The organism is Bacillus sp. FSL R5-0593 (assembly GCF_038603755.1).
GTDB classification, from domain to species: Bacteria; Bacillota; Bacilli; order Bacillales; family Bacillaceae; genus Bacillus; species Bacillus velezensis.
Genome location: NZ_CP152011.1, coordinates 459,805 through 574,730, shown reverse-complemented (window position 1 = coordinate 574,730; position 114,926 = coordinate 459,805). Strand labels below are relative to the sequence as shown.

The window sequence follows — 114,926 nt, the reverse complement described above, 5'->3', positions numbered from 1 at the left end:
ATACTGCCTGAACGGAGACGAACAATATTGCACAAAAGGCGTTGTTCAGACTTATAATAACCTGGACTACGACGGAAACCCTACGTATGGCGGCTACAGCCAGAAAATAGTTGTCACTGACAGATTCGTTGTCCGGATTCCGGATCAGCTGGATTTGGATGCTGCCAGCCCGCTATTGTGCGCGGGCATTACCACCTATTCTCCGCTGAAACACTGGAATGCCGGCCCCGGCAAAAAAGTGGCAATTGTCGGAATGGGCGGGCTCGGACATTTAGCCGTTCAATTTGCGCACGCTTTAGGCGCAGAGGTCACCGTCCTCAGCCGCTCAATGAACAAAAAAGACGAAGCGCTTGAATTTGGAGCCGATCATTACTTTGCAACAAGCGATCCGGATACATTTACTGAGCTGGCCGGACGATTTGATCTTATTTTAAATACAGTATCCGCGAACCTTGACGTAGATGCCTACTTATCCCTGATTCGCATTGACGGTACATTGGTAAATGTGGGAGCGCCCGCTAAGCCGGACTCATACAGTGTGTTCTCCTTAATCACGGGCCGCCGCAGCATTGCGGGTTCACTCGTCGGCGGTATTCCGCAGACTCAGGAGATGCTTGATTTCGCCGCCGAGCACGGCATTGCTCCTAAAATTGAGGTGATACCGGCCAATCAAGTTGACGAAGCGTACGAACGGGTTCTCCAAAGCGATGTCCGCTACCGTTTCGTCATTGATATTTCAACTTTATAATCGACATAAAAAACATACCAATATTTGGAACTGACCCCATAATATGAGACAAACAAAAAACACCTTCAAGTTTGAAAACGGACCGTTGTTATCCGAAATAAAACTTGGAGGTGTTTTTCTATGGGGACAAGAGTGAGTTATCCGGTTGAAGTCAAACAGAAGGCTGTAGGAATGAGATTGGCGGGCGTGCCTATGAAAGAGATCATGCAGGAATTGAATATCAAAAATAAGACTCAGGTTCAGACATGGGTTAGATGGCATAAGGCTGGGGATACCCACCGATTCGAACAGCCTGTTGGAAAGCAATATACTTATGGAAAGGGTCCGGAGTATTCTTCTGAATTAGAGAAACTCCAGGCAGAGAATCGTTATCTGAGACAACAGAATGAAGTGTTAAAAAAGTACAACGAATTGGAAAGGAAGCTGATAGGGAAACGACAATCAAACTGGTAGAAGAATTGCGCAAGACGATGACGGTACAGGACATCTGTGTCCATTTAGATATTTCACGCACTTCATATTATAGATGGAGAAAGAATCTGACTAAGAGTAATCCTAAGATACGACTGGAGAAACAAATCGGCACGTTGTGCCGAGAACACAAGTATCGATATGGATATCGAAAAATCACAGCCATACTAAAAAAGAGAATAAGTATTAATCATAAATCTGTTCAACGTATTATGCAGAAAAATCAATGGCAGTGTCGGGTTAAGATGAAAAAGCGTAAAAAAAGTGGGCAGCCATATTCTGTGGTCGATAATATATTGGATCGGAACTTTCAGTCTGATCGCCCTCTTGAAAAACTGGTAACGGACATCACATATTTGCCTTATGGACAGAAACAATTGTACCTTTCCAGTATATTGGATTTATACAATGGAGAAGTGATTGCTTTTACGATTGGAGATAAGCAGGACACAGACTTTGTCTTAGACACACTTGATCAGCTGCCAACACTTCCTGAAAACTGCGTGTTACATAGTGACCAAGGTTCTGTTTATACATCTTATGAGTATCAGAAAGCTGTTAAAACAAAAGGCATTACCATGAGCATGTCCCGCAAAGGGACGCCCGCTGATAATGCCTCCATCGAATCGTTTCATTCCTCACTAAAGTCTGAAACGTTCTATCTTAACAGCATTGATCGAACTACGACCGCCATCGTAGAACGCACTGCCATAGAATACATTCATTATTATAACAATATTCGTATTCAAACGAAACTAAACAGCCAATCGCCGATACAATATCGGCAATTGGCTGTATGAAGGTGTTTTGATCCCTGTCTCAAAAACGGGGGTCAGTCCCATTTGTTGGTATGTTTTTTTCAGTTCAAATTATTTTTTATTTCAGCAGCCAACCGGGCACCGCTTTTATATAAACCAATTCGCCTATCAGTTCAACAATCGTCTGTGTGACGATTACAGCGGCGGCTAATGAGGCCCAAGCATCCGGCAAAGCCAGCGCTAACGGAAGGACTGCGAGAGAATTTCTTGTGCACGTGCTGAAGATCAATGCTCTTCCTTCACCTGTATCCAGACGGAACGCATATGCGATAAACCGGGAGACAAACGGCATAATGAGCAGGAATAACAGATAGATCGGAATCACACATATAATGATGCCAGAATCACTGATGACCTTTCCGATTTGTGTGGCGACGACCGCCAATAAGACCAGAGCCATAAAAGGAACAGGCAGCCACGCCGTCCATTCCAGCACCTTTTCTCCCGCCGGCTTCTTATCAGCCCATAATTGAGTCATCACCGCCGCCAGCAGCGGCACTGCTATTAACAATAAGAATGCTTCCAGAAACGGTCCCGCATGAACAGCCCCTATCACTTCTTTCCCGATAAACAGCCACAGGTATAACGGAAGCAATACCATCTGAACGGCGAACAAAACCGGCGTGGAAGCCAGTATTAATCTCTCATTTCCTTTGCCGAGCTGAGTAAAGACGATGACGTAATCAATACAAGGTGTAAGCAATACCAAACAAACCCCTAATAATATAGGAGGAGATTGAGGAAAAAAGGCGGTTAACACCCATACAACGACAGGTACAGCTAAGAAATTACCGATCAATAAAGCCGCCATAAACTTGAGGTTTGACATGGCTTCCTTCAGCTTCAAGAATGGGATTTGGGCAAACATCGCATACATGAGAACAGCGATAAGCGGTGATATCGTCCATCCCCAGCGAAGTCCTGAATCTTTCCCGGCGATCCCCGCTATTCCGCCGATTACAAGAGTCACACCATATATCCAAATTTGCTGTTTTTCTAATGTCTCTCTGGTTATTTTCATTGGCTGACACCTCTTCTCCGCCCATTATACCTTCTTTTCTGCCGCTCTTGCATTATGGTTCTGCCGGAATTAAAAAACACCAAGGGTCTGTGACACTTGGTGTTTTTTGGAACGCGGCCGAGAAAAACGGGTTGAAAACCGTTAATCGTTTGTAAATAACCCCCAAAAAGTATTTTTGACATACTGTTCCTTATCGAATAAAAGCATTCTCTTTCATTTCCAAAGCATCATCCAGCCATCTCGGGTGCATCGGCAAGAGATGTTCAGGTAATTCATGGATATCAAAATATCTGATTTCCATGGCTTCCTCAGTGGACTTTTTCAAAGTGCCGCCGATGACGTCACATTGAAAACAATTGGTAATAAAATGGCTGACTCTGCCGTCAGGGTATATAAAGGTTTGTGAACTCGGATCAGAATAAACGCCTATCATTTTAGAGACTTTCACCACTAATCCAGTTTCCTCTTCTATTTCTCTTATAATTGCTTGTTCAACTGTTTCACCAGGTTCCACATGTCCTGAAGGAATGCCCCATAAACCATTATCAGCACGCTTCATTAATAAAACGGAACTTGATTCTTTAATTATAATTCCAGCGACTCCGGCTTTCACTTGTTCTGTCCATTGGAAATCCGGTTTTTTCCGTACTTCTGCCTTTATTTCATTATCGAACAAGTCTTTCAGATCGCGGATCACAACATCCGGATTTCTAAAATCATGTTTTGCAGGAAATAAAGTATTTTGTTCAGAAACTAATACGGAAGTGATGCCTATTTGGTTTGCTCCGACAATATCTGTTTCAGGCGTATCCCCAATCATAACGCATCTCTCTTTATCTTCAAAAGACTCGAGTACTTTTTCAAATATTGAAGACGCCGGTTTTCCAATTATAATCGGCTCTTTAGCAGCTGCTGTTTTAACAGCCGCGACTATAGCGCCTGTCGCGGGAGCTGGTCCGTTAGCGGCAGGAAATGTTTTATCCCCGTTTGCAGCGATAAATGAAGCCCCGCAGCGGATGAGGTTTACTGCCTTATGCACATCCTGAAATGTAATATTTTGATCCCAGCCAATGACAACAGCCTCCGCCTGATCTTCCGTAAGATCAATACCGGCCTTTTGAATTTCACTTTTAAGTTGGTCATTTCCCAATATATATGCCTTCTTTATTCCTTCACTGACAAGGTAATCAGCTGTTGCCCACCCCGCAGTAAACACTTCATCAATACTTGCTGAAATCCCCAGTTTATGAAGGCGTTTCACAATCGTTTCTCTTGTAACACAAGGATCATTCGTTAAAAAGCGAATGGCTTTCTTTTCTTCACGGAGTCGTTTTAAAGAGGCCACAGCTCCTGGTAAAGCTTTATCTCCTATATATATCACTCCGTCTAAATCAAATAAAAATACATCATAATTCTCGGAGATCATCATAACACTCCTTAAGCGGTTGTCTCTTGGTTAATAGTTGAGCGATACGCAAAATGATTTGTAGGGCCTTGTCCTTTCCCGATTCCTAAGGGATGTTTAATGGCTGCTGAAATGAATTCCTTTCCAGTTGCCACTGATTCCGGTATGCTGTGCTGCTTTGCCAGCTCTGCAGTTATCACAGCTGAAAACGTACAGCCTGTTCCATGAGTATGCTTTGTGTCAAAGCGGGGAGAAACAAATTCCTCGAAGTCCTCGTCAAAGTACAAAATATCACGGGCTTCTCCGTTCAGGTGCCCCCCTTTTACGACAGCACTTTTTGCCCCGTATACCTCCACTATTTCTTTCGCCGCATCACGCATCTGCTGTACAGTCTCGATTGATTTGCCGATGATTACTTCCGCTTCCGGAATGTTCGGTGTAATAACAGTTGTTTGGGGTATTAATAATTTCTTCAAATGATCAATGGCGTCCTTATGGAGCAGATGATGTCCGCTTTTAGCAATCATAACCGGATCCATCACATACGATTGAATATTTGCGTCTTTTAACTTTTCTGCCAGCAATTCAATAATTCCTATACTTGCAAGCATACCGGTTTTGACAGCATCCGGTTTTATATCATCCATGACACAGTCTATTTGCTGAGATATATTCTGAAGAGACATCTCCTCAAAACTTTTCACACCAAGTGTATTTTGTGCAACAACTGATGTAATAACTGCCATTCCATATACCTTTTGTTCCTGAAATGTTTTTAAATCCGCGTGAATTCCCGCCCCTCCGGAAGGATCAGTCCCAGCAATCGAAAGCGCTTTATAAATATCCGTCAACTTACACTCCTCCTTCAGGCAGGTTTCACTGCTTTAAAAATGACAAAAGGCGGATATTCCTTTTCACATTTCCAATTATTAAATTGAAACTCTTTCTCTATGGCTTTTACATGCTCTTGGTCAATATCGTTTAACGTTGGTTCTGATAAAGTTACATTTTCAAAACCTGCAAGAGTTAATAGTTTATAATACATTGATTTCGGCCAATGAAAATCATTTAAAATTAAATCTGCTTGTCCGGGAACATGGAGCCATTCATTTCTTTCTTCTCCGTAAGAATATTCTTTCCCCGGTATTCCATTGCGGAAGGTTGAAAATTCAATTCCGGTTGAATCAGGATTCGTATCGAGTATGACAAATGAAGCTCCTGGTTTTAACACACGAAAAATTTCATCTATGATACCTTTGATACGCTGGTCACTATCCGTATTAATAAAAACATAACAGGCCATTGCAGCATCAACTGAGTGATCTGGTAAGAAGGAAAGATTATCGTGTTCAATTAAATGATAGTCCACATGAGGATGTTGTCTTTTTGCCTTTGCTATATCTAACATCTTCCTTGATTCATCGACTGCGATCACATTGCAGCCTATTCTGTCAGCCAGCCTATAAGCTACCTTTCCTGGACCGCATCCGAAATCGAGCACCTTTTTAATCTCCGCTTTATCAAAAGTACGAAAAACAAACTCAAAACCTAACGTTTGTTCTAAAACGTCGTTATAAGCATCGAATTTACCAGCAACACTGTCTTCTTTCCATGAAGTTTTCATTGAATTTCCTCCTTTTGCTCAGTTGAGAAATAATGAAGCCACTTATTCCTGACGAAAAATTGATATACAGGAAGTAAACTTTGAAATAGAGAATGATCCATATCACGTTTATATGCAATATGCTGGTATATACTGAAAAGGAAAAGAATCTGTTTCCAGTAATCAGGTAAATCAAGCATTTCAATATCGTTTTTAGTCATAGAAATTTGATCTTTCCTAAGTAATTCTTCGTACTTTAAGACTGTTTCAATGGACGGCCAGTTATTTCCCTCAGGCATTTTCGGGAATTCAAATTCCGGAATATCATGGTAATTTTCAGCTTCTTCAAGCACCGTTTTCGCCCATTCATGATCTGAATCATAAATATGGATTGATCCCGCATTATGAAAATATTCTCCGACTTCTACACGCAGTTCTCTGGCCATTAATTCCTGCATGAAGGTAAATGAGAAAAGATCACTGATCATCCCGCGAAAAGCATCATTTGCACGCATGACAGAAGACATGTATAATTCGCCTTCCCTCACAAAAAACTGCAAACCGATTGTGCAGGAAACATCTATATTTTCTAAAACGAAGAGTTCCGAAGCATCGAATATTTGAATAAATGCCCTTTTTGAATCAATATCTTCTTGTGTCAAAAGATTTTTTATTCTATTCCATTGATTTAGTTTTGCATTTCCGAATTCAAATATTTTAGGCCCGTACGCAGTGCCTGTTAATGTTTTTTTATTCATTGAATATGAGGGCATTTTTTTATTGTAATAACTGATAAAATCTAAGTCGTTACTCCCCGATAAATACCATAGCACTTCAGCAAAATTAAACACGATATTGGTTTTTCTTGAGGATAAATAAGTAACACGTTCTATTGGATTTTCCAAAGTCAGATGGTAGTTCAATTGTTCTCTGCTTTTTTGTCCGCGCGGTGAATTGAAAAATTCAGGGTTGTGATAGATGTCATACAGCGTTTCCGTATATGCTTCATGAAAAGTTCTCTTTCTCATTGAGATTCCGCCTTATATGCTGCAAAGGTATTTTTAATGTTCTCTATTAAATCATCTGTATCTTTATAGCTGATGTACTCAACATCCGCCACTGCATGTAACCCTTGAATTAAGAAAGCATAATCCTTGTCCTTTTCTAGAAATAGCACGATCTTTTTTTTCAAGGCGGAAGCCCATCCAATTTCTATATGTGTTCCAGGAGAAGCGGGTGATCCGGGAAATGCTGCAAAAAGGTCGCAAGTACTTATTTCATCAAAATCAATTTTAGTGCATTGAAGGGGTGTCATGAAATCTTTCCCCCACCCTTCCCGCTTATGAGCATTATGAACCAGCCATCCTTCATTCTCAAAAAAGGAAATTAATGATTCCAGCTTTCCCCTCTCATACGTACTCATCAATCCAGTTTTCTCATCTACTAAACTTTTAAAAGGCCCTGCCAGAAAAACTTTTTTAGTCGCCACTTCATATCACCCTTTCAAAATAAATAAAGCCACTTTCCTCTATGGAAAGTGGCTTAAATATAGATAAGATAAAGAATCTCTCTAATTTTTCACTTCCCTACGCTGGTATTAACCAAATCAGGTTCAAAGGGTCAGGACGTATTGTCTCTTCTCAGCTATTAAAGCTCCCCTAGTGACTTTTTATAAATATTTACTTTAATTCTATGCTATTCCATATAAATAGTCAAACAATGACTTTCCCTTCAATATTGCAGCTTACCCACTAGTTTTAAAACCTTCCGGCCTCTTTTTTCCTGCCAACGAATAAGGTCACGGCAACACTCGCTGAACTGACCAAAGTCCCCAGTACGGCAGCAAGAATTGTCAAAAAGCCATTGGGAATCAGAAATCCAATCGGAATGAGGCCCGCAAACGTGAGGACGATAAAACATTGATAGACTCCGGATATGATTCTCACAACCAAACTGCCAAAAAAGGACATGACGAATGGCGGAATGAACAAACATAAGATGATTCCGAGTGAGATCAATAAAATCATAGGCTCGTCAAAAGAAATGACACGATCGCCGGGAGACTCTTCAGCAGCCGCGAATACAGCAAATATAGACATCATCAGCGTAAGAAAAACAAGAAAAAACCTTTTCAGCAACGTTATGACTCCTTTTTTTATAAAAACGGGTATCTTTTTTTCAACCACAATAACCATTTTATGTTATCAAATGAAATAATATGAAGTCAAACCGAGTTCTGCACCTGATTTATTGGTTCTTATTTTTTTGATAATTTCCATATAATTGTCCGCAAGCAGCATCTATATCAATGCCAAATTGACTTCTGACGGTCACGTTAATTCCTGCTGACTTTAATTTTTTATAGAAATTTACAACTTTTTTCTCATTTACTTCTTCAAATCTCATAGGTGAACTAACAGTCGGGTTATATCTAATGATGTTTACATGGAACAAGTTCCCTCTCTTATATCTGCTTCTTAAAAGATTTACTACTTCATTCGCATGATCAATAGAATCATTAACTCCCGGCAGCATAATATAAGCAATATAAACTTTTCTTGAGGTCACACGTATATGCTCATCTAATGTGTCCATTACCTCCAATAACGGGTAGCGTTCATTAATCGGCATTAACTTGCTTCGCTGTTCATTAAAAGGAGAATGTAATGAAAACGTCAGGTTGACCTGCGGATAATCCTGAGTGATTTTTTTAATGCCCGGAATAATACCTATGGTCGAAATAGATAACCTGCGAGGGCTTAAAGCAAACAACTCCGGATTTGTAAGCACATGTAAAGCATCAAAAACTTGTACATTCGCTAATGCTTCTCCCATTCCCATAAAAGAAATACTGTCAATTGAATGTCCTTTTAAGTGAAAGTACAAAATTTGGTCAGTCATTTCATCTGACGTTAAATTGCGTTTTAAACCAATATCTCCTGTTGCACAAAATGTACAGCCAAAATGACAGCCGCACTGCGAGGATATACAAAATGACTCCCAACCGGCTTTATATTTCATATTAACCGTTTCTATTTTTTCGTCTCCTGAAATTTCAAATAAGACTTTTGTAACTTGCTCAGAATGCTGCACTTTTAAAGGAGCAATATTTATAATTGACTCTCCGAACTCCTCTATTAACAATTTTCTCAAGGATTTAGGAAGAACCGTTATTTCATTGAAATGATTTATTCTCCCTTGGAATACAGCATTTTTGATTTGATTCATTCTAAAATCAGGAAATTTATTTTGCTTCAGGAACTCTTGGATTCTTATATACTTGTTTTTTTGTTGCATGTTTTCTCATCCTTCCATAATACTCTTGTTTGTTTGAGTAAATAGAAGGGAGTTATCAATCTAACCTTTTTTTTAAAATCAGGCACAAAAAAACACCGACACAATTATCGGTGTTACGCTTAAATAACATCATGCACAAATAAACAAGGACATTATGTCATTGGATTATCGTTTATTTGACATAGAGAAAAAGCACCGATAACTGTTTTTGTATGGTGATTTGGCTTAAAAAAGGACAGACTGCTCCCTTTATCCGCCAAGATGTTTCCAATTTTTGCGTTTTTACCATACAAAATTCCATAAATCGTTATCATCGCTTTCACCTCTTTCTTGTAAATATTAGCAATAATCACCATATCATAAGGTTTCCCTTATGTAAAGCTAAACAAATGCTTACGCCCCCGCTAATGACAGTATTATACAACTTGCTTATTAAGCCTAATCCAAGTACAGAAAGCGCGCTGATCACATTTTTCACTTATCCGCGACGGAACATTTCTTATATAATGGGTGACCGGCAGCTGCCTGCTTGAATCCCAATCTTCCTATAGTGATTTTTTATATTCATGACAGTATGATGATTTGTCACTTCAGCAATCAGATCGTTTATTCGATCCAGATTAATCGGTTTATTTTCTGATAAGCTGCTGAAGCTTTCTCTGATTTCTTCAGGATAGACATTTCCGGCCATGCTTGACAGGCCGTTACACCCGTTACTCAGCATCTTCGGAAATTCAACGTCTCCTGCCGCAAACAAAATAAAGTGATCAGGGAACTCTGTTTGTTTATGACGCAGAACGTCTCCTCCTTCTTTCAGCCCCCTTATCCGGGGATGCCGGCTTATTAAGTCTTTAAGCGCTTTCTCACTCAGATTAAAACCGGTCCGGCCGGGGTTATTATAAAGCACAGCCTCTTTACAGGTATGACTGAGAAGTTCGTCAACGTAATAAACGGCTTGCTGCTGTGTCGGTCTTATATAAGGAGGAAAACCAATCAGTACAGAATCAATATTGGTTTTCTCGATGTGTTTCATCAGTTTGACGGCATCACTGGTTCTTACGGCTGAAACACCGAACATCAGTTCAACATCTTCAAATTTTCGCTGATGAACATACTCAATGATCTGAAGACGCTCATCTATGCTGAGTGAATGCTGTTCACCAGTCGTGCCGCATATGAGTAACGAATGGATACCGCTGTTTTTCAAATGTTCGACAATAGCATCAAATCCTTCTAAATATAAACTTTCATCTTCATGAAAAGGCGTAGGGATAGCAACATTAAAATTTCGCATGAGAATGTCCTCCAAGTACATATTCTTGAATATCTGCAGAGTATCATATAACACTGTCTGACATTTAAAAAGGTACAGTTTCAGATAACTTTACATGTCAGATGTAAAGGCCGACACACAAAAAAAGCAGGCAAAGAGAGCCTGCTTCATTGCTTCGGCCTTAACTGTTTTACCCATTGGTTTTGGCGGGCTAAAATATTCAGACTCAACAACATTTGACGGATTCATTTAGGCACATGCCCTTATCAAAAACAATCTGGGTGCATATCCTGCTCCTAAAAGCCATTCATAAAGGGAGTTTAGATATGTATTATTATTATTATCCGTATTATGTATATGATTACAGACAGCAGCCTGATTTAAGTCAGGCAAATCATAAAATGCGAAGCCATTTATCTGCGATTCAACAAATTCCAATACACTCATCCTCCTTTCAACAATCAATGGCTGCGGTAGTGAAACACTTGCAGGCTGTCAGCAGAGCACTCGCTCTGGGATGCGGTATGAGTTCAGAATTCAGATTTCTTCCAGACACTTGGGGATTACGAGAACTTCATACTGTACACGCGAAATATCTTACTCCGTTGAGCTATCACGTTTATTCCGCTTTAGGCGCAGCAGAGCTTCTCGCCGCCGGACAAGGCCGGGCTCCTCATTTTCCTCTTATGGTTGGCTGCATGAATTCAATACTTCGTCTATGGTCAAACTTCCCCGCAGCGATAGCAGACCTGCGAAGAGCAGCCGGTCACCAATACGCGTCATCTGTAGACGAGGCGGAAAATCTCCTAAGACCAATGGTTCCAGCCACACAACAGGCATTATCCATCAGTCAATCTGCAGTGAGTCCGGCTATTTGGCAGGCTTCCTTACGTGCCGCGCAGTTAGCTAGGGAGGTACGTCAGAATGTTGCACAATCAATGAGTCAGGGATCTTCTTATTAATTAAGCCAAAAGATTTTTTCGGCTTTACACAGTCACATAACCGGACTTATTCAACACAAAAAAGAGCAGTAAACACGTAAGTTACTGCTCTCCTCTGTCTATCCGCCGTTCATTTGTTTTACAATGTATTCAGCATCATTTCCTACACCTTGAAGCAGCGCTGAACCTCGCCTATGCTGCCAAGGCAAACCAATAAAATACAATCCTTCCGCAGCTGAAACACCCCGGTGATGTATAATTCGGCCTTCCTTATCCAAAACACCTTCTATTTTCATCCAACAAAGCGGATTCTTAAAACCAGTTGCCCAAATGATATTGTTTACTTCTAATGAAGATGAATCTTTAAAAATGATTTCATTTTGCTTTCCGGCTATGACTCTTTGTTTTAAGATGATCTTCTTCTGTCTTATTGCATGTTTTAATTCATACCCAAATATGGGGTCGCCTTTCTTCTGAATGAACTTGCCTAATATGGATGTATGACTTGCATGTAAAACTCCTAATTTATCAAACCACCAAAAGATACTTCTTTTTCCAATCCATAAAGGGAAATAAGCCGGTTTATTACTGCAAGCCAAATATGTAACTCTTTCTTTTGATAATTCAACAGCTATCTGAGCCCCGCTATTCCCGCCGCCGACTACCAGTACATTCCCAGGCGCCAGTTGTTTTGAATGTTTATATTGTGAAGAATGTAATTGATGAATATGATCGGCTACATCCCTTGATATTGATGGAATATTAGGGGTATGAAAAGGACCTGCGGCCATCACAAGATTCTTCGTTTGATATTCTTCCCGGTTTGTTTTTATTAAGAAATAGTTGTTTAATTTTTGGACACTTATTACTTCTGTCCGTAATTGGATCGGGATTTCAAATCTTTCAACGTATTTTTTCAGATAAGCAGCAATTTCATTTTTTGAAGGGAGTCCATGCTTGTCTCCTTCAAGCTGCATTCCAGGCAAAGAGCTGTACATTCGAGAAGTAAATAAAACCAATGAGTCATACCGGTTGTTCCAGCTTTCTCCCACTTCATGACCTTTATCCAAAATGATAAACTTTTGTTTCGACTTCTTTAGATAATATCCTACTGAGATTCCTGCCTGACCGGCTCCGATTACTATCGCGTCGTACATATGAATCCCCCCTCCGGTTTTATCTTAATTGTCAGCAGACAAAGTGAGTCCCTATTTCCTCCTTTAATGATGATGATGGTCACGCGGATTCTCAGTCTGGGCCTGACAAAGAATCGTATTGTCGTGATTATGCGCTGCTGTTTCCATTTGAATGGTTACATGTGTAATGCCTTTATGCTCAAGTTCATGTTCAATTTTGCGTAAAATATTTTCACTTTCTGAAATGGTCAGTTGACCGTCAACAACTGCGTGGCAAGAAAGAGCATTCAATCCGCTTGTGATAGACCATATGTGTAAATCATGAATGTTTTGAATTCCCTCTGTCCCTTCAATTGTACGAATGATATCATAGACATCGATATTTTCTGGAGTTCCTTCCATTAAGATGTGAATGGAATCTTTAGTCACATTGTAACCGCTTCTTAGAACAAGAATAGCCACAATGATACTAGCCAATGGATCTGCCCAGCCCCATCCAAAGAAGATGATAAGTATGGCAGCTAAAATGGCACCTACAGAGCCGAGCATATCGCTTATTACATGTAAATAAGCTCCTCTTATATTCAGATTATTCTTTGTATCTCCGCCACTCATCATAATCCAAGCGACCAATATATTTACAGCTAACCCGATGATACTAATCGTCAGCATGCCGGTTGTTGCTACCTCCGGCGGATGAGAGAAACGTTTGATTGCTTCATAAATGATATAAAGGGAAATCAATATTAATGCAACACCGTTTATCACAGCTGCGAGAATCTCAAATCGTTTGTAGCCGAATGTCTTATGATGACTTGCCTTTTTTTCGGCCAATTTAAAAGCAATCAGAGCAACCATTAATGAGATTGAGTCACTCAGCATATGACCGGCATCTGACAAAAGCGCTAAACTATTGGTTAAAAATCCGCCTATCGCTTCTATTATCATATAACCTGTAATCATGATAAAAGAGATCAATAAAACCTTCTTATTGGATCCGCCAGCGTGATTGTGATTGTGACCCATAAAAATCTCCTCCTTATCTCATACACTGCATTTATTATTTCTTTTCTGTTATGAAGCATTCTAACATGGACACAAAAATAATCTTATATGATTATGTGCTCATATATGAATATATAGGTTCTTTACTGAAATGTCAAAATCTTTTCAATGAAAATGTCCAATACTTTATATTGCTCTTGATCAATGATTGCTATGAAGCCGCGGATTACAGTAATTACTTTAGGCGCAGACAATTTAGAAAAATCGCTTCACTTCTATCGAGATGGCTTGGGTCTGCCTACAGAGGGAATAGCCGGTACAGAATTTGAACATGGCGCAGCTGCCTTTTTTGACTTACAAACAGGACTGAAACTTGCCATTTGGAACCGCAAAGACATCGCACATGAAACAAACGTTACGTTAACTGCGCCAAGCCCTGCAGAATTTACATGAGGACATAATGTTGGCAGTAAAGCTGAAGTCGATAAAGTCATGGAACAGGCAAAACAGGCAGGAGCAACGATAACTGATCCCGCTCATGATACTTTTTGGGGCGGATACTCCGGGCACTTCCAAGACCCGACGGGCACCTATGGGAAATCGTTTGGAATCCGCACTGGGATGCAATTGAATATCCAAATTTAGCAACGATAAAAACACACCTGAATGTTCTGGTGTGTTTTTTATTTGTTTCCCAAAACGATCAAACTATTTATACGATGGCGGGATGCTTTGCGGAAAACGGAATACATTTTCGGGATCGTATTTCGCCTTTATTCTTTGAAGCCTTGCAAAGTTTGAGCCATAATATGCTTTTCCGAAGTTCTCGATATTTTGATCCGGAACATTCACATATGAACCTGTTACATATGGTTTCATCAGCTGACGCACTCTTTCAACTGATGCAAGATTCGAAGCTTCTTGTGATTTATTTTTCCAACTAGCCGTCCATTCCGTATAAAACAACGGACGGCGCCAATAGAAGGCTGTTTCACTGCTTGGTACTCTGCTTATCGCGCCGCCCCAATTGATAAAAAAGAAATTGGTTTCTGTCCCAGTCGCTTTTTCTAAAAATTGTCTCATTACTGCAATAGGTTCTTCCGGCCAAAGATTGAGCGCCCACGCCGAGGAGAATTTAACACTCTGATCAGATCTGCCGGGAATCGGTTCGTCAGGATCTAAGAAATCTATACAATCCGGGTAGTATAGTGTTTTGATTACTGTTTGTGCCGGCGTTCCGGCATTTAATAAAGGTTTTAATAATTGAACCAGCTCTGGTTTTGAACCGAGGAACAATCCTTCCGCATGGCACAAGCCGTTTACTTTGCTGTAAATCTCAAGGTAGCATCCTAATCGTTCGTCTGTAAACGGCGCCCATTTTTGCCACGCTTTAAATACCGTTTCTAACTGTTCCCACGGCCAAATAATATTAAAGACGGTTGCGGTTTTAGGGGCACGGTGAACTTTGAATGTATATTGGGTGTTATATCCGAAATTGCCTCCCCCGCCGCCTCTGGAAGCCCACAGTAAATCTTCATTGCGGGATTGATTTGCTTGAATAATCCTGCCTTTGGCATCTACCATTTTCAGTGCGAGAAGGTTATCGCTTATCAGGCCGATCGATCGTGAAAGCACTCCAAATCCGCCTCCCATCGTGATTCCTCCGATTCCGACGGTTGGACTGTCTCCGAACGGGGCCATAAAACCTTCCCGAGCTAAACCTTTTACAAGCGGGCCGACGTGGATGCCGGTTTGAACGGTTGCTACCGCGTTTTTTTCATCTAAGAAAACTTTATTCATGTCACTCACATCAATAACAATTCCATCACTTACCGTGGAAAGATTTTTATCCAGAGCATGGCGGCCGCTTCTGACACGCATAGGCACATTCTTCTCACGAGCCCATTTAATAGCATTACTTACATCGTATGAATTTTGTGCAAAAACAAAGACAAGCGGACAGACATCAACATAAGGGTTCCAATTCTTAACCGCCTGTGTATAGCCGGGGTCCCCTTTGAAGATGACGCGTCCTGTTAACTGTGCTGATCCCATCTATTTCACTCCCAATAAGCATTTGATTCCGATACCAGTATATGTAGGAATGGGACAAATTCTTAGACAGATGTTCTGCAAACTTAAAAATAGATACATATACGCGAAGATGATATAAAAACAAAAAAAGACAAGAGCGGCAAGCTGCCGAAACTCTTGTCTCTCCTGCCTTTTTTATCATGATAGGCACTTACATTTATTGGCGTGATATCCCGACCAAACTATGGAAGTCCATAGAAAATTATGTTTGCCCTGCCATGCATGGTTCTGCTGAGACACCGGCTGAGCAATCTTTCTGCTTGATCCCCCGACAAGAATCTTTTTCTTTATCGCGTTTTTGCATCCCTGTACGGATAAAATCAATACACATTGAATCTTATCTTTTATATGATGAAAAGCTCTTATTTTTTCTTCTTGTGCTTACGTTTGCAATCCTGTTTTTTCTCTTTCTTATGACGTTTTTTACATTTCGCTTTTGCTGCTAATTTTGCCGCTTTTACCTTTGCTTCTGCCGTTGCTCTTGCTGCTTCTGCTGCTCTGGCTCTTGCTTCTTCCGCTCTTGCTATCGCCTCTTCCGCTCTGGCTCTCGCTTCTGCTTCTCTTGCTGCTTCTGCTCTTGCTTCGTCTTCCGCCATATCAAAATCATGGCCAAGGTCACAGGCTTCGTTGTATGGCTTTTTCTTCTGAACGTACTGTTGATCTTCACCTTCGTTATAATACATTACGCCACTCCTTCTCTCATTTTTTAATCTTTACATACTATGTAAAGAAATAACTGCAGCTTGGACTGGTATTTTGATGAACCGGCACATTTTAGGGCAATTTTGATTTATCGATACAACAGATTCTGGATGCCTGATGAAACTTGAATGATTTTTGACGATTATAATAAGCAGCGTAAAAAGGATGCTGCGCGCTGCAGCATCCTTCTGTACCAACTTTTTGTTGAACGATTGGAAAGTGTTTTTTGACTTTTAGTTTGCTTGCTGTGTTTGTTTTACTGGTTCTTTGCTAAAAAGTCCGACAATGTTCCACAAAATAATTGCAGCAGCTATGATTAAACGAGTCGTACTGACTTCTTGGTTAGTAAACAATTTATAGCCATATATTGACCCCAATGCTGCTATACAAAAAATATTGAACCATTTACTCCAACGCAATTAGAAAACTCCTTATAAAATGATTACATTTCCAAACAATGTATTATAATATTAACAAAATTTTTCAATATTTTACCTTAAATCATTCTTAATTGGTTTTCCTGATCATTTTCTCTAATCGTCTTCGATCTTTCGGATTTTTGATCATTTTTTTGTTACAGGCTAGACCCAGACATCATTTTCAGCTGTTTGATCAGTTATTTCCTGCCCGGTATTCACAACACCTTTAGGTTCTACAAGCAAAATGTTACACTCTGATTCTGCATAAGGTTTATGTTCAACATTTTTCGGAATGACAAACATTTCACCTTCATTTAATGTTACTTCTCCATCACGAAATTCAATGATTAAATTACCCTCAATGACAATGAAGACTTCATCTGTTTCGTCATGCTTATGCCAAACAAAATCCCCTTGTACCTTAACAAGTTTAAATTGATAGTCATTCATTTCAGCGATTACTTTTGGAGACCATTGATCTTGGAACGCAGCTAATTTCTCTTGAAAATTAATCGGTTTATATTCCATTCTTTCCGCTTTCCTTGTAAAACTCTATCATTTAACTAGTCCCAAATTAAAGGCCTGTCCACTTCAGCAGTTCTGAGATAGTCTAAAAGCTGACCGGTATGTACGGACTCATGGTAAGCGATTCTTAATAACATGTCTCCTAGTTCGCGAATATATCCAACATCAGACCTGTCAATCTTTATATTTGTTAAATCTGTTTCGTTTAACGATTTGATGAATGTCAAAAACTCGGCCCGATACGGTTTTGCAAATTCTAATTCTTCGCTTACAGTGGTAAACATTTTTGATTCATAAGGATTAATAGTTTCCTCTGAAAACTCACTCATATTTTTCATTAAAATTTGATGATAAAGAAATTCTGCTTCTAATACATGTCTTATCATTTCCTTACACGACATGGCTTCGGAATCCGGGCGCCAGTCCATTTTTTCCTCAGGTATAGCTGCCCATAACTTGATGCTTCGCCGTCTTACCTCTTCAAAATGTAAAATAATAAGGTCAATTGTATTCAAGTGTTTTCCCCCTTTTATTTTTATAACCTATTCTCCTTCTTTCCAGGAATACCTTCATGAGCTGCCTCTTAAACTTAAAAATATTTTCTTTCCCACCCCGTTAGATTGATAAATTGAGCAATTTTTATGGTATGAGATATTCATTCATCCATACAATAGACTCTGGTTGAACATATACTGAATGATAGTTTTCATCAGAAAGGAGAAATCAGCTTTGGCAAAGTATCGGATCATGACCTTTGACGGGGGCGGTACCTTAGGTGCTTTAAGTTTACAACTATTGAACAGACTGGCTGAAGAAAATCCAGCATTAATAAGCCGAACCCATGTATTTGCGGGAAATTCAATCGGTTCATTTACTGCCCTTGCATTAGCAAGCGGAAGATCTCCGAAGGAAACACTTCAGTATTTTGAGGATGAAATCCTGCCCGCATTCAGCACTTCCCGGCCGGGCGGACCTGTTTTCAATCAACAATTACCATATTCCGATTTTATTAAAGCGGTACGAAACTTTTTCCCGCCAGGCCTTCGTCTTAAAGATGTAAGAAAACGAATTGTTGTCCCTTCATTCAAATTATACTCCCCAGCACTGGATCGTTGGACGCCCGTATTATTTCACAACTTTCCCGGCTCTCCCTATTTAAATGAGAAAGTGAGTGATGTCATACTGCGGAGCAGCGGTGCTCCCGCGACGCAGCGCGCCTATCAAAACTACGTGGACGGATATGTAGTGGCAACGAACCCCAGTACGGCCAGTATCGCGTTTGCGGTTGGTAAAGCCAACGTGCCATTGGATCAAATTGCGGCGCTATCCATCGGTACAGGTGAAGCCCCGACTCGGTTAAGAAGAGATACGAGGGGATGGGGAATGGTGAGTGCGGATAACATACGTCCCGAAAACCTGAAGAACCTTCCTCCAAATTGGGGAGTCCTTTTGGACAGGTCGCCTAATGAACCTTTACTGCCATTTCTTCAGATGATCTCCGGCGGAAATGGCTACTATGAATCCATGGTCAGCGCGAATCTGCTGGGAGATCGCTTTTTCCGGTTAGATCCGCGGATTCCGAACTTCTCCAAAACAGACCCTTCCGTGGTTCCCGCTGTCATTGAAATTGCGAACAAAACCAACTTACAACCTGCGAATACATTTATAGAGAGAAACTGGAACGACAGCCATTAACTAAGTTAGAAGTTTATAATAATTCAATGAACAAAAAATACCAAGGGACTCAAAACCCTTGGTATTATTAATGCGGCCGAGAGGGTTTGGACCTTCACGGGGTATTTATACGCTGGGCATTCGATAAAGTGAAATCTTATTACCGCCCGGCATTTCAAACACTGAAGTTAGGCATTACAACCAACAATCGGGCCATTTAATTGAATAGGACTACCCAGAAGTCGCTTCCCATTACGTAAGAAAAGCGGCTTTTTAGATTTGATTTTCAAGTTCCTTTGACAAATTTTGAAAAGACCATTGACTATTCAGTTGAACTGTATTAAGTTTAACTATATAGTCAGACTGAATAGAGGATGAGGATATGAAACATAAATTATTACCGCTGTCTGAAACCATGCATTATATTTTATTAGCTCTGCGGGAGCCGCTTCATGGCTATGCCGCCATGCAGAAGATCGAAAAGATGAGTAACGGAACTGTTATTTTAGCGGCCGGCACATTATACGGCGCGATTGAAAACTTGAATAAGCATGGCTGGATTGAACCTGTCGGAGAGTCGGGCCGGAGAAAAGTTTATATGATAACTGCGGAAGGAAGCGCCATTTTGAAAATGGAACAAAACAGGTTACTGCATATTTTATCCCTGTACGAAGGAAGTGAATCGAATGAAGAAATTTAAGGTGTTTTTTGATATTGAAAAAGAGGAGCAATGGCTGAACGAGCAATTACAAAAAGGCTATCGCTGTACAAATATCAGCGGATTAGGAATATACACTTTCGAAAAAACCGACAAAAAATATGTGATGCGACTGGATTATCAAGATTATTTATCAAAGAAAAAGTTCAAAGACTACAAAGAGATCTATGAAGACTTCGGCTGGGTTTATATAAATGGCCCTTGGGGGCTTGGAACTCGATATTGGCAAAAAGAAGATGATGATCAAAATGAAATCTTCTCGGATCGCCAATCAAAGAGTAATTATTATAAAAGACTAATGAGTTTTTCATCTTGTTTTGGGTTACTGTGCTTGTTTTATTGTAATATGCTTTACACGAATTCAGGTTTGTATTTAGCTGAAGGTCTGTGGAGTATGGAAGGCGCAATGTTTTGGAAAGCATTTTTATTTGAAACTCCATTTGCCCTTTTGAGGTCGCTTCCCGCCCTTATGGCTGTTCTATTTGGCTGCAGTTTCTATAAAGCGTATCGAAAGTATTCAATGTTAAAAGAACAATAACGCGGGGAAGTTACATTCAAAGAAGTAATCGAGGATCATGTATCTGCCGAATCCGGGCGCTTTAACGGAAAAAAAGCGCCCTGAATCTGCTGATAAATCAGACGGCTTATTTTGTTAATAATACATACTTATTTACAATGGCTTGAGCGAGACAAGCTGATGAATCAACAAAGGTAAGTCCGCTTCTTCTTTGATCCGTAACCATATTTAAATCCGTACATGCAATGATAACCGTATCAACCTTTTCTGCTAATTCACGGTGTAATTCATCATATAATGTACTAGCCGCATTGATTTGACCTTGTTTAATCTTTTCTATTATGTGATCGACATAGATTTGCCAACTATCTTGATGTAAAAAATCATAACCTTCTCTGTTTAACGCTTCTTGAAATATTCCAGATTGAACCGTAGGAACGGTGGCTAAAAGAGCTGCTTTTTTGGAGCCTTTAGGTATTTTTTTTATGGTTTCATCAACCATGTTTAGTAAAGGGACTGAAAGCGATTTTTTTATTTGGTTAAAATAAATATGTGCGGTATTACATGGGATGGCAATAAAATCAACACCCGTTTTTTCAAGCTTTACAGCCCCCTCAATAATTGCCTTTTCCATGTCCGTATGATTGAGAGGTTTATTCATATAGAAAGGAGTCGGACAAGAATAAATCATCATATGAGGGAAATCCATGTCATGTATTGCTCCATATATTTTTTGGCACTCGTCTACTACCTTATCTACAAATGGCCCAGTAGATTTTGGCCCCATTCCTGCCAGTATTCCAATCATAATTGTCCTCCTCTGTAAAAATGTGTACGAATACGATCACGATGAGTTATTCTTGTGTTACGCATCTGAATCTGCTCTCATTTCTTTTTGGCTGTCTTCTCCTATTTTATCATTTCATTAATTGAATTATGGTTAAAAATCGGTGATTAAATTGTGCCCATATAGATTAGTAAAGTGTCATTGATGTCAAGTCATGAACTCCTAAAGGAGATTTAATAACTCATTTTCAACGAAGAAAAACTGATCTTTGTTAATTAGTCGAGATTCCAAGATATACACGGACCAATTGAATTGATCTTTCCTTTTTTGGGAATCCCACAGGTTCCCTCTTGTTTCGATGTTGTTTTTTTAAAAAAATTATTGACACCAATAAATGACCATGTTATCATTAAAAATTTGATATCTCACTCTATATATGATAACCTTAAGTTAAGTTCCCATATATGGAGGTGGATTATATGTTTCAAATTGGCGATAACATTGTTTATCCAATGCACGGAGCAGGTACAATTGAAGCCATAGAAGAAAAACAATTCTTAGAGGAAAAACAACAGTATTATGTCATAAGAATGTCAATCAGTAATATGACAGTTATGATTCCAACGCGTAAAATATTGAGTTCAAATATACGGCCAGTTACTGATATACGTGCATTAAAACACATTATACACATTTTTCAGCATGGAGAATCAGATAGGTTACTGCCGTGGAAGCAAAGGTATATAGTAAATACGAACAAAATAAAAACGGGTGAAATACAAGAAGGCGCTGAAGTTGTACGTGATTTAATGCGAATGAAGAAAGAAAAAGCACTTAATTCAAGCGAAAAAAAAATGTTGGATAATGCATATGAATTTTTGATTAGTGAACTGGAAGTCATTAAAGGAATCACTGAAAAACAAATAAAAAGTTTCTGCTAAGGTTAATTTTAAATAATGTTTTGCATTCCAAAAAGCACCCACGAGTTTTCGGAATATTACGATTAAAATATTTCAAAGACGCTTAACTTCTTCAACTTACTTTTAGAACATTAACCTCTTTTATTATTCCTACAATCTAATCTGTTTTATTTTTTTCTTTAACGAACATTTGATGTTTTATCAAGAAACTCGATGAAATAGTCACTTGATTTTTGTAATCCTGATTCACACTGGCACGGACAAGGAGCCGTAAGGATGGAAGAGAGGCAGGGCTTTCATTGTTTTAGGTCTTAAGTGATTATTTCCAGAAGAAAAAACAACCACTTCCCTCTACATCTGCTTCCACAGTGAATAGCAGTTGTTTATCTTCTTTTCATAAAAGAGATATGCGAAATGTAACAAAGAATAACATACAGTTATATTGAGAACATAAAAACAAATCATTTATATATATTCCACATATCGTCAATCCGGTATGTTATACTGTAAACAATCCTTTGAGGTTTTAAACCTTTTTCTTACCTTGTAGCAACTGTCCCTACTCGAACGTTGAGTAGGGTTTTTTTATTCAGTATGATACAGAGAACATAAAAAAACAGGCCCTATATAAAGAGCCTGTTTGTATAAACGATTGAAGATTAAGCAGTTTTTTGAACGTTAGCAGCTTGAGCTCCACGAGCACCTTGCTCAACGTCAAACGTTACTTTTTGACCTTCGTCTAAAGATTTGAATCCGTCACTTTGGATTGCAGAAAAGTGTACGAATACATCGTCTCCATTTTCACGTTCGATAAATCCAAAACCTTTTTCTGCATTAAACCATTTAACTGTACCTTGTTCCATTTTTGTTGCCTCCTAGTGTGTTACACATTGTATTACTATCCTTGCCCAAAGTATCATCAAGACGAAAAGTCGATATTCATACTATCCTTTACACGAACAAAAATAATTCTCCTTTATCATAGCACGAAACGGAAATAACTGCAAATTAATAATATGTTCATTCATGTTTTATTTGTTAAACCTGTCGATACCAGTGCAAAATAAGATGCTTATTAATAACTATGGTGTGAAAACACCGTGAAAATGGATCACGAGTGTCTTCAAACCCAGTACTTCATATTGATTGTTAAAGATTTCTTTAAAAAGCTCAGCTGTTTCTTGTTCAAGTACAAGATATTCTTGGCTGTTCACTGGTATAGCTTTGTTTCTGCAGATGTTTCCAAACGATCACTCAGGTATACCTCTATTTTAACGGTATTAACTTGTCATGTTTGTTCCTCAAACAATCAAAGTTTACGGTCTAAATAAACCGATTCACATTGGGGAGCATGGAGAGAGTTTGGCCCGATAAAGAGCCGGGTATAATCTTCATACACCTTTTGTATTCCGGCTGGTTCTGCTAATAAAGATTTAATCAGTCTGGAAAAAAGTATCTCATTTCCAATAATTTCACAGGCGGATGGGAAAGATACTTATCATCTATGGTGTATGACGCTGTGACTTCAAAGACAAACGTTTTCGATACTTAGAAGAACATCAGGGAAGGGGAAATCTTTAAAAAATGAATGAACAAAACCTAAGGACTTTGAGAAAACTGGTTACACCTTATGAAAAGTCCGATTTACAAAAAAGTATATGTCAAATCATTAACACATTGGTACCATTTTTCCTGCTATGGTATTTGGCATATAAGAGCTTGTCCATTTCTTATTTCCTTACATTAGCCATTTCTGTCGTTGCAGCAGGTTTTTTAGTAAGAACCTTCATCATCTTTCATGATTGCTGCCACTATTCCTTTTTTAAGAACAGAAAGGCGAATCGAATCCTTGGAACAATAACAGGAATTCTGACTCTGCATCCGTTTGATCATTGGGCACACGATCATTCTGTCCATCATGCGACAAGCAGCAACCTGGACAAACGCGGTACGGGCGATATTTGGGTACTGACTGTTGAGGAATATAAGGAAGCCTCAACTAAGACAAAAATAATGTACCGTTTGTACAGAAATCCGTTTGTTATGTTTATTATCGGACCGATTTACGTCTTCGGGATTACCAATCGTTTTAATCGTAAAGGGGCAAAACGCACAGAACGGATGAATACATATGTAACGAACCTGGGGATCGTCGCTTTGGCAGCACTTTTATGTTGGGCTATCGGCTGGCAAAACTTTCTGCTGGTCCAGACACCAATTTTTATGATATCGGGATCCCTCGGAATTTGGTTGTTTTATATTCAGCATACGTTTGAGGATTCATATTTCGAAGAAGATGAGCATTGGGAATATGTAAAAGCAGCCGTTGAAGGAAGCTCTTTTTATAAGCTTCCAAAAGTCATGCAATGGTTAACAGGCAATATCGGTTTCCATCATGTTCATCATTTAAGCCCAAGAGTCCCAAACTATAAGCTTGAAATCGTGCATAACAACACTGAACCATTGCAAAGCGTTCCGACCATCACACTGGCAACAAGTATTAAGTCATTAAAGTTTCGACTATGGGATGAAGAAGGCAAAAAATTTGTTGGTTTTACCCACTTAAAAAAAACTTCTAAAAACCAGGCACCAGCTCGGCTAAGAACGGATTAAATAAACGCCCATAATCGATGATAATGGGCAGTGTATCTTGCAGAATAAAAGTGCAGACTCGCGCAAAGATTTTGTGCAGAGGTCAGCACTTTTTTAATGCCACATGCACTTAAAACAAAAAATACCAAAGGTGTCAAGACCCTTGGTATCATTAGGATGCGGCCGAGAAGACTTGAAGCTCCACGGGTTATTCACCCGCTGGGCCCTCAATAAAGTGAAACGTGTTTTCTGTTATAAAACCATTGTTCTAAACACATTTGCCGCACTAATCGTTATTTATGTCTTGATCTATTCAATCAAGTTTAATCAATATTATTCGAGAGTGACATCATGATTAAACTATCATGAAAATAAACTTCTGTAATTTAGGAGTTTTGACGGACTCCTTACTTTACTTAATAATAAATATCATGTTGATAGATGTATTTTAAAAGAGCCAACTCACGAAAACGAGTGGGTTTACAAAAGCTCTAACTAACCCACAAAAGTTTTAGTCAGAGCTATTTATACATATTTTTTTGGTCCAACTCACTAAGCACCTACTCTGTCATCAGCTCGATAATACTCATTGGAACGTGATAAATCCCCTTTTTCATAAAAATAATCCGCTTCTCTGTTTGCAAAGTTTTCAATGTCTCCGTACATTCTTAGAAGGAAGATACCATTAGAGCGATGACACTAATGGTACCCTTTGTTTCTACTCAATCACTTATTCAGCTTCTCCAACAACTGTAAAGCGTTCATTTATATGTTTTGGATTTTCAATTTCATCCAATACTGCAATTGCATAGTCTGCATAGCTGATATAACTTTCGCCTTTCGAATTCACAAGAAGATGATCTTTTCCTGACTGATAAAATCCAGTTCTTTTCCCGTCTGGGTCAAATACCGCTGAAGGACTGATAAATGTCCAGTTCATATCAGAAGTTTCCTTTAGTTCTTGCAAGTTACGACCTTGCCCTTTAGCTGTCGGAATAAAAATCTCCGGGAAATCAGGTGTATCCATTACACTGAGAGTTTTATTTTCGTCTACATAAAGACTCCCTGCTCCACCTACAATTACGGCTCTTGTACCCGTTCCTTTTAATGCCCTAATTAATGCCCGGCCAGCATCTACATGTGCCTGTTCTTCTCCTAATGGAGCACCGAAGGCATTAACTGCTACATCTAATTTTTTTAGATCATCCGATGTAAGATCAATTATATTTTTTTCAATGATTGCAATCTTTTCCTCTTTAAGTTTTGCAGCATCTCTTACAATTGCAGTTACTTCATGTCCCCTGCTTACCGCTTCTTTCAAGATAAGACTTCCAGCTTTTCCGGTTGCACCAATGATTCCAATTTTCAATTTAAAGTCCTCCTAATCATTCAAAATTTTAAATGTAACCATATTGATTACATGTAATAATTTTAGTTACACCTCATTTATTTGTCAATACTTTTATCATCTTGTTAATTGAGCATATTAGAGTAAAAGAACTTGTAATACATTCAGTTACAAGTGTACTATAAAGAGTGTAAAGTAATGAGGATGGTGAAGAAATCATGTCTATTAGCAGCCGTTTTGCTGTAGGAATTCATATATTGGCTCTTATTGAAATAAATGAAGACGGAATTAGCACTTCTGAATTTTTAGCTGGAAGTGTAAATACAAATCCCGCCTTCATAAGAAAAATTATGGGGATGCTGAAAAAAGCAGGTTTAGTAAATGTTCGGCCAGGTATTGCAGGAGCTGAATTAGCGAAGGATTTAACTGAAATCACCTTACTTGATGTTTATAGAGCAGTTAATGTTGTTCAAGATAAAGAATTGTTTAGTATACATGAAAATCCCAATCCTCAATGTCCTGTAGGCCGGAACATTCAAAGTACAATTGGTCCAATATTTGAAATCGCCCAATCTGCCTTGGAAAAAGCTCTTGGGCATATCACAATTGAGGATGTGGTAAAGGATATTATTGAAAAAGAAAAATTGACCAATAATTGTTAAATGATTTCACAGAAAATCTTTTATCAGACTGGGGATAAAAAATGGCTTTTTCATGAACAAAAAAAGAGCAGACATAAAGTCTGCTCCTTTTGATGAAAGATTTAGATTACGGTAAGGGATATAAATATGCTCATGATACAGAGGAAAAATTAACGACAATGCAGACGATGCCAGATTCTTTAATAGGGCGTTGAGTATTACTATCCAACAACTCAAGGTTCAGAAGCTAAGTTCAAACAAAGACTTGAGGAAATCTCGGATTAATATAAAAGAAACCGCAAATCTTAGTTTGAATGAATATGTTCTGTATATAAAAATAATGAGGTATGGAGTGAATTGATAATGAATTATGATGAAATTAAAGATTACTGCCTAACCTTTCCAAACTCTTATGAAGACCATCCTTTCGGAGATGGTTGGACTGCAATTCGTCACAAAGGGAATAAGAAAATATTTGCACTTATCTTCACTCGCGACGAACACTTATGTGTCAACCTTAAATGCGAACCTGAAAGGGCTGATTTTCTGCGTGGTCTTTTTGAAGAAATCAAGCCCGGATACCATATGAACAAGGAGCATTGGAATACGCTTACCTTAGATGAGGGACTCCCAGAGCACCAAATCCATGACATGGTAAAGTACAGCTTTGAACTAACAAAACCAAAAAGTAAAAAGAAAACATAACATCGAAGGATAGAACGCTCATTATAGATATTCACCCGGCGCAATGATACAGAGGAATATGCAAAAAACCTCAAGGCAGCAATTTTTAAATTCGTATTTACGAGATGATTTTTTCGTTATTGTGAGTCCTTTGTTTCTCGATCATAGGTTGAACAAATAAAAAAAGAGCAGACTCAAAGTCCACTCAATTAATTAAGATGATTGCTCATTTCATCCAGACACCTATAAAAAATGAAAGGTGACGATGATATGCCGCAAAGGTCATTTAGCGTTTAATTAATACTGATAACTCACCTTCAAACACTTTTTCCTCTTTCTGATTATAGGTAGATAACAATACAGTAAGTATCCCCGTCTGGCTTTTATTTGGTTTTTTATCAATAACCTTAACAATAGTGTTCAGTTTATCATTAGGGTAAACGGGTGCTAGGAATTTTATATTATTCATTCCTGTCCCAGCAATAATATCGTCTTCATGACACCCTTCTTCAATCCAAAGCTTAAAAGTAATAGATAACGTTTGTATTCCAGAAGCAATAATTCCATTAAACCTGCCCATTTTTGCTTTTTCTTCATTTAAATGCATGTACTGTGGATCATACACTTCTGCAAAATTCATTATATTCTCTTTTGTTAATTCAAAAGATTTAGTTTGAAAAACCTGCCCGATGGTAAATTCATCCAACTTCATAAATAAATCTCCTTGAATCTAAACTTTATTATTAAATCTACGTAGCATTTTAACATACTGGCTCTCACACAACAACTTAACGGTAAAACAATTGTTCCCCTATCAGGAATGAACAAGCACATTGTTTTTGTTTCCTTGCCTTTAACCTCTTTATAATCAGGTGTTTTCTTATAAAGACCAAGGCGGTCGCCATCACCATCACCCGGCATATGTGCCATTTCCTCATAAGAATCTCCAAGCTTCTTATAATAAGAATAAGCAGTCAGCCTACGAGAACTTTCTTCTGGCTGATAAAACGCAAGTTGAATATATTTCCCGTCATCATATACACGAATTATGGCGTTATCTCTTTTGTGCTCATCTGAATCAGCTCGCATTTCTTTTCTGACTTTCTTCTCCTGCTTCATCACTTCATTAATTGCATTATCATATTTACTACCGCCGCACGCAGTCAGCAGAAGGATGAAGGTGACTGACAAATCATACGACCTACTATAAGTAAGTGGACAGTAACAGATGAATTTTTATAAACAAAAAATACCAAGGGTGTCAAAACCCTTGGTATCATTGATGCGGCCGAGAGGACTTGAACCTCCACAGGTTATTCACCCGCTGGGCCCGCCATCTATATTCATAAAACTATTGCTCAGTTGTCAGCATGTTAAGTAAATTACGAATTTCCTTGTTATAACTTTTAATTTCTTCTTCATTACAACCGGTTTTATCAAATACTGCATTAGGTATCATTGTGACTTTTTCTTTAAACTCATTCCCTTCAGTTGTTAACGTAATAATTACACTTCGTTCATCCTCTTTTGAACGCTCTCTTATAATAAGACCTCGCTCCTCAAGTCGTTTTAACACTGGAGTTAATGTTCCGGAGTCTAGATATAATTCTTCGCCTAAACCTTTAACAGATATTTTTTCCTTCTCCCATAAAACAAGAAGAACCAAATACTGTGATTAGCGTACAAGTTCTCGTTTTCTGCTTTGGACCCCATATAGAAAATAAAAAGCCAGCTCTCCTTCGGGAGAAGAACTGGCATAACAAAGCTTCTTGCTTCTTATTTTGCTGTATGCTCGGACCTTTTAATATCTCTTCGTTCTTGCGTCAATGTTTTATTATTAGGACACAACCAATAAAATAATGACGATCGAGAATAGCAACGCTGCTTTTGCAAAGCAGTAAGCCCTCCAGAATGTAAAAGAGCTGCAGTTATTGCTGCTCGGATAATCTCAGCTTATTCTGAGTCTGTATGTCGAGTAGCCGGTCAATTAAATGGATGTTTTTTTCATTCCTTTTCTGTTTGTTCCATTTTCCACCACAGTGAATCTTTTGGATTTTCAACAGCTTCTTGAAACTCAGCTTTAGAAGCAACTGTTGGGTAAGAACCTTTTAAAGATTTACCTGAAGTATCTTTAAATAAGGTTAACACCACTATTAAGCCAATTAAACTAACTGCCAATAAATAGAAACCCGGCGCCAAATTGTTTCTTGTCACATGGGTTAACCAAGAAGCAACTAAAGGTGTTGTTCCACCAAAAATAGAAACTGATAAGTTGAATGTCCAGGATAATGTACGATATCTAATGTCAGTATGGAACAACGTAGGTAAAGATCCTGGCATAGTACCTTCGTATACAGATAATACAATACCTAACATTAAAAGTCCTATAAATAAGAATGTTATATTCCCCATATTAAGAAATTGAAAAGAGATAATCGAAAATACAATTCCTAATACTAATCCAATTGTTATAACTTTTTTATTTCCTAATTTATCTCCCAATTTACCAAAAGTTAAAGCGAACGGTACCATAATAATCAATACAATTGCTGTAACCGGTGTACTTATATTATCACTTATACCAAGGTTCTCATCCAAATAAGAAGGCATATAACCTAACAATAGGTAATTGGTTATATTGAAAAACGCCACAAATACGATACATAAAAAGATATCTTTTTTATATGTTTTAATGACTTCTAATAAACCTGGTTGTTGTTCTTGGCTTTCAGAGATGTCATTTTCAAAAATTGGTGATTCATCTAAATGACTTCTCAAATATAAACCAAATAATCCTATTGGAATACTTAAGAAGAAAGGAATTCTCCATCCCCAACTATTCATTTGAACATCAGATAAAGTCCAGAAAAGTACTGTAACTAAAACAGAAGCTACTATATAACCAGATAATGTGCCGATTTCTAAACCGCTGCCTAACCTTATACGCTTATTATCTGGAGAAGATTCTGCGATATATACCATTGCACCAGCGTACTCTCCACCCACAGAAAAACCTTGCAGAATACGAGCTAAGAGTAATAATATAGGGGCCCATACACCAATCTGTTCATAGGTAGGAAGCACACCAATTATTAAAGTAGATAAAGCCATCATTAAAATAGTAATTGTTAATACTATTTTCCGACCAAATTTATCACCCATTTTACCAAAAATAATTCCGCCTACCGGTCTAAGTAAGAAGGCAATTGCAAATGTAGCAAAAGTAAATATTAACTTTAATTCATCGTTTTGAACTGGACTGAAAAAGTTTTTACTAATAATAACTGCCAAATAAGAATATAAAGCAAAATCAAACCATTCCATCGCGTTTCCTATCCCTGTAGCAAACACGCTTTTCTTCGCTTTTTGAATGTCTACAACGTTAATTTTTTTCTTGTTAAACTTCATTTAATAATATCGACTCCTTAATTATCAAATCCACATTATACAAGCGCATAAACGGTCCAAGCATGCAGTCCCAGAATGTATAGCGTAATGCTTCTCTAAAAGTCCGGGGGTTTCTGTTTCACCTGATGGAGAGCTAACGGCATAGTGGATGATTGGTTCAACTGTACCTTAAAAGACTAGACTAATATCCATATCAGCGCCAAATAACATTGTAAACCAGGAAAGAAGGATGAAATTCAGTTTTTTCGCTGGTTTCCTTAACTTATTTTTGCCGATTGGACTAAAAATAATACAAAAAGCAACAAAAAGAGAAACATCCAACAGATAATATCAGGCAAAGCGGTTAGTGATATATCCTTGGGCTGTGGTTGGTATTTTCTGCAGACTATTTGGAGAAATGATTCCCCTTAATAAAGCTCTATTGTGAATATTATCACAATCGAACAAAAACTTTTATTTCTTCAAAGTATCCTAAACCTTTATTTTAGTTCTTCCATTACGTCTTCCAATATGTTTATTATAAGATTGAGGTCGTTCCTAAGAATTATTTACTGATCCTATCTTTATTACCCCACAATCAGGTGAAACAAAACACTATAAACGTACCATATCTTTTTAAAATCTGACAAGCTCAACAGGGTGATAGAAACCCGGCTAAAGCCCAGCTAGTCAATGGATAGAAGAAATTTTTTTGTTTTTCCCAAGGAATAACCGTCTGCGTTTAATCCAGCCCAATCAGAAAGAAAAAGAGCAGGAGTAATCCTGCTCTTTCATTCAAAACTTTAATTTGTATGAAGAATTTCGTATACCTTTTCGACTTTCTTTACCTATTAATCAGGATACAGACTACAACAGAAATAAGTAGCACCGGGTATGAAATAATGAATGCATTTAAACAGGCCAATCACCGACAATTGAATTTATTGCATGATACCTAACAAAATTATTTTTTAAATCCAGCTGGAAATAAAGAAACATTTCTTAGGTAATGGTTTTATTTTTGATCTACTATTTCTTACAGCTAAATCCAGATATCATTTTCAGCTGTTTAATCAGTTATTTCTTGCCCGGTATTCACAACACCTTTAGGTTCTGCAAACAAAATTTCACACTCTGATTCTGCATAAGGTTTATGTTCAACATTTTTCGGAATGACAAACATTTCACCTTCATTTAATTTTACTTCTCCATCAAGAAATTCAATGATTAAATTATCCCCAATGACAAAATTTTAAAAAATACCAAAACTCATTATCTCAATTATTGTTTAACTAACTGGTAATTGTAACAGTAAATTCATATTTATGAATAGTTATACCATCCGAAAATTTTCCGACTCAAGTCTGTTTAACCAGTTATGAACCAATGAATTAAATACATCGGTTTGTTCGATTTGCAGGTTGTGACCAGCCATATCAAGTACTGCAAAAGTTGCCCTTGGGTAATCTTCTATTAGTCGCCACGCATCATGGTATCCGACTACATTGTCCTGACGCCCTGTGATAATTAGCGTGGGATACTCAAGTTTAGATGAAATATCGAAGGTAAACCCATATCCATTTTGACGAATGTTGTTTATGAATTCATAATTTGTTTGTTTAGAAGGAAGTAAAATTTCATCTCGAAACCTCTCCCATTCAGTTTTACCTTGCACAATCGCCATAGAGCAAAATTCATCCGCCTCCTCTGAAGACAAATGTGATATCAAGTCGCTGTCTCTTTTTAGAACAGTCTTCTGCGGTACTACCCTTTCATCGAATTCCGGTATAGTTAATGGTGCCATCAGCAGTAATCCACGAACTGTTTCTTGACGTGAACGAACGATACCTCTGGCAATGTACCCTCCATATGAATTACCACACACAATAAACTGTTGACCAGGAATAATCTCGTCCAAAAGACGCAATATCGCTTCTAAAATATCATCCGAGTTCTGAATAGACGGTTGCGGCTCAGAATGTCCCATACCCGGTAAGTCTATGTATATTCTCTTCCAACCGCTTCGTTTCTCGAATAACGGTTCCATTGCATGTAACATCACCTGATGGTCAAGTGTCCAACCATGCAGCATAACGATCGGATATCCCTCTCCAATTACTTTATGGTAAATCGACATGTATTTGTTTCCCCTTCCCTGTAATCCTAATGTTTCGATATGAACATTTAATCCTTTCATACATTTATCACAATTTTAACAAAATTTTAACTGACCTTGGTAAGTTGAACAAAGATTAAACATTGAATTTTGACAATCGCAAACTGTCATATGTGTCCGTCATATTAAAAGAATCTCTTTTATGTGTTGTTTAGTGCTTTCGTTACGGCGACTATTGACAAATAAGAACCAAGCAAAGTATTGTCCAGATACTTTGAGTATTTTGATCACTTTGAACTTTAGGTAAGTGGGCAGTAGATCATTTAAAAATAAGCACAAAAAAATACCAAGGCTCTCTCTATTACCCTTGGTATCATTGATACGGCCGAGAGGACTTGAACCTCCACGGGTTATTCACCCGCTGGGCCATCAATAAAGTGAAGCTGTGTTTTCTGTTACAAAAACCTTTATATATCAGTGTTTATTTATTTTGATTATGATGTATCACAATGATTTATTCATATTGTGGAGTAAAAATGGAGTAGTTTTTTTCGTCACCAGAAAAATACATGACATGTCTCGGGTTCCATGTTCATTAGAATAACCAACGATTTTTAAATGAGTCTTTCTATTTGCTAATAACAATTGATAATTTATAATTTACATGCTTGTTTAATTCCACTAGAAATTGATCTAGCAACTCGTTAGATTGAAATCGGCATTCAAGAAGGTAACAACCATCCCCACTAATTTTATAATTATTGATTACGTATCTCTCTTGGGTTTTTATAAATGAAAGATATGGCTTATGATGGGTGCTTTTTGTATAGATATTAAGCAAAGCATGTATATAACATCCTAGTTTTACTTGATTCACTTTAATTGTATACCCCTCAATTACACCATTATCCTCCAATTTGACAACTCTCGCAGCAGCTGCCTGCCCTGTTAAGTGAACTTTTTCACCTAATTCTTTCATTGTAATACGGCTATTTTTAGACAGCTCTTCTAATATCTTCATATCTGTATGATCTAACATGAGCTCAGATCCTTTCAAAGTAAATTGACACATTATGTACAGCGATAATAATCAGTTCATACAAAACAAAATATACACTTTCAAAAATCAAGTCAAGCGACAGAACGACTTGATTTGTTCTATGTATTTATTCAGCAGCTGTATGTAAACTATACTCATATCAAAGAAAAGGAGTGTTACACATGAATATTCAACAAATTCGTAATGCCACACTTGTTGTCGAATACGCAGGCAAAAAGTTTTTAATAGATCCTATGTTAGCTGAGAAAGGTGCATACCCTCCATTCCCAAATGCACCACGACAAGATCAAAATAACCCTTTGGTTGAATTGCCAACATCTGTTGACAATATTATTAAAGATGTTGATGCTGTTATTGTTACTCATCTTCATTATGACCATTGGGATGAGGCTGCAAAAGAGGTATTGCCAAAAGATATCAAGCTGTTCTCCCAGAATGAAGAAGATGCAACAGAAATACGAAATGCCGGATTCAAAAATGTAGAGGTTTTAACAAAAGATACAGTTTTTGAAGGTATTCAATTGATTAAAACAAAAGGCGAACACGGAAGAGGAGAAATTTTAAAACTTGCAGGTCTTGTTTGCGGTGTTGTCTTCAAACACCAAAGCGAGAAAACGTTATATATAGCCGGAGATACAGTATGGTATGTTGCCGTTCAGGAAGAAATTGATACACATCAACCAGAAATCATTGTCGTAAATGGCGGAGATAATCAATTCTACGAAGGCGGTTCTCTCATCATGGGTAAAGAAGATATCTATGAAACGTATAAGGCTGCTCCAAAAGCAAAAATTATTGTAAGCCACATGGAAGCTGTAAATCATTGGGGATTATCAAAAGAAGAACTAAAATCCTTTATTAATGAAAAAGAAATCACTTCTGATGTTTTAGTGCCTGAAGATGGCGAATCATATTCATTTTAATCTAACACATGAACTGAAGTTTTAACTAAGGGAGGGCGCGTTCATTATGTCCGTTGAAAACAATAAAGAATTAGTGCGTCGTTACTTTGAAACGATTGAACAAGAAAAATACGATGCCTTAAAAGACTTTTGCCATAAAGATTTCGTATTCTATCCACAAGTAGATACACCGTATCCAGGCGTAGAGGGTTTAATTGAATCAGAAAAGAAAAACTTCGATGCTTTCCCAGATTTCAAAATGCCAATTAAAGCAATGGCAGCTGAAGGCGACCTTGTTGCAGCATATTTTATTTTTGAAGGCAGGCATACAGGTATTCCATTTGCTGGAGTCCCTGCAACAGGAAAAAGCGTTAAATTCTCTCTTATGATGTTGTTACGTATTGTTGACGGTAAAATTATTGAACATAGATCTCATGTGGATGTGCATGATATTCTCCGTCAGCTTGGCGTTAATTAACAGTAAAAAGTTGAAATAGTGAGAGACCAGGTGAATAGCTTGGTCTCTTTTTTTTATAATTAAGTCCTCGCTCTATGCCCTCCTGCATTCAGTCGATGTAACTTTGAAATAAAGTTTAATTAACATCTATCACAAATCCTTATTTTCACAACACATCATTTATTTCAGCCTTCCCTCGCGAATACCGGATCAATGCTCAGCTTTAAGATAGTTAACCAATTTCTCCGCACTGTTCTTAACATCTTCTTTTGAAAGGTGAAGTGTCCCATATTGTGTAAAGGCAGGAAGAAAACGCATTCCTATATAGTTAGCAGTGACTTGAAACGGTCTGATAAGCTCGCTGATCGTGATATTATATTCTCCGCCTGCTTGATAATCAGATTCCTGTGCGCCTAAGGAGATCGCTAAGAGCAGTTCTTTTCCATGCAATTTAGTACCTCCAGTTCCATAAGCCCAGCCATGTGTTAACACATCATCTTCCCATTGTTTGAGTAACGCGGGACTGCTGTACCAATACATTGGGAACTGAAAAACGATACGCTCATGATCTAACAGGAGCTGCTGCTCTTTTTCTACATCAATGATAAAATTAGGGTATTCACCGTACAGGTCATGAACCGTAATGTCATTCTCTTGCTTTAAACGATTCATCCAGGTTTTGTTGACAACAGACGTTTCCAAATTAGGGTGTATAACGATAACTAATGTTTTCATTTGACTGTTATCCTTTCTTCGCCGATTAGTTATTATTGCTTTTGTGATAAGGATTTGATTCTAATTTTAAAATCACAACTTATTTACACCTATTTTATCCTTTTTCATGAATTCAGGGCAACTAATTGGGCACCGATTACATTTATAGCCAAAAAAAGGCTTAACCTTTTAAAAAAGATTAAGCCTTTTCAGTACCCTTATGCCCCTACCCTATTATCTCGTGTCTAAATTCTAATAGCTGATCATATAACAAGGTCTTCCATGCTTAGCAATACTTTCTCTTCTTTTGCAAATTGGAGTTTGAGGCATTAGTAACTATCTATAAATAATGAAAATATTTGTGCGATGTCGACTGCAGATGACTTACTTTAGGTAAGTGGGCAGTTTGTGGACAGTAGATCATTTAAAAATAAGCACAAAAAAATACCAAGGATCTCTATAATCCTTGGTATCATTGATGCGGCCGAGAGGACTTGAACCTCCACGGGTTATTCACCCACTAGGCCCTCAACCTAGCGCGTCTGCCATTCCGCCACGACCGCGTGTTATGAAGCTGTCTTTCCACTAAGCATATAAGCTAGTGATGATGATCAGCACTTTGAAAAGAAAGTGCGGGTGAAGGGACTCGAACCCCCACGTCGTAAGACACTAGATCCTAAGTCTAGCGCGTCTGCCAATTCCGCCACACCCGCGTGACAAGTGGTGAGCCATGAAGGACTCGAACCTTCGACCCTCTGATTAAAAGTCAGATGCTCTACCAACTGAGCTAATGGCTCGCTCTAAAAGTGATTCAAAATTTTAAAATAAAATGGCTGGGCTAGCTGGATTCGAACCAACGCATGACGGAGTCAAAGTCCGTTGCCTTACCGCTTGGCTATAGCCCAACGAAGGTAAATGGTGACCCGTACGGGATTCGAACCCGTGTTACCGCCGTGAAAGGGCGGTGTCTTAACCGCTTGACCAACGGGCCGTCTGGTTGAGAACTTATCTGGCGGAGAAGGAGGGATTTGAACCCTCGCGCCGCTTACGCGACCTACACCCTTAGCAGGGGCGCCTCTTCAGCCACTTGAGTACTTCTCCATATGGCTCCACAGGCAGGATTCGAACCTGCGACCGATCGGTTAACAGCCGATAGCTCTACCACTGAGCTACTGTGGAATAATCAGACTTTCTTTATTATAAATGATGCGACATATTGTGTCAAGAAGCAACATTTATTTTTTTGAGAAAGTGTCGTTGTCTCTCAACGACTTTTATAATTTAACATAGAACATTAAAATGAGTCAAGCCTTTTTAAAAAATTCTTTTGATTTTTCCTCTGCACTTTCCGCAGGCATATCTTTCCGGATTCATTGCCCGCTTCTTTATATACTGTTGGCCGCAAGCCGCGCATCTATACATATATGTTTTCTTTTGTGTCTTTTTGGTTTGCAGCGGCGTGCAGAATCTCGGCGCTCCGACTTTCTGAAGCAGTTCTCTGAAGTCTTTGTCTCTGTGCTTGTACCCTTTTCCTTCAAGGTGAAGATGGTAATGGCACAGCTCGTGTTTGATGATGCCTACCAGCTCGCTCCGTCCGTGTTCGAGCAGATATTTTCGGTTTAATTCAATGTTATGAGAAGACAGCATGTACCGGCCGCCTGTCGTTTTCAGCCGGTTATTGAAGAAGGCTCTGTGACGGAACGGCTTTCCGAAATCTTGTTCAGAGATGTCTTCCGTCAGCTTTTGAAGTTGTTCGTTATCCATAAGTGCACCCCGCTTTAAAAACATTGAACGGGACAATTCACCGTTCGCATACAATGAGTTAAAACCGACCTCTAACTAAAAGCTGAGGAGGAATGAGCCATGCCGAATTGGCTGATGAAACAAATGCAAAAAGCGTTTTTAGAAAAGGACAATTACCAAATCAAACTGCTGAATCAGTGCTGGTATTTCTACAGAAAAAAACACTGCTCGTAAGCAGTGCTTTTATTTTACCATAGACAGCGACACTCTGCCTTTTTGCACGTCCACCCCTTCAACCCATACGGTGACGATGTCTCCGACCGATACGACGTCGAGAGGATGTTTGACGAATTGATTGCTCAGTTTTGAAATGTGCACAAGCCCGTCCTGCTTGACGCCGATATCGACGAAAGCGCCGAAGTCTACAACGTTGCGGACGGTGCCCTGCAATTCCATTCCTTCCTTTAAATCCTCAAGCTGCAGAACGTCTTTTTTCAGCAAAGGCTTCGGCACTTCGTCACGAGGATCGCGCTCCGGCCTTGTCAGCTGCCCGCAAATATCCGCAAGCGTAATTTCCCCTATACCGAGCTCTTCAGCCGTTTCAGACAGCGGCAATGCGCTTATTTTCTCTTTTACGTCCGCGCTTCCGATCTGATCCGCAGTGAGCTGCAGTTTTTTGAGCAGCGCCTTTGTCTCTTTATAGCTTTCCGGGTGTATCCCGGTGCGGTCGAGCGGCTCCGGTCCTCCGGGTACTCTCAAAAAGCCGATGCATTGTTCATATGTTTTTGCGCCGAGACGCGGAATTTCTTTCAGTTCTTTGCGATTTGTAAATTTGCCTAGTTCATCTCTTTTTTTGACGATATTGCCGGCAACGGTTTTGGATAACCCGGCTACATATTGAAGCAGCGCGGCTGAAGCTGTATTGACATTCACCCCGACTTGGTTGACGACGGTCTCTACGACAAAACGGAGAGATTCGTTTAATTGCTTTTGGCTGACATCGTGCTGGTATTGCCCGACGCCGACGGATTTAGGATCAATTTTTACAAGCTCGGCCAGCGGGTCCTGCAACCTCCGCGCGATGGAGACGGCGCTGCGCTCTTCGACCTGAAAATCCGGAAATTCTTCACGGGCGATTTCTGACGCGGAATACACGCTTGCTCCGGCCTCATTGACGATGACATAATAAATGTCACGCTCTGTTTCTTTCAGCACATCAACGACGAATTGCTCTGTCTCCCGTGATGCCGTGCCGTTTCCGATCGCCACAACCTCGACTTCGTACCGATCCAGCAATTCTTTGATTTTTTTCCGGGCTTCCGCTGTCTTTTTTACGGGAGCGTGCGGGTAAATGACGTCGATTTTCAGCACTTTTCCCGTCTCATCAACAACTGCCAGTTTGCACCCCGTACGGAAGGCCGGATCGACGCCGAGCACAACTTTCCCCTTCATCGGCGGCTGCAGCAGGAGCTTACGCAGGTTTTCAGCGAAAATATGAATCGCCTGCGCGTCTGCTTTTTCTGACAGCTCTTTGCGGATATCGCGCTCAATAGCCGGCTGGATCAGGCGCTTGTAACTGTCCTCAATGGCCTCTTTCAGCGTTTCTTTCACAGGCGTTTCACGGTGTTTGATAATTTGCTTTTCTAAATAAGCTTTTATCTGATCGGCGGGCGGTTCGATCGCAATCTTTAAAATGCCTTCTTTTTCACCGCGATTCATCGCAAGCACTCTGTGAGGAACGACCTTTTGGATCGGCTCTTCGTACTCGTAGTACATTTCATAGACGTTTTTCTCGTCATCTGCGGCTGACTTGCCTGCCGCGGAAGTGAGAATTCCTTTTTTATACGTTTCCTGGCGAATCCACTTTCTGAAATGAGGATCATCCGAGATTTGCTCGGCTATGATGTGCTTCGCGCCTTCAATGGCTTCCTCTCTTGAAGCGACTTCTTTTTCTGCACTGATATATTGATCAGCGATGTCGTGAAGGCGGTTTTCTTTCGGGAGAGAAAGAATATAGTCCGCAAGCGGTTCAAGACCTTTGCTTTTGGCGACGGTGGCTTTTGTTTTCCGTTTTTGTTTGAAGGGACGGTATAAATCCTCGACTTCCTGAAGCTTAACCGCTTGTTCGATTTTTTGCTTCAGCCCTTCCGTCAGCTTGTCCTGCTCAGAGATCAATCTGATGACTTCTTCTTTCCGCTGCGTCAGGTTTTGTATGTATTGCCACCGCTCGGAGATTGCCTGAATCTGCACCTCGTCCATTGAGCCGGTCTGCTCTTTTCGGTACCGCGCAATAAACGGGACGGTATTGCCGTCCTCCAGCAGGCGGATGACACTTTCGACATGTTTTTGGGATAACGCTGTTTCTTCAGCAATTTGTTTTTTCAAAAGGGCTAACGTTTCCATATCACAAAAGCCTCCATCTCTTCATTCTTTCTCTAGTGTATCAAAAAACGGCGGAACATAAAAAAAGCAGCCTTACGATAAAAGCTGCCCTAGAATATAGGTCAAATCATCACGTCTGGATGTTGTGTACGGATGAAGTGATTTTGATATATCTTCTATTGAGTGTCCCTGCTTTAAGCAGGTGCGGATATGCGGAACCTCAAGCCCATCCGTGTAGATGATGAATCTCGCCCCTTTTTCGTATGATGACGTATACGTTTTATATCTTTGCGGTTTGCCTGAGAGGTAACCCGAAATTGGCAGCGGATGAAAGACTTCGCCTGATGGGGAGTGCAGGAAGAAACGGACATTGCCGATCGAGCAGTATGTCAATTCCCTTTTGATGAAATTGATTTTTAAGATAGAGGCAGTCGCCCCTCTTTTGTTTTTCATCGCTTGATTGCAGCGCTCAATGATGCTTTCCACATCCTCATCCGCATACGTTTCCACGATGTCTTTAATGGCTGACGAGGATTCGTTGGCAAGAGATCCGCTGCCGAGACCGTCCGCTACCGCGCAAACTAATTCTTCTTCATTCGCCTTCATAAAAAAGCTGTCGCCGCATATGGACTTGCCTTCTTTATTTAATTGGTATACAAGAGTTTGAACATGTTCATTTTCTTCAACCTGAATCATTACATTAGCTCCATGGAGGGATCTCCAATCAAGGCCTCTCTCAGTTTTTTCACCGCTTTCCGCTGCAGGCGCGAGACGTGCATTTGAGATATTCCGAGAATGTCCCCTGTTTCTTTTTGGCTTTTATTTTGCACAAATGTTAGATCGATAATCTGTTTTTCGCGGTCGGACAGCACATGAAGCACGCTTTTGATCATCATCTGCTGGTTGACGCGTTCGTATCCTTCCTCCTGCGAACCGACGATATCTAAAATCGTGACGGTGCTTCCGTCCGCATCCGCTTCGATGCTGTGATCGACAGACAGCGCCTGATAGCTTTTTCCCATCTCCATCGTTTCAAGCACTTCCTCTTCTGACACATCGAGAAAGGCTGCGATTTCTTCGACTTTCGGCGACCGCTGCGTCTCTGTCGTCAGCTGATCCACCGCCATTTTAATGCGCGGCCCGAGTTCTTTAATCCGTCGCGGGACGTGTACGCTCCATGTTTTATCTCTGAGGAAGCGTTTGATCTCGCCGATGATGGTCGGAATCGCAAATGCTTCAAAGGATTTGCCGACCTCGGGATCATACCGTTTAATGGCTCCGAGAAGTCCGATCATCCCGACCTGGCGGAGGTCTTCATGAAAACTTTTTCCTTTTGAATATTTCTTTGCCAGCATTTCGACGAGATTGGTATACACCTCGACGAGTGTTTCCTGGGCTTCTTTATTATCATGTGTTTGAAAGTCGCGTATGAGCCGATCAACTTCATCTTTAGTTAGTTTCGTAGTTTTTGATGGTTGTGCCATGATCAACTCGCTCCCCATTTAAATACTTTGTCATCGCCACGGTTACGCCAGAGTTGCTTTGAACTTTGACTTCATCCATGAGCGTTTCCATTAAATACAGACCGAGCCCTCCTTCTGACAATTGATCGACTGTGTGCGAAGGAGTGTACGGCCCGAGATCCTGCTGCTTCTGATCAAAATCAAAGCTGTCTCCCTGATCGGCGACAATGACCTCCAGCCGATCCTCAAACACACCGAACCGCACGGATACTTCTCCCTTATTTTCATCTTTGTATGCATGCTGGACAGCGTTTGTACAAGCTTCGCTGACAGCGATTTTTAAATCTTCAATGTCATCATAGGTATAGCCCATTCTGCTTGCGACTCCTGATAACGTAAGCCTGACGATTCCTACATATTCCGGTTCGGCCGGAATTTTCATCTCTATATAATCAACTGATGTACTCATTGCACGCCACCTTCTGACTTTGCCGAAATATCGATGATGTCCTTAAGCCCCGTAATTTCAAACAGACGGACGAGCCGGTCGGAAAGATTCTCAAGCTTCAGAGAGCCGCCTTCCTTGCTCACCGTTTTAAACACGCCTACAAAAACGCCTAAACCCGTACTGTCCATATAATTTACATCTTTTAAGCAGATTCTCATGTCCTTCCCCTCGTTTGCCAGGGGCATCAGCTTTTCACGAACCACCGGAGCTGAGTATACATCGATTTCTCCAGCGATATTGATTTGTATATCTGAAAGATTCTCCTTCATATCTACCGTTAAATTCATCGTATCACCTCTGAAAGTTATCCTTACTCGTGCTAATGGCTTTTTACCCGTGCTGCTGTTTTTTTAAACCTTTCTTTTCAAAACAATTAACGTAAAATCGTCATGAAGCTGAAAGTCCTGGAGTCTCAGCAGGCTGTCGTAAATGTTTTTGACCATATCCTGCGCGGAGCAGTCCATATGTTCTTCCAGCATGCGCTGAATGTCGCTGCGTTCTAAGAAACCGTTTTCGGTACGGCATTCGGTGACGCCGTCAGAAAAAAGAACGATCATGTCTCCTTCGTCCATGTGCTGTTCATATTGGCTGTAATCAAAATCCTGAGAAATTCCCAGCACCAATCCTTTTGCCTCCAGATCATAAAACTTTTTTTCTTTTTCAGAGTAGTAGAAGCCCGGTTCATGCCCCGCAGAGGCATATGTAAATTGGTGATTTTTCGTATTGTAGTTTGCGTAAAACATGGTGATAAACATGCTTGAGTCCACGTTCTGTTCTACAACGCGGTTAAGATTTTTCAGCACTTGGGAGGGGTGAATGCCGATCTCCGGAAGAGAGTCCATGGCATACTTGATCATCGACATGCACAATGCGGCGGGTATTCCTTTTCCGATGACATCGGCTATCGCGATGTTAATCGATTCCTTGTCTTTGACAAAGTGATAATAATCCCCGCTCATCTGTTTGGCGGGGACGCTGATCGCCCCGATATCCAGATCTTCTTCTTCAGGAATTTTTGTGCCAAGCAGCGTCTGCTGAACATTTGCGGCAATTTCAATTTCTGAACGAAGCTCCTGCTGGATATCTCTCAGACTTTGATGTTCCTGATAAGCCATCCCGTAGCCAATCATGACTTCTATTAAAAAATCCAGCGAATGAAAAACATCTTCCGGCAGATCCGGATACAGTTCCTTTACTACTTTTCGGTGGATACTGATAATCTCCTCCGGAGGAACCTGATGTTCAATCGTTTTTCGGCTGAATTTTTGGGCTTGATATAAAGATGTTTCTGTTAATTCGGCTATATATCGGCTAAGCAGCTGATGATACCGCTGCTCTATAACCTCCCTGAAATCCACGTTCTAACCTCCTACCGAAGCCATTTCACGGCTTGAATCTCTGTTCCTTCCTCTGCAACAGATTGCAGGCTGAATTCGTCCATCAGCCTTTTGACGCCCGGAAGTCCCGCTCCCAGTCCGCCTGACGTTGAAAAGCCGTCTTCCATCACTTTACGGATGTCGGGGATTCCGGGTCCTTTGTCTTCTGCTATAATTTTAAGGCCTTTTTTCCCTCTGTCGTTTACTTGTTCTATGCTGACCTGGCCTTTGCCTGCATATAAGTAAATGTTTCTGGCCAATTCTGAGATAGCCGTCGTGATTCTGGCCTGGTCCACCGTACCGAAGCCTAATTCCTTCGCAACGTTGCGGCCAAGCTGTCTGGCGGCTACGATATCCCATTCTGTCATGATTTTCACACAGGATTGGTCGTTCATCGCTATTCCCCCAATTCCCGCTTCAATGTCTCAAGCCCTTGCTCTAAATCGAGCGCCGTTTCAATTTCCTCAAGTGAGATTCCGAGTTCAATCAATGTGACCGCCACAGCCGGCTGAATTCCCGTCAATACGACCTTTGCGCCCATCAATTTAGACATGGTGATGACATCGCCGAGCACTTTCGCGATAAATGAATCGATCATGTCAACGGATGTCAGGTCAATGACGACCCCGTTTGCGCCGGTTTCATAGATTTTGTTCAGCAGATCTTCTTGAAAATGCAAAGCTGTCTGGTCGTCAAGTTCCCATTGGATGGATACCAATAAGCAGTTATACAGTTTCAGGATCGGGATTTTTGGATGTCTCACAATGTTATTCCCCCAATGAAACGATTTTTCGATTTGTCATTTCAAGCGCTGTTTGAATTCCTTTTTGAAGGGTATTCTTCGTAATAACCTGCGACAAATCAATTCCCAGATTAACGATCGTCTGCGCGATTTCCGGACGGATTCCGACGAGCAGGCATTTCGCGCCGACAAGCCGCACCGCTTCCGATGCCTGAATAATATGGTGCGCCACCATCGTATCAACGACCGGCACGCCCGTGATATCAATTAATACAACCTGTGAACGGTGCTTTACGACGCCGTTTAACAGATTTTCCATAATGTGCTTTGCACGCTCCGTATCAATCGTCCCGACAAGCGGCATGACCGTTACATGCTCAAATACCGGGATCAGCGGAGCCGACAATTCCTGAAGCGCGATTTTTTGCAAAGTAACCGTCTTTTCCCAGGAGATAGAATACTGATTTAAAATTTCCGTATTGATCGGATTGAAAAAGCTGTCTATTTCCAAAATCAAATCTGCTCTGTCCTGATCGGCCATATTAAGGTCGACCATCGTTTCGTAAAGCAGTTTCCAAAACTCTGACAGGGTGGCTGAAAGAAGTTTCAGTGACAGGCCGAGCTGAACGGCGCGCAGTGCGAGTTCACTGATCTGCTCTTCCGTGGCCTCGTCATTTTTAGTCGATAATAAAAGAATGTCTATATAGTCTTTACAAATATTTTCACATATGTGATTCGTAAGCTGATAGTCTTCCTGATTGCCTACTTCTTTTAGTTTGGCTGTCCAAGTATCAAGCAGTTCATCATGCTGATCAATGATGAACTGATACACTTTCTGATTCGACATGGGTTTCACTGACCTCCCGACACAAAACAACAAATTTTGTTTGATTATCTCTTTATTATAGCGCTTATGTTTTTCGAAAACAAAAAAAGTTGCTCTTTATGAGCAACCAAAATATGACTAAAAATCAATGAGTGCCAAACTGATTTGCAGGGCTTCATCAACCTTATCCATCATTTCATCATCCAGATGAGTTATTTTATCCGTTAATCTTTGCTTATCAATCGTCCGAATTTGCTCCAGCAAAATAACGGAATCTCTTTCAAAACCGTAGCGTTTTGCATCAATTTCGACGTGGGTTGGTAATTTCGCTTTCTGTATTTGGGCTGTTATGGCTGCAACAATAGCAGTCGGGCTAAAGCGATTTCCGATATCATTCTGGATCACTAAAACCGGGCGTACGCCGCCTTGCTCTGAGCCAACAACAGGAGATAAATCAGCAAAATAAACATCGCCGCGCTTTACAATCAAAATGATTATCCTCCGCTGACTAAGCGCTCAACGGTCGTTTCTGCTTCGCACTCAGCATAGTGAGCCTCAGAAGAGATATTCAAGTTGATTTTCGCCATTTCCATATACCCGCGTCTCATCAAATCACGGTTATGGCGAGTTGTCCGTTCGCTGACATACGCTCTCACTGCTTGTGATATCAGTTCGTTTCTGCTTCGTTTCTCCCGCATCGCTACACCATCCAATTCAGCTACTAAGTTTTCGGGCAAGCTGATTTTCATTTCGGTTCTTGCGCTGGATTCAGACAAAAAACATACACCTCCACCAAACTTACGGATACGACCAATTCATCCATCCAGACATAATGATACCATTATTCAAACGTCAAGCAAAGCTGTTTTATAAATTCTCTTTTTCCGGATGACGGCTACTTGCTTGTATTATCTTGCAGTAAAGGATTTCTTACTTCCATTATACTCTCATTTTCCAAAAACATACGGGGAACGCGGGAACTAATGGTACAAGGGACCTCGTAATTAATCGTCCCAAGCCGCCCGGCGATTTCATCCATCGTGATCGTTTCTTCCTTCTGGCTGCCAATCAGGGTGACTTTGGTGCCCGGCGGATAAGATTGATCTAATTCGACCATCAATTGATCCATGCAGATTCTTCCCGCGATATTCATCCGTTTGCCGCCGATCAGCACAGACGTGCCGCTCAGCTTGCGGAGCCACCCGTCCGCATAGCCGATGGGAACCGTTCCGATCCATTGATCCTTCTCTGCCGTATATGTTGCGCCGTAGCTGACGCTTTCCCCTTTGCGGATCTTTTTCACATGGGATAAAACAGAGTGCAGCGCAAAAGCCGGCTTTAATTGAAACGGAATTTCGCTTTGGATGTCAGCAGAAGGACGAAGCCCGTACATACTGATGCCGAAACGAACCGCGTTAAAGAAGCCTTTTTTAAGACGAAGTCCGGCAGCGCTGTTCGCGCAGTGCACCATCAATTCTTTTAAAGGGAGCGGAGCGATCAATGTTTTAAAGCGGTCAAACTGGAAGAGGAAATAATCTCTGTTTTTCTCATCCGCGGTAGCAAAATGGGTGAATACGCCTTTACAGACTAAACCGGGATTTTGGCTGAGGATTTTTAACACGCTTTGGATTTCTTCCTCCGTTTTGACTCCGAGTCTGTTCATGCCGGTGTCGACTTTCAGATGAAACGGCACTGTCGCACTTCCGAGGTGGCGCGCAGCTTCCTGAAGCCATTCAACAGAATACCCCGTGAGTGTTACGTCATACTCGGCAGCTGCTTGTACATATTCGGGCGGCACGGCGCCAAGCACGAGAATCGGCGCTGTAATGCCCCGCTTTCTCAATGAAATCGCTTCATCCAGTATGGCTACGGCAAGACAAGAGGCACCCGCTTCAAGCGCGGCTTTCCCGGCTTCCAAATCTCCGTGGCCGTAAGCGTTCGCCTTTACAACCGCCATGAGATGGACGTTTTGCCCGATGTGTTTTTTCATATGCGTGACATTTTCTTTAATCGCGGACAGGTTGATTTCCGCCCACGTTTCTCTGTAAAAGGATGCTGTGTTCATTCGATACACTTCCTAGCATTATTTTCAATTCATATTGTTATTATCATACTAAAATTATTCTGCAAAGTGAAATGGAATCAAAAAAGAGACCGACAGCGGCGGCCTCTTTTTTGACATTATTTTGACGACTGTCCCTGCATGCTTTTGGCGGCGGCCACCATTTCATCTTTTGTCAGATCCTGTGATGACAGAAGATAATCCACTCCGTCATATGTCCACGTTAAAGACGTATCAGATAATGCGGCCACCGTGAAGCCGAGATTAACCGGTTCGCCTTTCAGCGTGACGGCAGAGGCGGCTTTTGCGATATGGGCTTTTTCTTGAATAAGGGTGAAGGATTTTTCTCCGCCGTAAGTCATGACGATCCGTTTGCCGTCCGCCGTTGAAATATCTTTCTCTTCAAGCTTTTTGACGCCGGCCGGCACTTGAAGCGGTGTTTTGACCGCAAATGAATCAGACGGCTTGGCGCTTGTGGCGACGTCCATCTGGGAAAGCGTCATATTTTTCTTCTCGTCAAAAGAGTCTTTATCAAACGGCTTGTTGAATTCAAAGCTTTTGAATTCGACTTTTACCATCACTTTCCGGTCTGTATCCATGACTTTGACGAGCGACGGGCTCATGTCCTTTTTGTTGAAAGTGATTTCCTGAATCGGCAGCATTTTGTTGTGCTGATAGTTTGTTTTTGTTTCAAATGTGTACTTTTTATCTTTGGCGGAATAGACGGCGTCTTTGTCATGCTGCACGTCTTTTACAAGTGACTCAAACAAATATACTTGGCTGCTGTTATTCGGCCAGTCGCTTTGGAATCTGAAGCTCTTATTTAACGACGGCGTGAGGACAAAGACTCCGTTGGCGTTCCGTAAAATGACTTGGTTTTGGTCTTTTTTCGGATTTTCCAAATAGACCCGGTACAGGGAAGGCTTTTTATGCCAGATTTCCACATTGTATACTTGCGGATCACTCCCCGTTTCGATGGTCATTTTGGCTTTCGCTTTGTACGAGGTGTATTCTTTCGCCTTCTTATCTAAACCGTTCACGATATCTTCCTGTGATTTTTGGCCGCAGGCCGAAAGAATAAGGACGGCAAGCAGTCCCGTTAAAAGCAAAACAAAGCTTTTTCTCACCTTTTTTCAACCCCTTCTTCTCAATTGATGTAAAGGGAAGAAATCGCTTGTTTGACTTTAACGGTACGCCCTGAACGGACGGACGCGTACCATAAAAGCCTCAAACAACTTGTCTCCCTTAATGCACTATCAAATATATGAAGGGGTTCCGGCTAATATGCAGACTAGCGTGACAACCTTTCAATCACGACCTGTGCCGCGGCGTATTCTTTTGTATGGGTAATGGAGACGTGAACCGCCGCGCCGTCAAGCTTGGCGCAGGCCAGCACAGGCTTTCCCGCTTTGTCGTTTCCGGTTTCAATATCCTGAAAGCTGAGCTCTTTGCCGATACCTGTGCCGTATGCTTTCGAAAAGGCTTCTTTTGCCGCAAATCTTCCCGCGAGAAATTCAATTTTCCTTTTGTCCGACAGCAATGTAAAACGGGCGTATTCAGCCTCCGTCAATATTCTTTGCGGAAATCTCGCCTGCCGGCTGAGCATGTTTTCAATTCTGTGCAGTTCAACGATGTCGATTCCGATTCCGAAAATCATGTGAATTCCTCCTAAAAGTCCGTACTAAAAAACGGTTTATGTCATAAACGTGTTACTATATATGTAACAAATCAGATGCAAAGGGGCTTGCGATGTTTATACGAACGGAAAATTTCCAGACTTTTATCAGACGTTATCCGGCCGTCAGCTGTATCTTGGCACTGCAGGCGTTCTTGTGGCTGTTTTTCAGTATGCCGCTTCATTCCGTCATGATGTGGTCAGATGCTGTGACCGGCTATAATTACGGCGTTTCCTCGGGAGAATGGTGGCGGCTGGTGACACCGATGTTTTTACACGCGAATTTCACTCACCTTTTGTTTAACTCCATGTCTCTCTTTTTATTCGCGCCCCCGCTTGAGCAGATGCTCGGAAAAGTCCGTTTTCTGATTGTGTACATCGCATCGGGCATCATCGGCAATATCGGCACGTATCTTGCCGAACCGCTTGATTATGTGCATGTCGGCGCATCCGGCGCGATCTTCGGACTTTTCGGCGTGTATGTGTTTTTGACTGTTTTCCGCAAGGAGCTGATCGGCCGGGATCAGTCGAAAATGATTATGACCCTGCTTATCATCGCGGTGCTGTCGACGTTTATCAACTCTAATATTAACATTATGGCGCATTTGTTCGGACTGGCAGGCGGATTTTTGCTTTCCTTTTTATGCGTGCAGCAAAAAAAGCGGCGGTATTAACCGTCCGCTTTTTCATATGAATACCAGCGCCCGATGCGTTCGGCATCTTCCTCGCTGACATCCTTCAGCATGACATGCTCCATGTGGTGAGCTGATTTCACTGCGGTAGCCACAGATGCGAGCCGCCTTCTTTTTTGCAGAAAGGAGCGGCTGACTTCAAACATCTGCATTCTTCTTCTCAGCATAATCGTGGTCGTCTTCCCGACCAGCCTCGTGGTGATCTGAAGCCTGCCGCCGTTTATGCACCATGACGCTGTCCTAAACGAGGCATATCCAAGCACCAGTTCGACGGGAAGCACAAGGAGCGATGCATATCCCCACGGTTTAAACAGAATACAAAGCGGGATGATCACGAAAACCGAGAAGATTATGGATCGGAATAAATACCGGCGCAGCGCCCTTTTCGGCAAATGATTCCGGTTTTCTTCCAGCACGTAATCCGGTGTGAAACCGTTCAGCATCACTCCGAGCTTTGATTTGCGGATGATCGGAAACAGAATCGTCTGTGCTCCTTCTTTCTCATTCCCCGCACTGCCGGCGCTGACAATCGCAACCGTCGCGTATCCGAATAATTGCCTGATCACATTTTCTTTCATTTTAATGGCTTGGATTTTACGGAGCGGGATTGTCACTTGATGTTTTTCAATAATTCCTCTGGTAATGACCAATTCGTGTTCCTTTTTTTCTATCTTAAAGTTGGCATGCTTGATCATCATACCGGCGATGCTTAACAGCCAGGCGATGAACAATCCTATGAAAATGATCACGGCGTATATACCGATGCTCGCATGCTTGAGAAAAGAAAACCTGTCATAGAGCCAGTCCATCGGAAGTACTTCATCAATCTGAGAAAAGAGGGCGAATACCGCTGAGATGATAACACCGATTCCCCCGGATGTTGAGGCGGCCATAAGCAGCTCACCTACAGACAGTCGGTAAACGGATTGTACATCTTCCCCGCGCATCGGCTCCTGCTCCGCTTCGGTCTCCCCTCGTTCTTCTTGCTCCGTTTTTTGCTGAAAAACAGCCGCTCTGATCCGTTCCGCCTCTTCCACAGTAATGGCGGATAAGACAGCCTCGGCGTTTTTCCCGTCGCCGGCCGTTTCGATTTGAAGCTTAACAAGCTTAAAAAGCTGCTGAATGATGCCGGCACTCGTATTCATTGATTGAATCCGGTCAATGGAGATGTATCTCTTTTTCGTAAAAAACAAGCCTTCTTCAATTCTGAATTCTCCGTCCTCAATCCGGTATGTAAATTTTCTCCACTCGATCACACTTGCCGTAATCAGCCAGATAAGCAGGACGGCGAGCGCAATGCCTCCGTAAAAGCGGATGAAGTGGTTGGAATTAACAATATAGACGAGAAAAAATGGCAGAATAATGTTTTTAATGGTTTCGATAATAGTATGGAATAAGTTCAAAATCACGGCCGCCGGGTGCAGACGTTTCGGCTCAGACATCATCTTCCGTCACCCTTGCCAGACGGGAAATGGAATCCCTCAGCCGGTCAGCTTCCTCCATATCAAGCGCCGGAATGGAATGAACGGTTGCCGCCGTGGAGATTTTGACTGAGGCCAGACGATACCTTCTGAGGAGCGGGCCTTGTGAAGTATCTACGTGCTGCACCCTCACCATCGGCACAATGACCCGTTTGACAATAAAAATGCCGGATTGAATATCAATTTCATTTTCATGGACTTCATAGCGCCAGATCCTGTGCCTGATTTTCGGTATGGCATAGACGGATATCACTGAACCGATGACCCAAATAATGCCGAGGACTCCGGTGATCCAATACGGCCAATGGAAGAAATGGCTTAAAACAGCTGCTGCTATAACGGCCAGAAGACAGAAGGCGGACAGGATGATTTCCTGAAGACGCCAGACTTTTAAGCCGCTTGGACTGATTCGATTTTTTGGCTGTGCTCTCAACATACCTACCTCCCATTTTTTATCATACATACAAATACGGCTGATTTGCAAAAAAGATTCACTTTCCGGCATATCAAAAAAAAGCGGACCCCGTAAAAGGGTCCGCTTCCTGTGTTTTAGTATGATTTTTTCTGGCGTCTGTCACCTGAAGAACGGCGGTCGCTTGAGCGTTTTTTATCGTAGGAAGAACGGTTGTTGGTTTTCCCTTTGCCGCCGCGGTAGCCGCCGCCTTGGCCGTCTCTGCGCTTAGAAGTACGCTGGTTTTTATAGCGTTTGCTGACCATCGGCGCTTCATCAGTGAGGCGTACAGGCGTGCTGTCCGGCTCTTTTGTCGCCATTTTAATGGCTGCAGCCACAACTGTCACTGCATCATGATCTTCTAACAATTCCGCAGCTGCCGTCATGTAGAAGTTCAGGTTGTTTTCGCTGATCGCCGTGCGCAGACGGTCAACCGTCACCTGCTGCTGTCCTTCTAATGCTTCGTCAAGCGTCGGCTCTTTCATACGGTCCATTTTGCGTTTTGTCGTTTGTTCAATCGCGCGAAGCATGCTTTTCTCACGCGGTGTGATAAACGTCATCGCCATACCCGTTTTTCCTGCACGGCCCGTTCTTCCGATACGGTGAACGTAGCTTTCAGGATCTTGAGGCACGTCAAAGTTGTAAACGTGGGTAACGCCTGAGATATCAAGTCCGCGGGCGGCAACGTCAGTCGCTACAAGCACTTCGATCGCACCTTCTTTAAATTTACGAAGCGCAACCATACGTTTCGCCTGCGTTAAGTCGCCGTGAATTCCTTCAGCCGCATATCCGCGAAGGTTCAGGGCTTCAGCAAGCTCATCGACACGGCGTTTCGTACGTCCGAATACGATCGCAAGTTCCGGAGACTGAATGTCAAGAAGACGAGTCAGCGTATCGAATTTTTTGCGCTCCTGCACTTCCAAGTAGAACTGCTGAATGTTGGACACAGTCATTTCTTTCGCTTTTACTTTTACGTGTTCCGGCTCAGTCATGAAACGCTCTGCGATCCGTTTGATCGGCGCAGGCATTGTTGCTGAGAATAAGAGCGTTTGGTGGTCGCTCGGCACGTTTGAGAGAATGGATTCAATGTCATCAATGAATCCCATATTCAGCATTTCATCAGCCTCATCCATGACAACCGTATTCACGTTGTTTAAACGGATCGTGCGGCGGTTGATATGGTCAAGAAGACGCCCCGGCGTACCTACGATGATATGCGGGTTTTTCTTCAATGCGCGGATCTGACGTCCGATATCCTGGCCGCCGTAAATAGGCAGTACTTTCGCACGCTTATCTTGTCCGATTTTATATAACTCTTCAGATACTTGAATGGCTAATTCACGGGTTGGCGCGATTACGATTGCTTGAATATTAGGAGACTCGGGGTTCATTTTTTCAACAAGGGGTATACCGAACGCAGCTGTTTTACCTGTACCTGTTTGCGCTTGTCCGATGACATCTTTATTTAAAAGTCCGAGCGGAATCGTTTGTGCCTGGATCGGTGTTGCTTCTTCAAATCCCATACGATTGATTGATTTCATGAGATCAGAACTTAATTGGAAATCTTGAAACGTTATAGTCAAATTATTCAAACTCCTTCTGATTGCTGTTTCAGTAATGTCGTGATTTACCACTAAAAACCGCCCTTTCATCCAAAGGACAGGATCATACGTATACAAAGCCCGAATTACTTTACGTTTAATCTTACCATTACACTATGTGTTTTTCAATAAGGCGAGATGGTCAGGCGGCCGGAAGCGGCCTGACCGGATTCTTCCCGCGAACGAGGCCGGACCCCGCGCCGGACGGGATTTCCCAGCCGGCGGTCTTTCTTTTTCATACGGACAGAATTATTTCACCCTGAATTAGTTTCTTCATTTTTGTATATTTTTATAATGCTGATCAGTATTTTTTCAGTTCTTCTCTAATAAATCTTTAACGATTTCTTCGAGCTTCATACCTCTCGATGCTTTAAACAGAAGGAGATCGCCGGAAGCGGCCATTTTCTGTATGGCGTGAAGCAGTTCTTTTTTGTCAAGATAATGGCTGACGCGCCCTTCTTCAAAATGCCGGCGCGCTCCGTCAGCGATGAATGCGCCGAGTGTGCCGTAAGTAAATACATGGTCGATTTCCGCCGGATTGACCGCAGCTCCGCATTCTTCGTGGAATGCTTTTTCTTCATCACCAAGTTCAAGCATATCACCGAGCACGAGCATTTTCTTCCGATAGCCTTTCATCGTTTCGATTAATTCGACCGCCGCTTTCATTGACGTCGGGCTCGCATTATACGCGTCGTTTACGATCGAGATGCCGTTGTCCGTTTTGACCAGTTCCAATCTCATCCCCGTCACCTTCAGGCGGCTCAGTCCCAGAGCGGCATTTTCCGGCGTAATGCCGAAATAGATGCCGGCGGCGTATGCAGCCATGGCATTCATCACATTATGTCTGCCGAGAACCGGAATAAAGAAAGAACGGTCGATCCCGTCGATATTGAAGTACGTGCCTTCTTCCGCTTGTTTTATTTCTTTCAGGCGGAGATCATTGTCCGCGCCTGCGCCGTATGTCGTTGTCCGGCAAGTGTACGTCTTTTGGCGGAGCAGCGGCTCATCCCCGAAATAAAACAGAACGCCGTCTTCCCGAAGTCCGTTTATAATTTCAAGTTTCGCCTCCGCAATTCCTTCTCTTGAGCCTAAATCCTGCATGTGGGATTCGCCGATATTGGTAATGACGGCCGCTTCCGGTTCAGCAAGACGGCTCAGAAAATCAATTTCGCCCCTCGCGCTCATTCCCATTTCTAAAACGGCGATTTCTGTATCTTCAGGCATGGCAAGCACAGTCAGCGGCAGGCCGATATGATTGTTGAAATTGCCGGCGGTTTTGTGAACGCGGTACTGCGTGCCGAGAACGGCGTGAAGCATGTCTTTCGTTGTCGTTTTTCCATTGCTCCCGGTCACCCCGATAACCCTTGTGCCGAGCTCTTTCAAATAAGCTTTTGCCAATGTTTGCAGCGCCTCCAGCGTGTCATCGACCAGGATGACAGCACGCCCTTCCGGCGGATTCGGTTCAGAGCGGTCCCACAATACCGCGGAAACGCCTTTTTCGAATGCTTGCGGCACAAAGGTGTGGCCGTTAAAATGCTCGCCTTTTAAAGGAATGAACAGCTGATTTTTTTCCAAAGTCCGCGTATCGGTTGCGGCGCCCTCAATCATTGTTTGTTCAAATTCGGGATTTGTCAGTGTGCCTTTGACCATGTCTGCGATTCGTTTTACAGTTCGCTTTATCAAAGGTGGCACCTCGCTTTCTGAAAATGTTGTCTGTTACGGGAAAAGACACTGCCCCTTCAGGCAGTGTCCGTCTTCATTAAAATGTATGTTTAATCAGCTGTTTTTCGGCATGGCGTTCTTTTGCCAGCTCAACCAGCTGTTCGATCAGATCACTGTAATCTACGCCTGCTTCTTTCCAAAGCAGCGGGAACATGCTGAATGGCGTAAAGCCCGGCATTGTGTTCACTTCGTTAATGAGCACTTGACCGTCATTGGTCAGGAAGAAATCGGCGCGGACAAGGCCTGAGCCGTCAATCGCTTTAAAGGCTTTAATCGCCATCTCGCTGATTTCCGCGTATTGTTCATCCGTCACTTGCGCGGGAATCATTAAATCCGTGTCGCCATCTTCGTATTTCGCTTTATAGTCGTAAAAGTCGGTCTTCGGAGCGATTTCACCGACGGCGGAGCATTTCGGTTCGTCATTTCCGAGTACGCCGATTTCGATTTCTCTGCCGGCGATTCCTTCTTCCACCACAATTTTCCGGTCATACTCAAAAGCCAGTTCGAAGGCTTTTTCAAGCTCTTCACGGTTTCGGCATTTGCTGATTCCGACGCTTGATCCGAGGTTCGCCGGTTTGACGAAGCACGGATATCCCAGCTCCTTTTCAACCTGCTGTAAGCAGCTGTCCGGCGTCTGTTTCCAGTCCTTTTTTAAGAAAGCGGCGTACTTCGCCTGCGGAAGCCCCGCTTGAGCGAACAAATGCTTCATGATGACTTTATCCATGCCGGCTGATGATGCAAGCACCCCGTTGCCGACATAAGGAACGTTCAGCAATTCCAGCAGACCCTGAATGGTGCCGTCTTCACCGTTCGGTCCGTGGAGAAGCGGAAATACGACATCGATCGGCGCCTTTTCGTCAGGCGACGCTTCAGGAAACATTTCCCGGTTCAATGCTGATAGAGCGAAACTTTCACCGTTTTGTTCCAGCTGAAGCATTTTCACGTTGGAAACCGGCTCAGTCAGCAGCGGGCCTCTTTGCCATTCTCCTTTTTCAGTGATGTAAATCGGATGTATATCAAACTTCTCAGTATTAAGCGCTTTTGTTACAGCTAATGCTGTCTGCAGCGATACATTGTGTTCGGCTGACTTTCCGCCGTACACCAATCCTAGACTTGTTTTCAATGGATATTCCCCCCACAACAATTCATCTTTACTATCTTATCACTTTCCTCAGAAAATGATCTAATTATTTTTGGGCATTCTGAATATGAAAGCATTTGTATGTAATTCCTTTTTATTTTATATTAAAATGGCATGGAAAAGGAGATGTGTCATATGAAAAAAATCAGTACAACAGAACAATTTAATGAACTTATTCAATCCGACAAGGAAATCATCGTGAAATTTTTCGCTGACTGGTGCCCTGACTGCACGCGCATGAATATGTTCATCGGCGATATTTTGGAAGAATATAATCAAAATGATTGGTATGAACTGAACAGAGACGAGCTCCCTGAGCTTGCCGACAAATATCAGGTAATGGGCATACCGAGCCTTCTGATCTTTAAAAACGGCGAAAAGAAAGCGCATCTTCACAGCGCAAACGCGAAAACGCCCGAAGAAGTCACAGAGTTTTTATCACAGCATATTTAATTCGTTTCACGATCTTTGTTTATGACTTCAGGCTCTACATGAACATGGACATGAGTCACATCATGTTCATGTTTTATTGCATACTCGACTTCATCGGCTACTTCATGGCCTTCTTTCACAGACAGTCCCGGATCTACCGTAATGACCATTTCCACATGAACCGTGCTCCCTAAATACCTTGCTTTCACATCCTTCAGCCTGCTGACCTCTTTTATTTCTTTCACCGTGTGTTTATACGGCTCCAAATCTTTCAGATCAAACCCGTCCGTCAATGAGTGGGAAGCATCTTTGAAGATGTCCCATGCCGTCTTACAGATGATGATTCCGATCAGAAAAGCAATGACCGGATCAATCCACGGCAGATGAAGCCGGGCCGTTAAGACGCCTATAAACGCCCCAATACTGACATAGGCGTCAGAACGGCTGTCTTTCGCCGCCGCATGAAGCGCAGCACTTTTAACCCGATCTGCAAGACGGCTGTTATATACATACATGCCGTACATTACAATCGCGCTTCCGAGCGCCGTCCATGCCGCAATGAAGCTCGGCTCGGCCTCCGTTCCGCTGACAATCGCCTTTGCCCCTCCGATCAGCACTTCAATACCGACCGCCATCATAATAAAAGACGCAATTAATGAAGAAATTGTTTCAGCCCGATAATGTCCGTAGGCATGATCACTGTCCGCGGGGCGCTGGGAAATCCGGAGCCCGATCAGCACAGCCAGTGATGCGACAATATCCGTGGCATTATTTAACCCGTCCGCTCTGAGCGCTTCGGAATGATAAATAAGACCGATCACCAGTTTGACGGCGGCAAGGATGAGGTACGCGCCGATATTAAGAATCGCGCCTTTCTCACCCCGTTTTAAGTTTGCCGTTTGATCATTCATGTAAGGACTCCTCCATTCTCATTCATAGTATGGATGGAAAAGCGGAAAAATAGCAGCTTTGATCTGAGCGAATGCAATATTCGACAGCATTATTCCCCGGGAAACTTTTTGTCGAAAAATTGGCGGTATTTTCCCTTTACATATGAATATGCCCATTGTATACTTTCATTAACTGATAATGATTCTCAATATCATTTGATTAGGAGGGTAATCATGAGGTCTTCTCCTCAGCTCAGATCATCAGTTGAAGGACGAAAAAAACATCTGATCCATTTGCTGATCAATAACGGAATATACAAAAAGTCGGAACGGCATTTATATGAATTATCGCTCGGAGAATTAGAAAGCGAATACAAATATGTAAGGAAGGTGCGGGCTCATGGCGAAACGTAAAATAAAAACATACGAACAGCTGATAAAAGAAAACAAGGCGGCCATTATGAATAATCAAAAGCTGATGAATGTGATCTATGACAGAATTGACCGCAAGCATCAAAAACTGCTCCGGCACAACAGCCATACATAAAAAGAGCCTTTTTCAGGCTCTTTTTTTTATTGCTCAAAGGCTTCCGCCGCTAATTTGCCGATGACCGCATCGTCCATCGGCGGATTGTGAAGGCCGGCCCGGGCATCCCGATAATACCGCTGAAGCGGATTGTTTCGCTCCAGGCTTTTTGCGCCGGTGATTCTCATTGCTTTATCAACAACAGAAAGGACGGCATTTGTCACAATATGTTTTGCGATGCCGAGCTCGCTTTTGATGAAAGGGCGGCGTTTCGGGTCATCATACATTTGCGCCGCCGTGAAGAGAAACTGTCTCGCTTTTAACAATTCAAGCTCCATTTCCCCGACACGCTGCCCAACGGCCGGCACGTCTTTAATCGGTCCGTTCAGGCTGTTCGGCGAATATTCGGATGCAAACCGGACGGCATAGTCCCTTGCCGCTTGAGCGATGCCCAGATAAGCAGCGGGAATGTGAAGCAGCCAGCCATTCACTTTCGCCGCTCTCGGCCCGCTGATAAGCTCCACAAGCCGCTCGTCACTGACCGTGACATGATCTAAAAGGAGATCATGGCTTCCGGTCGCCTTCATGGCAATCATATCCCATGTTTCCTCGACTGAAACGCCTGCCTGATCTTTATGAATGAGAAAAACACCGGTCGTTTGTTTTTCTTCAATCCATGCCGTCACAAGCATATAATCCAAAGTCAGCGAAAGGGTTGTAAAGGTTTTTCGGCCGTTCAGCACCCATTTTCCGTCTTTTTTGACAGCGGAGGTGCCGGGTCTTCCTCCCCTCGTCGGACTGCCGGTCTGCCGTTCCGTCGCTGCCCTGTTCAGGACAGCTCCCTTTTTCACCTCTTCTGTGATAAATGAAAAGACATCTTCATCCCAGCTGTTTCCTTCTCCGAGCTCACCCATGACGGATAAATGCCAGCCGATTCCGAGAGCAACGGCCGCGTCTCCTCGCGCCAGCCGTTCCTGAAACAGCACCATATCATAAACGGAAATGCCTGCACCGCCGAATACCTCAGGTACCGTTAACGCCGTATATCCCGCGTCGCGCAGTCTTTGAATTTTCTCCGCGGGAAAACGGCCCGCCTCATCATCAAGCGCGGCTGTTTTTTGAAATTCGTCTGCAAGCAGGCCGATTTTTTCCATCCATTCCCTCTGCCGTTCATTCTGTATCCATAAAGACACTGGAATCCCCCCATTATAATTCCGATAAAGTTAATAAGTATTATAGAGATTCAAGTCTCGTTTCGCAACTGTGAGGCTGTACAAAAAAACACGCTATTCCATGGAATAGCGCGTTCAGACTGCTTCCGGGCCGCGGTCCTGCTTAAGCCCGAGATAAATCAGCATATATGTGAGATAACCCATCGTCATCACAAGCCCGCCAAAGAAAAAGCTTGAAAAAATCGGCTCTTCAAACGCGGTAACTGCCGCAAGCACGATCCAGCTTGCATACAGGTAGATGATGAAATAACGGAATCCCGACTTCATTTTATATAAGAGAAACAGCCCCACTGTAGAAAACAAACCCAGCGCAAGCCTGAAATAAACAAGATGTTCGAATTGGAACATGAATGACACAAAGGAAAAACCAAGCAATAACACAATCGGTAATGCGGTAATAAAATTTCTCAAGTGAGCACCTCCGTCATTACCTTTATTATAAATCAAAATAGCATAAATTATTGATTTATCGTGATCTTTTTCACAAAAATGTCATTCCTTTACTTTATACCCGAACATCGCGTTTGCAAAAGCTCCACCAAGCGACGGCTAAGAAGAATACGATATGGATAATGATAATGCCTGCGGAAAATAACGGCGTCATTCCCGCAAACAGCGGTTTCGCCCCGCTCATATATTGCGTCAGGTCAGTATTTGCGAACAGCAGAAAACTTCCCCATTTGTTTTGGAAGAGCGACATAATCGTCACGAGTGATTTTGCGCCGTACAGCACGATAAATGACAAAATGACGGCCGTTGCGCTGTTTCGGAATACAGAAGAACACAACAAGCCAAAGCATGCCATCGCAAACGCCTCGACCCAGTTCGTGCCGATTACTTTCAGGGTGTTCATAAGAAGCGTCCCTGATTCAGATGTCACCGACACGCCGAAGAAAGCCATACCGAACAGCAGAGACAGAATATAGTACGCCGCATACAGGTACAAGCTGACCAAAAATACGGTAATGAGTTTAGATACAAAAATCCGCTCCCGCTTTACCGGGCGGATTAACAAAAATTTGATCGTTTTCTTATCAAATTCAGCGGAAATGATTGTTGCCGCGATCACGATCGTTAATGCCTCAAGCAGAATATTCAGCCCGGGCGCGTACGCCATATAGCCGATGAAATTCTCATCCGTTCCGGAACTGATGACAAGCCGTTTAATGACAAGCGCCATAATAAATTGGAGAACGGCCATCAGAATCAGCGCCACTAATGAGACTTTTCGGTTAAAGAGTTTCATATGCTCATTCGCTGTCAATTTAAACATTCGTCTCCCCCTCCTCTTGAAGCGCCGTCGTCACTTTCATGAATTCATCCTCCAGCGATTCCGCATACGGCATGATGGAATACACGAGAAAGTCTTGTCCGACGAGCGCACGGTTTAATGCCGGGATGTCTTTCTTCGCTACGGTGACGGTAATGTCCCCGCCGTTTTTCTCCGGAGCAAATTGCTGTTGGGACAGCCATTCGAATGCTTCGTCAGCCGGCTGAATGTCGAGGACGGCTTTTTCTTCTTTTTCCTCAGCGCCGCGCAGAACAACCTCTGTTTTGATCTCACCTTTTTGAATGATGATGACACGGTCGCAAAGGTCCTCCACTTCACGCAATAAATGCGTCGCAAAAAGGATGCTCGTCCCTTCAAGCTCCGCGAGTTCCTTTAAGTGATCGCGGAAATCCTTCATTCCGCCGGGATCAAGCCCGTTTGTCGGTTCATCTAAAATGAGCAGATTCGGACGGTGAAGAATGGCCTGCGCAATCCCGAGACGCTGACGCATGCCAAGGGAATACGTTTTAACTTTGTCATGAACGGCATTGGTGAGCCCGACCCGCTCGATGACTTCCTGAAGCCTGTCCTCTTTGATGTTTTTGTGCATGTTGGCAAAGTGCTTTAGATTTTCCCACCCCGTCAGGTACGGGTAGAATTCAGGATTTTCCACGATCGCTCCGACGGATTCAAGCGCTTTTTCGAAATCAGCATCGTGCTGAAAGCCGTTAATTGTAATCGTGCCGCTGTTTTTCTTTAAAAGACCGACGATGATTCGGATAAGTGTGGTTTTTCCCGACCCGTTCGGACCGAGCAAACCGATGATCTCGCCCTGCCTGACATCCATGCTGATGTTTTTTAAAATGTGCTTTTTGCCTATTGTTTTGTCAAGGCCTTCAATATGTAAAATCGGCTCAGTCATACAGCCTTCCTCCTTTTTCACAAAAAATAAACAGTGCCCGTACATAGGCACTGTCTGCATTATAACATTAGTCATATATTCGTGAAGAGCCGGAGCCGACGTTATGTCTTATCCGGGACCGGTCCGTTTTTTTCCTTCTCTTCATTATTGACGACATCCAGAATATCGAGCAGGAACACAAAAATCGGAATTCCGATAATCAAGCCCCAAATGCCGAAGAAATGTTCCGAGAAAATCAGAACTGTAAAGGTAAAAAAGATCGGCAGTTCCGTTTTCGCTGACATCAGTTTCGGATTAAGGAAGTACGTCTCAATCGCATGGATGACGAAAATGACCAGCACGATGTAGATGACATACGCTGCGCCGCCCGTCGTATACGCGATGATGCTGAGCGGAATGAGCGAAATCACCACACCCGCAACGGGAATGAGCCCGAGGAAAAAGACCATGATGGACAGGCCGAACAGCTGCGGAAAATGCAGAATCGCCAATGCGATCAAGGTGAGGATACAGTTCACCAGCGCGATAATAAATTGGGCTTCAAGCACTTTGCCGAATGTTCTCGCAAACTTGCTGCCGAAATAAGCAAGTTCGTAGTAAAAAACAGACAGCTTGCTGTGCTGAAATTTTTTCATAAACTCCGTGAGCCGCTTTTTCTCGAACAGGAAAAACATGCTGAGAATCAGTGACATCACGACCTGCAAACCGAAAGTGCTGATATCGGCCAAGTATGTATACAGTACATTAAAGCCTTCTTTTACATAGGAACCGATATTGATATCGCCGAACACGCTCGATATCTCATCATAAAACGGAATGACATCGGGATGATACGCGATGTGCTTGATCTGCTTAATCAGCTGTTCAATCTGCTTGGCAACAATCGGGTAAAAGACAAAGCCACCGACAGTCGCCCCGACAGCCAGCGCAATATATAAAACGGTGATGACCACCCTCTGGCTGATCCGGAAAAAATGGTTCAACACGTGCCGGATGACAGTCTCCAGCCGATCCATCAGAAAAGTAAAAATAAACGTAAGCAAAATCAAATTAATCATACTTCGGAATACAACTAACACCCCAGTCAAAACAAGAAAAACGGAAAAACGTCTGACACCCGGATGCTGAAAAAATTTAAAAATAGCCGCCATTTATACACTCCTGCTAGGACAAAAAGCCCTTAGATTTCATCTTTCACTCTCTAATTGTAAATTATATAACAAAATGACGCTAAGGTCTTTGTCCACCTCCTAATAAATTTAAACAAATTTATCTTTTTTACTCATGGCGGCCGAAAAAAAGAACGGCATGCCCGATGCATGCCGTTCCTTTCCTTTTATACCGCCGTTTTCATTTCTTTAACGGCCTGTGTGCTTTTCACTTCGTCAAACTCATTTTCGCTCTTGGCTACGATGATGGTGGCGATTCCGTTTCCGATCAGGTTGACGATCGCCCTTCCTTCACTCATAAAGCGGTCGACGCCGAGGAGCAGCGCCAGCCCCTCCAGCGGAATAACCTGAAGCGCCGATAAAGTGGAGGCGAGCACGATAAATCCGCTTCCGGTTACGCCCGCCGCGCCTTTTGATGTCAGCATCAGCACGAGAATGATCGTAACCTGCTGGCCGATGGTAAGGTCAACGCCGAACACCTGCGCCAGAAAAACCGTCGCCATGGACAGATAAATCGAGGTGCCGTCCAGGTTAAAAGAATATCCCGTCGGAATGACAAGGCCGACAACCGATTTGGAACAGCCGTAGCGCTCCATTTTATCCATCATCCGCGGAAGGACGGACTCAGAAGAGCTTGTGCCGAGAACGATGAGCAGTTCATCTTTAATAAAACGGAGATAGTTCCACAAGCTGAAACCGAATAGTTTGCAAATGATATTCAAAGCGACAAATACAAACAGGAACATCGTAACGTATACAGACAGCATCAGACTCGCCAGCGGCTTGATGGAATCAAGGCCGAAGTGTCCGATCGTATAGGCCATGGCCCCGAATGCGCCGATCGGCGCCGCGCGCATGATGTAGCCGATGATTTTGAAAAAAACATGCGACAGTTTATCAAAGAAATCAATAATGCTTTTGCCTCTTTCACCGAGCGCCGCCAGGCCGACACCGAATAATACAGAAAAGAATAAGACCTGAAGAATGTCGCCTTTTGCGAAAGCGTCAACCATATTTGACGGAACGATGTGAGTGATAAATTCAATCCAGTCAATCCCCTGTCCCCCGTTTTGCGTGTACTGAGAGACATCCCCTTTTTCAAGCTTGCTGTAATCAAGCCCCTCACCGGGTTTCATGATATTGACGACCAGAAGTCCGATAATAAGGGCGATGGTGGTCACGACTTCAAAATAAATAAATGCTTTTCCCCCGACTTTGCCGACTTTTTTCATGTCTCCCATCTTGGCGATGCCAAGCACGATCGTCAGGAATATGATCGGTGCGATAATCATTTTTACCGCATTGATAAATGTATCGCCGAGCGGCTTCATCTGCTTCCCGGCCTCAGGCCATACGAGTCCGACAATGACGCCGATGATCACCGCCGTGATGACCTGCACCGTAAGATTTTTGAAAATTTTCATCCCTACTCCCCCTTGCCTCTCGCTGCGTCTATACAAAAATGATAGCGTTTTCAAACAAAGAGGGGAAGCTTATGATCATAACGGACATTTTGGTCTTTTTGGTCTCGGCTAGCGGACGAATTTGTAGCGGTTAACCGGCCGGCCCACTCCCCCGTATTGAATGTCGAGCTTAATCTGGCCGTCTTTTTCAAGAAAATCAAGATAACGCCGCGCTGTCACCCTGGCGATTCCGAGCGCTTTGGCGGCTTCTTCAGCTGAAAGCGGCTCCGTCTGCTGTTTCATATAGGTCAAAATTTCATTCATCGTAAAATGATTTAACCCCTTCGGCAGATCCCGGGACGGATTTTGCGGAATTTTAAGCAGCATGTCAAGCTGCTCTTGCGACATGGTGTCATGCTCTTCAATTTTCCGTTTATATTGTTTATAGTTTTCGAGCGCCTGTCTCATCCGCTCCAGCTTAAACGGCTTCAAAATATAGTCGGCCGCACCGTTTTGCAGCATAAGCTGGATTGTTTCTTTGTCTTTTGCGGCCGAGACGATGATGACGTCCACTTCGAGCTTTTGTTTTCTGATTTCCTGGAGTGTTTTAATTCCGTCTTTTTTCGGCATGTATACGTCTAATACCACGAGCCCGGGCCTCAGATCTTTTATAAGCCTGATTCCCTCGTCTCCGTCAGCTGCTGTGGCGATGACGCTGAACCCCGAAACACCGGTGATAAATTCTTTATTCACCTCCTGCACCATCGGATCATCTTCAATAAGCAGCACCTTGATGTCCATCGAATGATTCCTCCCCCTTCATCGGAAATAAAATAGAAAATGCCGTTCCCTGTCCCTGCCGTGTGTCGACTTCAATAATGCCCATCCCTTTGTCGACGATTTGTTTGACGAGGTACAAGCCGTATCCCGTTCCTCCCGTTTTATTGACGGTAAACCCTTTGTCATAAAGGTGCGGGATGTGCTGATCGGAAATCCCGCTTCCGTTGTCTTCTATTAATATAGCAAGCACTTCATCATTTTGCTCGATACTGATGTCAATATGTTTGTCCTCCGTGTCCGCTGTTTCGAATGCGCCGAACGCATTTTCAATTAAATTGCCGAGCAGGACAACGATGTCATGCTGGTCGACATGCTCCGGAAATGCCGAGAAACTGCTGTTTTCATCAATTTTCACAGAAATGCCAAGCTCTTTTCCTCTTTTGATTTTGCTTAACAGCAGTCCCGCCGCAGCGTCATTCTGAATGGCCTGATGAAGAAAATCGGTGACGCTTTCTTGTTCTGATGATTCCTTAAAAGCAAGCTGGAGCGCTTTTTCTGATTTTCCGAGCTGAATCAGTCCCGCGATGGTGTGAAGCTTGTTCATATGTTCATGATTTTGAACTCTGAGCGCATCGACAAAATTTTTCACACCTGTCAGTTCTTCCGCCATTTTCGCCGCTTCCGTCCTGTCCTGAAAAATGGCGACGGCTCCGATAACCTTCTTTTTCATGACGATCGGAATTCTGCTGCTCATGATCACCTTTCCGCTGACTTGGATTTCTTCATTATATACGGCTCGGTTCCGCTCGACGATTTCAGGGAGGCGCGAATCTTTTAACACGTCCCAGATCAGCCTGCCGTCTGTCTCTTGTCTGACATTGAATATCTGCTTCGCTTTTTCATTAAAAATAGTGATGTGATGCTGATTATCGATCGCGATGACGCCCTCATTCATTGAATGAAACGTAGCGGTCCGTTCCTCATACATTCTCACGATCTCATGGGGCTCCAGCCAAAACATTTGTTTTTTGATGTGGCGGGCCAGCAAAAAGGAGCCGGCCAGTCCGAACCCGAGCGCCAGCAGAACGATAAACAGTATTTCATGTTTCAGCTGAAGAAGAATTTCACCGAATCCGGGCAGCGTTTTACCGGCCAGAACGACGCCGATCTGATTCAAATTCCGGTCTTTGATGGGATAAAAAGCGCGGACGGCGGTGCCGATCTCTCCCTTTGCTTCGGAAAAATAAATGTGCTCGGCGAACGCCGCGGCTTCGTCCTCACCCCTTGAACGCTTTCCGATCATTGTGCTGACGGGATGTGAATAGCGGATATGATCCATATCCATGACGACGATGTAATCCGCTTCATTGATGATCCTTATTTCTTCGACCGCATGGCGCACGTCTTCCCTTTGTTTTTTCTGCTCCAGGGCGCGTTTGACATCGGTCATCTCAGATACCGTCCGCGCGGTATTCATCAGCCGTTTTTTCAGCTCGCGCTCCTCTGTATGCTGAATATTTCCGATCAGCACGATGCCGACGATCAAAAAGGTAAAAAGCACGACGATATACGAAAGTATGGTGATTTTCCAGCGGATGGTGAGCTTTTTTTTCGTCATTGGCCTCTTCCTTTCCGTCTCTTTACGAAAACGGCCCGCCCGATTATGCTTGTTATAGAAAATGGCGGAGGGGGTTTTCGATGAAAAGCTTGCTGACTTGTCTCAGCCTGATGGTACTCGGTATCGGAACCGCTTTATTCATCGGCTTTCATGATCGTTTCTCAACGGAAGAACCGTATTATGATGACGAACAGGAAGGCCTGAAAGATCAAATCGTTTTCAAATTCAGCCATGTCGTTGCTGAAAACACGCCAAAAGGGCGGGCGGCGAATAAGTTTGCCGAACTTGTCTATCAAAAATCCGGCGGCACCATTAAAGTAGAGGTGTTTCCAAACGGGAGCCTCTATTCAGATAATGAAGAAATAAACGCCCTCCAAAACGGGGACGTGCAATTCATCGCTCCCTCCACCTCAAAGCTCGGATCACTGTCTCCCGAATGGGGTGTTTTGGATCTGCCGTACGCGTTTACAAACTATAAAGCCGTGCAAGAAGGCCTCAACGGCAAAATCGGCACACGCCTGTTCGCTTCTTTAGAAAAGCATCATTTGAAAGGTCTGGCGTACTGGACGAACGGGTTTAAGCAGCTTACGTCAAATAAAGGACCGATCTTCACTCCGGACGATTTGAAAGGACAGGCGCTCAGGATCATGCCGAGCAGCGTGATCGAAGACCAGTACCGTCTGCTCGGCGCGCGCCCGCGGCAGGATTCCTTTAATTCCACGTTTCAGCTATTGGAAAGCAATCTCGTAGACGGAGAAGAAAATACGATTTCAAATATCTATTCTAAAAAATTTTATAATGTTCAAGATTATTTGACAATCAGCAATCACGGGTACCTCGGTTATGCCGTGATGACCGACGAGCATTTCTGGAATTCGCAGACAGAAAAAACGAGAACCATCTTAACGGAGGCGATGAGAGAAACGACGGAATGGAACGAAGCCTCCGCTGAGAAAATGAATAAAGACCAGCTTGAAGAGATAAAGAAGAATTCATCCATTCATATTCATGTGCTGAGCAAAGCGGAAAAGAACACATGGATGAAACGCCTCGACCCGATTTACGGACAATATGAACAGGTAATCGGCCGCGGGCTTGTGCAGGATTTGTTATCCTTGCGCCGCGAGCCTTAGCAGGACCAATACGCCCATCTCCGTTTCATCCCTTTTCCCGCCGGGGAAGTAAATAGGGACAGAGCAAAAAAAGGAGATGGAGACATGTTTACACATACGAAAAAACTGCAGCATCCGGCTAAACCGGATCGTCCTGACCCGCTGTTCGCAAAAAAGATGCAGGAAATTTTAGGGGGACAATACGGGGAAATATCCGTCGCCATGCAATATTTGTTCCAAGGATGGAATACACGGGGCAATGAAAAATATAAGGATCTTCTGATGGATACCGCGACGGAAGAAATCGGCCATGTCGAAATGATCGCGACGATGATTGCGAGACTGTTAGAAGACGCCCCGCTGGCAGAGCAGGAAAAAGCGGCTGATGATCCGGTCATCGGGTCCATTTTAGGCGGGATGAATCCGCATCATGCAATTGTCTCAGGACTCGGCGCAATGCCGGAGAGCAGCACGGGCGTTCCGTGGAGCGCAGGCTATATCGTCGCAAGCGGAAACCTTCTGGCAGACTTCCGCGCCAATCTGAACGCCGAATCACAAGGAAGACTTCAAGTCGCACGCCTGTATGAAATGACCGATGATAAAGGCGTGAAAGATATGCTCAGCTTTTTATTGGCCCGCGATACCATGCATCAAAACCAATGGCTTGCGGCCATTAAAGAATTAGAAGAACAGGAAGGTCCGATCGTTCCTTCCACATTCCCGAAGGCGCTGGAAAAACAGTCATTCTCCCATAAGCTTATTCATTTCTCAGATGGCGGAGAAAGCGCTGAACAAAATTGGCTGAAGGAAACAGCGCCGGACGGAGAACCATTCGAATACGAAAAGGAACCGAAAGCGCACGGCGAAATAGCTAAGCTGGATCCTGTCCCGCCGTATGTCCACAACACGCTTCCCGGACGCGAGTAAAGACACAAGCCCAAAACAAACTGTTTTGGGCTTTCATTATGCCTTCAGAACCGTCCAGTCCGGTTCGTATCGGATGTCAGGGTGATGTAACAGCTCGTGAATGACAGGTTCATCCTCTTCATACAGCATCACTTCTATTGAAAGAATCGCAGCCTTCTGCTCGTTTTCTTCGTATATGCGGCCATGTTCGTTCTCCATAAAATCATCATAGGCCTGTCTGTTCTCCCAAACGCTGATGATCTCTGCGATGAACAGGCCGTCTGCGTTTTTCCGCCACCCGCCGGCCTGTTTGACGAAGCCATTTACACATGATAATGCTCCCCGCCTTGACTGTGCTTGCGCAAATGCTTCAGCGTTTGCAGCGTCTGTTTCACATACAATCTTTTTGATCAGCATGACGTTCCTCTGTGATGACTGTTTTTGCACGCGTATGCTCAACACACAGATTCACGGTTCTGACGTAAGAGCGGGTGCGGTGAATCGTGCCTTTCGGGATGAGCAGGCTGTCATTTGCCTTGAGCACTGCGGTTTCTTTGTCCTTAAAATCGATCAGCAGCTCCCCTTCCAGAACGATGAACCATTCATGAGTCAGGGTGATGGTGCCAGTCATATTCTCCCGTAAACACTGCGAGGCGCACACAGTGGTCATTGATCTCCGCGATTGAAAAATTGTCGTGTTTTTCTTTAACTTTATTGGCGATAGCGAGCAAATTCAGCATGTCAGACACGAGTGAAAAACCCCTTTTTCATCTTATTGTATCGCAACGGCGGCTCAGATTAAGATTTTCCCAAAATAAAAAGCGATCCAGCTGATGCGCCGGATCGCTTTTGATCTGCAGGTTGTCTGCCTTTTATGCTTTTATTAGCTGCTTCGTCTGTTTCCGCCTTTTTGGCCGATTTCCTTATAAAAATCTTTGTCATGATTTTTACTTGTGGCTTCTCCGCCTTTTTGGCCGATTTCTTGATAGAATTCCTTGTCATGGTTATTGCTTGTGGCTTCTCCGCCTTTTTCACCGATTTCCTGATAGAATTCTTTGTCATGATTTTTGCTTGTGGCTTCTCCGCCTTTTTCACCGATCTCCTGATAGAATTCTTTGTCGTGATTTTTGCTTGTGGCTTCTCCGCCTTTTTGACCAATTTCCTGATAGAATTCTTTGTCATGGTTATTGCTTGTGGCTTCTCCGCCTTTTTGACCTGCTTCTTCTCTGCTCATTTTGTTATTATCTTGTGCCATTTTTGAATTCCTCCTTTAATTGGTGTTGGTTGTTGGTTTCCCGATTTCAGAACTGCTAAACAAAGAAAACACATTGAATGTGTTTTCGGGTGGTTTTTTATCATTCTGTATCCTTCATGCGTTTTAGAATCCGGCGTTTTTTATAGAGCATGATGCCTGTTTCCGCGATGCTTTCTAAAGCTGAACGGTTGGCGGACGCGCCGAAGATGATGCCTGCGGCCGGAACCATTTGCAGCAGTTTTTTCGCGGCGAACGTATCGCGATAGCTGTAAACGACTTCCCGCCAGCCTTGGATTTGCGAGGCGACGCGCTGATAGGCGCGGTCGTTTTGATCATATTGCCGTAAATCTTGCAGGATCGCTTTTTTTCCGATGACGTCACTGGATGCAAGCTGGAGCAATTTGACGATAAACACGCGTTCTTTTTTGTCTTTCGGATCAAAGCCGTAAGCAACCGCGATATCCTGCAGCGTCTTTAAGGACAGGCCGAGCATCGCCGGGATGTCTGCCGCCAGCGTGAATACGCCGCCGACTCCCGTTGCGGCTCCCTGCACCGTCGCGGCCTTTACGCTTGTACGCGCTATGGCTTCTGCGATTTCGTCCATGACGGCAAGCGGCGCAATGCGGATGTCGTGAAGCGTTTGACATGTACCGTGCGGCAGCCGTTTTTGAAACTTTTTCGTGATGCGCTTTTCTGATGTCAGGTACTGTCCGCCTGACTGAATAAACGTTCCCGTTTCATCGAGAATGAGTCCGATTTTCCTCTGAATAAATTGCGGTGTCAGCTTGTCCAAAAGCTGAAACGGCAAGCGGGTGAATGTTTGCCAGAACATCACCCTCTGCTGCGCCTTTTCCCATTTTTGAATGTCTCTCAGTTGTCTTTCCAGGTCTGTCCGCTCTTCTGTCACCCGTCCTGCACGTCCTTTCTGATTTCTTTGTTCATAGTATACCTTTATGGCGTTTTCTTTTTACACCCGGCCGAATTTTTTATCCGGAAAACATTCCATTGTTTAATTTTCTTCAAATTCTGTATATTGTATAATTTTGAATAATACGATTGAAGGAGAATGTTGAATGCAATGGATTTATTTAAGTTTAGCGATCATTTTTGAAGTATTGGGTACGGTCAGCATGAAATTATCAAATGGATTTACAAAACTTGTCCCAAGTATTTTATTATTATTGTTTTATATCGGCAGCCTTTGTTTTCTTACTTTGACTTTGAAATATATAAGTGTCTCCATCGCGTATGCGGTCTGGTCGGGAATGGGGATCGTGCTGATTTCAATGATCGGAATTTTTTTCTTTCATGAACAGTTCTCTGTCATAAAAGCTGTCTCTGTTCTTTTGATCATCATCGGTGTTGTTTCCTTAAACTTTATTTCTGAAAGTGAAACGTCATTAAACGGCAGCAGCGTTCATACGGACAGAAACAGATGATGAAAGGGTTAAAGGTTCTCTTCCTCATTACAGATATTGGATTTATCGTTTATTGGATTGTTACTTTTTTTGAGTGGATTCCAAAAAACATGGTGTTTAAAGATTATGATAACGCCATGATCATGGCCTGGAACTGGTCATTCTTTCCCTTAGATATTTTCATTTCGATAACCGGGCTGTACAGCTTGTTTCTTTATAAACGGAAACATGCGTTATGGCGCTCTTTCGCATTAATATCACTTGTGCTGACCTTTTGTTCAGGCCTGCAAGCGATTGCCTTTTGGGTATTTATCGGTGATTTTGATTTTATGTGGTGGGCATTCAATCTGTACTTGCTTCTTTATCCTTTATATTTTATTCGGAAATTGCTGGTCTCTCGTAAAACTAGCTGTCATTCTTTTTGATAAGGCGGTTTTCTTTTTCTTCAGGCGGGAAACACTTTTCATAAAGGAGTGATAGACATGCCTTGGTCTATGAAGGATTATCCGCAATCATTGAAGAATCTCGAGGAACCTGTGAAGAAAAAAGCGATCGAAATCGCGAATGCGATGGTAGATGAGGGTTATGAAGAAGGACGGGCCATTCCCATTGCGACAAGTCAGGCGAAAGAGTGGAAAAAAAACGCTTCTAAGGAAGAAATCGATCAGCTGATGAAACACGATGATGAAACGAAACGCGGAAATTGAATCGGAATAAAGGAAAAACCCCGCTCTCAAGAGAACGAGGTTTTTCTGATTATAAACCGTAATAATAAGATAGTGTGGTGACTGAAACGTAGCCTGTCGCTCCTGCATACGTGACTTTCAGCCATTTATTAGAATTGGTGTAGTGGCCTTGAACATATTCTCCGGTTACCCAAGAACCTGTAATTTTTTTACCGCTTGAGAATGTTGTGATCGTTGAACAGCTGACCTTAGAGCATGAGCGCATATTAGCACCGTAAATACCGACTGTGCCCCCGCTGGCTAAAATGGAAACGTCCGGTTCAGCTTTAGGTTTGAAAGCTGCTGCTGATGCAGAGCCGCCAAAAGCGAATAAAGAAACAGCAAAAATCATGGCTAAAGAAATGATCGACAAACGACGTACCAAGAAAATTCCCCCTCTTTTATCATATGGCCGGAAAGCTTTCCTGACGTTATTATACTTTTTCGCCCGGGAGACTGAAATAAGTCTAATGCTCCAACTTCTTTTCTTCGCAAGTGACCATGCCGATTCTTTTTTTTGATAGATAACAGCGGTTTATTGGACTGGAATCACTGATATATCGTTGATTCAAACGTTTATTCAGAGCGGCCGGAGTTTTTCCGGAGGTCATTTGAATGGTACAGAAAGGTTTTATCTTCCAATGGAAAGAAACATTATTATTCTATTTACCCGGGAAAACGGAGGAAATACAGCGTCTTTTTCTCAAATCAGCTGGGCGGACAGAAAGTTGTGAAGTGATATGGGCAAGTGTCCTCTTTTCACCTTTTTAAAAGAACGCTCCACGCATCCGCGCATGATCGGACGCGGAAACACGCTTTGCGAACGGCATCGCTTCTTTCCCGGAACGATGCCGTTTTCATTTTCGGACCTTTCTTCGGCGGGATACATATCATAGATAAAACAGGGCATCAATGTGCCGGTTTATTGAACATAAAGAACTTGACATCTTATAATAGCGGATTTATGATGTAGATAAAATAATTTGCATCTAGGAAACTTTTTGTTATTTAGCTAAAAATCTATCGGAATTTAGGTGAGACATAATGAGCAAAGACATCTCAGCACAATCACTGCAAGCAAAAGCCGTGCAGGATGCACTTGACGGCAAAAGCAAGGGATTCAAGCGGCTTCTGCCTTTCTTAGGCCCAGCCTTTATCGCGGCGATTGCCTACATTGATCCGGGAAACTTCGCTACGAATATCTCAGCTGGTTCGAAATTTGGGTATATGCTGCTGTGGGTCATCCTCTTTTCAAACTTGATGGCTTTTTTAATCCAAGTTCTTTCCGCGAAGCTCGGCATTGCCACGGGTAAAAACCTTCCGGAAATCGCCAGAGACCGGTATCCGAAATGGGTATCAGCCGGGCTGTGGATACAGGGTGAACTGGTGATTATGGCAACTGATCTGGCAGAATTTATCGGGGCGGCGCTCGGACTCAACCTGCTGTTCGGCATACCGATGGTTGAAGCGGCCATTATCGCGGCGATCGGATCATTCGCGATTTTAGAGCTGCAGCGCCGGGGTTACCGGGCGCTGGAAGCGGGCATCGCCGGACTTCTGTTCGTCGTGGTGATCGCCTTCGCTCTGCAAACCTTCTTTGCCAAACCTGACGCCGCCTCCGTTCTCGAGGGGCTGTTTATCCCGAAAATTGACGGAATGGACAGTGTGCTCTTGGCAACCGGGATACTCGGCGCAACCGTGATGCCGCATGCCATTTACTTACATTCCGCACTGACACAGCGCCGTGTCGTCGGAAAAACGGATAGTGAGCGGAAAAAGATTTTTAGATTCGAGACGATTGACATTCTCATCGCGATGGTGATCGCCGGGGCGATTAACGCAAGCATGCTCATCGTCGCTGCTGCGCTTTTCTTCAAGAACGGGCTGTATGTAGAGGATTTAGACGTGGCTTATCAGCAATTCGGCCACTATATCGGACCGGCTTCAGCCATTCTCTTCGGGATCGGGCTGCTGGCCGCAGGACTTTCAAGCTCTTCTGTCGGCACATTGTCAGGCGATATTATCATGCAGGGCTTCATCCGTTACCGTATCCCGCTTTATTTGCGGCGTTTCATTACCATCATTCCGCCGATGATCATCATTATCTCGGGGGTCAACGCCACAGAAGCGCTCGTATGGAGCCAGGTCGTTCTTTCATTCGGCATCTCCTTTGCGCTCGTGCCGCTGATTATGTTTACAAGCAACAAACGCCTGATGGGCGCCCTGACGAACCGAAAATGGGTGACGGCTCTCGCCTGGCTGATTGCGGTTTTGGTGATCGCGCTTAATCTGTTTGTGATCTACGATTCATTCCGTTAGAAAAAACCGGCCATTGCGGCCGGTTTTTCTTTTGACGCCGGGTGCCGTTCGTATCTTTTTCCGGGCGTTTTTGGTATGATAGAAGAAAAATCGGAGTTTTGCTTATGTCAGTATTTATCCTTTTTTATCTGTGGATTGTGCCGATTGTCATCGGCATCTTCTGTTCTCTTATCGCTTATCGGACAACGGGTAAGAAACGTCTGATTCCCGGCTTTTTCATGATCGCATTAAGCATCGTTTCCTTAATCACGGGGCTTTGGATCGGCGGGGTGAACTATCATGTGTTCATCGGGGGCATGTTTTTATTCGGTACGTTATTGGCCGGCTCCGCCTTCCCGTTTTTCTTCGCTCTTTCACGCAAACGAAAATAAACAGGCATGCCGCCTGTTTATTTTTATTCATTAACCCTAAATTATAAAACCGCTCCGATAATGTGATTCCGCCTCAATCAGCCTGTACATGTGTTATATAGGCTCCAGCCCATGTCCCATCTCGTCGAAACTGCAGCCAAAATGAATCCTGCTAAAGAAGATTTTGAATTATAAGAAAAATACTGTATTAAAATCCTATTTACCCCAAAAATACCTATTGATAGAATGGTATCTGAGAGGGGAAAATGTTCAAAGCGGATCATATCGGTCCCGCCTAAATACATAGTCTTTCATTTCTCTCTACACTACATTTCTAAAGGAGGATTTCCCATTAGACACGCAGCTAAAGGCATTCTGTTTGCCGCATCTTTAGCCCTTGTAACTACTGCTTTTGTCCCCGCATCCTTAGCTAAAGAAAATCATAATAATACTGCCAATGCCACTGGAACGACCAAATCATTTTTTTATCAGACTGATACGCAATTTTCCTACGGACTTAAAGCACAAAGCGATGCGTCTGTGTCAAAACCAGTCAAAGATGTAATCAGAGAAGTGCTGAAAAATAAAACAAAATTATTCAATCTTGTTGAAAAATTAGCAGGAAAGAAAATAAGAAATGAACTCGAATCCGTTTTCAATGAACACATAGAACCGGTTTTAAAGAAAATGCTGAACGAGTATGTCGCCTTAAGCTGGACTGACGTGGAAAAGAATCTTTATCTTTCACTTAAAAAGTCCGGACTTTCTGACAGCCAGGCTAAAAACCTCGCTCATTTGACAACTTTAGCAATGAAAGCATTTTAAAATCATTCATAAATGATCATCAGGAAAATACGTATAAAGTAATGCAAAGTGCTGTTAGATTCACTCTAATAGCACTTTTTCATTGGAGATGTCAAAATGACTGTCTTTTTTACTGTTTTGCTCACTTTCTTATGCTGCCTTGTGATTTCATCTCTTATTTTTATGATTCTATTAAAAAAAGAGATCGTGGATACACCGCCCAACCGCTTAGCTCATGCAGCATTCATCTTACTTATTGGATTCTCCCTGTTCTTCGCTATAACTGTACCCAGCCTAGTTATGTATTTTGCAGCTATAACTGTAAATCATTTTTTCGGAGAATATATCATCTATGGTTCACTTTCAGACTTATACATATTTTCTGTCGTCGTCAGTATTTTAGCTTTAGTTTATATGCTTATCCTTACAGCAATTGTAAAAGGAATGACTCATGTTTTGACATTGCCTGCTTGGTCAGCCTATATCCTTGAATTCATTTTTGCATGGGCTGCTGTTTACTTCTCAATCCAATACGTTTCCAATCATATCATTGAGAACATATCTATATTTCAAGGTGGAGAAATTCTTCTTTCATTGTTCATCACTTTCTTATTTTCGGGATTGGATATCCTTTTCACTAATTTGGATAAGATCACAAAAGAGAAATTAGGCTAAGGGGGTAACAAATATGAGAATCATGACATATATATCCTATTTTTCTATTTCTTTAGTTTTGCAGGTGGTATGGCTGCTATTAATAAAAAGAACCTCTAATATATTTCTGATAGATATGATTACGGTGTCCTTCTTATTCACCCTCTTTATGTTCATCTTGGATCAAATGTTCAAAAATAAGCGGACAAATTAGGGACTGTTTTTTAATAATCCTCGGGCTTCTCTTTCGTTTTGAAATGATTCCGGATCTAGAGATGTTACGGTGAGCCATTCATTAATGAATAACACCAGCCTCTTTAAAATACTTCTTCTTTTATATAACATCCTGACTTTTCCGTCATATATTCATACGAAAAAACTGCAATAGGGAGTAATGAAACATGATATTGTTTATTGGCAAGTTCATGTTGCTCTTTTTACTCTGTTCGCTGGCGTATCATTTGTTTAAAATTGTTTATTACAATATAGGGAAGAACATTGCGCTTAAAACCCCGAAAGGGACAAAGACAAACCGGACGGCACTTGTGTTTGTCAAAAATGGAACTACACTGAATGAGGGAGATTACTTTATGATCGCTGTTGTGACCGCTCTCTGGCTGTTCTTGAGATGAATTGCACTGGTCCTTCATAAGTTTTTTGATCAGCCATCGCTCGCCAGCTGCCGATTTTCACAATCATCGTTTTCGTTTAGGACGGCTATATGCAAGCAAGCCGCTCAACAAACAAAGGAGCTGTCGAGATCTTCTCGATAGCTCTTTTGTTTGTCCTTGAATGATTGAAGATAGGCTTAAAAATGGACGGCGTCTTTCTCATGCATGCATCGTTCAAGAAAACACTTCACAGCAAAACGGAAAGGTGAACGCAATACAAGTAACGGTTAAGAACCTTATGAGGCAGCGTATGTTGATTACTGGATAAGAAAAAGAAATCCCCCAGTCTTAAAAGGTGGAGGTCAAAAATTGGAGAACACTTAAATATTTATAGCTTTTTCAGCGATATAAAAAGTTCCAGAGTCACTCATTTCAGCAGTATAAACATTTGTCACACTTAATAATCCAGTAAAAAGAATACCGATTAAAGCGGAGCTGATTATAAGTTTCTTCATTATATAGCCTCCGTAACCTTAAGTATTTGTGTTTGGGCATGTATGGTTTTCTTTAAAAAGTTTCTTCCCTCTACATAGTTTCTCTTCTCAAAATGAAAGTCACCTAATTTTTCGGTTAGCTCTGCGAAATCAGACCAAAGGCGTTTCTTTTCCAAGTAACCTAAGCTTTGTTTCACTTCTGTTTCATTATATTCTTCGTATAATGAATTAATGATTTTTAATTTAGCCAAATATTCTTCTTCATTAGAAGTCCGAGCACGATTTAGAGCCGTTTCATAAAAGAAACGTGCTTCCTTGGCTTTATCACATTGGTACAGGACATTCGCCATCATATATAATGATCTCACTCCATACACTGTATCAATATGTTCTTTCACGTCTATTGCCTTTTTGAAATTCTCTTCAGCAGCAATCAAATTTTTCCCTCTTAAATAAACTAAGCCTAAGTTATGAAAGATCACTCCGATAATTCTTTTCACTTTTTCCTCATCCAAGCCACGGGCGATACTTAATGCTTCCCGATAATATGATTCTGCCTCCGTCAGCCTGTACATATCGTACATGTTAGCACCGACCATCATATTACAGCCAATCACTTTCACTTTGTATAGTTGACTTTTTTCAAACAATTGCTTGGCTTTTTTTAAATGATTGAGGGAAACAAAGTGCTGATCAATTTGATAATAGGCATCAGCTATTTTGTAATGAAATTCAGCTTGCTCCATTTCATCTGATACAGCATTCAACTCTCTCTCTGCTTTGCGATAATAGCTTATCGCTTCAACATACTCTTTATGATCAAATTCATACATTCCACGAAAAAACAATGAGTAATATTTCAAGAGGCCTGTAAGTCTTTTTTGTGGTTTTTCTATTTTTTCAAGCAGTTCGTCGACTGTAGGGCGATCTCTATATCTGTCTTCCGGCTCCAAGGAATCTAACATCAATTGGTGACGAAAGCACATCAATGAATAAAAGACAAGCAAATCCTGATCCTCTTCCATCTCCTCTATTTCCTGTTCTACTTCAGCCTTTAAAATCTCAGCATCAGGCACACTGAACTGGCGAATCATTTTGTACCATTCATTGATCTTGACACCAACTTGGGACGACGGTAAAACTTGGTCCACACTTATCCCTCCCTCTAATCACTATTTTTGTAATATTATAACTTTTCCTACAATAAACACAAACGAAAAAATCCCGCAATTTTCGTCGCGGGATTTTTGGGATTATGGTTTTGATGTACACTCTTGATTATTCCATTTAATATTTTCGCTTTGTAAAATTCATTATAGTCTTAGTGATTGAACCGGAGATAAGGCAGGCTCCCGTCATGATAAACACCCAAATTAAAAATGTTGGCTCTGCCCCTATCACAACAAACATAAATATCAATGACAGGATCAATACGACGACAACCATAGTCCATACTTTTTTAAAGATGAAATACCCTATTATCCCCAGCATAAAAGAAGCTGCCGGAAGAATAATGAGTATGATATATGCAGGGCTCAAAAACGGGCTAATATAAACACCTCCTACTTATTTTAAAATTTCGAACCGGGCAATTTCCCACTCTTTTTTTGCTTTTAGCGGGATTGTTTTTACCTTTTTGCCTGATTTCAAATCATAAGACGTGATATCTCCAAGCTTGTTATCACGCTGGATATCAAAGTTTTTGAGTAAAACATACATCTCTCTGTCATTGAATTGAACATCATTCATTAATTTGTTATCATCCCCAGCATAAAAATCAAAAGATTTTTTCTTAACCATTTTTTTATCAAACACCTGCAGCTTCCCCTCAAAAGAAACAGCTAAGATGCTATCTTTTAATATTTTCAATTTTGCAGGATGAAACCCTTTCTCCATCTCGACTTCTTTTTTTACCTTAAGAGTCTCTCTGTCTATTAATATGAGCTTAGAATTCTCTTTCTCATTCACGTTATCATTAACTGCCAGTACAAATGTATTTTCATCTAGAGCTTGGAATGCATCCTTTTCATCCATGAAGTATATCCCTTTATTCGGTATGGATGCCTTGTTCTCTTGCTTATTTGTCTCTGGGTTAATTGAAAGGATGGACATACTTTCTTCATCACTTGAAATGACATAAATTTTATTTTTAGCGACGATTGCTGATCCAAGTTCTCCGTCAAGCTTTATTTGTTTCTTGTTTTTTCGGCTGTTTCCCTTCCAATATACCAGTTCACTTTCCAGCCCTTTGTCTGTATATCCAACGTTAATGTCATGGATGATATAACCGTCAGAACTATTTATAAAGAAAGCACCTTCATCCTCAGTTGTTTTTGACAAACTCTTTTCATTTATTTTGTTTATTTTTCCGGTTTTATTGTCTATCATCAAGTGATTATTGCTTCTATTTGATGAGAAGAACGTATCGTTTTTGTTATATGAAGACATCGTGAAATTTATACCATCTTTCAATTCCAAGCTATCCATTTTAGCACCATCTTCACCGTAAACCCCAATCTCACTTCCCCTATCTAAAGTGTTAGAAAAACCAACAATAAATTTTGCATTGTCAATATCCTTTAATACAGTCTTTTTATTGCTGCTTCTTTCCTCTTTTTCATTCCCAGTTTGGATGAGACCGCAAGAGGTTGTGACTATCAGTATGCAAATGAAAATAAACAGGGTCTTAAGTCTATTCATATTTTCCTCCCTTTGAAATGACAAAACAACCGGTGCAGCACCGATTGTTTTTGTCAATTTGTTTAACCCTTGTGATAAAAGATTGTTGTGTTATTGGATTTTACAAGCTCCATTGGTGTTACAACGCTGTCCCATTTGACATTGTCAATATCAATACCTTGGTTTTTCCAAGAACGCCAAGCTAATTGAGAACAATAAAATTTAGCAGTTGTCTTTTTATTTAAAAAGTTGAAATTATATTTCTTTTTATTATCTGCTTGCTTTTCCGCATATTTTGCAGCGTTTATATACTTATTGTTATTCGATCCTTTAACCCATAGACCATAAACTTTCTTTTTACTTCCCCAGTTATTATTATATCTGCGAACTCCATCTTGGTTTATAGGGCTCCAGCTTTTCGCCCATGCTTCAACTGTTTTTGATTTGTTAGTTGAAACAACCGCAGCATGTCCTACACCAATAGACCAACTTCCAGAATTAATTTCATAGCTTGTAAGAACATCACCTTTTGTACCTAACGCTTTTGCTGCAATTTGGTTCTTGGGCTGATATTCAGGCTCCTTGTATTTAGGAAGAACTTCATCAATTTGACCAGAGGCTTTCAATTCTTTGATTTCTTTTTGGGAACCCTTATACAAGTCTTCTGCATGTTCTTGTACATACGCATACTCTTCTTTACTCATTTCATAGAATTTCTGTACTTCCTCACTTGTCATGCCGGCATCTTTCATTTCCTGTATTTCCGTTTGGACTTTTTCATTAGTAAGTTGCGGAAATCCTTCAGCATGTGCACTTTTCCCAAATCCCAAGCCTAAACCGGAAATCAACATAGTTGTAGAGAACATGGTGGTAAGTAAAAATTTACTCTTTTTCACGTCAGTATCCCCCTATTGAATATTTTTCCTTCTTTTCTAAGATATAGGATATAAATAAGGTTGTAAACACCTTTTTTTAATTATTTAGGATATTTTAATCATTTCTATCTAGTGCATAATGACACAAAATCGGGATATGCAGTGCCAACTGAACTATAGGATTTGGGTTTTGCACGATGTTTATCAGGCAATGTGTTGTTTCACTATTTCTTCGTAAGGTTACCCTTCAAATTTTATACAAATTTACAAGTATTTGAAATGCCTTCCAACAAACACATTCTACCATTGATGCGAACCACAATTCTATATACTTCTTTATTTTTATGAAATATATAGAATTGTGGTACAGCCCTATTAAAGGGCTGTTTCATTTATTTCAGAAGAGACAACATTTTTGCTTTCGTTTTCGGTCCGTAAATTCCATCAGCAGTTAACCCGTACATAGATTGGAATCGTTTGACTGCGTTTGCTGTTTTCGGACCGTAATAGCCATCTATTCCGTTGTTCTTTGCTCCTTTGTCCGGATAGTAATAAAGAGCCGCCAAAGCTGTCTGGATCTGTTTCACGGCCGTTCCCTTAGTTAAGGGGCTTGTCACTTTAAAAACGCCTGATGGCAGCGTGTAAGATGATTTTTTGCCTTTTGTTGGAGAGCTGGCCGAGTCCGTCTGCTTTAATACTTGGCCGACTTTGATAAAATTCGGGTCCTTGATACTGTTCAACCTTTGCAGGGTCGCCATGCTCACGCCAGTTTCCTGTGCAATGACAGAAAGAGCATCGCCTTTCTTGACGGTGTACGTCGCCCCGCCTGTCTTGGTTTCTGTTTTTGCTGATAAGGGCTGGGCGATGCTGATGTGCGAACCACGTTTGTTATGAACTGTCCTGGTCCTTCATAAGTTTTTTGATCAGCCATCGCTCGCCAGCTGTGGCTTTTCACAATCTCCGTTTTCGTTTAGGACGGCTATATGCAAGCAAGCCGCCCAACAAAAAAATAAACAGGCATGCTGCCTGTTTATTTTTTAAAAGCGCCGCCTTCTTAAAACAGCCGTTTTAAGCTTTTCTTGAGTGACGGCATTTCGATTTTTTGGTTTTCAAAGAAGTTTTTCAGCATGTATTTGCTGAAGCCCTTCGCTTGGCCGTAAGTGATTTTTCCCGGAAGCGGCGGCTCGTCGCCGATGACGGCGTCGATGACGACCGGCTCATTTGAGTTAAGCGCTTCATGAAAAGCAGGAGCCAATTCCTCGTGTTTCGTCACTTTGATGCCTTTTGCTCCACAGCTTTCTGCAAAGGCGGCGTAATCCATATTTTGCAGCTGGGTGACGTAGTCAATGTTGCCTTTGACCCGCTGTTCATATTCAATCATGCCTAAATTTTCGTTGTTTAATATGACAACCGTAATCGGCAGTTTATATTTAACAGCCGTCGGCAGATCCTGCATCACCATTGAAAATCCGCCGTCTCCGCAAATAGCGATGGACTGCCGCTCAGGTTCGGCAAGGCTTGCGGCAATCGCTCCCGGAAGCCCGCATCCCATCGTGGCGAGCCAGCTTGAGACGATAAAGTCCTGCTTCTTCATTTTAAAATGGCGGGCCATCCACACCGTAACCGTTCCGACATCCACTGACAGGACGGCGTCCTCTGCGGCCGCATCCTGAAGCCGGGCAATGACCTGCTGCGGCTTGAGCGGATGAGTCGCTTCGGTTTCATCCTTTTCGATTTCCTTCCACCAATGCTTCATGTGCTCGGTGCAGGCGTCCAAAAATCTTCTGTCTTCTTTATATTCAATGTATTCCGTCAGCTCTTTCAGCCCCAGAGCCGCATCACTGACGATTCCCGCATTGACGGGATAGCGCTTGCCGATTTTCGCCGGATCTGAATCAAGCTGAATGGCGGGCGTATCATCCGGGAGATAATCTCTGTATGGGAACGATGTGCCGAGCATGATCAGCAGATCGCATTCCTCCATTGCTTCGTAGGCGGGCTTTGTGCCGATTTGCCCGAGATTCCCGAGAAAGTGGGGATGGCTGTCAGGCACGACGCCTTTTGCCGGAAGGGTGATCACAATCGGAGCGGCCGCTTTATCGGCGAATGCGAGCAGCTCCTCTTTTGCTGATTTTAACCCTTGGCCGGCGAGAATGACCGGTTTTTTTGCGTTGTTAATATATTGCGCGCATGTCACGAGATGTTCTTTTTTCGGCTCTATATCAGCTTTGAGGTATATCGGCGATGTGTAAACCGGCTCCCGTTTGATTTTTTGCGCGAATAAATCATCAGAAACGGTTAAAACGGCAACGCCTTTTTTGCTGTAAGCCGTGCGGATCGCCTGATTCAGAAGATCGGGCAGCGCTTCTGCCGTATGTACTTGCTGGTTGAATACCGCCACGTCCTCAAACATTTGCTCTAATTTGATTTCCTGAAAGCTGTCACGGCCGATTTCATCGGAAGCCACCTGTCCCGCAATCGCCAGCACCGGAACGCCGTCCGCTTTGGCGTCGTATAAACCGTTCAGCAGATGAACGGCCCCCGGTCCTGCGATTGAAAGGCAGACACCGATCTGCCCGGTCAGTTTTGCCTCAGCCGCGGCAGCCAGGGCTGCGACTTCCTCATGCCGGGTTTGGATGAATGTCAGGTTATTTCGTTCTTGTCTCAATTCTTCGATAAATTCATTAATGCTGTCTCCGGGAATGCCGTATATATGACCGACTCCCCATTGTTCAAGCAGCTCCGTCATTACGTGTCCTGCTGTTTTACTTGGCATACTGCATCCTCCTTTTACCTGTATTCATCCCCTTTTTCATACGGGTTGAAACACGGGCTATACTCTCAGCTTTTTTCTTAGCAGATCAAGGATGGATAACAGATTTCGGTCTTTAAGGACTGCCTTACGGATTTGCCGCCCCATTGAGTCCGTCTTTTATTTGCCGTTTTCTGTTCGGCACCATGAACAGCGGCAGCCGATTAGGACAAAACCAGCGTAATGCGGCGGTTTCCGGCCCGTTCATCAGCGATGTTCCTCCGGTAATGGTTCCAATGAAAACGTGCTGTGTATCTTCAAATGCCGGCCTTTCATACTCACCGGATTTTTGCAGGATGGTCACGTTATACCCGGTTTCTTCGAAGGCCTCTCTGACGGCTGCGGCTTCAGGTGTTTCACCTTCTTCAATCCCGCCCCCGGGCAAATCCCATAGTGGAACGTCTTTTCGTTTTACGAGCAATATGTCCCGCCCGTCATTTTGTATGATGACAAAAGCGCCTTGTGCCATGTCGTCCTCCTTTACAAAAAAGACCGCGGCATTTTAGCCTGCGGTCTTTGCCGTTACTTTTTAAAATGATACGGCAGGGTGGCGACGATGATGTCCTTCTTCCAAAACAGCCGGACGCGGAGCAAGAAGGCTGATTGGTTGTGAAGGATGGTCTGCCAGCGTTTTTTCGTAATAAATTGCGGAAACAGCACCATCACGGAGAACTGTTCTTTTTTCGCTTTCTGTTCGACCGTTTCTAAAAACTTATCAAACGGATGAACCAGACTGCGGTATGAGGAATGCAGGGTGACGAGGCGGACGCCGTTATGAAGTTCTTCCCAGCGTTTTTCCACCTTTTTTTCGTTTTCTCTGTCAAAGGAAACATGAACCGCAATGACCTGATCTGATAATGATTTCGCATACTGAATCGATTTTTGGACGACGGTGGTGACACCGGCGACAGGCACGATGACGACGGTTCCCCTGATTTCCTCAGGCTGCTGATCAACGACCCGCAGCTGTTCGCTGACCGCGGTGTAGTGATTTTTAATGACGAAAAACAGCATGACGACAGCAGGCATGAATAACAGCACCGGCCAGACAAGATTGAACTTCGTTGCGAATAAAATACACAGCACCATAAATGAAATGGCGGCGCCGCATGAGTTAATCAGCATTTTTACCGCCCAGCCCTTCGGCTTCTGCCTGATCCACTTGATGCACATTCCCGTCTGCGACAGCGTAAACGGAATGAACACGCCGACGGCATAAAGCGGAATTAAATGTTCCGTGCGGCCGCCGAATAAAAGAATGAGCAGGATGGACGCGATACCGAGGAAGATGATGCCGTTTGAAAAGCCTAACCGGTCGCCTCGTACCGTAAACATTCTCGGCATATACTGATCGCGCGCTAAATTAAACGCCAGCTGCGGAAATGCGGAAAAGCCCGTATTCGCCGCAAGCACGAGAATCAATGATGTAACGCCTTGAATGAAATAATACACCGTATGGCGGCCGAAGGTTTCCGCGGCGATTTGTGAAATAACGGTCTCGTTAGGCTTCGGACCCGTGCCGTAGCCGTACGCCAGCACCGTAATCCCCGTAAATAAGATCGCCAGCAGAATCCCCATCATGGCCAAAGTGCGGGCCGCGTTTTTTGCCGGAGGATTTTTAAAGGCCGGGATCGCGTTTGAAATGGCTTCAACACCGGTCAGTGCCGAACAGCCGGATGAAAAGGCCTTCAGCAGCAAAAACAGCGTGATGCCCGCCACGGGCGTGCCGATTGGTGTATGCTCGGCCGGATGAACCTGGCCCGTCATGAGCTTAAACAGCCCGACGACGATCAAAAGGACAAGCGCCGCCACAAACAGATAGACGGGATACGCCAAAATGGACGCCGATTCTGACAGCCCTCTCAAATTTAAAATCATAATCAGAATTACAAGCAAAACAGCAATGAGCAAATGATGCGGGTGCAAAGCCGGAAATGCCGATGTAATGGCGTCAGTTCCGGCAGAAATGCTTACCGCCACCGTCAGAATATAATCAACAAGCAATGAGCCGCCCGCAATCAGGCCCGGCTTCTCACCAAGATTCTCTTTAGAAACCATATAAGCGCCTCCGCCTTGCGGATAAGCGTAAATAATCTGTCTGTAGGACAGAATCAAAGCAAGCAGCAAAATGAGAACACCCGCTGCGATCGGAATGGAATACCAAAACGCGGCCGCGCTTACCGCAGCCAAAATGATCAGAATCTGTTCCGTTCCGTAAGCAACTGATGACAGCGCGTCTGAAGAAAGCATGGCGAGCGCCTTGAGTTTCGTGAGTTTCTGCTCTCCGGCAGCCTGTGATTTCAGCGGTTTCCCAATCAAAAATCTTTTGATTGAATGGTACATTTGTTGTCTTCCCCTTTTTTTCATTTTCCGTTTGATTTACAAACCCTTACTGCTATGATGTCTCCGAATGCTGATTGCATGCCATATTTCAGCACAGCAAAAAGACACAGAGGCAAACGGATGCCCCTGCGCCATAATCGTGCACAGGTTTCATTCATCTCCTCTCATGAACGCTTACGAGGTTAGCTGTCGGATTCGGGCTGATGAGAGTTGGCCCTACCTGAAAAAGGATTCACCCCAAGCGGCATCACGCGCCGCAAATTGGTTCCCCCGCTCTGATTACAGATTAAGCGATATAGATTATAAAAGAGATCATACTCCCGTCCCGTTCAGTTGTAAAGGGGCTTTTATGCTGTTTCAAAAATAAAAAAATCACCGCCAAAAATGGAAATAAAAATACAAAAAAAGAGGCCTGTGAACGGCCTCTTTTTCCTTCATTACTCTTCGCTTTTTTCATGATCCGCTTTTCTTTTTTTCCTTCTTGCCGTCAGCCAGATCAGACCGGCCGCAATGATCATAAGCGCCGCGAAAACAGCAATATACGTAACGTTCAGTGCTGCGGACCGGCTCTTCGTATCAGCCGCCGGACTGCTGTCATCGGACTTGATTTGCTGATGATTCGAAAACAGCTGCCGGCCGGCTGTTTCGTTAATGACGGTTGCGGCATCGCTTGTGCTGTCTAAAAAGCTGATCAGCTCTTTTGTGACAGACGCGCCGCTTCCTGATAACGGAGCAAAAACAGCGATGCTCCGGCCGGAGTCCCAAGGTGATTCCTGGGTAAACGCGACTTGTTTCGTCGTCTCATTCAGCATCTGAAACGAAGAAACATCGTACGCGCCGCTGCGGTCTGACGGCACGAGAAGCTTAGAGGCGTTTGACTTTAAAAGCGGGATTTGCGGCAGGCCTCCGATAAACACAACATTCCGGCCTTTGGCATCCGCTTCCTTCATGTCTGATGCCGTCTTTACGGTAAAGCCGTTTCCGAATGAATCCGCCACCAGAGAAAGCTCTTTCAGTGTCTGCATGTTTACGTCATCCGGGATGACGATCACTGTTTTCTCTTTCCCGCCGCCCGCAAACGGGAGCGGCCATTGCCCGAAATCAGCTTTCTGCGCCGCATCGCTTACCGGATACGTCAGCGTGCTGCTTTTATCAATATAGACCCATTTGTTTTCGTCACGGTCGATACACGGATTGTTATGTTTCAAACCTGATGTGACAAATTGCAGATCAATGTACCTGCTGCTTCGCAAAAGCTTCGGATCAATCGGGATGGAGACGTGGTAAAAGCCGTCTTTATCTTTATTGCCGAGATCATCAAGACGCACCGCATTCGGCTGTCCGTTGACCGTGACGTTCAGCTCCGCTCTCTCGGCGTCATTTGCTGAATCCGCCTTCGTCCGGATCAATTCCGACGTCTTTAATGTAAGTGAAAGCTTGACCTTACCGTCTTTATCAACAGCGGCCGCCGCAGGGTAAAAGAAGTGCTCTGACGCCGTTTTGTTTGATCCGACCGTTACATTTCCCGCGCCGAAGTCCTCTAGTGTCAGTTTATTGCCTGTCTTTTCCGCAGCGGGCTGAAGGCGGCCGATTGTCAAAGTATCTCCGCCCAGCTGGCTTGAATAAGCGCTGTCTGTGATGACGCGGATTTTATCCGCCAGCGTTTTGTCTGATTGCGCCGTGACAAACAGGACGGGCTGCCGTTTGTCCCCTGATGTCAGAACCCGTTCAGCGAGAAGAAGTTTGTTGTCTTCCGCTTTGATGTTCCCGTGTTCGAAAAGTTCTTTTATTTTCCCGTTCCAATGCTGATCAGCGCCGATGACAATTGACGGATTGCTGATTTTGCCGGCGTCGGATTCTTTTACATAGGATACCTTCAGCCTGCTGTCTGCCGTTTTCAGAAATGCTTCTGTTTTGACTGCGGCTTCAGCTTCCGCCGAGGTCGGTTTGTCAGGAAGGATAATATCGGTTTCTTCACCCGTATTGCCTGATTGGGCAAACGGATACGGGAAATGGCCGAGATCCGCTCCCTTTGACTTGCTTGCTTCTGAAAGCACAAGGCGGCTGTCCGGATAAATTTTTATCCAGTTGCCTGACGTATCCTGCCTGACGCAGACGCCCTCTTTTAATACGCCGTAAAATCGTAATGATACATTGTGAAAGCCTTGGGCGGATTGGCTTTTGCTGAGATTGAGCTTCACCGTTTTCCGCTTGGAACTGCCGTCAAGCTTAATGGATTTGACGGGTTCATCATCAATGGCGATGGTTAAAGAAGACGGGGCAATTAATAAGTTTGACGCCTCGTAATCAATCAGAAGCGACTGATCGGCATTCGAAGCTCCCGCAGGAATCTGATAGGTCAGCTCTGCGCTGTCTTTCGCCCCGTACAGTGTCATCAGATCGCCAGTCAGCGCCTGCTGCTCTTTTGCGCCGGCGCTTGTTCCGAGGGCGGAACCGTCCGTTTTCAGTTCCCGGGCCGCGGCCGCCTGCCCGTTAGACATCAATAGCAAAAGGCCAGTTATCAATATGATCGCTTTTTTCAAAAAGGTCACCCGCTTTTATTTTGATTGTATCGCTCCGTTTTGTACCACTTGACTTCCTGCTTGAACAAGCGGTGCTTGATCTCTGTGAATAATGACCAGATGACGAGCACGATCCAAGCCTGGGAGTATGTAAAGTACATCAGAAATACGATAAAGAAGTTTTGTTTGTTCATTTCTGTTTTTTCAATGCTTAAAGTAATCATGACCTCAGTCATAAACAGGAAAAAGGCCAGTATCCACAAAATCATCGCCAAAAACCCGACTGCCAGATGCAGGTCGTAAAAAAGATTGATGATAAAAATCGTGTTTGACATGATCACACCGAAGAAAAACAAAAAATACGTAAAAAAGAAATAAAACAGATCGAAGATGATCCGCTTGCGTTTCAGCTTAAAAAATTGGGATAAAAACTTGAGAACAACGTATTGGTTGCCGCGCGCCCATCTTGTCCGCTGACGCCACCACACCTTCCATGTCTCAGGCTCCTGCTCCCATGTCACAGCCGCCGGGAAAAAGCGGATATGATAGCCGAGATTATACACGCGGATGGTCAGCTCGGTATCCTCCGCCAGCGCCTTATCATCCCAGCCGCCGAGCCGTTCGATAATGCTCCGCCTGATCGCGAAGTTCGTTCCCGGGATGGTGGCGATTTTGAACCATTTCCATCTGCCGCCCTGCGCCATCCACTGAAAGCAGATGGTTTCAATATTGATAAACTTCGTCAGGATCGTTTTGGCCGCGTTGATGACACGGAATTTCCCGACAACCGCTCCCGCTTTCTCATCATTCATCAGACCGAGAACCAGGTAGTACACCGCCATTTTTTCCGGCGTGTTGTCCGCATCATACACGCAGATCACGTCTCCGTTCGATTCCGCGAACCCTGAGTTCAGCGCCGAAGATTTTCCTTTTCCGGCGTTCGGGGGCTTTGTAATGACCATTTTAATGAAGTCATACTGACGGGAAAATTCATTGACGATGTCTCCCGTCCGGTCGGAGGAATTATCATTAACGACGATGATCTCAAGCCTGTCTTTCGGATAATACAGATTCACCATCGCCTTCAGCGTCTGCCTGATGACGACCTCTTCGTTATGCGCGGGAATGAGCACGCTGACCTTCGGGAGCTCCCCCATCTTTGCGCGCCATTTCGGAATGTTCCGTTCGAAGGTTATATAATGCCTGAATCCGCCCTGCATCAGAAACATGTGATAGAGAAGCATCACCCATATTAAACTTAATGAGATAAAAAACAGAATGTTACTCAAGGCTTCTTCTCTCCTTAAAGATTCGTTTTTTTAATGTGGCGCGCAAATAAAGAACGTAGCAGGCGAACATGATGATAAACAATAACACCACGCCGGAGAGAATCCAAAGCGCTTTTTCCAGAGGCGTCTGCTGATGGTGATTGAAAAAGGCCGTTATCGGATGAATCTTGTTTTCCACATGAATGGTTCCGTCTCCGTCCGTTTTGATTCTGACGCTGTCCGACGTTACCGTTTGCTTCGTTTTCTTCAGATCGAGCCACTCGCCGCCGGGAATCCGCTCCATCTGATTGACGAGCTCGGGGAGGTATTTCATGCCGAGATACGGATGGTAGAAACCGCCCGCCGTTCCGCCGCCGAAATCAATCATCTGCGAAATATGATTCTCCATATCTCCGAGCGGATTTTCCTTTGAGTTATCGGCATAACCGATTGTTTCAGGGTACAGCGTCATCCCGTCCAGCATAGCCGGCTTTGAGACGAACGGAGGGGCGCCCGAGGTTTTCCACGTCGTGCCGCTGAGCTGCACTTGTCCGAAAATGCTGGAGAAATAAGAAGATGCGATTTTGTAGCCTTCTTCAGACATCGTATAGTGCGGCGCTTCGAATGACAGCGGGTAAAGGCCGAGCTCTGTCAGATCGTCAATCGCCTGCTCCAGCTTCGTTCTCGTGTAGATGTTTTCTTTTTCACGGAAAGGCTTCACATACGCCCGGTACGCTTTTTCATTCGGAAAATCCTGTTCCTTTTCAAGCTTGACCGGAGTATCATCCGCATTTTCTGACGTAATCGGCTGATCCGCTTTGGCATCCCAAAATTCAAAGCCTTCTCCCGTTTCGCTGTATCGGTATGCGTGCGTGTAGCCGTGAATAATGATGCTGCCGCCCATTTGCTGAAGTTTTTTCAGGACGCTGACCATTTTCGGCTTGTCCGCCAGGTATACTTTTTCTCCGTTTTCCGGATTGAGATAGACCGGAATGACCGCCAGAATAAACGGAATGTGTCTTTTATGCAGGTAAGCGCCCGCTTCGTAAAGCAATGTTTCATCTGACATCGGACTGATGTCTTCAAGCCGTAAATAAAGGAGGGTGCCGCCCGCTGATTCTCCGAATGCGTTGCGCAGCGCTTTCGCCGTCAGAAACGAATCATTTAACAGGCTCGTCACACCGAAATAATAGTCAGAGCGCGCCGTTTTCCACATAAAAGGGCGGGTGCTGCCGTCACCGGACCGGTATGTATAAAGGGACTTTCCTTTTACTCCCGATACGCCGAGCACGGACATCCCTTTTTCAAGCGGCATGTCTGTTTTTTCTTCTTTGCCGTAAATGCGGTATACCGTTTCTTTCTCTGTCAGGGACAAACCCGCAAATTGGCGGAACTGTCCGGCGTTATAGCCGATGCTGATAAGCTGCTGCGGCATACTGCTGATCAGAGACACAAATGATGTGCTGAGCTTTTTTTTCGTGACGCCGTAATAGATGACCCGCCGATTCTTTTTGAGGTCCGCGGCTGTGATGTCTCCGTCGCTTTTCACGGTGACGGCGGATGAGAAATGGCCCGCGGTCAGATCAAGCATTTTGACCTCAGCGGTTTCTTTGCCGTCCGTGCTTGTATAAATAATGAGAATGCCGTCCTTTTTGTCTTTTGCTTCCGCCGTAAGGGGAACATAAACCGCCGAAATCATGAAGAGCGCCGAGAGTAAGAGACGTATCCATTTAGAGTTCATTCATCATCATCTCGTTTTCCAGTTCATTTAAAAATTGCTCGGCCGTTTGTAAATCCTTTCGGTACGCCAAGTAACATACACGGAAGGTGATGGAGACGTATTTACCGTTTTGCAGCCGGTACGTATCCAATTCCTTTTTCAGCTTCGCCAGAACGGCCGGCATGTTTTCTTCAGGCGTATGGGTCAGCACGATGCCGAACCGTTCGGCGGACGGCCTGAATTTTTTGTCTGTTTCCCGAACGCTTGACCGGATTTGGCGGCTGATAAATGCCAGCAGGCGGTCGGTCTCTTTTTCTCCGTAGAGGGATTTGAATTCCTTGAAATAATGCATGTGCAGCAGCAAAAAGACGAAGGAATTGCCGTAGCGTTCCGCCCGCTTGATCTCCTCGGAAAGCTCCAGCTTCATCCGCAGATGGTTGTCAAAGCCGGTCACCCTGTCGACGGCGACAAAGCTCGTAATCTCTTCACGCAGCTGTTTCACTGAGCGCTCAAGCCCCTTCGCCAACTCGTGAATCCTTCCCGCTATGTAAGAAAAGACGAGCAGCGCAATCCCCCAAATGACCAGCACCTGCAGACTTTCGGCACCGGCAGACGCCATAAAGCTCCCGGTCTGAAACCACAGGAGCAGGCTGCCGAGAACAAATAAGACGAGTAAGGTGATGACGAGCGCATAGATTGCCCCGAACCATATGCCGGCTCCCGTGACAAGCAATGTGATGCAGGTTATCAGAAGCCCTGCGGATTGCTGAGACGCATAGTAAATAAAAAAAGACAGCAGCACCAGCATAACTGCTGTGTAGCTGCACAGTTTTTGTGATTCATTGAATGATATTTTCATTAAACAATTTCCTTTCAGCCAGAAGCGGCAGCAGATTATCGAAAGAATGTGTATCGCCCCCGCTCATATAGCCGCCGTAATCAGGTTTCAGCGTGTCCAGTGTTTCAAATGAAGTCATTCTTTCATAAAGCGGCTTGATGACAGCCGGATCAGCTTTTTGTTCTGCTAAAAAAAGAACGGCCAGGGCGTAAACGGACGGTGATTCGTATTGAACCGCCGGCTCCTTCGTGTCTGCGCTGTATCGTCCGTACAGCTGTCCGCGCGACTTAAATTCCTTTATCATCCATTTCGACAGCACAGCGGCTTTGCCATCGCCCCGCTTCAGATTCACGGCGGCATACAGCTGGTCGATGACATTGACTTCGCTGTCATATTTGTATTCCTTAGTTTCGGTATTGAACGATTTCGGCAGAAAACCATTTTTCAGGGGCGCAAGATTGAGAACATCGAGGTTCCGGTTTTCCGTTTTCTCATCGATAATCCCCTTTTCTCTGAGCATCTGTAAGGCGCCGGGGTCGACATAGGACAACGTCACGGTCTTTGACGCGGCATTTGAAGCGGCATCATAATAATCCGTAAAATACCCGTCATTCGTATTGTATTTTTCCAGCGCCTTCCCGATCTGCACCGCTGTTTTCCCGTATTCACTGTTTCCCCATAGGGTTCCGGCCTCATTCAGACAGTTCATGATTCTGAAATCGTCAATTAAGGCATTGGTGCCGCTCGCTTTATTCCCGTCAATCTTCCACGACACGAGCTCGTTTTTCGTCAGAAACGAATCGGTGAGAAGCTGATATTGCGCTTGAAACTGCCGTTCATCTTTCCTGTTCAGCAAAAATGCCATCCATAGTCCGAGAGACTCTGATAAATATTCCGGCTCACCGGTTATGTTCGTCCGGATCATCCCCCGCCCGTTCATCAAATTATGATAAATAAAATGCTCTGCGGGCTGAAGCGGTCCGGACGGTACGGCTGCCGCCTGTTTTTCAGTGCCGGCCTCCGCGCACCCCGCCGTCAGAACGATCGAAATCAAAAGGATCATCAGACGAAAAACGAATTGCTTCACAGTCCATCCTCCTATTTTATAAATCCTTTTTTAGACCCATATCTTATTTTTTCACAAAGTATTTTTACTATATAGGAAACGATAAAAGAATACTAGCATTTTTTCACATTGGGAAATTTTAAATGGGAGCGCCGTCTGCTCACCTTTTCCCTCTTCGTCTGGATCGTATTCCCATTACAGTTAAAAACACAACAAAAGGCAGCATTTCTTTACAAATGCTGCCTTTCTCTGATCTATTTATCCAGGCCGAGTTTTTTCAGCTGTTCTGCCAGCGCGTTGTTCATCGGCTCCTCTTTGTTTTGGCTTTTCATATAAGAGTTGATGTCCCGCTTGGATGCGCGTCCGGATTTATCTTTCGCCTTTCGCTTTTCAAAGACGGACAGTTTCTCCCGGTGGCCGCATACACATGCGAAGGTTTGGCCTTCGCCCTGGCCGCGAAGCTCCATTTTCTTATGACAGTTCGGACAGCGGGCGTTTGTTTTTCTTGCCAGCGTTTTCCGGCTGCCGCACTCACGATCCTGACATACGAGCATCGTGCCGCGTTTGCCGTTGACTTTAAGCATCATTTTGCCGCAATCAGGGCAGGCGGTGCCTGAAATGTTGTCATGTCTGAAAGTCTGGCTGCTGTTTTTGATTTCCTTCACCGTTTTGCCCGCATATGTTTTCATGTCTTTAATGAAGACGGCGGATTTCAGTTTGCCCGCTGCGATGGCGGAGAGCTTTTGCTCCCACTCAGCGGTTAAGGCCGGTGATTTTAAATCTTCCGGGACGAGCTGTAAGAGCTGCTTCCCTTTTGACGTAATGAAAATATCTTTTTCTTTTTTCTCGATTAAGAAACTGTTGAACAGTTTTTCAATAATATCAGCGCGGGTGGCGACTGTTCCGAGTCCGCCGGTTTCACCCAATGTTTTCACAAGGTTCTTCTCTTCTCCCTGCATAAAGGCGCTTGGGTTCTCCATCGCGGATAACAGCGTGCCTTCATTAAAGCGCGCCGGCGGTTTCGTCTGTCCGCTCGTTTCTTTCAGTGATGAGACAGTGAGGCGCTGACCCTGCTGAAGATCCGGGAGGGTCTGGTCTTTGTCTTCCTCATGATCGTCGTCATCCTCGTACATATCATACACGGCTTTCCAGCCAGGCGATTGAACCGTTTTCCCTTTTGCGGTAAATGTTTCGCCGCCGATATCGGCTGTGACCTTTGTTTCTTCGTATTCGAACGCCGGCATTAACACGGCGAGAAAACGTTTGGCAATCAGGTCGTAAAGCTTTCGTTCTTTGTCGCTGAGGCTTGAAAGGATCAGCGGCTCCTCTGTCGGAATGATGGCATGGTGATCCGATACTTTCGCATCATTGACGAATCCTTTATGCGCTTTGACGCCCCGCTTCAGTATTTGATTGACGTACTGTGCGTACGGCTTAACTTCCATGCCGTTTAAACGGTCTTTTAAAGTCGGCACGATGTCTGCGGAAAGGAATCTGGAATCCGTCCGCGGGTAAGTGACAAGCTTATGCTGTTCATACAGCTTTTGAAGCACGGACAGCGTCTCTTTTGCGGAAAAACCGAAGCGCTTATGAGCGTCCCGCTGCAATTCCGTCAAGTCGTAAAGACCGGGAGCGAAGCTTTTCTTCGCCGTTTTTTTCAATTCTGAAATGACCGCCGGCTTTCCTTGGAAATCTTTTGCCAAACGGCCGGTCACCGTCTGATCGAATGTTCTTGTCTGCTTTGTTTTTTTATCCTGCCATGTCAGCGTCATCTGATCAGCCGCCGCACGGAGACCGTAATAAGGAACGGGTTTGAACGCCTGAATGTCCGCTTCACGCTTGGCGATCATCGCCAGTGTCGGAGTCTGGACGCGTCCGCATGACAGCTGTGCGTTAAATTTCGTCGTCAGGGCGCGGGTCGCGTTGATGCCGACGATCCAATCCGCTTCCGCTCTGGCAACGGCGGAATGATACAGGTTTTCGTACTCTTTGCCGCTGCGGAGCTTTTGAAATCCTTCTTTAATCGCCTTATCCGTCACAGAGGAAATCCACAGCCGCTTAATCGGTTTGCGGACGTTTGCCTTTTCGATAATCCAGCGGGCCACAAGCTCCCCTTCCCGTCCTGCGTCTGTAGCGATTACGATCTGGGTGACGTCTTTCCGGACAAGCTGAGCTTTGACCGCATTGAACTGTTTTCCTGTTTTTTTAATGACGACGAGCTTTAAAGGCTCCGGAATAATCGGCAGATCCTCAAGCCGCCATGATTGAAATTCTTTGCCGTATCCTTCAGGGTCAGCGAGCGTTACCAGATGCCCGAGCGCCCATGTGACGATGTAGCGGTCGCCTTCAAGATATCCGTTTCCTTTTTTATGACACTTCAGAACGCGGGCCAAGTCCCGGCCGACTGAAGGTTTTTCAGCTAATACAACTGTTTTTGACATGCTTTTCACTTCTCTTTCTTTCACACTCATCCTGTTATTATAACAGACTTCCTCACGCTCTCTCTAATTGAGGACGTTTTTTGTGTCAATTTCTGAGAAAATGACGTGGGTCACGGTTTGGGCATACGGAGAGGTGCGGTTGATGAAGTGTTCGATCGTTTCCAGACTGTCCGCGTTCATCTTCAGCATATAACACGCCGCCCCGGCGACCCGAAAACAAAATTCAATGTTGGGAATGGATTGAATGTAGGTTTTAAATTGATCGTATTTTCCGTTTTTCACTGTCGCTTCGACAATGCAGGAAACAGGAAGCCCGATCTTTTTTTGATCAATGTCCAATGTATAGCGCTTAATGACGCCGAAGGATTCAAGCTGTCTGACACGCTCTGTGACGGACGGAGCTGACAATTTGATTTTTCTGCCCAGTTCCCGCATGGACAGGCGGCTGTCCCTTTGGAGCTCTTTGATGATGCTCAGATCCACATTATCTAGTTTCATGACTGTAGTCCTTCCTTACCCTTTTGGCTATATTATCAAGAGAAATCCGAAAAATGACAAGAACAACAGGCTGAAATCATGAAGGTTTTTTCAGGAACAGACGCGAAATGGTCATATTAGGACTGCCCTTTGCTTATAGTATAGAGGAAAAAAGATGTCCGACAGGAGGGAGCTGTATGTTACACACGCCTATCGGCAGACTTCGCACGATGGGGTTTATTGAAGGAATGTCGCTTTTGGTGCTGCTGTTTATCGCGATGCCGCTGAAGTATTGGGCTCATCATCCGCTCGCCGTCACCATTGCCGGTTCCATTCACGGCGGTTTGTTTATCATTTATCTGGCGGTGCTGGCGTATGCGGCGTTTACTGTCAAATGGCATGTGAAATGGTCAGCCGCCGGTTTTATCGCGGCCTTTATTCCGTTCGGTAATTTTATTTATGATCGCGGCCTGAGAAATTATCAATAAAAAAGCTCCTCTTCTGCGGAACTGACCCCATAATATGAGACAAACAAAAAACACCTTCAAGTTTGAAAACGGACCGTTGTTATCCGAAATAAAACTTGGAGGTGTTTTTCTATGGGGACAAGAGTGAGTTATCCGGTTGAAGTCAAACAGAAGGCTGTAGGAATGAGATTGGCGGGCGTGCCTATGAAAGAGATCATGCAGGAATTGAATATCAAAAATAAGACTCAGGTTCAGACATGGGTTAGATGGCATAAGGCTGGGGATACCCACCGATTCGAACAGCCTGTTGGAAAGCAATATACTTATGGAAAGGGTCCGGAGTATTCTTCTGAATTAGAGAAACTCCAGGCAGAGAATCGTTATCTGAGACAACAGAATGAAGTGTTAAAAAAGTACAACGAATTGGAAAGGAAGCTGATAGGGAAACGACAATCAAACTGGTAGAAGAATTGCGCAAGACGATGACGGTACAGGACATCTGTGTCCATTTAGATATTTCACGCACTTCATATTATAGATGGAGAAAGAATCTGACTAAGAGTAATCCTAAGATGCGACTGGAGAAACAAATCGGCACGTTGTGCCGAGAACACAAGTATCGATATGGATATCGAAAAATCACAGCCATACTAAAAAAGAGAATAAGTATTAATCATAAATCTGTTCAACGTATTATGCAGAAAAATCAATGGCAGTGTCGGGTTAAGATGAAAAAGCGTAAAAAAAGTGGGCAGCCATATTCTGTGGTCGATAATATATTGGATCGGAACTTTCAGTCTGATCGCCCTCTTGAAAAACTGGTAACGGACATCACATATTTGCCTTATGGACAGAAACAATTGTACCTTTCCAGTATATTGGATTTATACAATGGAGAAGTGATTGCTTTTACGATTGGAGATAAGCAGGACACAGACTTTGTCTTAGACACACTTGATCAGCTGCCAACACTTCCTGAAAACTGCGTGTTACATAGTGACCAAGGTTCTGTTTATACATCTTATGAGTATCAGAAAGCTGTTAAAACAAAAGGCATTACCATGAGCATGTCCCGCAAAGGGACGCCCGCTGATAATGCCTCCATCGAATCGTTTCATTCCTCACTAAAGTCTGAAACGTTCTATCTTAACAGCATTGATCGAACTACGACCGCCATCGTAGAACGCACTGCCATAGAATACATTCATTATTATAACAATATTCGTATTCAAACGAAACTAAACAGCCAATCGCCGATACAATATCGGCAATTGGCTGTATGAAGGTGTTTTGATCCCTGTCTCAAAAACGGGGGTCAGTCCCTCTGCAGAGGAGCTTTTTTCATGCGTTACATCCATTTCGTCACCCAGGCGATATAATAAGCGCCGGGGATGAATACGAGCTGGGCGAGAAGCGTGCCCGCGACCCTTGATGTCACCATCGTCAATGATGTCCATTTTAAGGAGACGTAGCTGCGCTTGCCCTTCGCCACATCGTCTGCCAGTACGGATACTTTCGGGTCAACAAACACAGCCAACAGCATAGTCGCAACTCCGTTGATTAAGCCTGATGCCATTACGGCGGTCGTGCTGTGCTCAGGCGCCAGAAGGCCGGCGTACAGAGCGGACAGAACACCGATCGTGTAAATAGACGTAATGACCATATTAATGACAAACAAGCGTTTCGGAATCATTCGGAATTGAAGCCCTTTTAAATAGGAGACTGACGGCAGTCTGATATAAGAACGCGCATGCTTCAGCCCGTTCAGTGAAAATCCTTTTTTAAATACCTGCATGACGGAGCCTCCTCCGTCCGCCAAGTGTATAATCGCCCTGGAGAATAACGCGACGAATGTCGGCAAAAGACAGATGCCGAGCATCGTTCCGACCGTGGAGCCGAATATTAAAAATCGAAACTGGGCGCCCACAAGAGACAGGGCGTTTGATCCGGCGGCATCAATCAGATGTCCGGTAAACGGCTGCTGAACCATGTTTGACATGCGAGACACGATGACCATGACATTAAATAATGACAGCGCGGACGCGATAAAACCGACTCTCGCGCCGGAAAGCCGTGTTGCATAGGCAAGCGTTTCAATCGAATGTATCAGCAGCAGAAAACAGAAGATAAACAGTACTTGTGAAGTAATAACGTGCAATGTATGATTCCTCCAAATCTTTTCTACTGATTAGACTCTGCAGACTGCGGCGAGGTTTCGGCCGTTTACATAAAAAAACCGCCCGGATGTCCGGAGCGGTTTTGTCTTATTCTTTTCTTACGCAAATAAATAATATATGGTTGCCCGCCTTAGCCCGCGGGTGATTCGTATTAACAGTTCCGACAGAATCATTCTTCGAAAGTAAACACCATGGAAGTTCTTGAACACAAGACAACGAAAGCCCTACCTCTCAATCGTCACTGCGGCTCCGAAGCCGCGCCGGTGTGAATTGTAAAACAAAAAGTCTTTTTTCCATCTCTTCGTTAGGGGCGAATGTCAGAAGGAAAAGAATAAGCTCAGCTTTTTTTCAAGCTGTCCGTTGAAGCCTGAAGCTTCTATATCAAAACAGAAAAAAGAAGTTTACTTTCTTTTTTATTTGCATGTTGTCACTTAGCAGTTAAGTATACCAGATTGCCCCTGAATAATCAAATGATTTATTAAAGTTCCAGCTCGGCCGGCGTTTTTTCACCCGCGTTCATGAGCTTGATCTGCTTCGGTTCAATTTCAAGAATCACCAGGTTCGGATCGTCTTTTCCGTCAAACCAGCGTTCCAGTTTCGGATCCCACAGCTTTTCTTTTAAATCGGCTGAGTTGTTCAGTTTGGCGGTTCCGGCCACTTCCACATAAGCGTCACCGAATCCTTCACAGTCATACCCTAACAGAATATGAACATTCGGATTGTTTTCAATTTCTTCCGCTTTATGAGTGTCTTTGCTCGTCGGCGTGTAAATCGTTAAGCCGTCATGGAAAAATGTCATGTAGCGTGAATGCGGTTTGCCTTGCTCTACCGTCGCAAGCGAACCGACTTTATGATGATCCAGTACTTCAAGCACTTTTTCTTTGATTTCATTTTGATTCATGAAGAATCACTCCTTTTTAACGTCTCCACTGTTACTTTTCCACATTGGGGAGACATTTAAACCAAGAAATGTGCTATTCTGCCGATCTTCGCTCCATTCCCGCTTCAGCATGCTGTAGTTCACCGTGTCATGATAGGCGCCCTGTACGAAAATGCCTTCTCTCGTCAGTCCTTCTTTCTGAAATCCGAGCCGTTCCGCCACCGCCCTGCTTTTCATGTTTTTTTCAGCCGCGCTGATCATAATGCGGTTCAGGCCGAGATCCTGAAATGCATGGGTGATGACCGCCCGGCAGCTTGCGGTGATAATGCCGAATCCTTCATGCTCTCGATCCAGCCAGTAGCCGATCTCTGCTTTTTGATTGGCTGTATCGACATTATGGATGCTGATCATGCCGCAAAACCGGCCCTTCACAAAAATTCCGGCGTCAAACCCATTTTCTTCCGCGTATTTATAGCGCCATTCAGGGATGATCACATCGCGGTACGTATCGATATCAGCCAGTTCTTCCGCCCAGCTGAGCCATTCGCTGAGATGGTTTTGATTTCGCTTCATAACAGAATACAATTCGTCCGTATCTTCTTTGGCAAGCAATCTGATCGTCAGATGTTCCCGGATTTGACAGGAAAACACGACCGCACCTTCTTTCCTTTATTAGCCATTATACAGGTAAATTCATTTTTTTCCATACAAAAAAAGATGAGGCGTGCAGCCTCATCCTTAAATGCGCGGGTCGGTGAAAACATCGTGATCATCCGTGCTTGTCGATGACATTTCCGTGACGACCGCACCTTCTTCTCCCGCTTGAAACCAATGCTTCGTATCCGGCGGAATGGTGTGTTGTCCGCCCGGCTCAAGCACAATCTCATGCCAGACGGTGTAGTATTCCTTGTCATCTTCCGGCGGGAGGACGCTTGGGTTCTCTGTCTTTTCGCCTTCCACATAGAGATACACCTTCCCCCAGCGGCAGCGGAATGTCTCTTGTTTTCCCTTCTCGCCGCCGACCGGCGGATGGCGGTGTTCCGGACACGTCTGGCGCGGGAAGAGCACCAATTCTTTCGAACAGTAGCGGTCGGTATTCACGTAAATAAACAGCTGAAGCCCGGTTTCCTCAAGCTTGCCTAAGCCGTAATCCATGATTTGAATGTCTTCGACTTCATTATCAGTCAGAACGATTCCCGCTTTTTGATAGTATGCATTCACATCATGTTTCGATATCGTCATGCTTCAGCCCCCTTATGTGGTTACAAATTTGCCGCCGTTGACATGCAGCGTCTGCCCGGTCATATAAGATGATTCATCTGAGGCCAAGAGCACATAGCAGCCGACATGTTCAACAGGCTGGCCTGCCCGGCCCATCGGCGTAGTCTGACCGAAGGAAGCGACTGTTTCTTCTGAGAATGTCGCCGGAATAAGCGGTGTCCAGATCGGCCCCGGCGCCACGGCGTTGACACGGATACCGTCGTTGACGAGCGCTTGCGCCATGGATCTCGTAAAACCGTTAATCGCGCCTTTCGTAGCCGTGTAGTCAATCAGCTGCGGATTGCCTGTGTAAGGATTAATGGATGTCGTATTGATGATCGCGCTGCCCGGCTTCATGTAATCAATCGCTTTTTTAGTCAAATAAAATTGTGAGTAAAAGTTTGTTTTAAAAGTTCTGTGAAGCTGCTCGCTTGTGATGTCTTTAATGCTTTCTTTCGGATGCTGTTCCGCGGCGTTATTCACGAGAATATCAAGACGCCCGAATTCTTCAACCGTTTTTTCAACCGCTTCATTGCAAAAGTCTTCCTCACCGACATCGCCGGGGATTAACAGACATTTTACGCCTTCTTCTTCCACTCGTTTTTTTGTATCTTCCGCATCACTGTGTTCATCAAAATAGACGATCGCGACATTTGCGCCTTCCTTCGCGTAAGCAACCGCTACGGCGCGTCCGATACCGCTGTCGCCCCCTGTGATAAGTGCGGTTTTCCCTTTTAATTTATCAGCGCCTTTATATTCTTTGTATTCATAAACAGGCGCCGGATTCATTTCGCTTTCAATGCCCGGCTGGCGGTTTTGTGATTCCGCCGGGAATTCCTTCGGATAGTTTTCCATGTCAAGTTCCTCCTTCTAGTTCGATGTCATATTTCTTGTCTACCTCGGCTGTCTTTTGGATAAACATGAATGAGACAGTTCAAAACGTTTTCGGAGAAAAATGTTTCACATGGAACGCAAGAAAAAAACCCGGCTGGCAGCCGGGTTTTTGTTTTCAATTATGAACGGACCGCTTGTTTGCGGAGCACGTCTTTTCTCACTTTTCCAAGGTTGTTTTTCGGAAGTTCGCTGACGAACTCAATTTCCGGAATTTTAAAGGCGGCAAGACGTTCTTGAAGGAATCGGGTCACTTCTTCTTCTGTCAGGCCTTCTCTGCCGTTTGTCACGATGAACGCTTTCGGCTTTTCGCCGTAGAGCGGATCAGGGATACCGACAACCGCCGTTTCGAGAATGCCCGGCACTTGCTGAATGACCTCTTCAATCTGGTCGGGATAAATATTGTCGCCGCCGTAGATGATGACATCTTTGTAACGTCCGGTGATAAAGATAAATCCGTCTTCATCCACATATCCGGAATCGCCGGTATGGAACCAGCCGTCTTTCAGCACTTTTCGTGTCGCTTCTTCGTTACCTTCGTAGCCTTTGAATAAAAACGGACTTTTCACAACGACTTCTCCGATTGAGCCTTGCGGAAGGAATTCACCTGTTTCCGGATCTACAACGCGGACGTCCACTTCTTCCATCGGTTTACCCGCGGAAGCGGCTTTATCCATTCCCATTTGCGGATTCCAAGAGCTGATGCCCCACGCTTCCGTGCTTCCGTATCCGTGCATGAGCGGAATGCCGATATCGAGATACTGCTGGATCAGGCTGCTTGGCACCTTTGTGCCTCCCGTCATCATATAAACGATAGAAGACATGTCAGTCTGATGCGTTTCCCATGCTTTCAGCAGGTATGTGAAATAGACTGGCAGCGCCATGATGGTTTGAATTTTTTCTTTTTCGATGAGCTTCAGGTTTTCCACAGGGTCCTGATTGTCTGTCATAATGAATGTCGTTCCGCTCATCGTGCCGACCATCTGGCAGATAATCGCGCTCGTATGGTAATTCGGATGGCATGCTAAGAAGCGGACATGCTGCATTCTCCCCGTGTATGCCAATGTCGCGTTTACGTAGTTGTATATACCGCCGTGAGTGATCATGCAGCGTTTCGGATTGCCGGTTGTACCTGAGGTAAACATCAGCAATGCCGTATCGTTTTCAGACACCGTTTCGACATCCGGTGTATCACCGGAGCCTGTCAATAAAGCGTCAAACTGAGGCGTTGTCTCCGCAGCTGTTCCGGTCTCGACCTTCAGTTTAAGAGAAGATACCAGCGCAGGAAGCACTTCTTCCATGATCTCTTTAAATTCAGTGCCGTAAAAAACAGCTTTCGGTTCACAGGCTGCTAAAATGCCTTTCATTTCGTAAGGTGTTAATTGCCAGCTGACGGGCACAACCACCGCGCCGATTTCGAGTGCCGCAAACATGACAATGGATGCCGCGTGGCCGTTTTTGCAAAGCATCGCCACTCTGTCGCCTTTTTTTATTCCTTTATCAAGAAGCGCTTGTGCAAGCTGGTTGATTCGTTTTCGATATTCCGCGTAGGTCAGGGTATACGCACCGCTTTTTACAGCTTCGATCTCTTCGCTATTTGAAATGTCATGCAGAATCAGATGCTGTAATGTCTCCATATTTTCATCTCCCATAATGATAAATCACAAAAAAACTCTGTCAGATTTTCTTTCTCACGCAACCCATTTTAAACCAAAAAATATAACTTGTAAAACTATTTTGTTTTAGAACTATTCCATCAGTGAATGATACAATAGTCCCGTGTTTTTAGTTTCTTCCCTTCCCCTTACCCTCATACATGCACAAAAAAACACACCCCACATGAGGTGTGCGCTTCCTGTTTACCGCTGTCCTTTCTCCTGAATGAAATGATAAAACAGCTTGTTTAAACGTTTGTATAAATCGGCCTCATCCTCAGTCTGGAAGGCTTTTATACTGTCTTCGGACTCGATGATGGCCGAGCTGACCGCACTTAGTATTTCCGATCCTTCAGCGGGCATATCAGCCGGCGCCATCATCACCAAACCGCGGTCGACGGTCAGGGAATTTCCGTCCATGCCTTTGACACTGCATGGAGCTGTCAAATCATAAATTTTGAAAAAAGGCGTGACAATTTCTTCATTTTTGAGATGGTACAGCGCCATCGCCGTTCCCGGAATGCCGAGTCCGCCCTGTCGTTCACGCTCAGCAAGGCGCTGTGCGGTTTTTTGGGCATTATGAACCAATCCTTCTTGCTCCAGCATGTCAAACATACGGTTCAAAAACAGCTCATACGCCGTGTTTGAATCAATGGATTTGATCGAAAAGTTCCGCAGCACGCTTTGGATAACCGCCGCGTAATGCGCCATACGGCCGGCCGCTTCCAGCATATCAGGCGTCTCCGGCTGCTTCTCCTCTCTTTTACCGTTTCTTTTTTTGTCAAGAATCAGCGGAATTTTTCTTTTGATGTACTGCTTGACCTGATCAGCGTCTTCTTCGTTTAAAAGCGGACTGACCATGACGTAATCAATGTTTTCATACGGGATCGGAACGGTGGATACGATCATGTCATACGCGGTGATGTCTCGATCCTTCAGTTCGATGAGGGAAGACATATCAAAGGAACGGATTTCCGAAAGCTCTTTTTTCAGCCTGGATGCGAGCATTTTGGACGACCCGATGCCGCTTGAACAGACGATCAGCGCTTTGATCTTCGCTTCTTCCCGTTTGATTTCCAAAGCAGAGCCGAAGTGAAGAACGATGAAAGCGATCTCATTATCAGAGAAAAGAAGCCCCGGAAAGAATTTTTCCATTCCTTCTTCTACGGCCATGTACAGCAGGAAGTAGTCGCGTTTAATTTGCTCGGTCATCGGGTTGTACATGTCGATATTTTCTTTTACCCGGTTGATCGCAGGCTCCAGATGGGCGATTAAACCGTCGTATAAAGAACCGTTTTCCGTCAGATCAATTTTAATTTTTTCAGAAATGAAGCCGATCAGCTGCTTCGTTTGCAAGGCCGTTTCAACCTCTATGTCTTCCGGTTTGAATTCCGTTTTGTATTTGCGGTTGGCGCTCCGCAAATGAATGGTGATATATCCGATCTCAGCTTCCGGAATTGAAACACCGAACGCTTTTTCAAGCTCTTTTGCCATTTCCAGCGCAGAGCCGTACTCCTTCGTCTGCTGCAGCGCTTTTAGTTCCGAAGCCTCCATCGTGATGGTTTCTCCGAGCCTGATCCGGTCCATCGCAAAGGTTAAATGAACCGCAAGCGCCATGTATGAGCTGTCAGATAAGGCGATCGCGATTTTTTCCTTGAGCTGAATTAAGAGCCGGTCCATTTTCAAAAGTTCCGCTTTATTTACGACGCCGAACATTTTTTCAGCATCGTCCGGTTTTCCTTTAATATTCAATTCAACCGCTTCCAAAAAGCTTTGAATATCAAGGCGGTTGACGATGAGATTGCCGACGATTTTCCGTTTCGCATTTTCCGGCCCCGTCAGCTGAATGCCGAAGCCCCTTTTTCGGATCAGCGTCAAGCCGAAGGGCGCAATCCAAGTCTCCAGCTCATCCAGGTCATAGCTGATCGTCGCGTTTGTCACTTGCAGTTCGTTCGCCAGACTGTAGAGCTTGATCGGCTCTTGAGACTCTAATAGTGAACATAGAATTAAAAGTTTCCGCTCCTCAGCGCTGTATTCATGCTGTTCATAAGACAGGTCTGACAGGAGTTTTTGTTTGTCCTCCGGGTTTCCTACCGCTTTCAGTCCTTTGCCGGGCTGTTTATCAAGTGCCAGACCGAATGATTCCATTATCGGTTTGATTGTTTTTAACTCGCGGTGAACGGTTCTTGTGCTGACTTGTAAAGCTTCCGCCAGTTCATGCACTGTATCGTACCGGTTCTGCAGTAATAGATGTTTCATTAATTTTTGTTCTCTCGCTGTCATATACATGAAACGCGCCTCCAGATTTTCTAGTTGTGAGAAGTATGGCATATGGGGAGTGCTGCCGGGGAAAGTGGTGTAAGTTATAATATAAAACGCTTTCAATGATTATTCAACCATTTTCAAATGGCAATTTGGCACTGGGCCGTGTGACAGTATTGAAAAAGAAAAATGTGTCAGATAATATGCCATGACGCTTGTTACTCTTGATCCGCACGGCTATACTTCAAAGTGACCTTACTTGTTTTTAGACATTGCACACCACATAAACAAACGCCCGGAAGATAGCTTCCGGGCGTTTGTTCTGTTTATGGAATATCGCAGCCTTGGACACCGGTATAAATCCGGAACCACTGATCATGGCTGAGTTTGTACGCGGATGCACGCACCGCGGCGGAAATGCGGTTCTCTTTTCCGCTGCCGACAATCGGCATGATGTCTGCCGGGTGGGTGAACAGCCATGCGTACATGACTTCGTCAATGGAAGCGGCACCGATTTCTTCCTGTACGGAACGAAGCGCGGCACGGATACGGACGTCCTTATCTGATTGTCCGGTAAAGACGCTCCCGCCCGCAAGCGGTGACCACGCCATCGGCGGAATGCGTTTTTCCTGACAGAAATCCAGCGTGCCGTCATGAATATTTTCCAGCTCGTACGCCGAGATTTCAATTTGGTTTGTGATGAGCGGATCATCCAAATAGGATTCGAGCATTCTGTACTGGTGCGCTTTAAAGTTCGATACTCCGAAATATCTGACCTTTCCCGAGCTTTTCAGCGCATGAAACGCTTCAGCCACCGCCTCTGGTTCCATAAGCGGGTCCGGTCTGTGAATGAGCAGCACATCCAGATAATCCGTATTCAGATTCAAGAGCGACTGCTCCGCCGACGCTAAAATGTGAGACTTCGACGTATTATAATGATGCGACTTGTTTCCGGGCCGTTCCGGTGATTCAATGACAATCCCGCATTTTGTGACGATTTCGATTCGCTCCCTTATTGAAGGCGAAAGGGACAAAGCGCCGCCGAACAGCTTTTCACACGTATAACCGCCATATATATCGGCATGGTCGAAGGTGGTGATGCCTTGGCTGATACACCATTCAATCAAATTCAGCAGCTCTCCGTCTGAAACATTCCATTCGTTCAGACGCCAAAGCCCGTGTATCACTCTTGAAAATTCCAGGTCTTCAGCCAATTGAATGCGCTGCATGTGAAATCCCCCTTTTTCTTAGAGCCTCTTGTATCTCTGTTTTCAGGAATTGCCCATGCTGTTTCATTCTGCTTCGGCGGCCGATTTTCCTTTCAGCCCGCGAAAATCGTCATTTAATGATTCTGAAACTGCTTTTTCGCTTTTTCAACGACGTAATGGCTTCCGCCGCGTTTTTTGACGTCTTGAATCATCATCGCGATCAAGAGGTCTTTCTTTTTATAATCGTAACCGACAAACCAGCCGTTTTCTTTGCCGTCTTTATCTTCTTTAGACGTTTTCAGCTCGGCTGTACCGGTTTTTCCGGCTACGGTAATGCCGCTTACGGCCGGCTGATATGCAGAGCCGCGCGGATCTTCAACGACGCCTCTCAGCCCTTTTGTGATTTCTTCGGCATTGGCTTTCGATACCACTTGCTTATGCCAGATTTGCGGTGTTTTTTCTCCGTCTTTGATCAATGTCGGTTTGACGAGATTTCCGTCTGTTACAAATGCGGTATAGTCAGCCGCTAAGTGCAGCGGAGACATCAGCATCTGCCCCTGGCCGTAGCCCGTATCTCCGAGAAGGATCTCGGAATCAAGCTTGCCGTTAGCGATTGAAGACTTTTCAATCGGAAATTGGTACGGAATCTCTTCATCAAACCCAAATGTTTTTAATCCTTTTGTAAACGCGTCCGCTCCGGCATCTATGGCATTTTGCGCAAAGTAGATGTTGTCAGATGTGATCAGCGCGTTTTCGAGATCCACTTCATTCAGGCGCTCTGATACGCGTGTGACATGGTAACCGCCCCAGCTTGAATCTTTCTGCCACTCTTTTCCGGTGATTTTTTTCTTTTCTGACGCTTTCAATGTGCCGTTTGTCAGGCCGACTGCCGCGGCAATCGGTTTAATCGTTGATCCCGGCGCATAAAGTTTGTTGAATTTCGCTGAAAACGGATTGTTTTTATCTTCATTTAGTTTTTTCCATTCTTTCCCGCCCCAGCCGAAAATAAAGCCGTTCGGGTCATAAGACGGTGCGCTGACGAGCGCGAGTGTCTCTCCCGTTTGCGGTTCGAGGGCGACTGCCGCTCCGCTGTCATCTTTCATAGAATCATACAGCTTCGTCTGCGTTTTCATGTCAATCGTTACATGAATATCCTGTCCGCTTTCGGCTTTCTTTTCAGCAATGACCTCACCTGTTTGCGGGACGTAAATTTTCCAGCCGGTCGTGCCGCGCAGCTTGTCTTCATATACATTCTCAAGGCCGGCGATGCCGATTTTGGAAGTATCGCTGTATTGGCCGTCTTTCGCTTTTTTCAGCTGCTCCGCTGTGATGGTTTTAATATAGCCGGTCAGATGGGCTGCTTTTTCGCCGTACGGATAGTAGCGGGAGCTGACTTTCGTTTTCGTCACGCCGTCTAATGCGAGCAGGCTTTTGACCTTGCTTTCATCATCCGGTCTGATTTTTTGAAGCGGGACATAGGAGTCGTCTTTTACCCAGCCCTGGTTCAGTTTGCTTTTGATATCGTCTTCAGAAAGGTCCAGTTTTTCAGACAGTTTTTTGATCACGCTGTCTTTATCCTTGCCGAGTTTTCCAGGGATAATGCCGATTTCCGGCACCTCGGTATTCACGGCGAGACCTTTTCCGTCTTTGTCGTAAATTTGTCCGCGCTTCGGTTCTTCATTTGCGATCTGCACGGTTTTGTCATCGGAAAGCTGTTTGAAAATAAAAGAAGGATTCCAGTCGATGTTCCATGATTCTCCATCGTCTGTTTTTTCTTTTTTCAGGACGGCCGTATTTTCAAAAGCGACCTTCCCTGCTTTTGTATCCATGCTGACTTTATAATCGATGTGCTGGAGGTCATCTTTTTTCTTGTCGTCTTCGTCCTGTTTTTCGGCAGTGACTTTCAGATTTTTGACCCCTGCTTGTTCATAAACGGTTTCATATCGCTTTACAAAATCCTTTTTGGATCGTTTTTTCTTTTCATCCTGGGTGAGGCTTTGGTACATCTTATCGTAGTGACCGCCGTTCCAGTCTTTTACGAAATCTTTCATTCTGTCTTCGGCCGATTCCGTTTTCGAGCAGCCGATCAAACCTATGATTCCTGCGAGTAAAAGTAATAGGTATAACCCTTTTTTCACTGTCTATTCCCCTGCCTTCCAACTGTTATTTTCTCCTAAACCAAATCAGGCTGGCAAGGATTTTTTTCTCATATTGTTTAAAATTTTTTTGTTTTTCCTGCCGTCACGGGCCATATTCTTATACAATGTATCTATTAAAAAAAGGGGGAATTTCAGATGATCAGAGAAGCAGCCATGCTGTATGTAAAAGAAGGTCTTGAGGGGGAATTCGAAGAGGCATTCCGCCGGGCGGAGCCGATTATCAAGGGCATGAAAGGTTATCTGTCCCATTCCTTGTCCAAATGTATGGAAAAGACGCATAAATATTTGCTGCTTGTGGAATGGGAGACATTAGAAGATCATACAAAAGGCTTTCGCGGATCGCCGGAATATCAGGAATGGAAAGCCTTACTGCACCGTTTTTATTCACCATTTCCCGTTGTGGAGCATTTTCAGGATCTATCAGACTCAGATCGCGTGAAGCGTAAAACCGATTAAGGAGATCGACCATACAAAAACGGCGGTATAGATATTGAATTTCCCGGAGCCGTCGTTTTCTTTCCGTTTTTCCTCCAGCCCCTGAATGAACATGACCGCACCGAGAAACACGAGCATAACCGGCTGTATGACAGAGGTATGTTCCGCATACGTAAATGCGGCGGCCGCAAGTATAATAATCAGCATCGCGAGTGACAGTTTTAAGGCGCGCAGCAAAGCAATCCATCCTTTCTGTTATCATTTTTTGAACACAATTCTATTTCTGTCTTTATCCCCCATTATTCTAGCGTATTTTTTGCGCGGATAGAACGAAAGTCGGACAATTTTAAGTTTGTTTTAAGGAGCACGAAAAGCGCGCTCCCGATGAAAAGGAGCGCGCGGTTATGAGCGGGCGAGGCTTCCGTATCCGAGCCCCCGCAGGACGCATGCCATGACTTCATATCCCTTGCTGTTGGGGTGTACGCGGTCATGAGAGAGATATTCATTCATTTTTCCTTTGAAAGCGCTGTGGACGTCGGCGATTTTGACGTACGGCGCCGATGCGAGTGTGCTGAGGTGCGCATTATAAGAGGATATCCATTTTTCTGCAATGGAGATTCCCGGGAAAGGATTGTATAAATTGAAGACGCGGATCTCATAAGGAGACGGGTGCGGCCCTTTTAAGGCGGCGATCTTGGCAATCATCTTTTCAAAGTTCTCATGGCAGTGACCGGACACGCCGGTGAACACCGAAGCGTCCGATGTTTGCTGATATGCCTGAACCGAATCGATCAAATCGTTGCCGCAGCCTGTAATCGTAATCATATCAGCAGCCTGAATCCGCCTCTGAATGTACGGCAAGGACATAAGCCCGAGAATTTCTCCCGTCTCAAGGCCTGATTTGGCAAAGATGGATACGTCGGTTCTTGTCTGTAAATCTTCTGCCATCATACGCCCGAACCGCTGGACAAAACCGGCGGAAAACGGCCCGGATCCCCTCCCCGTCGTCAAAGAATCCCCCAGCGCCGTATAAACAAGTCCCATTTACTTTCCTCCACTCGTTACTATCGATATTGTAATGTACGCGAGTGAAGAAAAATTGGCTCGGTCAATAACCCAATTTCTCAGAAATATGCTGTGCAGCAGTTTTGACCTTTTCGGTTAAATACGGCAGCCTGTCCTCTGAAAACCGGGCTTCGAAGCCGGCGATGCTGATTCCGGCAGCCACCTTACCTTCGTGGTTGAAAATCGGCGCCCCGATCGCCGCCGTGTAATCTTCTAATTCCGAATAGCTGATCGTATAACCTGATTGTAAGGATCTTTCAATGGAGTGAAGCAGTTCAGCCCGATCCGTCATCGTGCCTGAGGCGATTGCGGCAAGCTTTGTCTTCTGAATGTATGTGTCAATCTCCTCTTTTGGCAGAAACGATAGAATGCTTCTGGCGCACGCTCCCGCGTACAGCGGCGACCGGCGGCCGATTGCCGTATACAGGCGGACGGTTTGAGTGCCTTCAATTTTTTCGACGTAAATGGCTTCATCTCCGTCCCTCATGATCAGCTGAACGGCCTCATCCACTTCGCCGCACAGCTCTTCCATAATCGGTTTGGCTATTTTCCTGATGTCCAGACGTTCAGAGACGAGCTGGCCGAATTGTAAAAAGATCAGACCAAGCTGATAACGGCCGTCCGCTGCCCGGGTGAGAAATCCCGTTTCCTCCAGTGAGCTTGCCATCCGGTGAACCGAGGTCTTCGGCATTTCCGATAGAGAAACCAGCTCATTTAAGCTCAGGCTCGGTTCAGTCAGAAATAAATGAAGCAGTTCCATTGATTTGATGACGGTTTTGTTTTTGTTTTCCATGGTCTTTAGCCCCTTTGTCAGATCAGCCATTCCATTTTGAGCCTTGCTTTCAGCTCCTTCAGCTGCTGTTCCTTCTCTAAAAGCAGCATTTCCGCTTCCTCCAGCGAAACGGCCCGGAACGTGATATGTTCCCCCGGCATCGTTTGGGCGACGAGAGGAAGATCGGCGGATATGATATGCGCCATCCGCGGATAGCCCCCCGTCGTCTGTCTGTCAGCCAGCAGAATAATCGGATTGCCGTCCGGCGGCACCTGCACCGTTCCGAACGTCACGGCCTCAGATACCATCTCCAGCGGCTCCCGCAATTCAAGCGGAGCGCCCTTCAGCCGGTAGCCCATTCGGTCGGATTGAGGCGTGACCGTATATGACTCTTGGTAAAAACGTAATTTTGCTTCTTCTGTAAAAGCATGAAATTGAGCGCCTTCAAGCACTCGTATGACCGGATTTTTTTTCAGCGGCAGAAATCCTCTGCTGCTGACAGACCAATCAGGCGCTGAGAAACCATGCTGTCCGAAAGAATCGCTCAGACGGTACGCGATTGATTCCGAACATGGCGTCATACGGCCGAGCGGCAGCTCATCATCTTTTTGCAGCGCTCTTCCGCAAAAACCGCCGATCCCCGCTCTGACATATGTGCTTTTGCTTTCCATGACGGCGGGCACGTCAAATCCCCCCGCGACGGCGAGATAAGCGCGGCTCCCCATCTTGCACGGCCCGAATGAGACGACGCTGTTTTCCTTTATCAAAACCGGTTTCCACAGAGGAGCGGGCTCCCCATTAATATGAAAGGCGAAATCAGCTCCCGTGACGGCAATAACCGCAGGTTCTGAAAATTCAAAGGAAGGCCCGGGCCCCATGAGCGTAATTTCCAGTCCCGCCTCTTTTTCTTGATTTCCGGCAAGAAGATTGGCGATGCGCAGTGAGATCGTATCCATTGCGCCGCTTCCCAGCACACCGTATTTCTGATATCCCGTCCGCCCCTTGTCCTGAACCGTCGTCAAGAGACCGGGCTTTACCACTTTCATACTCATTCGGCTCCCTCCTTGATGCGGCTGTACTCCTCTGCCGTGATCCGGACGAATTTCACCGTATCGCCCGCTCTCAATAGACTCGGCGGATGTTCTTCCGGCCTGAAAAGCCGGAGCGGGGTGCTGCCGATCAGCTGCCAGCCGCCGGGAGTGGATATCGGATACACACCGGTCTGCATTCCCGCGATTCCTACTGAACCGGCCGGGATGGACGGCCTTGGCGACGCCTTTCTCGGCGCTCTGATCCGCTCAGACATTCCTCCTAAAAACGGAAATCCCGGCGCAAATCCGAGCATATAAACGAGATATTCGCCTTCAGTATGAATGCGGATGACGTCTTCCGGGGTCAGATCGTTCATCTCAGCGACCTCTTCTAAATCGGGACCGAAATCACCGCCGTAGCAAACGGGGATTTCCATCACCCGGCGCTCTTCTTTGCGGCCGGTCATTATATGGCTGAGACGTTCTGTCACTTCTTTCTTGACCAGGGCAAAAGGAGAGACGCCTTTTTTTATGTTTGAGACGGCATACACATCATAAAAGATCGTTAAGCTTGTGAATGCCGGAATACATTCAACGAAGCCCGGAAACGGCCGTTCTTCCATACAGGCTGCCGCCGCATGCACCCGGCTGTTGACCTCTTCGCTGATGTGCCCGCCAAAGCGGATGATAACGGCGGAATCACCGTACGGCTGTATATCAAGCGCTGTATTTCCGCTATACTGCATCATTGTCATCACCTCGTTGTATTCTTTCTCACTTACAGGACAGCAAGCGATTCATTTCGTATATCGGTGATCAGCATGTGCCCCGGTGAATGTGTTATTACGATGTCAGGCTTTGCTTCCATGATCACCGCCTGGGGCGTAACGCCGCAAGCCCAGAATACGGGAACTTCGCCTTCCCGCACCGTTACGGCATCTCCGAAATCCGGCTGATGCAAATCGCTGATACCGATGCTTTGCGGATTTCCGATGCGGACGGGGGCGCCGTGCACGGCGGGAAAACGTGACGTGACCTGCGCCGCGCGGACTGCAAGCCTTTCCGGAATCGGTCTCATGCTGACGACCATCTTTCCAGAAAACGGGCCGGCGGGAACACAGTCAATGTCTGTTTTATACATGGGGACATTCACACCCTCATCGATGTGCCTGATTGGAATGTGCTGATTAATAAGGGCTTGCTCGAATGAAAAACTGCAGCCGATTAAAAACCCGACATCATCATCCTTCCAATACGGCGTAATATCCGTTACCTCTTCAGTAAGCACGCCATGCCGATAAATCCTGTATTTCGGAAAGTCCGTCCGGATATCAGCTCCCGGCGCGGCTATTGCCGGAACGGGTGAACCCACATCCGTCACATCAAGCACCGGACAAGGCTTTTGATTGCGCTGGCAGAATAAGAGAAAATCAAAGGCAAGATCCTTTTGCAAAACGACGAGATTGGCTTGTGCGTAAGAAGCGGCCATCCCCGCCGTCGGCCCGGTCATCTGCCCCTTCCTGATCAGCTGTCTGACTTCTTCGGGGCTCATGTCACTCATATGGTTTTTCATATCATCAGCTCCATAGCTGCGGCATCTGCGTGAATAATGTATAGATGCCCATAACCGCCATGACAACCACTACGATCGCCCCTGCAATCGTGAGCCAGATCGGATGCTTGTAATCGCCGACGATTTTTTTCTTATAAGCGCCCAACAGTATCATCGCTAATGCAAGCGGCAGAATTAAGCCGTTAAGCGAACCGACAGCGACCAGAATTTTGGCAGGCTGGCCGATCGTAACAAAAATAAGAGTGGATACGATGATAAAACCGATAATGACGCCATGTGAGTGCTTTTCGATTTTTGTTGAAAATGATTTGAAAAATGACACCGATGTATAGGCGGCGCCGATGACAGACGTGATAGCGGCAGACCACATGATGACGCCGAAAATTTTATAGCCTACATTTCCCGCCGCAAGCCGGAATACAGAAGCCGCCGGATTTTCAGGATCAATGCTCAGGCCCTTTGAGACGACGCCGAGCACGGCGAGAAACAGGGCAATCCGCATAATCGATGTAATCAGAACGCCTGTGATGGAGCTTTTCGTAACCTGAGGGAGGACTTCCTTCCCTTGGATGCCTGAATCAAGCAAACGGTGGCCGCCGGCAAATGTAATGTATCCGCCGACCGTGCCGCCGACAAGCGTCACGATCGCCAGCACACTGATATGATCAGGCATAAAAGTTTTCACAACGGCGTGTCCGACCGGCGGAGCCGTCGTTACGGCAACATACACTGTCAATACGATCATGACGATTCCGGCGATCTGCATAAAACGGTCCATGACTTTTCCGGCTTCCTTTATGACAAAAATCAGCACCGCGACCGCTGCGCTGATTAAAGCGCCGATCTCCGGTTTGATTCCGAATAATACTTGAAGACCGAGACCCGCGCCGCCGATGTTTCCGATATTAAACGCAAGTCCGCCGAGCACGACCAGAAAAGCAATGGCATAACCGGCGCCCGGAAGCACCATATTGGCAATCTCTTGGCCGCGCTTTCCGGAAACCGCGATAATCCGCCATACATTGGTTTGCGCGAAAATGTCCAAAATAATAGAAATTAAAATGATAAAGCCGAAGCTTGCCGCCAATGTATTGGTAAACGTGGCCGTTTGCGTCAGAAAGCCGGGCCCGATTGATGATGTCGCCATCAAAAATGTCGCGCCTAAAAGAAGCGACCATTTGCCGGAAGCCTTTCCGGCTGTTTTTTTCTTTTGCTCCATGCTGTCTTCCTCCCTCTGCTGCTCAGTCTTTTGAAAGCGCGCTGATTTGAATGTCTGCCGCTTTTAATTCTTTTTTGATTGTTTTTGCGAATGTGAGGGCG

General features: G+C 43.9%; 120 protein-coding genes, 7 tRNA genes, 9 pseudogenes and 2 riboswitches (2 of these 138 only partly in view). Of the genes and pseudogenes, 32 read left to right on the top strand and 104 right to left on the bottom strand.

The window, feature by feature from the left end:
• Both NYE36_RS02840 and NYE36_RS02835 read left to right on the top strand, forming a co-directional pair.
• Positions 1-748, top strand: the 3' portion of a protein-coding gene (locus NYE36_RS02840; protein WP_251257293.1) for an NAD(P)-dependent alcohol dehydrogenase. 302 nt of this gene lie to the left of the window's left edge; the window shows 748 of its 1,050 coding nt (coding positions 303-1,050); its start codon lies off the left edge, out of view; it ends in the stop codon at positions 746-748.
• A gap of 120 nt (positions 749-868) precedes the next feature.
• Positions 869-2,019 (top strand): IS3 family transposase gene (locus NYE36_RS02835; RefSeq protein WP_222835235.1). Its coding sequence is split into 2 segments (ribosomal slippage): positions 869-1,142 and positions 1,142-2,019, totalling 1,152 coding nucleotides; the frame shifts between segments, so codons are not numbered across the junction.
• A 76-nt stretch (positions 2,020-2,095) separates the two neighbouring features.
• On the opposite strand, the gene NYE36_RS02830 is transcribed toward NYE36_RS02835, so the two are convergent.
• The 10 genes from NYE36_RS02830 to NYE36_RS02785 form a co-directional block, all read right to left on the bottom strand.
• Positions 2,096-3,058 (bottom strand): bile acid:sodium symporter, encoded by a 963-nt coding sequence (locus tag NYE36_RS02830; protein ID WP_094032108.1) that lies wholly within the window; start codon positions 3,056-3,058, stop codon positions 2,096-2,098.
• 190 nt (positions 3,059-3,248) lie between these two features.
• Positions 3,249-4,487, bottom strand: coding sequence for an HAD-IIA family hydrolase (locus NYE36_RS02825; RefSeq protein WP_015416907.1), 1,239 nt, complete (start codon positions 4,485-4,487; stop codon positions 3,249-3,251).
• An 8-nt stretch (positions 4,488-4,495) separates the two neighbouring features.
• Positions 4,496-5,314 carry a bifunctional hydroxymethylpyrimidine kinase/phosphomethylpyrimidine kinase gene (gene thiD, locus NYE36_RS02820; protein WP_014417014.1) on the bottom strand — a complete coding sequence of 273 codons (819 nt, stop codon included), beginning with the start codon at positions 5,312-5,314 and terminating at the stop codon, positions 4,496-4,498.
• 14 nt (positions 5,315-5,328) lie between these two features.
• On the bottom strand, positions 5,329-6,087 hold the full coding sequence (locus NYE36_RS02815; RefSeq protein ID WP_039252583.1) for a class I SAM-dependent methyltransferase: 759 nt from the start codon (positions 6,085-6,087) through the stop codon (positions 5,329-5,331).
• Positions 6,084-7,094, bottom strand: coding sequence for a thymidylate synthase (locus NYE36_RS02810; RefSeq protein ID WP_015416905.1), 1,011 nt, complete (start codon positions 7,092-7,094; stop codon positions 6,084-6,086). The genes NYE36_RS02815 and NYE36_RS02810 overlap by 4 nt, the downstream gene beginning before the upstream one ends.
• The gene (locus NYE36_RS02805; protein WP_015416904.1) at positions 7,091-7,555 is read right to left on the bottom strand and encodes a nucleoside 2-deoxyribosyltransferase; all 465 of its coding nucleotides are present in this window, start codon (positions 7,553-7,555) and stop codon (positions 7,091-7,093) included. Before NYE36_RS02805 ends, NYE36_RS02810 begins: the two co-directional genes overlap by 4 nt.
• Positions 7,556-7,632: 77 nt before the next feature.
• A riboswitch (TPP riboswitch) is annotated at positions 7,633-7,736 on the bottom strand.
• A gap of 87 nt (positions 7,737-7,823) precedes the next feature.
• Entirely contained in the window at positions 7,824-8,204 is a 381-nt protein-coding gene (locus tag NYE36_RS02800; protein WP_031378624.1) for a hypothetical protein, read from the bottom strand.
• Between the two features lie 109 nt (positions 8,205-8,313).
• Complete coding sequence (locus NYE36_RS02795) at positions 8,314-9,363, bottom strand: Cfr family 23S rRNA (adenine(2503)-C(8))-methyltransferase (protein WP_094032109.1); 1,050 nt, start codon at positions 9,361-9,363, stop codon at positions 8,314-8,316.
• A gap of 152 nt (positions 9,364-9,515) precedes the next feature.
• Positions 9,516-9,719 carry a hypothetical protein gene (locus tag NYE36_RS02790; protein ID WP_061890443.1) on the bottom strand — a complete coding sequence of 68 codons (204 nt, stop codon included), beginning with the start codon at positions 9,717-9,719 and terminating at the stop codon, positions 9,516-9,518.
• 143 nt (positions 9,720-9,862) lie between these two features.
• Positions 9,863-10,657, bottom strand: a complete 795-nt coding sequence (locus tag NYE36_RS02785) for a dihydrodipicolinate synthase family protein (protein ID WP_064115570.1) — start codon at positions 10,655-10,657, stop codon at positions 9,863-9,865.
• 305 nt (positions 10,658-10,962) lie between these two features.
• On the opposite strand from NYE36_RS02785, the gene NYE36_RS02780 reads away from it, so the two are divergent.
• On the top strand, positions 10,963-11,598 hold the full coding sequence (locus tag NYE36_RS02780) for a hypothetical protein (RefSeq protein WP_039252591.1): 636 nt from the start codon (positions 10,963-10,965) through the stop codon (positions 11,596-11,598).
• 98 nt (positions 11,599-11,696) lie between these two features.
• Here NYE36_RS02780 and NYE36_RS02775 read toward each other — a convergent pair whose 3' ends face one another.
• Together NYE36_RS02775 and NYE36_RS02770 are read right to left on the bottom strand one after the other, a co-directional pair.
• Positions 11,697-12,734, bottom strand: a complete 1,038-nt coding sequence (locus NYE36_RS02775) for an NAD(P)/FAD-dependent oxidoreductase (RefSeq protein ID WP_015416900.1) — start codon at positions 12,732-12,734, stop codon at positions 11,697-11,699.
• Positions 12,735-12,797: 63 nt separating this feature from the next.
• A complete protein-coding gene (locus NYE36_RS02770) occupies positions 12,798-13,739 on the bottom strand; it encodes a cation diffusion facilitator family transporter (protein ID WP_064115571.1) in 942 nt (313 codons plus the stop codon).
• A gap of 192 nt (positions 13,740-13,931) precedes the next feature.
• Here NYE36_RS02770 and NYE36_RS02765 point away from each other — a divergent pair.
• Positions 13,932-14,350: pseudogene (locus NYE36_RS02765) on the top strand (VOC family protein); the annotation flags it as partial.
• Positions 14,351-14,426: 76 nt separating this feature from the next.
• Here the strand turns inward: NYE36_RS02765 and NYE36_RS02760 are convergent.
• The 5 genes from NYE36_RS02760 to NYE36_RS02740 form a co-directional block, all read right to left on the bottom strand.
• The gene (locus NYE36_RS02760; RefSeq protein WP_017419201.1) at positions 14,427-15,773 is read right to left on the bottom strand and encodes an FAD-binding oxidoreductase; all 1,347 of its coding nucleotides are present in this window, start codon (positions 15,771-15,773) and stop codon (positions 14,427-14,429) included.
• A gap of 401 nt (positions 15,774-16,174) precedes the next feature.
• Positions 16,175-16,495 carry a hypothetical protein gene (locus NYE36_RS02755; protein WP_015416897.1) on the bottom strand — a complete coding sequence of 107 codons (321 nt, stop codon included), beginning with the start codon at positions 16,493-16,495 and terminating at the stop codon, positions 16,175-16,177.
• A gap of 252 nt (positions 16,496-16,747) precedes the next feature.
• The gene (locus NYE36_RS02750; protein WP_007409558.1) at positions 16,748-16,933 is read right to left on the bottom strand and encodes a hypothetical protein; all 186 of its coding nucleotides are present in this window, start codon (positions 16,931-16,933) and stop codon (positions 16,748-16,750) included.
• A 162-nt stretch (positions 16,934-17,095) separates the two neighbouring features.
• The gene (locus NYE36_RS02745; RefSeq protein WP_020955387.1) at positions 17,096-17,461 is read right to left on the bottom strand and encodes a cupin domain-containing protein; all 366 of its coding nucleotides are present in this window, start codon (positions 17,459-17,461) and stop codon (positions 17,096-17,098) included.
• A gap of 35 nt (positions 17,462-17,496) precedes the next feature.
• Complete coding sequence (locus NYE36_RS02740) at positions 17,497-17,973, bottom strand: DinB family protein (protein WP_020955386.1); 477 nt, start codon at positions 17,971-17,973, stop codon at positions 17,497-17,499.
• Between the two features lie 214 nt (positions 17,974-18,187).
• On the opposite strand from NYE36_RS02740, the gene cotR reads away from it, so the two are divergent.
• The 3 genes from cotR (at position 18,188) to NYE36_RS02725 (ending at position 20,388) form a co-directional block, all read left to right on the top strand.
• A complete protein-coding gene (gene cotR / locus NYE36_RS02735; RefSeq protein WP_047935346.1) occupies positions 18,188-19,153 on the top strand; it encodes a sporulation hydrolase CotR in 966 nt (321 codons plus the stop codon).
• Between the two features lie 361 nt (positions 19,154-19,514).
• Positions 19,515-19,832, top strand: a complete 318-nt coding sequence (locus tag NYE36_RS02730) for a helix-turn-helix transcriptional regulator (RefSeq protein ID WP_015416893.1) — start codon at positions 19,515-19,517, stop codon at positions 19,830-19,832.
• Positions 19,819-20,388: a DUF2812 domain-containing protein gene (locus tag NYE36_RS02725; RefSeq protein ID WP_015416892.1), complete on the top strand. Its 570-nt coding sequence runs from the start codon at positions 19,819-19,821 to the stop codon at positions 20,386-20,388. Before NYE36_RS02730 ends, NYE36_RS02725 begins: the two co-directional genes overlap by 14 nt.
• Before the next feature lie 106 nt (positions 20,389-20,494).
• On the opposite strand, the gene NYE36_RS02720 is transcribed toward NYE36_RS02725, so the two are convergent.
• A complete protein-coding gene (locus NYE36_RS02720) occupies positions 20,495-21,175 on the bottom strand; it encodes an amino acid racemase (protein WP_094032111.1) in 681 nt (226 codons plus the stop codon).
• A 458-nt stretch (positions 21,176-21,633) separates the two neighbouring features.
• Here NYE36_RS02720 and NYE36_RS02715 point away from each other — a divergent pair, with 458 nt between their 5' ends.
• Entirely contained in the window at positions 21,634-22,095 is a 462-nt protein-coding gene (locus NYE36_RS02715) for a CarD family transcriptional regulator (protein ID WP_041481999.1), read from the top strand.
• A gap of 638 nt (positions 22,096-22,733) precedes the next feature.
• Here NYE36_RS02715 and cspC read toward each other — a convergent pair.
• Positions 22,734-22,937 (bottom strand): cold shock protein CspC, encoded by a 204-nt coding sequence (gene cspC, locus NYE36_RS02710; protein WP_003156143.1) that lies wholly within the window; start codon positions 22,935-22,937, stop codon positions 22,734-22,736.
• Between the two features lie 721 nt (positions 22,938-23,658).
• Between cspC and NYE36_RS02705 the strand changes: the two genes are divergently transcribed.
• Positions 23,659-24,687: a fatty acid desaturase gene (locus tag NYE36_RS02705; protein ID WP_265451280.1), complete on the top strand. Its 1,029-nt coding sequence runs from the start codon at positions 23,659-23,661 to the stop codon at positions 24,685-24,687.
• A 709-nt stretch (positions 24,688-25,396) separates the two neighbouring features.
• Here the strand turns inward: NYE36_RS02705 and NYE36_RS02700 are convergent.
• Positions 25,397-26,035: an NAD(P)-dependent oxidoreductase gene (locus NYE36_RS02700; RefSeq protein ID WP_094032112.1), complete on the bottom strand. Its 639-nt coding sequence runs from the start codon at positions 26,033-26,035 to the stop codon at positions 25,397-25,399.
• A gap of 197 nt (positions 26,036-26,232) precedes the next feature.
• Here NYE36_RS02700 and NYE36_RS02695 point away from each other — a divergent pair, with 197 nt between their 5' ends.
• Both NYE36_RS02695 and NYE36_RS02690 read left to right on the top strand, forming a co-directional pair.
• A complete protein-coding gene (locus tag NYE36_RS02695) occupies positions 26,233-26,676 on the top strand; it encodes an Rrf2 family transcriptional regulator (protein ID WP_015239220.1) in 444 nt (147 codons plus the stop codon).
• 342 nt (positions 26,677-27,018) lie between these two features.
• Complete coding sequence (locus tag NYE36_RS02690; protein WP_039252619.1) at positions 27,019-27,360, top strand: MmcQ/YjbR family DNA-binding protein; 342 nt, start codon at positions 27,019-27,021, stop codon at positions 27,358-27,360.
• A gap of 265 nt (positions 27,361-27,625) precedes the next feature.
• Here NYE36_RS02690 and NYE36_RS02685 read toward each other — a convergent pair whose 3' ends face one another.
• From NYE36_RS02685 to NYE36_RS02645, 9 genes and pseudogenes are all read right to left on the bottom strand, one after another.
• The gene (locus NYE36_RS02685) at positions 27,626-28,051 is read right to left on the bottom strand and encodes a MaoC family dehydratase (RefSeq protein WP_003156152.1); all 426 of its coding nucleotides are present in this window, start codon (positions 28,049-28,051) and stop codon (positions 27,626-27,628) included.
• The gene (locus NYE36_RS02680; protein ID WP_025284286.1) at positions 28,048-28,530 is read right to left on the bottom strand and encodes a cystatin-like fold lipoprotein; all 483 of its coding nucleotides are present in this window, start codon (positions 28,528-28,530) and stop codon (positions 28,048-28,050) included. Before NYE36_RS02680 ends, NYE36_RS02685 begins: the two co-directional genes overlap by 4 nt.
• Before the next feature lie 160 nt (positions 28,531-28,690).
• Positions 28,691-29,011, bottom strand: a pseudogene (locus NYE36_RS02675) (MarR family transcriptional regulator); the annotation flags it as partial.
• 332 nt (positions 29,012-29,343) lie between these two features.
• On the bottom strand, positions 29,344-30,747 hold the full coding sequence (locus NYE36_RS02670) for an MFS transporter (protein ID WP_007409580.1): 1,404 nt from the start codon (positions 30,745-30,747) through the stop codon (positions 29,344-29,346).
• Between the two features lie 38 nt (positions 30,748-30,785).
• Positions 30,786-31,187: pseudogene (locus NYE36_RS02665) on the bottom strand (BCCT family transporter); the annotation flags it as partial.
• 608 nt (positions 31,188-31,795) lie between these two features.
• Positions 31,796-31,960 (bottom strand): annotated as a pseudogene (locus tag NYE36_RS02660) (cupin); the annotation flags it as partial.
• 99 nt (positions 31,961-32,059) lie between these two features.
• On the bottom strand, positions 32,060-32,863 hold the full coding sequence (locus tag NYE36_RS02655; RefSeq protein ID WP_031378633.1) for an alpha/beta hydrolase: 804 nt from the start codon (positions 32,861-32,863) through the stop codon (positions 32,060-32,062).
• A 115-nt stretch (positions 32,864-32,978) separates the two neighbouring features.
• Positions 32,979-33,103, bottom strand: a pseudogene (locus NYE36_RS02650) (IS1595 family transposase); the annotation flags it as partial.
• A gap of 367 nt (positions 33,104-33,470) precedes the next feature.
• Positions 33,471-33,881 (bottom strand): Lrp/AsnC family transcriptional regulator, encoded by a 411-nt coding sequence (locus NYE36_RS02645; protein WP_094032114.1) that lies wholly within the window; start codon positions 33,879-33,881, stop codon positions 33,471-33,473.
• A gap of 182 nt (positions 33,882-34,063) precedes the next feature.
• Between NYE36_RS02645 and NYE36_RS02640 the strand changes: the two genes are divergently transcribed.
• The gene (locus NYE36_RS02640) at positions 34,064-34,825 is read left to right on the top strand and encodes an MBL fold metallo-hydrolase (RefSeq protein WP_015416880.1); all 762 of its coding nucleotides are present in this window, start codon (positions 34,064-34,066) and stop codon (positions 34,823-34,825) included.
• A 46-nt stretch (positions 34,826-34,871) separates the two neighbouring features.
• Positions 34,872-35,282 carry an ester cyclase gene (locus NYE36_RS02635; RefSeq protein ID WP_031378634.1) on the top strand — a complete coding sequence of 137 codons (411 nt, stop codon included), beginning with the start codon at positions 34,872-34,874 and terminating at the stop codon, positions 35,280-35,282.
• 189 nt (positions 35,283-35,471) lie between these two features.
• Here the strand turns inward: NYE36_RS02635 and NYE36_RS02630 are convergent, their stop codons facing one another.
• The 9 genes from NYE36_RS02630 to NYE36_RS02590 all read right to left on the bottom strand — a co-directional run bounded on the left by NYE36_RS02630 (position 35,472) and on the right by NYE36_RS02590 (position 37,739).
• A complete protein-coding gene (locus NYE36_RS02630; protein ID WP_015416878.1) occupies positions 35,472-35,996 on the bottom strand; it encodes an NAD(P)H-dependent oxidoreductase in 525 nt (174 codons plus the stop codon).
• 458 nt (positions 35,997-36,454) lie between these two features.
• Positions 36,455-36,538, bottom strand: a tRNA-Leu gene (locus NYE36_RS02625).
• Between the two features lie 68 nt (positions 36,539-36,606).
• A tRNA-Leu gene (locus tag NYE36_RS02620) sits at positions 36,607-36,688 on the bottom strand.
• Positions 36,689-36,696: 8 nt separating this feature from the next.
• Positions 36,697-36,772: transfer RNA gene (locus tag NYE36_RS02615), tRNA-Lys, on the bottom strand.
• A 33-nt stretch (positions 36,773-36,805) separates the two neighbouring features.
• A tRNA-Gln gene (locus tag NYE36_RS02610) sits at positions 36,806-36,880 on the bottom strand.
• Positions 36,881-36,891: 11 nt separating this feature from the next.
• A tRNA-Glu gene (locus NYE36_RS02605) sits at positions 36,892-36,966 on the bottom strand.
• A gap of 19 nt (positions 36,967-36,985) precedes the next feature.
• A tRNA-Ser gene (locus NYE36_RS02600) sits at positions 36,986-37,076 on the bottom strand.
• Positions 37,077-37,079: 3 nt separating this feature from the next.
• Positions 37,080-37,154, bottom strand: a tRNA-Asn gene (locus tag NYE36_RS02595).
• Positions 37,155-37,289: 135 nt separating this feature from the next.
• Positions 37,290-37,739 carry a SprT family protein gene (locus tag NYE36_RS02590; RefSeq protein ID WP_064115844.1) on the bottom strand — a complete coding sequence of 150 codons (450 nt, stop codon included), beginning with the start codon at positions 37,737-37,739 and terminating at the stop codon, positions 37,290-37,292.
• A 99-nt stretch (positions 37,740-37,838) separates the two neighbouring features.
• On the opposite strand from NYE36_RS02590, the gene cmpA reads away from it, so the two are divergent.
• Complete coding sequence (gene cmpA / locus NYE36_RS02585) at positions 37,839-37,952, top strand: cortex morphogenetic protein CmpA (RefSeq protein WP_003156164.1); 114 nt, start codon at positions 37,839-37,841, stop codon at positions 37,950-37,952.
• A 9-nt stretch (positions 37,953-37,961) separates the two neighbouring features.
• Here cmpA and NYE36_RS02580 read toward each other — a convergent pair whose 3' ends face one another.
• From NYE36_RS02580 to acpS, 14 genes are all read right to left on the bottom strand, one after another.
• Positions 37,962-40,121 carry a Tex family protein gene (locus NYE36_RS02580; RefSeq protein ID WP_080130811.1) on the bottom strand — a complete coding sequence of 720 codons (2,160 nt, stop codon included), beginning with the start codon at positions 40,119-40,121 and terminating at the stop codon, positions 37,962-37,964.
• A 72-nt stretch (positions 40,122-40,193) separates the two neighbouring features.
• On the bottom strand, positions 40,194-40,796 hold the full coding sequence (locus NYE36_RS02575) for a PP2C family serine/threonine-protein phosphatase (protein ID WP_007410234.1): 603 nt from the start codon (positions 40,794-40,796) through the stop codon (positions 40,194-40,196).
• Complete coding sequence (sigB, locus tag NYE36_RS02570) at positions 40,796-41,584, bottom strand: RNA polymerase sigma factor SigB (RefSeq protein WP_003156171.1); 789 nt, start codon at positions 41,582-41,584, stop codon at positions 40,796-40,798. The genes NYE36_RS02575 and sigB overlap by 1 nt, the downstream gene beginning before the upstream one ends.
• On the bottom strand, positions 41,550-42,032 hold the full coding sequence (gene rsbW, locus NYE36_RS02565) for an anti-sigma B factor RsbW (protein ID WP_003156173.1): 483 nt from the start codon (positions 42,030-42,032) through the stop codon (positions 41,550-41,552). Before rsbW ends, sigB begins: the two co-directional genes overlap by 35 nt.
• Positions 42,029-42,358, bottom strand: a complete 330-nt coding sequence (gene rsbV, locus NYE36_RS02560) for an anti-sigma factor antagonist RsbV (RefSeq protein ID WP_003156176.1) — start codon at positions 42,356-42,358, stop codon at positions 42,029-42,031. The genes rsbW and rsbV overlap by 4 nt, the downstream gene beginning before the upstream one ends.
• A 63-nt stretch (positions 42,359-42,421) precedes the next feature.
• Positions 42,422-43,429 (bottom strand): PP2C family protein-serine/threonine phosphatase, encoded by a 1,008-nt coding sequence (locus tag NYE36_RS02555; protein ID WP_007410233.1) that lies wholly within the window; start codon positions 43,427-43,429, stop codon positions 42,422-42,424.
• An 11-nt stretch (positions 43,430-43,440) separates the two neighbouring features.
• Entirely contained in the window at positions 43,441-43,842 is a 402-nt protein-coding gene (locus tag NYE36_RS02550) for an anti-sigma regulatory factor (RefSeq protein WP_003156178.1), read from the bottom strand.
• A 2-nt stretch (positions 43,843-43,844) separates the two neighbouring features.
• Complete coding sequence (rsbS, locus tag NYE36_RS02545; protein WP_003156180.1) at positions 43,845-44,210, bottom strand: RsbT antagonist protein RsbS; 366 nt, start codon at positions 44,208-44,210, stop codon at positions 43,845-43,847.
• Between the two features lie 4 nt (positions 44,211-44,214).
• Positions 44,215-45,036: an STAS domain-containing protein gene (locus NYE36_RS02540; protein WP_003156182.1), complete on the bottom strand. Its 822-nt coding sequence runs from the start codon at positions 45,034-45,036 to the stop codon at positions 44,215-44,217.
• Between the two features lie 117 nt (positions 45,037-45,153).
• A complete protein-coding gene (gene ndoA, locus NYE36_RS02535) occupies positions 45,154-45,504 on the bottom strand; it encodes a type II toxin-antitoxin system endoribonuclease NdoA (protein ID WP_003156187.1) in 351 nt (116 codons plus the stop codon).
• A gap of 5 nt (positions 45,505-45,509) precedes the next feature.
• Positions 45,510-45,791 (bottom strand): type II toxin-antitoxin system antitoxin EndoAI, encoded by a 282-nt coding sequence (gene endB, locus NYE36_RS02530; RefSeq protein WP_003156188.1) that lies wholly within the window; start codon positions 45,789-45,791, stop codon positions 45,510-45,512.
• 119 nt (positions 45,792-45,910) lie between these two features.
• On the bottom strand, positions 45,911-47,080 hold the full coding sequence (gene alr, locus NYE36_RS02525; protein WP_094032115.1) for an alanine racemase: 1,170 nt from the start codon (positions 47,078-47,080) through the stop codon (positions 45,911-45,913).
• A gap of 116 nt (positions 47,081-47,196) precedes the next feature.
• Positions 47,197-48,204: an outer membrane lipoprotein carrier protein LolA gene (locus NYE36_RS02520; protein ID WP_043021433.1), complete on the bottom strand. Its 1,008-nt coding sequence runs from the start codon at positions 48,202-48,204 to the stop codon at positions 47,197-47,199.
• Between the two features lie 164 nt (positions 48,205-48,368).
• Positions 48,369-48,734 (bottom strand): holo-ACP synthase, encoded by a 366-nt coding sequence (gene acpS / locus NYE36_RS02515; protein WP_007410229.1) that lies wholly within the window; start codon positions 48,732-48,734, stop codon positions 48,369-48,371.
• Positions 48,735-48,826: 92 nt separating this feature from the next.
• Here acpS and NYE36_RS02510 point away from each other — a divergent pair, with 92 nt between their 5' ends.
• The gene (locus NYE36_RS02510) at positions 48,827-49,426 is read left to right on the top strand and encodes a rhomboid family intramembrane serine protease (RefSeq protein ID WP_003156193.1); all 600 of its coding nucleotides are present in this window, start codon (positions 48,827-48,829) and stop codon (positions 49,424-49,426) included.
• On the opposite strand, the gene NYE36_RS02505 is transcribed toward NYE36_RS02510, so the two are convergent.
• The 5 genes from NYE36_RS02505 to NYE36_RS02485 all read right to left on the bottom strand — a co-directional run bounded on the left by NYE36_RS02505 (position 49,423) and on the right by NYE36_RS02485 (position 55,822).
• Entirely contained in the window at positions 49,423-50,889 is a 1,467-nt protein-coding gene (locus tag NYE36_RS02505; RefSeq protein WP_241457919.1) for a PH domain-containing protein, read from the bottom strand. The genes NYE36_RS02510 and NYE36_RS02505 overlap by 4 nt on opposite strands.
• On the bottom strand, positions 50,879-51,358 hold the full coding sequence (locus NYE36_RS02500; protein ID WP_003156195.1) for a PH domain-containing protein: 480 nt from the start codon (positions 51,356-51,358) through the stop codon (positions 50,879-50,881). Before NYE36_RS02500 ends, NYE36_RS02505 begins: the two co-directional genes overlap by 11 nt.
• A 116-nt stretch (positions 51,359-51,474) precedes the next feature.
• The gene (gene cshA, locus NYE36_RS02495) at positions 51,475-52,959 is read right to left on the bottom strand and encodes an ATP-dependent RNA helicase CshA (RefSeq protein WP_015239193.1); all 1,485 of its coding nucleotides are present in this window, start codon (positions 52,957-52,959) and stop codon (positions 51,475-51,477) included.
• Positions 52,960-53,289: 330 nt separating this feature from the next.
• Entirely contained in the window at positions 53,290-54,660 is a 1,371-nt protein-coding gene (gene murF / locus NYE36_RS02490; protein WP_060563115.1) for a UDP-N-acetylmuramoyl-tripeptide--D-alanyl-D-alanine ligase, read from the bottom strand.
• A 76-nt stretch (positions 54,661-54,736) separates the two neighbouring features.
• A complete protein-coding gene (locus NYE36_RS02485; protein ID WP_023356724.1) occupies positions 54,737-55,822 on the bottom strand; it encodes a D-alanine--D-alanine ligase in 1,086 nt (361 codons plus the stop codon).
• Positions 55,823-55,975: 153 nt separating this feature from the next.
• Here NYE36_RS02485 and NYE36_RS02480 point away from each other — a divergent pair, with 153 nt between their 5' ends.
• Positions 55,976-56,293, top strand: a complete 318-nt coding sequence (locus NYE36_RS02480) for a thioredoxin family protein (RefSeq protein WP_003156200.1) — start codon at positions 55,976-55,978, stop codon at positions 56,291-56,293.
• Here NYE36_RS02480 and NYE36_RS02475 read toward each other — a convergent pair.
• A complete protein-coding gene (locus NYE36_RS02475; RefSeq protein WP_136396115.1) occupies positions 56,290-57,183 on the bottom strand; it encodes a cation diffusion facilitator family transporter in 894 nt (297 codons plus the stop codon). The two genes, NYE36_RS02480 and NYE36_RS02475, sit on opposite strands and share 4 nt — an antisense overlap.
• A gap of 213 nt (positions 57,184-57,396) precedes the next feature.
• Here NYE36_RS02475 and NYE36_RS02470 point away from each other — a divergent pair, with 213 nt between their 5' ends.
• On the top strand, positions 57,397-57,576 hold the full coding sequence (locus tag NYE36_RS02470) for a Fur-regulated basic protein FbpA (RefSeq protein ID WP_003156203.1): 180 nt from the start codon (positions 57,397-57,399) through the stop codon (positions 57,574-57,576).
• Positions 57,563-57,709, top strand: a complete 147-nt coding sequence (gene fbpB / locus NYE36_RS02465) for a Fur-regulated basic protein FbpB (protein WP_003156206.1) — start codon at positions 57,563-57,565, stop codon at positions 57,707-57,709. Before NYE36_RS02470 ends, fbpB begins: the two co-directional genes overlap by 14 nt.
• 26 nt (positions 57,710-57,735) lie before the next feature.
• Here fbpB and NYE36_RS02460 read toward each other — a convergent pair whose 3' ends face one another.
• The 8 genes from NYE36_RS02460 to NYE36_RS02425 form a co-directional block, all read right to left on the bottom strand.
• Positions 57,736-58,881 carry an acyl-CoA dehydrogenase family protein gene (locus NYE36_RS02460; protein ID WP_241457909.1) on the bottom strand — a complete coding sequence of 382 codons (1,146 nt, stop codon included), beginning with the start codon at positions 58,879-58,881 and terminating at the stop codon, positions 57,736-57,738.
• 114 nt (positions 58,882-58,995) lie between these two features.
• Positions 58,996-59,331 (bottom strand): hypothetical protein, encoded by a 336-nt coding sequence (locus NYE36_RS02455; RefSeq protein ID WP_007410218.1) that lies wholly within the window; start codon positions 59,329-59,331, stop codon positions 58,996-58,998.
• A gap of 94 nt (positions 59,332-59,425) precedes the next feature.
• Positions 59,426-60,193, bottom strand: a complete 768-nt coding sequence (locus tag NYE36_RS02450; protein ID WP_007410217.1) for an ABC transporter permease — start codon at positions 60,191-60,193, stop codon at positions 59,426-59,428.
• The gene (locus tag NYE36_RS02445) at positions 60,186-61,112 is read right to left on the bottom strand and encodes an ABC transporter ATP-binding protein (RefSeq protein WP_094032120.1); all 927 of its coding nucleotides are present in this window, start codon (positions 61,110-61,112) and stop codon (positions 60,186-60,188) included. Before NYE36_RS02445 ends, NYE36_RS02450 begins: the two co-directional genes overlap by 8 nt.
• 101 nt (positions 61,113-61,213) lie before the next feature.
• Positions 61,214-62,263, bottom strand: a complete 1,050-nt coding sequence (locus tag NYE36_RS02440) for an AI-2E family transporter (RefSeq protein ID WP_007410215.1) — start codon at positions 62,261-62,263, stop codon at positions 61,214-61,216.
• A 185-nt stretch (positions 62,264-62,448) separates the two neighbouring features.
• A complete protein-coding gene (dctP, locus tag NYE36_RS02435) occupies positions 62,449-63,705 on the bottom strand; it encodes a C4-dicarboxylate transporter DctP (protein ID WP_007410214.1) in 1,257 nt (418 codons plus the stop codon).
• Between the two features lie 108 nt (positions 63,706-63,813).
• Positions 63,814-64,485 carry a response regulator gene (locus tag NYE36_RS02430; RefSeq protein ID WP_003156219.1) on the bottom strand — a complete coding sequence of 224 codons (672 nt, stop codon included), beginning with the start codon at positions 64,483-64,485 and terminating at the stop codon, positions 63,814-63,816.
• A complete protein-coding gene (locus NYE36_RS02425; protein WP_031378646.1) occupies positions 64,460-66,082 on the bottom strand; it encodes a sensor histidine kinase in 1,623 nt (540 codons plus the stop codon). The genes NYE36_RS02430 and NYE36_RS02425 overlap by 26 nt, the downstream gene beginning before the upstream one ends.
• 80 nt (positions 66,083-66,162) lie before the next feature.
• Here NYE36_RS02425 and NYE36_RS02420 point away from each other — a divergent pair, with 80 nt between their 5' ends.
• Together NYE36_RS02420 and NYE36_RS02415 are read left to right on the top strand one after the other, a co-directional pair.
• Positions 66,163-67,215 carry a TRAP transporter substrate-binding protein gene (locus tag NYE36_RS02420; RefSeq protein WP_039252664.1) on the top strand — a complete coding sequence of 351 codons (1,053 nt, stop codon included), beginning with the start codon at positions 66,163-66,165 and terminating at the stop codon, positions 67,213-67,215.
• Between the two features lie 84 nt (positions 67,216-67,299).
• Entirely contained in the window at positions 67,300-68,121 is an 822-nt protein-coding gene (locus NYE36_RS02415) for a manganese catalase family protein (RefSeq protein WP_012116856.1), read from the top strand.
• A gap of 36 nt (positions 68,122-68,157) precedes the next feature.
• Here the strand turns inward: NYE36_RS02415 and NYE36_RS02410 are convergent, their stop codons facing one another.
• The 4 genes and pseudogenes from NYE36_RS02410 to NYE36_RS02395 all read right to left on the bottom strand — a co-directional run bounded on the left by NYE36_RS02410 (position 68,158) and on the right by NYE36_RS02395 (position 70,262).
• Entirely contained in the window at positions 68,158-68,517 is a 360-nt protein-coding gene (locus NYE36_RS02410; protein WP_241457907.1) for a DUF4937 domain-containing protein, read from the bottom strand.
• Positions 68,492-68,849: pseudogene (locus NYE36_RS02405) on the bottom strand (cupin domain-containing protein). Before NYE36_RS02405 ends, NYE36_RS02410 begins: the two are co-directional and overlap by 26 nt.
• A gap of 134 nt (positions 68,850-68,983) precedes the next feature.
• A complete protein-coding gene (gsiB, locus tag NYE36_RS02400; RefSeq protein ID WP_015416859.1) occupies positions 68,984-69,355 on the bottom strand; it encodes a glucose starvation-inducible protein GsiB in 372 nt (123 codons plus the stop codon).
• Between the two features lie 100 nt (positions 69,356-69,455).
• Positions 69,456-70,262, bottom strand: a complete 807-nt coding sequence (locus NYE36_RS02395; RefSeq protein ID WP_265451279.1) for an EcsC family protein — start codon at positions 70,260-70,262, stop codon at positions 69,456-69,458.
• Between the two features lie 166 nt (positions 70,263-70,428).
• On the opposite strand from NYE36_RS02395, the gene NYE36_RS02390 reads away from it, so the two are divergent.
• From NYE36_RS02390 to NYE36_RS02380, 3 genes and pseudogenes are all read left to right on the top strand, one after another.
• A complete protein-coding gene (locus tag NYE36_RS02390) occupies positions 70,429-70,794 on the top strand; it encodes a multidrug efflux SMR transporter (protein WP_094032123.1) in 366 nt (121 codons plus the stop codon).
• Complete coding sequence (locus NYE36_RS02385; protein ID WP_080130819.1) at positions 70,791-71,198, top strand: DUF5360 family protein; 408 nt, start codon at positions 70,791-70,793, stop codon at positions 71,196-71,198. Before NYE36_RS02390 ends, NYE36_RS02385 begins: the two co-directional genes overlap by 4 nt.
• Before the next feature lie 57 nt (positions 71,199-71,255).
• Positions 71,256-71,471 (top strand): annotated as a pseudogene (locus NYE36_RS02380) (DUF2188 domain-containing protein); the annotation flags it as partial.
• Positions 71,472-71,529: 58 nt separating this feature from the next.
• On the opposite strand, the gene NYE36_RS02375 reads toward NYE36_RS02380, so the two are convergent.
• Complete coding sequence (locus tag NYE36_RS02375; protein WP_007410203.1) at positions 71,530-71,883, bottom strand: hypothetical protein; 354 nt, start codon at positions 71,881-71,883, stop codon at positions 71,530-71,532.
• A 656-nt stretch (positions 71,884-72,539) separates the two neighbouring features.
• Between NYE36_RS02375 and NYE36_RS02370 the strand changes: the two genes are divergently transcribed.
• From NYE36_RS02370 to NYE36_RS02345, 6 genes are all read left to right on the top strand, one after another.
• Positions 72,540-73,817, top strand: a complete 1,278-nt coding sequence (locus tag NYE36_RS02370; protein WP_088005335.1) for an Nramp family divalent metal transporter — start codon at positions 72,540-72,542, stop codon at positions 73,815-73,817.
• Positions 73,818-73,921: 104 nt separating this feature from the next.
• A complete protein-coding gene (locus tag NYE36_RS02365) occupies positions 73,922-74,188 on the top strand; it encodes a hypothetical protein (protein ID WP_007609521.1) in 267 nt (88 codons plus the stop codon).
• 225 nt (positions 74,189-74,413) lie between these two features.
• A complete protein-coding gene (locus NYE36_RS02360) occupies positions 74,414-74,992 on the top strand; it encodes a hypothetical protein (RefSeq protein ID WP_169510081.1) in 579 nt (192 codons plus the stop codon).
• Positions 74,993-75,088: 96 nt separating this feature from the next.
• On the top strand, positions 75,089-75,646 hold the full coding sequence (locus NYE36_RS02355) for a hypothetical protein (RefSeq protein WP_033575058.1): 558 nt from the start codon (positions 75,089-75,091) through the stop codon (positions 75,644-75,646).
• 13 nt (positions 75,647-75,659) lie between these two features.
• A complete protein-coding gene (locus NYE36_RS02350) occupies positions 75,660-75,839 on the top strand; it encodes a hypothetical protein (RefSeq protein ID WP_020955348.1) in 180 nt (59 codons plus the stop codon).
• A gap of 187 nt (positions 75,840-76,026) precedes the next feature.
• The gene (locus NYE36_RS02345) at positions 76,027-76,257 is read left to right on the top strand and encodes a hypothetical protein (protein WP_094032125.1); all 231 of its coding nucleotides are present in this window, start codon (positions 76,027-76,029) and stop codon (positions 76,255-76,257) included.
• 359 nt (positions 76,258-76,616) lie between these two features.
• Here the strand turns inward: NYE36_RS02345 and NYE36_RS02340 are convergent, their stop codons facing one another.
• From NYE36_RS02340 to NYE36_RS02265, 16 genes and pseudogenes are all read right to left on the bottom strand, one after another.
• A complete protein-coding gene (locus NYE36_RS02340; protein ID WP_254922222.1) occupies positions 76,617-76,751 on the bottom strand; it encodes a hypothetical protein in 135 nt (44 codons plus the stop codon).
• A complete protein-coding gene (locus NYE36_RS02335; RefSeq protein WP_039062639.1) occupies positions 76,751-77,881 on the bottom strand; it encodes a Rap family tetratricopeptide repeat protein in 1,131 nt (376 codons plus the stop codon). Before NYE36_RS02335 ends, NYE36_RS02340 begins: the two co-directional genes overlap by 1 nt.
• Positions 77,882-78,017: 136 nt before the next feature.
• Positions 78,018-78,221, bottom strand: a complete 204-nt coding sequence (locus tag NYE36_RS02330; RefSeq protein WP_228767510.1) for a DUF2651 family protein — start codon at positions 78,219-78,221, stop codon at positions 78,018-78,020.
• 75 nt (positions 78,222-78,296) lie between these two features.
• Positions 78,297-79,430, bottom strand: a complete 1,134-nt coding sequence (locus NYE36_RS02325; protein WP_108725158.1) for a hypothetical protein — start codon at positions 79,428-79,430, stop codon at positions 78,297-78,299.
• Between the two features lie 62 nt (positions 79,431-79,492).
• Positions 79,493-80,260, bottom strand: a complete 768-nt coding sequence (locus NYE36_RS02320; RefSeq protein ID WP_094032336.1) for a septation ring formation regulator EzrA — start codon at positions 80,258-80,260, stop codon at positions 79,493-79,495.
• A 416-nt stretch (positions 80,261-80,676) separates the two neighbouring features.
• A pseudogene (locus NYE36_RS02315) lies at positions 80,677-81,129 on the bottom strand (peptidoglycan-binding protein); the annotation flags it as partial.
• A gap of 209 nt (positions 81,130-81,338) precedes the next feature.
• Positions 81,339-83,060 (bottom strand): pyruvate oxidase, encoded by a 1,722-nt coding sequence (locus NYE36_RS02310; RefSeq protein ID WP_094032334.1) that lies wholly within the window; start codon positions 83,058-83,060, stop codon positions 81,339-81,341.
• Between the two features lie 57 nt (positions 83,061-83,117).
• A pseudogene (locus tag NYE36_RS02305) lies at positions 83,118-83,565 on the bottom strand (NUDIX hydrolase).
• A gap of 53 nt (positions 83,566-83,618) precedes the next feature.
• A complete protein-coding gene (locus NYE36_RS02300) occupies positions 83,619-85,439 on the bottom strand; it encodes an APC family permease (protein ID WP_072588804.1) in 1,821 nt (606 codons plus the stop codon).
• Positions 85,440-85,595: 156 nt separating this feature from the next.
• A riboswitch (cyclic di-AMP (ydaO/yuaA leader) is annotated at positions 85,596-85,742 on the bottom strand.
• A gap of 134 nt (positions 85,743-85,876) precedes the next feature.
• Positions 85,877-87,982: a cellulose biosynthesis cyclic di-GMP-binding regulatory protein BcsB gene (locus tag NYE36_RS02295; protein ID WP_047935246.1), complete on the bottom strand. Its 2,106-nt coding sequence runs from the start codon at positions 87,980-87,982 to the stop codon at positions 85,877-85,879.
• Positions 87,983-87,987: 5 nt separating this feature from the next.
• Positions 87,988-89,250 carry a glycosyltransferase gene (locus tag NYE36_RS02290; protein WP_047935244.1) on the bottom strand — a complete coding sequence of 421 codons (1,263 nt, stop codon included), beginning with the start codon at positions 89,248-89,250 and terminating at the stop codon, positions 87,988-87,990.
• The gene (locus tag NYE36_RS02285) at positions 89,243-90,970 is read right to left on the bottom strand and encodes a DUF2334 domain-containing protein (RefSeq protein WP_032870307.1); all 1,728 of its coding nucleotides are present in this window, start codon (positions 90,968-90,970) and stop codon (positions 89,243-89,245) included. The genes NYE36_RS02290 and NYE36_RS02285 overlap by 8 nt, the downstream gene beginning before the upstream one ends.
• The gene (locus NYE36_RS02280) at positions 90,960-91,808 is read right to left on the bottom strand and encodes a diguanylate cyclase (protein WP_007410183.1); all 849 of its coding nucleotides are present in this window, start codon (positions 91,806-91,808) and stop codon (positions 90,960-90,962) included. The genes NYE36_RS02285 and NYE36_RS02280 overlap by 11 nt, the downstream gene beginning before the upstream one ends.
• Positions 91,789-92,874 carry a hypothetical protein gene (locus NYE36_RS02275; protein WP_047935242.1) on the bottom strand — a complete coding sequence of 362 codons (1,086 nt, stop codon included), beginning with the start codon at positions 92,872-92,874 and terminating at the stop codon, positions 91,789-91,791. Before NYE36_RS02275 ends, NYE36_RS02280 begins: the two co-directional genes overlap by 20 nt.
• Before the next feature lie 233 nt (positions 92,875-93,107).
• Complete coding sequence (locus tag NYE36_RS02270; protein WP_047936382.1) at positions 93,108-95,294, bottom strand: DNA topoisomerase III; 2,187 nt, start codon at positions 95,292-95,294, stop codon at positions 93,108-93,110.
• Positions 95,295-95,357: 63 nt separating this feature from the next.
• A complete protein-coding gene (locus tag NYE36_RS02265) occupies positions 95,358-95,792 on the bottom strand; it encodes an Lrp/AsnC family transcriptional regulator (RefSeq protein ID WP_094032328.1) in 435 nt (144 codons plus the stop codon).
• 176 nt (positions 95,793-95,968) lie between these two features.
• Between NYE36_RS02265 and NYE36_RS02260 the strand changes: the two genes are divergently transcribed.
• Entirely contained in the window at positions 95,969-96,259 is a 291-nt protein-coding gene (locus NYE36_RS02260) for a DUF3817 domain-containing protein (protein WP_003156265.1), read from the top strand.
• Between the two features lie 111 nt (positions 96,260-96,370).
• Positions 96,371-97,521, top strand: a protein-coding gene (locus NYE36_RS02255; protein WP_241457897.1) for an IS3 family transposase whose coding sequence is annotated in 2 segments (ribosomal slippage) — positions 96,371-96,644 and positions 96,644-97,521 — 1,152 coding nt in all. Because the reading frame shifts where the segments join, the coding sequence is not laid out codon by codon here.
• Positions 97,522-97,586: 65 nt separating this feature from the next.
• Here the strand turns inward: NYE36_RS02255 and NYE36_RS02250 are convergent.
• From NYE36_RS02250 to NYE36_RS02210, 9 genes are all read right to left on the bottom strand, one after another.
• The gene (locus NYE36_RS02250; protein ID WP_012116831.1) at positions 97,587-98,396 is read right to left on the bottom strand and encodes a lipid II flippase Amj family protein; all 810 of its coding nucleotides are present in this window, start codon (positions 98,394-98,396) and stop codon (positions 97,587-97,589) included.
• 497 nt (positions 98,397-98,893) lie between these two features.
• Positions 98,894-99,316: a pyridoxamine 5'-phosphate oxidase family protein gene (locus tag NYE36_RS02245; RefSeq protein WP_003156270.1), complete on the bottom strand. Its 423-nt coding sequence runs from the start codon at positions 99,314-99,316 to the stop codon at positions 98,894-98,896.
• Positions 99,317-99,322: 6 nt separating this feature from the next.
• Complete coding sequence (locus NYE36_RS02240) at positions 99,323-99,946, bottom strand: GNAT family protein (protein WP_160242550.1); 624 nt, start codon at positions 99,944-99,946, stop codon at positions 99,323-99,325.
• Positions 99,947-100,033: 87 nt separating this feature from the next.
• Entirely contained in the window at positions 100,034-100,537 is a 504-nt protein-coding gene (locus NYE36_RS02235) for a D-lyxose/D-mannose family sugar isomerase (protein ID WP_265451325.1), read from the bottom strand.
• 12 nt (positions 100,538-100,549) lie between these two features.
• Positions 100,550-101,410 (bottom strand): SDR family oxidoreductase, encoded by an 861-nt coding sequence (locus tag NYE36_RS02230; RefSeq protein WP_265451324.1) that lies wholly within the window; start codon positions 101,408-101,410, stop codon positions 100,550-100,552.
• Positions 101,411-101,568: 158 nt separating this feature from the next.
• Positions 101,569-103,083 carry a class I adenylate-forming enzyme family protein gene (locus tag NYE36_RS02225; RefSeq protein ID WP_015416838.1) on the bottom strand — a complete coding sequence of 505 codons (1,515 nt, stop codon included), beginning with the start codon at positions 103,081-103,083 and terminating at the stop codon, positions 101,569-101,571.
• Positions 103,084-103,305: 222 nt separating this feature from the next.
• A complete protein-coding gene (locus NYE36_RS02220) occupies positions 103,306-105,390 on the bottom strand; it encodes a transcription antiterminator (protein WP_265451323.1) in 2,085 nt (694 codons plus the stop codon).
• A gap of 299 nt (positions 105,391-105,689) precedes the next feature.
• A complete protein-coding gene (locus NYE36_RS02215; RefSeq protein ID WP_007410303.1) occupies positions 105,690-106,592 on the bottom strand; it encodes an aldo/keto reductase family oxidoreductase in 903 nt (300 codons plus the stop codon).
• A 113-nt stretch (positions 106,593-106,705) separates the two neighbouring features.
• The gene (locus NYE36_RS02210) at positions 106,706-108,709 is read right to left on the bottom strand and encodes a penicillin-binding transpeptidase domain-containing protein (RefSeq protein WP_025284246.1); all 2,004 of its coding nucleotides are present in this window, start codon (positions 108,707-108,709) and stop codon (positions 106,706-106,708) included.
• Between the two features lie 156 nt (positions 108,710-108,865).
• Between NYE36_RS02210 and NYE36_RS02205 the strand changes: the two genes are divergently transcribed.
• Positions 108,866-109,186: an antibiotic biosynthesis monooxygenase gene (locus NYE36_RS02205; RefSeq protein ID WP_144664510.1), complete on the top strand. Its 321-nt coding sequence runs from the start codon at positions 108,866-108,868 to the stop codon at positions 109,184-109,186.
• Here the strand turns inward: NYE36_RS02205 and NYE36_RS02200 are convergent.
• The 8 genes from NYE36_RS02200 to NYE36_RS02165 all read right to left on the bottom strand — a co-directional run.
• The gene (locus NYE36_RS02200; RefSeq protein WP_003156283.1) at positions 109,157-109,402 is read right to left on the bottom strand and encodes a YczI family protein; all 246 of its coding nucleotides are present in this window, start codon (positions 109,400-109,402) and stop codon (positions 109,157-109,159) included. The two genes, NYE36_RS02205 and NYE36_RS02200, sit on opposite strands and share 30 nt — an antisense overlap.
• Positions 109,403-109,567: 165 nt before the next feature.
• On the bottom strand, positions 109,568-110,209 hold the full coding sequence (locus tag NYE36_RS02195; protein WP_144664509.1) for a GDSL-type esterase/lipase family protein: 642 nt from the start codon (positions 110,207-110,209) through the stop codon (positions 109,568-109,570).
• A gap of 64 nt (positions 110,210-110,273) precedes the next feature.
• Positions 110,274-111,023: an IclR family transcriptional regulator gene (locus tag NYE36_RS02190; protein ID WP_076425692.1), complete on the bottom strand. Its 750-nt coding sequence runs from the start codon at positions 111,021-111,023 to the stop codon at positions 110,274-110,276.
• 17 nt (positions 111,024-111,040) lie between these two features.
• Positions 111,041-112,048, bottom strand: coding sequence for a biotin-dependent carboxyltransferase family protein (locus tag NYE36_RS02185; RefSeq protein WP_154019558.1), 1,008 nt, complete (start codon positions 112,046-112,048; stop codon positions 111,041-111,043).
• A 2-nt stretch (positions 112,049-112,050) separates the two neighbouring features.
• Positions 112,051-112,782, bottom strand: coding sequence for a 5-oxoprolinase subunit PxpB (gene pxpB / locus NYE36_RS02180; RefSeq protein ID WP_012116821.1), 732 nt, complete (start codon positions 112,780-112,782; stop codon positions 112,051-112,053).
• 29 nt (positions 112,783-112,811) lie between these two features.
• Positions 112,812-113,606: a putative hydro-lyase gene (locus NYE36_RS02175; RefSeq protein WP_265451322.1), complete on the bottom strand. Its 795-nt coding sequence runs from the start codon at positions 113,604-113,606 to the stop codon at positions 112,812-112,814.
• A gap of 4 nt (positions 113,607-113,610) precedes the next feature.
• Positions 113,611-114,825: an NRAMP family divalent metal transporter gene (locus NYE36_RS02170; protein WP_015416827.1), complete on the bottom strand. Its 1,215-nt coding sequence runs from the start codon at positions 114,823-114,825 to the stop codon at positions 113,611-113,613.
• A 22-nt stretch (positions 114,826-114,847) separates the two neighbouring features.
• Positions 114,848-114,926, bottom strand: the 3' end of a protein-coding gene (locus tag NYE36_RS02165) for a 5-oxoprolinase subunit PxpA (protein WP_007410294.1). The gene runs 686 nt beyond the window's last position; the window shows 79 of its 765 coding nt (coding positions 687-765); the start codon falls outside the window, past its right edge; it ends in the stop codon at positions 114,848-114,850.

Excerpts from the sequence above, each read along its gene's own strand:
- NYE36_RS02830 (WP_094032108.1), bottom strand. The coding sequence starts at position 3,058 with ATGAAAATAACCAGAGAGACATTAGAAAAACAGCAAATTTGGATATAT.
- NYE36_RS02825 (WP_015416907.1), bottom strand. The coding sequence starts at position 4,487 with ATGATGATCTCCGAGAATTATGATGTATTTTTATTTGATTTAGACGGA.
- NYE36_RS02815 (WP_039252583.1), bottom strand. The coding sequence starts at position 6,087 with ATGAAAACTTCATGGAAAGAAGACAGTGTTGCTGGTAAATTCGATGCT.
- NYE36_RS02810 (WP_015416905.1), bottom strand. The coding sequence starts at position 7,094 with ATGAGAAAGAGAACTTTTCATGAAGCATATACGGAAACGCTGTATGAC.
- NYE36_RS02795 (WP_094032109.1), bottom strand. The coding sequence starts at position 9,363 with ATGCAACAAAAAAACAAGTATATAAGAATCCAAGAGTTCCTGAAGCAA.
- NYE36_RS02790 (WP_061890443.1), bottom strand. The coding sequence starts at position 9,719 with ATGGTGATTATTGCTAATATTTACAAGAAAGAGGTGAAAGCGATGATA.
- NYE36_RS02785 (WP_064115570.1), bottom strand. The coding sequence starts at position 10,657 with ATGCGAAATTTTAATGTTGCTATCCCTACGCCTTTTCATGAAGATGAA.
- NYE36_RS02780 (WP_039252591.1), top strand. The coding sequence starts at position 10,963 with ATGTATTATTATTATTATCCGTATTATGTATATGATTACAGACAGCAG.
- NYE36_RS02775 (WP_015416900.1), bottom strand. The coding sequence starts at position 12,734 with ATGTACGACGCGATAGTAATCGGAGCCGGTCAGGCAGGAATCTCAGTA.
- NYE36_RS02770 (WP_064115571.1), bottom strand. The coding sequence starts at position 13,739 with ATGGGTCACAATCACAATCACGCTGGCGGATCCAATAAGAAGGTTTTA.
- NYE36_RS02760 (WP_017419201.1), bottom strand. The coding sequence starts at position 15,773 with ATGGGATCAGCACAGTTAACAGGACGCGTCATCTTCAAAGGGGACCCC.
- NYE36_RS02755 (WP_015416897.1), bottom strand. The coding sequence starts at position 16,495 with ATGTATTATAACGAAGGTGAAGATCAACAGTACGTTCAGAAGAAAAAG.
- NYE36_RS02745 (WP_020955387.1), bottom strand. The coding sequence starts at position 17,461 with ATGGAATATAAACCGATTAATTTTCAAGAGAAATTAGCTGCGTTCCAA.
- NYE36_RS02730 (WP_015416893.1), top strand. The coding sequence starts at position 19,515 with ATGAAACATAAATTATTACCGCTGTCTGAAACCATGCATTATATTTTA.
- NYE36_RS02725 (WP_015416892.1), top strand. The coding sequence starts at position 19,819 with ATGAAGAAATTTAAGGTGTTTTTTGATATTGAAAAAGAGGAGCAATGG.
- NYE36_RS02720 (WP_094032111.1), bottom strand. The coding sequence starts at position 21,175 with ATGATTGGAATACTGGCAGGAATGGGGCCAAAATCTACTGGGCCATTT.
- NYE36_RS02715 (WP_041481999.1), top strand. The coding sequence starts at position 21,634 with ATGTTTCAAATTGGCGATAACATTGTTTATCCAATGCACGGAGCAGGT.
- cspC (WP_003156143.1), bottom strand. The coding sequence starts at position 22,937 with ATGGAACAAGGTACAGTTAAATGGTTTAATGCAGAAAAAGGTTTTGGA.
- NYE36_RS02705 (WP_265451280.1), top strand. The coding sequence starts at position 23,659 with ATGAATGAACAAAACCTAAGGACTTTGAGAAAACTGGTTACACCTTAT.
- NYE36_RS02695 (WP_015239220.1), top strand. The coding sequence starts at position 26,233 with ATGTCTATTAGCAGCCGTTTTGCTGTAGGAATTCATATATTGGCTCTT.
- NYE36_RS02690 (WP_039252619.1), top strand. The coding sequence starts at position 27,019 with ATGAATTATGATGAAATTAAAGATTACTGCCTAACCTTTCCAAACTCT.
- NYE36_RS02685 (WP_003156152.1), bottom strand. The coding sequence starts at position 28,051 with ATGAAGTTGGATGAATTTACCATCGGGCAGGTTTTTCAAACTAAATCT.
- NYE36_RS02670 (WP_007409580.1), bottom strand. The coding sequence starts at position 30,747 with ATGAAGTTTAACAAGAAAAAAATTAACGTTGTAGACATTCAAAAAGCG.
- NYE36_RS02655 (WP_031378633.1), bottom strand. The coding sequence starts at position 32,863 with ATGTCGATTTACCATAAAGTAATTGGAGAGGGATATCCGATCGTTATG.
- NYE36_RS02645 (WP_094032114.1), bottom strand. The coding sequence starts at position 33,881 with ATGTTAGATCATACAGATATGAAGATATTAGAAGAGCTGTCTAAAAAT.
- NYE36_RS02640 (WP_015416880.1), top strand. The coding sequence starts at position 34,064 with ATGAATATTCAACAAATTCGTAATGCCACACTTGTTGTCGAATACGCA.
- NYE36_RS02635 (WP_031378634.1), top strand. The coding sequence starts at position 34,872 with ATGTCCGTTGAAAACAATAAAGAATTAGTGCGTCGTTACTTTGAAACG.
- NYE36_RS02630 (WP_015416878.1), bottom strand. The coding sequence starts at position 35,996 with ATGAAAACATTAGTTATCGTTATACACCCTAATTTGGAAACGTCTGTT.
- NYE36_RS02590 (WP_064115844.1), bottom strand. The coding sequence starts at position 37,739 with ATGGATAACGAACAACTTCAAAAGCTGACGGAAGACATCTCTGAACAA.
- cmpA (WP_003156164.1), top strand. The coding sequence starts at position 37,839 with ATGCCGAATTGGCTGATGAAACAAATGCAAAAAGCGTTTTTAGAAAAG.
- NYE36_RS02580 (WP_080130811.1), bottom strand. The coding sequence starts at position 40,121 with ATGGAAACGTTAGCCCTTTTGAAAAAACAAATTGCTGAAGAAACAGCG.
- NYE36_RS02575 (WP_007410234.1), bottom strand. The coding sequence starts at position 40,796 with ATGATTCAGGTTGAAGAAAATGAACATGTTCAAACTCTTGTATACCAA.
- sigB (WP_003156171.1), bottom strand. The coding sequence starts at position 41,584 with ATGGCACAACCATCAAAAACTACGAAACTAACTAAAGATGAAGTTGAT.
- rsbW (WP_003156173.1), bottom strand. The coding sequence starts at position 42,032 with ATGAGTACATCAGTTGATTATATAGAGATGAAAATTCCGGCCGAACCG.
- rsbV (WP_003156176.1), bottom strand. The coding sequence starts at position 42,358 with ATGAATTTAACGGTAGATATGAAGGAGAATCTTTCAGATATACAAATC.
- NYE36_RS02550 (WP_003156178.1), bottom strand. The coding sequence starts at position 43,842 with ATGAACGACCAATCCTGTGTGAAAATCATGACAGAATGGGATATCGTA.
- NYE36_RS02540 (WP_003156182.1), bottom strand. The coding sequence starts at position 45,036 with ATGTCGAATCAGAAAGTGTATCAGTTCATCATTGATCAGCATGATGAA.
- alr (WP_094032115.1), bottom strand. The coding sequence starts at position 47,080 with ATGAACACAGCATCCTTTTACAGAGAAACGTGGGCGGAAATCAACCTG.
- acpS (WP_007410229.1), bottom strand. The coding sequence starts at position 48,734 with ATGATTTTCGGAATCGGAATCGACATCGTTGAACTGCACAGAATTGAA.
- NYE36_RS02510 (WP_003156193.1), top strand. The coding sequence starts at position 48,827 with ATGTTTATACGAACGGAAAATTTCCAGACTTTTATCAGACGTTATCCG.
- NYE36_RS02505 (WP_241457919.1), bottom strand. The coding sequence starts at position 50,889 with ATGATGTCTGAGCCGAAACGTCTGCACCCGGCGGCCGTGATTTTGAAC.
- NYE36_RS02480 (WP_003156200.1), top strand. The coding sequence starts at position 55,976 with ATGAAAAAAATCAGTACAACAGAACAATTTAATGAACTTATTCAATCC.
- NYE36_RS02475 (WP_136396115.1), bottom strand. The coding sequence starts at position 57,183 with ATGAATGATCAAACGGCAAACTTAAAACGGGGTGAGAAAGGCGCGATT.
- NYE36_RS02470 (WP_003156203.1), top strand. The coding sequence starts at position 57,397 with ATGAGGTCTTCTCCTCAGCTCAGATCATCAGTTGAAGGACGAAAAAAA.
- fbpB (WP_003156206.1), top strand. The coding sequence starts at position 57,563 with ATGGCGAAACGTAAAATAAAAACATACGAACAGCTGATAAAAGAAAAC.
- NYE36_RS02450 (WP_007410217.1), bottom strand. The coding sequence starts at position 60,193 with ATGTTTAAATTGACAGCGAATGAGCATATGAAACTCTTTAACCGAAAA.
- NYE36_RS02445 (WP_094032120.1), bottom strand. The coding sequence starts at position 61,112 with ATGACTGAGCCGATTTTACATATTGAAGGCCTTGACAAAACAATAGGC.
- NYE36_RS02440 (WP_007410215.1), bottom strand. The coding sequence starts at position 62,263 with ATGGCGGCTATTTTTAAATTTTTTCAGCATCCGGGTGTCAGACGTTTT.
- dctP (WP_007410214.1), bottom strand. The coding sequence starts at position 63,705 with ATGAAAATTTTCAAAAATCTTACGGTGCAGGTCATCACGGCGGTGATC.
- NYE36_RS02430 (WP_003156219.1), bottom strand. The coding sequence starts at position 64,485 with ATGGACATCAAGGTGCTGCTTATTGAAGATGATCCGATGGTGCAGGAG.
- NYE36_RS02425 (WP_031378646.1), bottom strand. The coding sequence starts at position 66,082 with ATGACGAAAAAAAAGCTCACCATCCGCTGGAAAATCACCATACTTTCG.
- NYE36_RS02420 (WP_039252664.1), top strand. The coding sequence starts at position 66,163 with ATGAAAAGCTTGCTGACTTGTCTCAGCCTGATGGTACTCGGTATCGGA.
- NYE36_RS02415 (WP_012116856.1), top strand. The coding sequence starts at position 67,300 with ATGTTTACACATACGAAAAAACTGCAGCATCCGGCTAAACCGGATCGT.
- NYE36_RS02410 (WP_241457907.1), bottom strand. The coding sequence starts at position 68,517 with ATGCTGATCAAAAAGATTGTATGTGAAACAGACGCTGCAAACGCTGAA.
- gsiB (WP_015416859.1), bottom strand. The coding sequence starts at position 69,355 with ATGGCACAAGATAATAACAAAATGAGCAGAGAAGAAGCAGGTCAAAAA.
- NYE36_RS02390 (WP_094032123.1), top strand. The coding sequence starts at position 70,429 with ATGCAATGGATTTATTTAAGTTTAGCGATCATTTTTGAAGTATTGGGT.
- NYE36_RS02385 (WP_080130819.1), top strand. The coding sequence starts at position 70,791 with ATGATGAAAGGGTTAAAGGTTCTCTTCCTCATTACAGATATTGGATTT.
- NYE36_RS02365 (WP_007609521.1), top strand. The coding sequence starts at position 73,922 with ATGTCAGTATTTATCCTTTTTTATCTGTGGATTGTGCCGATTGTCATC.
- NYE36_RS02360 (WP_169510081.1), top strand. The coding sequence starts at position 74,414 with ATGGTATCTGAGAGGGGAAAATGTTCAAAGCGGATCATATCGGTCCCG.
- NYE36_RS02355 (WP_033575058.1), top strand. The coding sequence starts at position 75,089 with ATGACTGTCTTTTTTACTGTTTTGCTCACTTTCTTATGCTGCCTTGTG.
- NYE36_RS02350 (WP_020955348.1), top strand. The coding sequence starts at position 75,660 with ATGAGAATCATGACATATATATCCTATTTTTCTATTTCTTTAGTTTTG.
- NYE36_RS02345 (WP_094032125.1), top strand. The coding sequence starts at position 76,027 with ATGATATTGTTTATTGGCAAGTTCATGTTGCTCTTTTTACTCTGTTCG.
- NYE36_RS02340 (WP_254922222.1), bottom strand. The coding sequence starts at position 76,751 with ATGAAGAAACTTATAATCAGCTCCGCTTTAATCGGTATTCTTTTTACT.
- NYE36_RS02330 (WP_228767510.1), bottom strand. The coding sequence starts at position 78,221 with ATGCTGGGGATAATAGGGTATTTCATCTTTAAAAAAGTATGGACTATG.
- NYE36_RS02325 (WP_108725158.1), bottom strand. The coding sequence starts at position 79,430 with ATGAATAGACTTAAGACCCTGTTTATTTTCATTTGCATACTGATAGTC.
- NYE36_RS02320 (WP_094032336.1), bottom strand. The coding sequence starts at position 80,260 with ATGTTGATTTCCGGTTTAGGCTTGGGATTTGGGAAAAGTGCACATGCT.
- NYE36_RS02310 (WP_094032334.1), bottom strand. The coding sequence starts at position 83,060 with ATGCCAAGTAAAACAGCAGGACACGTAATGACGGAGCTGCTTGAACAA.
- NYE36_RS02300 (WP_072588804.1), bottom strand. The coding sequence starts at position 85,439 with ATGTACCATTCAATCAAAAGATTTTTGATTGGGAAACCGCTGAAATCA.
- NYE36_RS02285 (WP_032870307.1), bottom strand. The coding sequence starts at position 90,970 with ATGAACTCTAAATGGATACGTCTCTTACTCTCGGCGCTCTTCATGATT.
- NYE36_RS02280 (WP_007410183.1), bottom strand. The coding sequence starts at position 91,808 with ATGAAAATATCATTCAATGAATCACAAAAACTGTGCAGCTACACAGCA.
- NYE36_RS02270 (WP_047936382.1), bottom strand. The coding sequence starts at position 95,294 with ATGTCAAAAACAGTTGTATTAGCTGAAAAACCTTCAGTCGGCCGGGAC.
- NYE36_RS02265 (WP_094032328.1), bottom strand. The coding sequence starts at position 95,792 with ATGAAACTAGATAATGTGGATCTGAGCATCATCAAAGAGCTCCAAAGG.
- NYE36_RS02260 (WP_003156265.1), top strand. The coding sequence starts at position 95,969 with ATGTTACACACGCCTATCGGCAGACTTCGCACGATGGGGTTTATTGAA.
- NYE36_RS02245 (WP_003156270.1), bottom strand. The coding sequence starts at position 99,316 with ATGAATCAAAATGAAATCAAAGAAAAAGTGCTTGAAGTACTGGATCAT.
- NYE36_RS02235 (WP_265451325.1), bottom strand. The coding sequence starts at position 100,537 with ATGACGATATCGAAACATGATGTGAATGCATACTATCAAAAAGCGGGA.
- NYE36_RS02230 (WP_265451324.1), bottom strand. The coding sequence starts at position 101,410 with ATGGAAAACTATCCGAAGGAATTCCCGGCGGAATCACAAAACCGCCAG.
- NYE36_RS02225 (WP_015416838.1), bottom strand. The coding sequence starts at position 103,083 with ATGGAGACATTACAGCATCTGATTCTGCATGACATTTCAAATAGCGAA.
- NYE36_RS02220 (WP_265451323.1), bottom strand. The coding sequence starts at position 105,390 with ATGTATATGACAGCGAGAGAACAAAAATTAATGAAACATCTATTACTG.
- NYE36_RS02215 (WP_007410303.1), bottom strand. The coding sequence starts at position 106,592 with ATGCAGCGCATTCAATTGGCTGAAGACCTGGAATTTTCAAGAGTGATA.
- NYE36_RS02205 (WP_144664510.1), top strand. The coding sequence starts at position 108,866 with ATGATCAGAGAAGCAGCCATGCTGTATGTAAAAGAAGGTCTTGAGGGG.
- NYE36_RS02195 (WP_144664509.1), bottom strand. The coding sequence starts at position 110,209 with ATGGGACTTGTTTATACGGCGCTGGGGGATTCTTTGACGACGGGGAGG.
- NYE36_RS02190 (WP_076425692.1), bottom strand. The coding sequence starts at position 111,023 with ATGGAAAACAAAAACAAAACCGTCATCAAATCAATGGAACTGCTTCAT.
- NYE36_RS02185 (WP_154019558.1), bottom strand. The coding sequence starts at position 112,048 with ATGAAAGTGGTAAAGCCCGGTCTCTTGACGACGGTTCAGGACAAGGGG.
- pxpB (WP_012116821.1), bottom strand. The coding sequence starts at position 112,782 with ATGATGCAGTATAGCGGAAATACAGCGCTTGATATACAGCCGTACGGT.
- NYE36_RS02175 (WP_265451322.1), bottom strand. The coding sequence starts at position 113,606 with ATGAAAAACCATATGAGTGACATGAGCCCCGAAGAAGTCAGACAGCTG.
- NYE36_RS02170 (WP_015416827.1), bottom strand. The coding sequence starts at position 114,825 with ATGGAGCAAAAGAAAAAAACAGCCGGAAAGGCTTCCGGCAAATGGTCG.